Origin of the sequence: Paenibacillus sp. JJ-100 (assembly GCF_948329825.1) — a bacterium.
Lineage (GTDB): Bacteria > Bacillota > Bacilli > Paenibacillales > Paenibacillaceae > Paenibacillus.
Genome location: NZ_CAOJCM010000007.1, coordinates 1 through 115343 on the forward strand (window position 1 = coordinate 1; position 115343 = coordinate 115343).

At 47.3% G+C, this 115343-nt stretch carries 84 protein-coding genes and 1 riboswitch (1 of these 85 running past the window's edge); of the genes, 68 read left to right on the forward strand and 16 right to left on the reverse strand.

Features of this window, described 5'->3' with window-relative positions; all coding sequences use genetic code 11:
* The 5 genes from PQG66_RS20950 to PQG66_RS20970 all read left to right on the forward strand — a co-directional run.
* Positions 1 to 6089: amino acid adenylation domain-containing protein (locus PQG66_RS20950; RefSeq protein WP_272039767.1), on the forward strand; the 6089-nt coding region annotated here is incomplete at its 5' end.
* 158 nt (positions 6090 to 6247) lie between these two features.
* Positions 6248 to 9565 carry a non-ribosomal peptide synthetase gene (locus PQG66_RS20955; RefSeq protein WP_272039768.1) on the forward strand — a complete coding sequence of 1106 codons (3318 nt, stop codon included), beginning with the start codon at positions 6248 to 6250 and terminating at the stop codon, positions 9563 to 9565.
* Complete coding sequence (locus PQG66_RS20960; protein ID WP_272039769.1) at positions 9555 to 11381, forward strand: ABC transporter ATP-binding protein; 1827 nt, start codon at positions 9555 to 9557, stop codon at positions 11379 to 11381. Before PQG66_RS20955 ends, PQG66_RS20960 begins: the two co-directional genes overlap by 11 nt.
* Positions 11378 to 13111 (forward strand): ABC transporter ATP-binding protein, encoded by a 1734-nt coding sequence (locus PQG66_RS20965; RefSeq protein ID WP_272039770.1) that lies wholly within the window; start codon positions 11378 to 11380, stop codon positions 13109 to 13111. Before PQG66_RS20960 ends, PQG66_RS20965 begins: the two co-directional genes overlap by 4 nt.
* Before the next feature lie 36 nt (positions 13112 to 13147).
* Positions 13148 to 32029, forward strand: coding sequence for a non-ribosomal peptide synthetase (locus tag PQG66_RS20970; protein ID WP_272039771.1), 18882 nt, complete (start codon positions 13148 to 13150; stop codon positions 32027 to 32029).
* Positions 32030 to 32096: 67 nt separating this feature from the next.
* Here the strand turns inward: PQG66_RS20970 and PQG66_RS20975 are convergent, their stop codons facing one another.
* Complete coding sequence (locus PQG66_RS20975; RefSeq protein ID WP_272039772.1) at positions 32097 to 33062, reverse strand: helix-turn-helix transcriptional regulator; 966 nt, start codon at positions 33060 to 33062, stop codon at positions 32097 to 32099.
* A gap of 108 nt (positions 33063 to 33170) precedes the next feature.
* On the opposite strand from PQG66_RS20975, the gene PQG66_RS20980 reads away from it, so the two are divergent.
* The 7 genes from PQG66_RS20980 (at position 33171) to mmuM (ending at position 41887) form a co-directional block, all read left to right on the forward strand.
* Positions 33171 to 33614, forward strand: a complete 444-nt coding sequence (locus tag PQG66_RS20980) for a glyoxalase/bleomycin resistance/extradiol dioxygenase family protein (RefSeq protein ID WP_272039773.1) — start codon at positions 33171 to 33173, stop codon at positions 33612 to 33614.
* Between the two features lie 373 nt (positions 33615 to 33987).
* Positions 33988 to 34908: a methyl-accepting chemotaxis protein gene (locus PQG66_RS20985; RefSeq protein WP_272039774.1), complete on the forward strand. Its 921-nt coding sequence runs from the start codon at positions 33988 to 33990 to the stop codon at positions 34906 to 34908.
* A 259-nt stretch (positions 34909 to 35167) separates the two neighbouring features.
* Positions 35168 to 36880, forward strand: a complete 1713-nt coding sequence (locus PQG66_RS20990) for a spore germination protein (protein ID WP_272039775.1) — start codon at positions 35168 to 35170, stop codon at positions 36878 to 36880.
* A gap of 65 nt (positions 36881 to 36945) precedes the next feature.
* Positions 36946 to 38046, forward strand: coding sequence for a GerAB/ArcD/ProY family transporter (locus tag PQG66_RS20995; RefSeq protein ID WP_272039776.1), 1101 nt, complete (start codon positions 36946 to 36948; stop codon positions 38044 to 38046).
* Positions 38043 to 39245 carry a Ger(x)C family spore germination protein gene (locus PQG66_RS21000; RefSeq protein WP_272039777.1) on the forward strand — a complete coding sequence of 401 codons (1203 nt, stop codon included), beginning with the start codon at positions 38043 to 38045 and terminating at the stop codon, positions 39243 to 39245. The genes PQG66_RS20995 and PQG66_RS21000 overlap by 4 nt, the downstream gene beginning before the upstream one ends.
* An 83-nt stretch (positions 39246 to 39328) precedes the next feature.
* Positions 39329 to 39430: riboswitch (SAM riboswitch) on the forward strand.
* Positions 39431 to 39521: 91 nt separating this feature from the next.
* Positions 39522 to 40916, forward strand: a complete 1395-nt coding sequence (gene mmuP / locus PQG66_RS21005; RefSeq protein WP_272039947.1) for an S-methylmethionine permease — start codon at positions 39522 to 39524, stop codon at positions 40914 to 40916.
* Entirely contained in the window at positions 40913 to 41887 is a 975-nt protein-coding gene (mmuM, locus tag PQG66_RS21010) for a homocysteine S-methyltransferase (RefSeq protein WP_272039778.1), read from the forward strand. The genes mmuP and mmuM overlap by 4 nt, the downstream gene beginning before the upstream one ends.
* Before the next feature lie 149 nt (positions 41888 to 42036).
* On the opposite strand, the gene PQG66_RS21015 is transcribed toward mmuM, so the two are convergent.
* Positions 42037 to 42906 carry a helix-turn-helix domain-containing protein gene (locus PQG66_RS21015; RefSeq protein WP_272039948.1) on the reverse strand — a complete coding sequence of 290 codons (870 nt, stop codon included), beginning with the start codon at positions 42904 to 42906 and terminating at the stop codon, positions 42037 to 42039.
* Between the two features lie 187 nt (positions 42907 to 43093).
* Here PQG66_RS21015 and PQG66_RS21020 point away from each other — a divergent pair, with 187 nt between their 5' ends.
* Positions 43094 to 43870 carry a sugar phosphate isomerase/epimerase family protein gene (locus tag PQG66_RS21020; protein ID WP_272039779.1) on the forward strand — a complete coding sequence of 259 codons (777 nt, stop codon included), beginning with the start codon at positions 43094 to 43096 and terminating at the stop codon, positions 43868 to 43870.
* Positions 43871 to 43966: 96 nt separating this feature from the next.
* A complete protein-coding gene (locus PQG66_RS21025; protein ID WP_272039780.1) occupies positions 43967 to 44986 on the forward strand; it encodes a Gfo/Idh/MocA family protein in 1020 nt (339 codons plus the stop codon).
* Between the two features lie 380 nt (positions 44987 to 45366).
* Here PQG66_RS21025 and PQG66_RS21030 read toward each other — a convergent pair whose 3' ends face one another.
* Together PQG66_RS21030 and PQG66_RS21035 are read right to left on the reverse strand one after the other, a co-directional pair.
* On the reverse strand, positions 45367 to 46317 hold the full coding sequence (locus PQG66_RS21030) for an aldo/keto reductase (protein ID WP_272039781.1): 951 nt from the start codon (positions 46315 to 46317) through the stop codon (positions 45367 to 45369).
* Between the two features lie 88 nt (positions 46318 to 46405).
* Positions 46406 to 47410: a Gfo/Idh/MocA family protein gene (locus tag PQG66_RS21035; RefSeq protein WP_272039782.1), complete on the reverse strand. Its 1005-nt coding sequence runs from the start codon at positions 47408 to 47410 to the stop codon at positions 46406 to 46408.
* A gap of 117 nt (positions 47411 to 47527) precedes the next feature.
* On the opposite strand from PQG66_RS21035, the gene PQG66_RS21040 reads away from it, so the two are divergent.
* The 3 genes from PQG66_RS21040 (at position 47528) to PQG66_RS21050 (ending at position 49661) form a co-directional block, all read left to right on the forward strand.
* Positions 47528 to 48367, forward strand: coding sequence for an AraC family transcriptional regulator (locus tag PQG66_RS21040; protein WP_272039783.1), 840 nt, complete (start codon positions 47528 to 47530; stop codon positions 48365 to 48367).
* A gap of 147 nt (positions 48368 to 48514) precedes the next feature.
* Complete coding sequence (locus PQG66_RS21045) at positions 48515 to 48922, forward strand: RrF2 family transcriptional regulator (RefSeq protein WP_272039784.1); 408 nt, start codon at positions 48515 to 48517, stop codon at positions 48920 to 48922.
* Between the two features lie 286 nt (positions 48923 to 49208).
* A complete protein-coding gene (locus PQG66_RS21050) occupies positions 49209 to 49661 on the forward strand; it encodes a nuclear transport factor 2 family protein (RefSeq protein ID WP_272039785.1) in 453 nt (150 codons plus the stop codon).
* Positions 49662 to 49820: 159 nt separating this feature from the next.
* On the opposite strand, the gene PQG66_RS21055 is transcribed toward PQG66_RS21050, so the two are convergent.
* Complete coding sequence (locus PQG66_RS21055; RefSeq protein WP_272039786.1) at positions 49821 to 51188, reverse strand: MFS transporter; 1368 nt, start codon at positions 51186 to 51188, stop codon at positions 49821 to 49823.
* A 207-nt stretch (positions 51189 to 51395) separates the two neighbouring features.
* Here PQG66_RS21055 and PQG66_RS21060 point away from each other — a divergent pair, with 207 nt between their 5' ends.
* The 6 genes from PQG66_RS21060 to PQG66_RS21085 all read left to right on the forward strand — a co-directional run bounded on the left by PQG66_RS21060 (position 51396) and on the right by PQG66_RS21085 (position 55608).
* The gene (locus tag PQG66_RS21060; RefSeq protein ID WP_272039787.1) at positions 51396 to 51719 is read left to right on the forward strand and encodes an ArsR/SmtB family transcription factor; all 324 of its coding nucleotides are present in this window, start codon (positions 51396 to 51398) and stop codon (positions 51717 to 51719) included.
* A 132-nt stretch (positions 51720 to 51851) separates the two neighbouring features.
* Entirely contained in the window at positions 51852 to 52040 is a 189-nt protein-coding gene (locus PQG66_RS21065) for a hypothetical protein (RefSeq protein ID WP_272039788.1), read from the forward strand.
* Between the two features lie 83 nt (positions 52041 to 52123).
* Positions 52124 to 53044, forward strand: coding sequence for a helix-turn-helix transcriptional regulator (locus PQG66_RS21070; protein WP_272039789.1), 921 nt, complete (start codon positions 52124 to 52126; stop codon positions 53042 to 53044).
* Positions 53045 to 53072: 28 nt separating this feature from the next.
* On the forward strand, positions 53073 to 54071 hold the full coding sequence (locus tag PQG66_RS21075; RefSeq protein WP_272039790.1) for a hypothetical protein: 999 nt from the start codon (positions 53073 to 53075) through the stop codon (positions 54069 to 54071).
* A 24-nt stretch (positions 54072 to 54095) separates the two neighbouring features.
* Positions 54096 to 55118: a hypothetical protein gene (locus PQG66_RS21080; RefSeq protein WP_272039791.1), complete on the forward strand. Its 1023-nt coding sequence runs from the start codon at positions 54096 to 54098 to the stop codon at positions 55116 to 55118.
* A gap of 280 nt (positions 55119 to 55398) precedes the next feature.
* Positions 55399 to 55608: an aspartyl-phosphate phosphatase Spo0E family protein gene (locus tag PQG66_RS21085; RefSeq protein ID WP_272039792.1), complete on the forward strand. Its 210-nt coding sequence runs from the start codon at positions 55399 to 55401 to the stop codon at positions 55606 to 55608.
* A 36-nt stretch (positions 55609 to 55644) separates the two neighbouring features.
* Here PQG66_RS21085 and PQG66_RS21090 read toward each other — a convergent pair whose 3' ends face one another.
* From PQG66_RS21090 to PQG66_RS21100, 3 genes are all read right to left on the reverse strand, one after another.
* On the reverse strand, positions 55645 to 57159 hold the full coding sequence (locus PQG66_RS21090) for an outer membrane protein assembly factor BamB family protein (RefSeq protein ID WP_272039793.1): 1515 nt from the start codon (positions 57157 to 57159) through the stop codon (positions 55645 to 55647).
* Positions 57160 to 57333: 174 nt separating this feature from the next.
* Complete coding sequence (locus tag PQG66_RS21095; protein ID WP_017692164.1) at positions 57334 to 58212, reverse strand: carbohydrate ABC transporter permease; 879 nt, start codon at positions 58210 to 58212, stop codon at positions 57334 to 57336.
* 34 nt (positions 58213 to 58246) lie between these two features.
* Entirely contained in the window at positions 58247 to 59221 is a 975-nt protein-coding gene (locus tag PQG66_RS21100) for an ABC transporter permease (RefSeq protein ID WP_442955149.1), read from the reverse strand.
* 278 nt (positions 59222 to 59499) lie between these two features.
* On the opposite strand from PQG66_RS21100, the gene PQG66_RS21105 reads away from it, so the two are divergent.
* The 9 genes from PQG66_RS21105 (at position 59500) to PQG66_RS21145 (ending at position 71066) form a co-directional block, all read left to right on the forward strand.
* On the forward strand, positions 59500 to 61233 hold the full coding sequence (locus PQG66_RS21105) for a sensor histidine kinase (RefSeq protein WP_272039794.1): 1734 nt from the start codon (positions 59500 to 59502) through the stop codon (positions 61231 to 61233).
* A 4-nt stretch (positions 61234 to 61237) separates the two neighbouring features.
* Complete coding sequence (locus PQG66_RS21110) at positions 61238 to 62836, forward strand: response regulator transcription factor (RefSeq protein ID WP_272039795.1); 1599 nt, start codon at positions 61238 to 61240, stop codon at positions 62834 to 62836.
* A gap of 240 nt (positions 62837 to 63076) precedes the next feature.
* Entirely contained in the window at positions 63077 to 64729 is a 1653-nt protein-coding gene (locus tag PQG66_RS21115) for an extracellular solute-binding protein (protein ID WP_272039796.1), read from the forward strand.
* A 341-nt stretch (positions 64730 to 65070) separates the two neighbouring features.
* Complete coding sequence (locus tag PQG66_RS21120) at positions 65071 to 66783, forward strand: DUF6138 family protein (protein ID WP_272039797.1); 1713 nt, start codon at positions 65071 to 65073, stop codon at positions 66781 to 66783.
* A 66-nt stretch (positions 66784 to 66849) separates the two neighbouring features.
* Positions 66850 to 67929 carry a hypothetical protein gene (locus PQG66_RS21125; protein WP_272039798.1) on the forward strand — a complete coding sequence of 360 codons (1080 nt, stop codon included), beginning with the start codon at positions 66850 to 66852 and terminating at the stop codon, positions 67927 to 67929.
* 218 nt (positions 67930 to 68147) lie between these two features.
* On the forward strand, positions 68148 to 69035 hold the full coding sequence (locus tag PQG66_RS21130; RefSeq protein ID WP_272039799.1) for a hypothetical protein: 888 nt from the start codon (positions 68148 to 68150) through the stop codon (positions 69033 to 69035).
* A 42-nt stretch (positions 69036 to 69077) separates the two neighbouring features.
* Positions 69078 to 70028, forward strand: a complete 951-nt coding sequence (locus PQG66_RS21135; RefSeq protein WP_272039800.1) for a hypothetical protein — start codon at positions 69078 to 69080, stop codon at positions 70026 to 70028.
* On the forward strand, positions 70029 to 70751 hold the full coding sequence (locus PQG66_RS21140; protein WP_272039801.1) for a hypothetical protein: 723 nt from the start codon (positions 70029 to 70031) through the stop codon (positions 70749 to 70751). It abuts the gene before it with no gap.
* Between the two features lie 51 nt (positions 70752 to 70802).
* Positions 70803 to 71066, forward strand: a complete 264-nt coding sequence (locus tag PQG66_RS21145; RefSeq protein WP_272039802.1) for a DUF4176 domain-containing protein — start codon at positions 70803 to 70805, stop codon at positions 71064 to 71066.
* Positions 71067 to 71169: 103 nt separating this feature from the next.
* Here the strand turns inward: PQG66_RS21145 and PQG66_RS21150 are convergent, their stop codons facing one another.
* Together PQG66_RS21150 and PQG66_RS21155 are read right to left on the reverse strand one after the other, a co-directional pair.
* The gene (locus tag PQG66_RS21150) at positions 71170 to 71445 is read right to left on the reverse strand and encodes a WXG100 family type VII secretion target (protein ID WP_272039803.1); all 276 of its coding nucleotides are present in this window, start codon (positions 71443 to 71445) and stop codon (positions 71170 to 71172) included.
* A 270-nt stretch (positions 71446 to 71715) separates the two neighbouring features.
* Positions 71716 to 71922, reverse strand: coding sequence for a hypothetical protein (locus PQG66_RS21155; protein WP_272039804.1), 207 nt, complete (start codon positions 71920 to 71922; stop codon positions 71716 to 71718).
* 373 nt (positions 71923 to 72295) lie between these two features.
* On the opposite strand from PQG66_RS21155, the gene PQG66_RS21160 reads away from it, so the two are divergent.
* From PQG66_RS21160 to PQG66_RS21205, 10 genes are all read left to right on the forward strand, one after another.
* Positions 72296 to 72748 carry a disulfide oxidoreductase gene (locus tag PQG66_RS21160; RefSeq protein ID WP_272039805.1) on the forward strand — a complete coding sequence of 151 codons (453 nt, stop codon included), beginning with the start codon at positions 72296 to 72298 and terminating at the stop codon, positions 72746 to 72748.
* 46 nt (positions 72749 to 72794) lie between these two features.
* The gene (locus PQG66_RS21165; protein ID WP_272039806.1) at positions 72795 to 73238 is read left to right on the forward strand and encodes a FixH family protein; all 444 of its coding nucleotides are present in this window, start codon (positions 72795 to 72797) and stop codon (positions 73236 to 73238) included.
* A 91-nt stretch (positions 73239 to 73329) separates the two neighbouring features.
* Positions 73330 to 74310: a LacI family DNA-binding transcriptional regulator gene (locus PQG66_RS21170; protein ID WP_272039807.1), complete on the forward strand. Its 981-nt coding sequence runs from the start codon at positions 73330 to 73332 to the stop codon at positions 74308 to 74310.
* Positions 74311 to 74498: 188 nt separating this feature from the next.
* Positions 74499 to 75830 carry an ABC transporter substrate-binding protein gene (locus PQG66_RS21175; protein WP_272039808.1) on the forward strand — a complete coding sequence of 444 codons (1332 nt, stop codon included), beginning with the start codon at positions 74499 to 74501 and terminating at the stop codon, positions 75828 to 75830.
* Between the two features lie 161 nt (positions 75831 to 75991).
* On the forward strand, positions 75992 to 76876 hold the full coding sequence (locus tag PQG66_RS21180; protein ID WP_272039809.1) for a carbohydrate ABC transporter permease: 885 nt from the start codon (positions 75992 to 75994) through the stop codon (positions 76874 to 76876).
* The gene (locus tag PQG66_RS21185) at positions 76873 to 77703 is read left to right on the forward strand and encodes a carbohydrate ABC transporter permease (protein ID WP_442955150.1); all 831 of its coding nucleotides are present in this window, start codon (positions 76873 to 76875) and stop codon (positions 77701 to 77703) included. The genes PQG66_RS21180 and PQG66_RS21185 overlap by 4 nt, the downstream gene beginning before the upstream one ends.
* 38 nt (positions 77704 to 77741) lie before the next feature.
* Positions 77742 to 79229, forward strand: coding sequence for a glycoside hydrolase family 32 protein (locus PQG66_RS21190; RefSeq protein ID WP_272039810.1), 1488 nt, complete (start codon positions 77742 to 77744; stop codon positions 79227 to 79229).
* An 87-nt stretch (positions 79230 to 79316) separates the two neighbouring features.
* Positions 79317 to 80813: an alpha/beta hydrolase family protein gene (locus tag PQG66_RS21195; protein WP_272039811.1), complete on the forward strand. Its 1497-nt coding sequence runs from the start codon at positions 79317 to 79319 to the stop codon at positions 80811 to 80813.
* Between the two features lie 33 nt (positions 80814 to 80846).
* Positions 80847 to 81239, forward strand: a complete 393-nt coding sequence (locus PQG66_RS21200) for a MerR family transcriptional regulator (RefSeq protein WP_334220798.1) — start codon at positions 80847 to 80849, stop codon at positions 81237 to 81239.
* Positions 81240 to 81406: 167 nt separating this feature from the next.
* Positions 81407 to 82462 carry a serine hydrolase domain-containing protein gene (locus tag PQG66_RS21205; RefSeq protein ID WP_272039813.1) on the forward strand — a complete coding sequence of 352 codons (1056 nt, stop codon included), beginning with the start codon at positions 81407 to 81409 and terminating at the stop codon, positions 82460 to 82462.
* 100 nt (positions 82463 to 82562) lie between these two features.
* Here PQG66_RS21205 and PQG66_RS21210 read toward each other — a convergent pair whose 3' ends face one another.
* The 4 genes from PQG66_RS21210 to PQG66_RS21225 all read right to left on the reverse strand — a co-directional run bounded on the left by PQG66_RS21210 (position 82563) and on the right by PQG66_RS21225 (position 85943).
* The gene (locus tag PQG66_RS21210) at positions 82563 to 83240 is read right to left on the reverse strand and encodes a succinylglutamate desuccinylase/aspartoacylase family protein (RefSeq protein ID WP_272039814.1); all 678 of its coding nucleotides are present in this window, start codon (positions 83238 to 83240) and stop codon (positions 82563 to 82565) included.
* Positions 83241 to 83375: 135 nt separating this feature from the next.
* Positions 83376 to 84344, reverse strand: a complete 969-nt coding sequence (locus PQG66_RS21215) for an ABC transporter ATP-binding protein (protein ID WP_272039951.1) — start codon at positions 84342 to 84344, stop codon at positions 83376 to 83378.
* Between the two features lie 25 nt (positions 84345 to 84369).
* Positions 84370 to 85170, reverse strand: coding sequence for an ABC transporter permease (locus PQG66_RS21220; RefSeq protein WP_272039815.1), 801 nt, complete (start codon positions 85168 to 85170; stop codon positions 84370 to 84372).
* A complete protein-coding gene (locus PQG66_RS21225; protein WP_272039816.1) occupies positions 85167 to 85943 on the reverse strand; it encodes an ABC transporter permease in 777 nt (258 codons plus the stop codon). Before PQG66_RS21225 ends, PQG66_RS21220 begins: the two co-directional genes overlap by 4 nt.
* A 303-nt stretch (positions 85944 to 86246) precedes the next feature.
* Here PQG66_RS21225 and PQG66_RS21230 point away from each other — a divergent pair, with 303 nt between their 5' ends.
* From PQG66_RS21230 to PQG66_RS21275, 10 genes are all read left to right on the forward strand, one after another.
* Positions 86247 to 87089 (forward strand): DegV family protein, encoded by an 843-nt coding sequence (locus PQG66_RS21230; protein WP_272039817.1) that lies wholly within the window; start codon positions 86247 to 86249, stop codon positions 87087 to 87089.
* Positions 87090 to 87292: 203 nt separating this feature from the next.
* Positions 87293 to 88009: a response regulator transcription factor gene (locus tag PQG66_RS21235; protein WP_272039818.1), complete on the forward strand. Its 717-nt coding sequence runs from the start codon at positions 87293 to 87295 to the stop codon at positions 88007 to 88009.
* A gap of 5 nt (positions 88010 to 88014) precedes the next feature.
* A complete protein-coding gene (locus PQG66_RS21240) occupies positions 88015 to 88974 on the forward strand; it encodes a sensor histidine kinase (RefSeq protein WP_272039952.1) in 960 nt (319 codons plus the stop codon).
* A gap of 95 nt (positions 88975 to 89069) precedes the next feature.
* Positions 89070 to 89993 (forward strand): ABC transporter ATP-binding protein, encoded by a 924-nt coding sequence (locus tag PQG66_RS21245; protein WP_272039819.1) that lies wholly within the window; start codon positions 89070 to 89072, stop codon positions 89991 to 89993.
* Positions 89986 to 90693 carry an ABC transporter permease gene (locus PQG66_RS21250; protein ID WP_272039820.1) on the forward strand — a complete coding sequence of 236 codons (708 nt, stop codon included), beginning with the start codon at positions 89986 to 89988 and terminating at the stop codon, positions 90691 to 90693. The genes PQG66_RS21245 and PQG66_RS21250 overlap by 8 nt, the downstream gene beginning before the upstream one ends.
* A 116-nt stretch (positions 90694 to 90809) precedes the next feature.
* Positions 90810 to 91622, forward strand: coding sequence for a bifunctional hydroxymethylpyrimidine kinase/phosphomethylpyrimidine kinase (gene thiD / locus PQG66_RS21255; RefSeq protein WP_272039821.1), 813 nt, complete (start codon positions 90810 to 90812; stop codon positions 91620 to 91622).
* Positions 91623 to 91914: 292 nt separating this feature from the next.
* Positions 91915 to 92595 carry a response regulator transcription factor gene (locus tag PQG66_RS21260; RefSeq protein WP_272039822.1) on the forward strand — a complete coding sequence of 227 codons (681 nt, stop codon included), beginning with the start codon at positions 91915 to 91917 and terminating at the stop codon, positions 92593 to 92595.
* A gap of 17 nt (positions 92596 to 92612) precedes the next feature.
* Positions 92613 to 94355, forward strand: a complete 1743-nt coding sequence (locus PQG66_RS21265) for a sensor histidine kinase (protein WP_272039823.1) — start codon at positions 92613 to 92615, stop codon at positions 94353 to 94355.
* Positions 94356 to 94376: 21 nt separating this feature from the next.
* On the forward strand, positions 94377 to 94922 hold the full coding sequence (pssA, locus tag PQG66_RS21270; RefSeq protein WP_272039824.1) for a CDP-diacylglycerol--serine O-phosphatidyltransferase: 546 nt from the start codon (positions 94377 to 94379) through the stop codon (positions 94920 to 94922).
* Positions 94923 to 94935: 13 nt separating this feature from the next.
* The gene (locus PQG66_RS21275; RefSeq protein ID WP_272039825.1) at positions 94936 to 95421 is read left to right on the forward strand and encodes a DedA family protein; all 486 of its coding nucleotides are present in this window, start codon (positions 94936 to 94938) and stop codon (positions 95419 to 95421) included.
* A gap of 358 nt (positions 95422 to 95779) precedes the next feature.
* On the opposite strand, the gene PQG66_RS21280 is transcribed toward PQG66_RS21275, so the two are convergent.
* The gene (locus tag PQG66_RS21280; protein WP_272039826.1) at positions 95780 to 96961 is read right to left on the reverse strand and encodes a cation:proton antiporter; all 1182 of its coding nucleotides are present in this window, start codon (positions 96959 to 96961) and stop codon (positions 95780 to 95782) included.
* Positions 96962 to 97370: 409 nt separating this feature from the next.
* Here PQG66_RS21280 and PQG66_RS21285 point away from each other — a divergent pair, with 409 nt between their 5' ends.
* The 5 genes from PQG66_RS21285 (at position 97371) to PQG66_RS21305 (ending at position 100807) form a co-directional block, all read left to right on the forward strand.
* A complete protein-coding gene (locus tag PQG66_RS21285) occupies positions 97371 to 97925 on the forward strand; it encodes a DUF420 domain-containing protein (RefSeq protein WP_272039954.1) in 555 nt (184 codons plus the stop codon).
* A gap of 148 nt (positions 97926 to 98073) precedes the next feature.
* Positions 98074 to 98817, forward strand: coding sequence for a 2,3-diphosphoglycerate-dependent phosphoglycerate mutase (gpmA, locus tag PQG66_RS21290; RefSeq protein ID WP_272039827.1), 744 nt, complete (start codon positions 98074 to 98076; stop codon positions 98815 to 98817).
* A gap of 280 nt (positions 98818 to 99097) precedes the next feature.
* A complete protein-coding gene (locus PQG66_RS21295; protein ID WP_272039956.1) occupies positions 99098 to 99277 on the forward strand; it encodes a hypothetical protein in 180 nt (59 codons plus the stop codon).
* Between the two features lie 168 nt (positions 99278 to 99445).
* Positions 99446 to 100354: an aldo/keto reductase gene (locus PQG66_RS21300; protein ID WP_272039828.1), complete on the forward strand. Its 909-nt coding sequence runs from the start codon at positions 99446 to 99448 to the stop codon at positions 100352 to 100354.
* 126 nt (positions 100355 to 100480) lie between these two features.
* Positions 100481 to 100807 (forward strand): thioredoxin family protein, encoded by a 327-nt coding sequence (locus PQG66_RS21305; protein WP_272039829.1) that lies wholly within the window; start codon positions 100481 to 100483, stop codon positions 100805 to 100807.
* Between the two features lie 207 nt (positions 100808 to 101014).
* Here the strand turns inward: PQG66_RS21305 and bacA are convergent, their stop codons facing one another.
* Positions 101015 to 101824 carry an undecaprenyl-diphosphate phosphatase gene (gene bacA / locus PQG66_RS21310; RefSeq protein WP_272039830.1) on the reverse strand — a complete coding sequence of 270 codons (810 nt, stop codon included), beginning with the start codon at positions 101822 to 101824 and terminating at the stop codon, positions 101015 to 101017.
* 219 nt (positions 101825 to 102043) lie between these two features.
* Between bacA and PQG66_RS21315 the strand changes: the two genes are divergently transcribed.
* From PQG66_RS21315 to PQG66_RS21365, 11 genes are all read left to right on the forward strand, one after another.
* Positions 102044 to 102676 (forward strand): TetR/AcrR family transcriptional regulator, encoded by a 633-nt coding sequence (locus PQG66_RS21315; protein WP_272039831.1) that lies wholly within the window; start codon positions 102044 to 102046, stop codon positions 102674 to 102676.
* Between the two features lie 144 nt (positions 102677 to 102820).
* Entirely contained in the window at positions 102821 to 103681 is an 861-nt protein-coding gene (locus PQG66_RS21320; protein WP_272039832.1) for a substrate-binding periplasmic protein, read from the forward strand.
* Between the two features lie 31 nt (positions 103682 to 103712).
* Entirely contained in the window at positions 103713 to 104357 is a 645-nt protein-coding gene (locus PQG66_RS21325; RefSeq protein WP_272039833.1) for an amino acid ABC transporter permease, read from the forward strand.
* Positions 104358 to 104372: 15 nt separating this feature from the next.
* Positions 104373 to 105119: an amino acid ABC transporter ATP-binding protein gene (locus PQG66_RS21330; protein ID WP_272039834.1), complete on the forward strand. Its 747-nt coding sequence runs from the start codon at positions 104373 to 104375 to the stop codon at positions 105117 to 105119.
* Positions 105120 to 105360: 241 nt separating this feature from the next.
* Entirely contained in the window at positions 105361 to 105783 is a 423-nt protein-coding gene (locus PQG66_RS21335; RefSeq protein ID WP_272039835.1) for an OsmC family protein, read from the forward strand.
* A 276-nt stretch (positions 105784 to 106059) separates the two neighbouring features.
* Complete coding sequence (locus PQG66_RS21340; protein WP_272039836.1) at positions 106060 to 107850, forward strand: sensor histidine kinase; 1791 nt, start codon at positions 106060 to 106062, stop codon at positions 107848 to 107850.
* A complete protein-coding gene (locus PQG66_RS21345) occupies positions 107843 to 109459 on the forward strand; it encodes a response regulator transcription factor (RefSeq protein WP_272039837.1) in 1617 nt (538 codons plus the stop codon). The genes PQG66_RS21340 and PQG66_RS21345 overlap by 8 nt, the downstream gene beginning before the upstream one ends.
* A 158-nt stretch (positions 109460 to 109617) precedes the next feature.
* The gene (locus tag PQG66_RS21350) at positions 109618 to 112641 is read left to right on the forward strand and encodes a glycoside hydrolase family 2 protein (protein WP_272039838.1); all 3024 of its coding nucleotides are present in this window, start codon (positions 109618 to 109620) and stop codon (positions 112639 to 112641) included.
* Positions 112642 to 112945: 304 nt separating this feature from the next.
* The gene (locus PQG66_RS21355) at positions 112946 to 113929 is read left to right on the forward strand and encodes an ABC transporter permease (RefSeq protein WP_272039839.1); all 984 of its coding nucleotides are present in this window, start codon (positions 112946 to 112948) and stop codon (positions 113927 to 113929) included.
* A gap of 14 nt (positions 113930 to 113943) precedes the next feature.
* The gene (locus PQG66_RS21360) at positions 113944 to 114846 is read left to right on the forward strand and encodes a carbohydrate ABC transporter permease (protein WP_272039840.1); all 903 of its coding nucleotides are present in this window, start codon (positions 113944 to 113946) and stop codon (positions 114844 to 114846) included.
* 203 nt (positions 114847 to 115049) lie between these two features.
* Positions 115050 to 115343: the 5' portion of an ABC transporter substrate-binding protein gene (locus PQG66_RS21365; protein WP_272039841.1), read on the forward strand. The gene runs 1386 nt beyond the window's last position; the window shows 294 of its 1680 coding nt (coding positions 1-294); the start codon lies at positions 115050 to 115052; the stop codon falls past the right edge of the window.

Consider the following 115343-nt stretch of genomic DNA (forward strand, 5'->3'; position numbering starts at 1 on the left):
GGAATCCGACGGGTGCTGTGGATGCCGGACATACGAGTGCTGCGAGTCATCCAAATGTGGATCACAACATAAGCAGCTTCCATGAAGCCCGTCCAGAAGATCTGGCGTATGTGATCTACACGTCGGGAACGACGGGGAAACCTAAAGGCGTGATGATCGAGCACCGCAGTCTGGTCAACACCGCGGCGGGTTATAGACGAGAATACAAACTGGATCAGTTCCCCGTGCGATTGTTGCAGCTCGCGAGCTTCTCCTTCGACGTGTTCGTGGGCGATATCGCCCGCACACTGTATAACGGAGGCACGATGGTGATTGTGCCGAAGGATGATCGGATTGACCCGTCTCGTTTGCACCACTGGATCGAGCAGGAACAGGTAACCATCTTCGAATCGACGCCAGCACTGATTGTACCGTTCATGGAATATGTATACGAACAAGGGCTGGATCTGAGCCAGATGGAGCTGCTTATCACAAGCTCGGACAGCTGTAGTGTAGCGGAGTACCGCACATTGCAGGACCGATTCGGTTCGTTGTTCCGTATCATCAATGCCTACGGTGTGACAGAAGCAGCAATCGACTCCAGTTTCTACGATGAGCCGGTGACCCAGCTGCCGCAGACAGGCCATGTGCCGATCGGTAAAGCATGGTTGAATGCGAAGTTCTACATCGTAGATGCGCAGTTGAATCCGGTGCCCGTTGGGGTACTGGGTGAGCTAGTCATAGGTGGAGTGGGGGTAGCCCGTGGATACTTGAATCGTCCAGAATTGACGGGAGAGAAATTCGTGGACAGCCCGTTCGCCGAGGATGAGCGGTTGTATCGTACGGGAGACTTGGCACGGTGGATGAACGACGGCAACGTGGACTTCATTGGCCGGATCGATCACCAGGCGAAAATTCGGGGTTACCGAATTGAAACGGGAGAGATCGAGTCGCAGATGCTGCATCTGGAAGGCGTACGTGAAGCGGTGGTAATCGTGCGAAATGACGCCAAGGGGCAGAAGACGCTATGTGCGTATTACACCCCAGATCCAGGAGCTGAACTTGTAGTGAGTGATCTGCGCAACGCACTGGCACAGGAATTGCCGGGGTACATGATTCCATCGTATATCGTGGAGCTGGAGCGTCTACCTCTGACACCGAACGGAAAGATCGACCGTAAGGCACTGCCAGCGCCGGAAGGGGAAGCCGGAAGTGGAGCAGAGTATGTTGCACCGCGCAATGAGATGGAAACCAAGCTGGCTTCCATCTGGCAGGAAGTACTGGGGCTTTCGAAGGTGATAGGCGTTCACGACAACTTCTTCGATATCGGGGGTCACTCTCTGCGCGCGACGACGTTGGTCAGCAAGGTGTATAAAGAGCTGAATGTAGATCTGCCCTTACGAGAAGTATTCCGCCATTCCACCATCGAGAGCATGGCTACCGCCATTTCCCGGCTGGATGAGAAGACATTCATTGCAATCCCGGTCGCGGATCAACGAGAGGTGTACCCTCAATCCTTTGCTCAAAAACGTCTCTTTATTCTGAATCAGCTGGAAGGTGCGGGGCTTAGCTACAACATGCCGGAAGCGATGTTACTGGAGGGTTACCTGAATCGGGCAAGGTTCGAAGAAGTGTTCCGTATGCTCGTAGCAAGGCATGAAATGCTACGCACTGGGTTTGAAATGGTTGATGGCGAAGCATCACAGCGGGTCTATCAAGATGTCAATTTTACGGTGGAGTTTTATCAGGCAGATGAGCAAGAGTCTGAAGAAATTGTTCAGCGCTTTGTCCGTCCGTTTAACTTGGCGAAGCCTCCGCTACTAAGAGTAGGTCTGATCGAGCTGGCTCCGAGACGCCATATTCTGATGTACGACATGCATCATATTATTTCCGATGGTGTCTCCATGGAAATCTTTGTTGAAGAGTTCGTTCGCTTGTATGGGGGCGAGTCATTGGAACCTTTGCGTATTCAGTACAAAGACTACACCGTTTGGCAGCATTCACAGGAGCAGAAGGAACAGCTTCAACGTCAGGAGGAGTACTGGCTGGATATGTTCAAGGGTGAGCTACCCGTGCTGGAAATGCCGACCGACTATCCGCGTCCTGCCGTGCAGAGCTACGAGGGTCAGACGCTGGAGTTTTTCTTAGAAGCTTCAAAAACGGATGCTCTGAAGAAATTGGCTACAGACACAGGCACAACACTGTTTATGGTGCTACTTGCAGCGTACAACGTACTTCTGCACAAATACTCAGGTCAGGAAGATGTGATCGTAGGTACGCCGATTGCCGGAAGGAACCATAGCGATGTGCAGCCGTTAATCGGGATTTTTTTGAACACGTTGGCGATTCGCACTTATCCGTCTCCTGAGAAGACATTCCTGTCATACCTGAACGATATTAAGGAAACGACCCTACATGCTTTCGAGCATCAAAACTACCCGTTCGAAGAATTAGTAGACAAGGTACAGGTCACACGTGATTTAAGCCGCAATCCGCTCTTTGACACGTTGTTTACAATGCAGAATACGGAAAATGATGAATATGAGCTCGAAGGGCTTCGTCTGATGCCTTACCCGAGCAATATGAATACGGCGAAGTTTGATATTAGTTTGGATGTAGGTGAGGAGAACGGTGGCTTGGATTACAGCTTCGAGTATGCAAAGGCCCTATATAAAAGGGAGACGATCGAACGGCTGGCCAAACATTACGAGCAGTTGCTCGTTACGATCGTAAGCCGACCAGATGCGAAGATTGCCGAGCTGAACCTGCTGACGACAGCGGAAAAAGAACAAATCCTCGGCGTGTTTAACCCGGTACTGTCGGAAAAAGAAGCTGTTCCAGCAGTTGCATTCCACCGCTTGTTCGAGAAACAGACGGAACTCACACCGGAAGCAGAGGCTGTCGTGTACGAAAACGACCGGCTGACATACGCGGAGCTGAACGAACGGGCGAACCACTTGGCGGCTACACTGCGCGCAAGTGGCATCGGCCGGGAAACCCTCGTCGGTATTCTCGCCGAGCGTTCGGTGGACTTGCTGGTCGCTGTGCTGGCGGTCTGGAAAGCGGGCGGAGCCTATGTGCCGCTTGACCCGGATTATCCGGCAGACCGCGTGCGCTTCATGCTCGAAGACAGCGGAGCGAAGGTGCTGCTGACACAAACGCCACTGCGGGAGCGTGCAGAAGCCTGGCTTGCCGAGGAAGAGCTGGCACTGGGGACAGTGCTGTATCTGGACGATGAAGACTCGTACAGTGAGGAACGGGCGAATACATTGACGGGGTCTGGTATGGTCTCCGGGAATCCGACGGGTGCTGTGGATGCCGGACATACGAGTGCTGCGAGTCATCCAAATGTGGATCACAACATAAGCAGCTTCCATGAAGCCCGTCCAGAAGATCTGGCGTATGTGATCTACACATCGGGAACGACGGGGAAACCCAAAGGCGTGATGATTGAGCACCGCAGTCTGGTGAACACGGCAGCGGGTTATAGACGAGAATACAAGCTGGATCAGTTCCCCGTGCGATTGTTGCAGCTCGCCAGCTTCTCCTTCGACGTGTTCGTGGGCGATATCGCCCGCACACTGTATAACGGAGGCACGATGGTAATTGTACCGAAGGATGATCGGATTGATCCGGCTCGTCTGTACCATTGGATCGAGCAGGAACAAGTAACCATTTTCGAATCGACGCCAGCACTGATTGTACCGTTCATGGAATATGTGTACGAACAAGGGCTGGATCTGAGCCAGATGGAACTGCTTATCACAAGCTCGGACAGCTGTAGTGTAGCGGATTACCGCACGTTGCAGGACCGATTCGGTTCGTTGTTCCGCATCATTAATGCCTACGGCGTGACAGAAGCAGCGATCGACTCCAGTTTCTACGATGAGCCCGTCACGCAACTGCCGCAGACAGGCCATGTACCGATCGGTAAAGCATGGTTGAATGCGAAATTCTACATCGTAGATGCGCAGTTGAATCCGGTGCCCGTTGGGGTACTGGGTGAGCTAGTCATAGGTGGAGTTGGGGTAGCACGCGGATACTTGAATCGTCCAGAATTGACGGAAGAGAAATTCGTGGACAGCCCGTTCGCCGAGGGTGAGCGGTTGTATCGTACAGGAGACTTGGCACGGTGGATGGACGATGGCAACGTGGACTTCATTGGCCGGATCGATCACCAGGCGAAAATTCGGGGTTACCGAATTGAAACGGGGGAGATCGAGTCGCAGATGCTGCGTCTGGAAGGCGTACGTGAAGCGGCGGTAATCGTGCGAAATGACGCCAAGGGGCAGAAAATGCTATGTGCGTATTACAGCCCTGAATCCGGAGCTGAACTTGTAGTGAGTGATCTGCGCAACGCACTGGCACAGGAATTGCCGGGGTACATGATTCCATCGTATATCGTGGAGCTGGAGCGTTTACCTCTGACACCGAACGGAAAGATCGACCGGAAGGCACTGCCAGCGCCGGAAGGAGAAGCCGGAAGTGGAACGGAGTATGTTACACCGCGCAATGAGCTGGAAACCAAGCTGGCTTCCATCTGGCAGGAGGTGCTGGGGCTTTCGAAGGCGATAGGCATTCACGACAACTTCTTCGATATCGGTGGCCATTCCCTGCGGGCCACAACGCTGGCGGGCAAGGTGTATAAGGAGCTACGCGTTAACCTGCCACTGCGCGACGTATTCCGTTACTCAACGATTGCTGCGATGGCCGAAGCAATTGCCCGGATGGAACAGCGGGAGCATGAGGCCATCCCTCAGGCGGAAGAAAGAGCGTACTATCCTCTGTCCTCCGCGCAGAAACGACTGTTCATTCAGCACACGCTGGATGGAGCCGATCAGCTTTATAACATGCCAGAGTTGGTGCAATTGGAAGGTGAGTTTGATTTGGAGCGCATGGAAGTCGCCTTGCGGAAATTGATATCCCGGCATGAATCGCTGCGCACCGGTTTTGAAATCGTGAAGGGAGAAGCGGTTCAGCGCATTTACCCACATGTTGATTTTGCTATCGAGCGTTATGAAGCGAATCAAGAGGATGCGCCTCAAATCGAGCAGATTATCCGCAGTTTTGTTCGTCCTTTTGATCTTGGCAAACCACCGTTGCTTCGCGCCGGGGTCATCGAGCTGGAATCGAATCTCCATATACTCCTTTTCGATATGCATCATATCGTGTCCGACGGCGTATCCATGGCGATTGTGATGAATGAGTTCTCGAGCTTCTATGCTGGTGAAGAGCTGCCGCCACTACGCATTCAATACAAGGATTATGCGGTTTGGCAGCAGTCGACGGCTCACCGAGACCGGATCGGGCGGCAGGAAGCATACTGGCTGAGCACCTTCGAAGGAGAATTGCCGACGGGAGACCTGCCGATGGACTATGAGCGGTCTGCAATCCGTGACTACGAAGGTATGCACCTGGATTTCGACGTCGAAGCTTCTCTATCTGAGCAGCTGCGGCAATTGGCGGTTGAGCATGGAAGCACGCTGTACATGGTACTGTTTGCGGCATATACGGTGTTGCTATCCAAGTACAGTGGACAGGACGACCTCATCGTGGGTACACCTGTGGCAGGAAGAACGAATTCCGATTTGGAACCGGTTATCGGGATGTTTGTCAATACGCTGGCACTCCGCAATCGTCCGTCGGGCAACAAAACGTTCTTGTCCTACCTTGAAGAAGTGAAGGAGACGGCTTTGGGTGCTTTCGAGAATCAGGATTATCCATTTGAAGAGCTCGTGGAGCGCTTGAATGTGAAGAGAGAACCAGGTCGCTTCCCGTTATTCGATGCCGTTTTTGACTTGCAAAATATCGAAGAACAAGACGTTGAACTGGAAGGCGTACGTCTAAAAAATTATGAGCTTGATCATTTGGAAGAAGCCAAGTTTGATCTGACACTATTCATGTATGAAAACGACGGAGCGCTGAGCGGTGGCTTCTTCTACGCCACGAAGCTGTTCAAAGAATCGATGATCCGCACCTTGACTGAGAATTACTTGCGTATACTGTCTCAAATTGTGGACAATCCACAACTTCAACTAAGCCAGATCGAATGTCATCAACCGTCAAGTGCCGCAAAGAAAGCGGTCGATACGATCGAATTCGCATTCTAATTTGTACAAACAAGTTTCTGTCGTCAAATGGCAAAAAGGACATGCACCCCAAGGAAGACGGCGAACAACATGCAAGCCCGTAGATGCGCAGACCGAGAAGCAAAAAATTTGGATCTGCGCGGGGGCGTGCAGTTACTTCATTTTTAGGGGAGGTACGAATGAAATCTTTGTTTGAAAAGGAAGAAAGGTACTGGAACGGTAAGTTTGATGCCGATGACAGTCTGAGCTTTTTTCCCTATAGTCAATCCTCCAAGCTATCTGCAGGTAAGGGAGCTGCTGCGACCAAGTCGGACTTAATTCTCATTCATCGTACCTTACCGAGTGAGCTCTCGGAGAGGATCATTCGGCTCGCGAACGATTCGGACTTGGCGATGTATATGATTGTTTTGGCAGGAGTAAAAAGCCTGTTGTTCAAATATACAGCGCAGGATCATATCCTCGTCGGCATGCCTTCTTATAACGTAGATCCCGATGAGACTCCACCTCCACATGACATTTTAGTGATCAAAACGGCTGTAAGCCATCAGACAACCTTGAAAACGTTGCTCAGGGGCATTAAAACCTCCATTGGTGAAGCGTTAGAACATCAGCATTTGCCTTTTCGTAAAATGGTGGAGCCGCTCCATCTGAACTATACGGAGGACAGCTTCCCGGTCATCAACACCTTGGTATCCTTTGCTTCGATTCATCCTGAACCTCTGGGTAATCGGGTAGCTGTCGACACAATGTTCCACTTTGATCGCGAAAACGACTCTATCAAGCTGGAAATCCGTTTTGACGGGCAGCGGTATGAGCATACGTTAGTGGAACAGATAGCAGATCATTTGCTTCGGCTTCTGTCCTTGCTTGTATTTCAGCCGAATCTGGAGCTTGGACAAGTGGATGTGCTATTCCCGGATGAGAGGGAGGCGTTACTGAATCAATGTAATGAACTGAAAGCCGGATTTGATCGAAGCAAAACGATTCATGGTTTGTTTGAAGAGCAGGCGGAGCTATATCCGAATAACGTGGCAGCCGTCATGAAAGAGCATCAGATGAGTTACCGTGAGCTGAACGAGCGAGCCAACCGGCTAGCGTGGAAACTTCGCAAGATGGGTGTTGCAGCAGATCAACTGGTAGGTATTCTGGCTGAACGTTCGCTTGATATGGTCGTTGGTATTTTGGCGATTCTCAAGGCTGGTGGTGCCTACGTACCTGTTGATCCTGACTACCCTGAAGAACGCATTCGCTTCATGATTGAGGATTCAGGTTCACCACTATTGCTGATTCAAAAGCATCTGCATGAGAAGACAGATTTTGCTGGAGCACGCCTTGAGTTGGATGATTACGTATGGGGAGACATTGACTCGAACTCGGCAGGTGCACCGGAAGTATCCAACCTGGAGCCGATTTCCGGGCCGGAAAACCTGGCCTATGTCATCTACACGTCAGGAACGACGGGTAAACCGAAAGGAACGTTGATCGAGCATAAAAACGTTGTGCGTCTCCTGTTTAACGACAAAAATCTGTTCGACTTCGGGCCATCTGATACGTGGACGCTGTTCCACTCCTTCTGCTTTGATTTCTCTGTCTGGGAGATGTACGGAGCACTGCTGTATGGGGGCAAGCTGGTCATTGTGCCACCGCTCACGGCAAAAAATCCAGCTGATTTTCTGGCACTGTTAAGCAGTGAACAGGTCACAATTTTAAATCAGACACCAACGTACTTCTACCAGTTGCTGCGTAAGATGTTGGTCGATCATCCATATGATCTGAACATGCGCAACGTTATCTTCGGGGGAGAAGCGCTTAGTCCACTGCTGCTCAAGGACTTTAAGACGAAGTACCCGGAGACGAAACTGATCAATATGTATGGCATTACCGAGACGACAGTTCATGTTACATATAAGGAAATTACATGGGTCGAAATAGAAGCGGCGAAGAGTAATATCGGTAAGCCGATTCCGACCTTAAGCGTATATATTCTGGATGACAACCGCTGCCTCGTACCGATTGGTGTAGCAGGCGAGATGTACGTGGGCGGGGAAGGATTGGCCAGAGGATATCTGAACCGTCCGGAACTTACAGCGGAGAAGTTCGTCGATTCCCCTTTTGCAGAGGGAGAGAAACTGTACCGCTCGGGCGACCTGGCAGCTTGGCTGCCGGACGGAAACATTGAATATCTGGGCCGGATCGACCATCAGGTGAAAATTCGCGGATACCGGATCGAGCTGGACGAAATCGAGACTCAGCTTCTAAAGATTGCATCCGTGCAAGAAGCCAAGGTTCTTGACCGTAATGATGCGAACGGCCATAAGCAGCTTGTCGCATACTACGTCGCGGAAAAAAGGCTTGCGGCGAATGAACTTAAAGGGCAGCTTGCCAAACAGCTTCCAGGGTATATGATTCCTTCGTACCTGGTACAGCTAGCACAGATGCCACTGACCTCAAACGGGAAAATTGATCGTAAAGCACTGCCCTCGCCGGAAGAAGTTGCATCTTTAGGAGGCGAATATGTTGCACCGAGAACGCTGCTCGAAATGAAGATTGCCCATGTCTGGCAAGATATACTTGGTGTTTCACAGGTGGGTGTGAAGGATAACTTTTTCGAGCTGGGTGGCAATTCGTTAAGTCTGATGAGGCTTGTTCAAGCTGTTTATGATGAAACGGGCATTGAGATCCCACTGAACCGCGATTTCCATCATGTAACCGTTGAAGGCATGGCATTGGAAGAGGGGAATTTGGGGCTGGATGAAGGGGGGAACGCCTTCGTTAAACTGAATAAGGCAGGAGATCTAAACGTATTCTGCTTTCCTCCGGGTTCCGGATTCGGTATTGGTTATCGAGAACTCGCCAGTAGGCTTGATGGACGATTTCTGCTCTACAGCATTGATTTTATCGATGATACTGCCAATTACGAGCTCATGCTGAATCGTTATGTGGACGAGGTTGTCCGCGTCCAGCCGGAAGGACCTTACGTGCTTCTTGGTTACTGTTTTGGAGGCAATCTGACGTTTGAGGTAGCCAAAATGATGGAGAAAAGAGGGTATTCCGTATCGGACGTGCTCATGGTGGATTCCTGGATTAAGGACACACTTACGCCTTCTGAAGAGTCAGAGAAAGAGCTTGCAGAAATGCTTGCTGATTTTGACGAAGAAGAGAAGGAATTGATGAGTAACCCACTTGTACGGGAACGGGTTCATCGGAAGATCCAAGCCACTTTGGCATACGAAGCGCAGCTGATTAATTCAGGCACGATCTCGGCACGAATCTATGAACTGATCGCGAAGGATAGCGAAGCGTTCCGTCTGGAGCAACAATTGCCGTCCTGGCGTAGAGCAACGTTGCGAGATTACGCGGAATACCGACTGGAGGGTGCGCATGAGGAATTGCTGGAACTCACACGCGTAGACGAAACGGCAACCCTCATTCAGGGCATCTTGGAGCAAGTTAAATGGCAGATTGAAGCCGAAGCCGGGGTACTGCATGGAAGCTGACCGGGAACTGTCTGTTCTAGAAGATGGCACATTGACGCGCTCCAAACGCCAAACGGCTTACGCCACATGGAAAGCATTTCGCTGGCTAATGTCCTATGTAAGCCGTCACAAAGGCTGGATGATTATCGGTATCTTGTCCGCGATTGCTGCCGCCGTTATCGAGATATGGACTGGAAGTTTGATCGAGCAACTGACCTCTGAGGCCGAGAAGGGGGCAGGGCCAGTCGTACTGCAAATCGTGTATACGGTCTTTGTAGTTATTTTGATCGGTGTGCCTGCGAAGTATTTCATGAGCTTCGGCGTCGAGCGAAGCAGTGCTTCCGCAGTACAGGATATCCGCAATCATGTCATGCATCATATCGGCAAACTCCGGGTCTCCTATCTGGAAAAGCAGCACTCCGGCGACGTGTTGTCGCGGATGAATAACGACCTGCAGCTTATCCAGCAGTTTATGATTCGGGATCTGGCCCAGTGGTTCTATCATCCGCTGTTATTCATCGGTTGTTTTACTTATTTGATCTATCTCCAATGGGAGCTGATGTTGTATAGCCTGCTGTTATTTCCCGTAGCGTTGCTGGTTTCCCAATGGATTGGCAAGCAGCTCGCGCGGTTGACTGAGGAAGCCCAGACCAACATGGGGCGAATGAACGTTAACCTCCAGGATACGCTCGGAGGTATGCCTATTGTAAAAAGCTACTTGTTATCCGGTATGTTATCTCGATCCTACCAAGTGTTGCTGCAGATGACAGCTCAAAAAAAGCTGGCTGTGAAAAAGCGGGAGGCCTGGGTTAACCCGCTTCTCTCCACGTTGATGATCAGCCCGATCATTTTCGCAGTAAGTTACGGAAGCTATCTGATCTATCAGGGACAGCTGGGGGCAGGAGAGCTGGTTGCTTTCCTATACTTGTTGAATCTGTGTCTGGAACCGCTGGAGCATATTCCGGAGCTCATCACGCGGACGTTTGAAATGGCTGGTGCGTTGAGAAGGGTCTCCGACATCGTAGAGCAGCCGACCGAAACGGAACATGGTCGTCCGCTTCCGAAAGTGAGCGAAGCACCTATCGAATTTCAGAACGTCACATTCGGGTATGAGGAGAACTCTCCCATTCTGCGGAATATTAGCTTCTCGGTGCCAGAAGGCAAGACAATCGCGCTTGTCGGAGCGAGCGGCGGGGGGAAAAGCACGGTGTTTAAGTTGGTATGCGGCTTTTATTCGCTTCCAGTGAACCAGGGCATAATCCGTGTATTTGGCAGCTCCATCGACGGAGCCGATCCGGAGGTTCTTCGGTCACATTTTTCCGTGGTGTCTCAGGATTCCTATTTGTTTAGTGGCACGATTGCTGAGAATATCGGATACGGGCGGGAACAGGCGTCAATGCACGAGATTATTGAAGCTGCAAAAGCTGCGCAGGCCCATTCCTTCATTATGCAGCTCTCGGACGGTTACCAGACGTATGTCGGGGAGCGCGGTGGCTTTTTGTCCGGAGGACAGCGTCAACGTATTGCCATGGCCAGAGCTTTTCTGAAGGATGCTCCGGTTCTGCTGCTGGATGAGCCCACGTCGGCTCTTGATCCGGAGTCGGAGAGAGCGGTTCAACAAGCGCTGGACGTATTGATGAAGCAAAGAACAACGATGGTTATCGCCCATCGACTCTCAACGATACAACGTGTCGACGAGATTTGGGTTATGGAACAGGGAGCCATCGTGGAGAAGGGTACCCATGAACAGTTGCTTGAGATGAAGGGATTGTATGCCCAGTCTTACTATCAGGAGTTTACGGAGTCTGCCGAGCACAAGGAGGTGGCGTACACATGAAAAAGGGTAGATGGCTCTCGCAAGTAAAGGAACTCAGCTATTTGCTGACGTTTATGAACCGCAAGCACAAAATCCAGTACGCCATCGGCCTTGCTGTAACAGCGCTCACTCAAACATTGTTCCTGATCGCCTTCAGTCTGGTCGTACATAACTTAGTTGATTTCGCAGTGTCCCGAGATACGTCTCTGATGGTGAATGCCTTTACCATTTTGGGCGCGGCGCTGTTCCTAGAAAATATAATTTCTCCTTGGTTCATTTATTTGTACCAGCGCAGTGTCGAGTTGACCGTACTGAATATCCGCCAACGCCTTTATGACAAGCTGTGCCGGGTACGGCCGAGATTTCTGGAGCAGACGCATCATGGGGACTTGCTGTCGCGAGTGAACAACGACGTAACAACCGTGGAGTTTACATTTTCACAGGTTTACTTCGTTTTGTTGCTGCAAATTGTCTTCTGCATCGGCTCCATTGCTTCCATGGTGTTGATCGACTGGAGGTTTGCCGGCGTATCCTTTGTCATTTTACTCTTGTCTTCCGTGGTCAGCCTGAAATTCGCACGGGATATTCGTGTCTTGTCTGAACAGGGCCTGCACACGCTCGGTAAAATGACCGAAAAATTTAAAGATTTTATGGGCGGCATTCAAATGGTGAAGCTGTTTCGCATCCGTTCAATTTATAGCCAGTATGAGGCGTTGAACGAACAGATGACGCAGACACTTCGGCAAACTGCGCAGAAAAATGGCATGCAGGCTGCGGTGAATCATTTCATCAGCTACGTTACGTTTTGTGGCATCATCGTTATCGGCAGTCTTCTTTATGCATACGGGCTTATGGGAATGGGGAGCGTGGCCGCTTTGGCCGTTTTGCAAGTGAATCTGACGCATGCGTTGTTAAACTTGGGGACGGTTCTGTCGATGACCCAGAATTCGCTCGCGGGGGCTCACCGCATTCAAGAGGTATTCAGCGAGGAAGAAGAACCGGAACGTCTGGGATCTCCAGATAGCAAACTCGTGTCAGAGGCTGCGGTGGAGTTTCGCGATGTGGAATTTTCCTATCAGTCGGATAAAAAGGTGCTTGCGTGCATGTCCATGCAGGTGTTTCCCGGTCAGGTTGCTGCAATTGTCGGGGCCAGCGGTAGCGGCAAAAGTACGCTCATTAAGCTGTTGCTTGGCTTCTATCCTGTGGACAGTGGAGAAATTCTGATTCAAGGCAAACCGTTCGGTCATTACACCCTGGACGAAATTCGCAGGCAGATTGCGTACGTCCCGCAGGAGCCGTTCTTGTTTACTGGCACTATCGAGGAAAATATCCGCTACGGTAACCCCCATGCAACGGATGAAGAAGTGATTGAGGCAGCCAAAGCGGCGTATGCTCACCATTTCATTCAGGAACTTCCTGAACAATATAAAACATCGGTGGGCGAGAGAGGGACGTCGTTGTCAGGCGGACAGAGACAGCGGATTGCGATTGCCCGGGCGATTCTTAAAGACTCGCCGATTCTACTGCTGGATGAAGCGACTTCTGCGCTTGATAACGAATCCCAGCATTGGGTGCAGCAAGCCCTTAATGTACTGATGAAGGGGCGTACTACTATTCTGATTGCACATCGTCTCAGCACCGTGGAACATGCAGATTTGATTACTGTCATGAACGAAGGTACGGTCGTCGAGCGGGGTCGCCATCAGGATCTGCTTACACTTGGGGGCTATTACGCCCGTCTGTACAGTTAGATCTACAAACAATCTCTAAAACGGGAGTGTGTCGATGTGAGAGAGAATACCAGCAAGCAATACGGATTAACGCAAGCCCAGCGCCGAATATGGTTTATGGAAATTATGAATCCGGGTACGTCCATCACGATGCTTTCCGCAACATACCAAATTACGGGTGAGATTGACACACAGCTTCTAGAGCAAGCAGCAGCAGAGATCGTCAAAACCTATGACGCCTTCCGCATCCGTATCGATGGGGAACTGCAAAATCCAACGCAGTGGTTTGAAGAACCGGAGAATGTGCAAGCGAGGATAAGCCACCTCGAATTAGGCACAACCGAACAATTTTATACATGGGTAAAAGAAGTAACCGAGAAGCCGGTCAGCGTGTTCGACGAACACCTCCACCAATTTACCATTATTCATTTTGCCAACAGTCACGTGTGGCTTAATTTGACGATAAATCATATCATCGCCGATGGCTTGTCTGTTAATGCTCTGCTGCATGCTGTGATGGAAAAATATTTGGAGCTGCGCAGTGGCAGAAACATCTCCGGCAATACTCAGGTTCCTTCCTATTTGGATTATATTTCTGCAGAACAAGAATATGAGCAATCACAGCGTTATCAAAAAGGGAAGGAATACTGGCTGACGAAGTACAGCACCTTGCCTGAAACGACCGGCATGAAACCCGTACCACCCTTCTCCGTTGGCAGTGATTCCAATAAACTGGCTATCACATTGGACGGTTCCCGGTATGAACGCATACTTACCTTCAGCGAACAGTATCAGGTCAGCTTATATACGTTATTTTTGTCCGCTATGTATGTCTTACTATACAAGCTGACCGACAGCACCGATGTTCCAGTAGGTACCGTTTTCGCCAATCGGACCAGCAAAAAGGAAAAAGAAACCATCGGAATGTTCGTCAGCACCGTGGCTACACGGATTCATCTGAATCCAGACGGACACCTGCTCTCCTTAATCCAGACGGTTTCCAAGGAAAATACGGCAGATCTGCGGTATCAGAAATATCCTTATAATCAATTGATCCAGGACTTACGTGAACAACATGGCCGCAACGATCTTTCGGAGCTGTTCCGTACGTCCCTGGAGTATTTGCCTTTAAACATTGTGGAGTACGACGAACTCAAAGTACGTCTGGAGGCTCACTTTGCTAGACATGAGATGGACGATTTGTTATTGCGCTTCGATCATATGCTGAATGAGGGCCATGTCATTCTCCACGCTTCCTACCGTACCGACTTGTTTGAGAAGGTCGAGATCGATCGGATTATGGAACAGTATGTAACCGTTCTGGACCAGTTTCTTCATACTCCTGAAATGACGGTACGCGAGATTTCTCTATTGAGTGAGCAGGAGAGACAGCGTATTCTAGGCGTTTTTAACCCACCGATTGCAGAACTGAGCGAGGGAAAAGCGTTTCATCGATATGTTGAAAAGTTCGCACAGGAAATTCCCGATCATCCTGCCGTTGTTTATATGGATAAACAGCTGACTTATGGCGAATTAAACAAGCGATCCGATCAACTGGCTGCTCTCCTCCGCGCACAGGGCGTTGGGAGAGAGACGATTACGGGAATCTGGGCGGAGCGTTCAGTGGAACTGCTTATCGGAGTGCTCGCCGTTTGGAAGGCTGGAGGAGCCTATGTACCGCTGGACCCTGATTATCCGGCAGAGCGAATTGAGTATATGCTGAGCGATAGTGAAGCATCGGTACTGCTTACGCAGCAACATCTGTTGGAGCAGGCCGGAGTGTGGTTAGCCGATGACCGATTGAATCTCCAAGGTGTCTTTGCCATGGATGATGAAATGATTTATAACGAGACTGCCGATGGCATAAAGTTTGAATCTGCCGACAGTGCACCTCAAGACTTGGCTTATGTGATCTACACCTCAGGAACGACCGGACGTCCGAAAGGTGTCATGATCGAGCACGGGAGTCTCATGAATACGGCGGATGCATATCGTCGCGAGTACCGATTGGACCAGTTCCCCGTGCGGCTGCTTCAGCTAGCGAGTTTCTCGTTTGACGTGTTTGTCGGAGACATCGCGCGGACGCTGTATAACGGAGGTACGATGGTGATTGTGCCGAAGGATGATCGGATTGACCCGGATCGCTTATATGGCTGGATTCAGGATCAAGACATTACGTTATTTGAATCAACGCCTGCGCTCATCCTGCCGTTCATGCAGCATATTTATGAAGAAGAGCTGGATGTTAGCTCCATGCAGTTGCTAATTACCAGCTCAGATGCTTGCAGTGTCGCCGATTACCGATTGCTACAGACCAGATTCGGTGGGCAATTCCGCATCATCAATAGCTATGGCGTTACCGAAGCGGCTATTGACAGCAGTTTTTACGATGAGCCGCTGGATAAGCTACCACCGTCGGGGCATGTGCCGATTGGAAAGGCTTGGCTGAATGCCCGGTTTTACATTGTCGATGCTGCCTTAAATCTGGTTCCTGTAGGGGTTCCGGGAGAGCTTGTCATCGGTGGTGCCGGTGTAGCGCGTGGGTACTGGAAGCGCCCCGATCTAACCGCTGAGATGTTTGTTGAGAACCCGTTTGTGCCGGGCGAACGTCTGTATCGGACAGGCGATATGGCCCGCTGGCTGGAAGATGGCAACGTCGACTTCATTGGCCGGATCGACTATCAGGTTAAGATTCGCGGGTTCCGAATTGAACTCGGCGAAATTGAAACGGCCCTTCTGCAATTCCCGGGCGTCAAGCAGGCTGTGGTGATTGACCGTACGGATGAGCAGGGACAAAAGTATCTGTGTGGCTACGTAGCAGCGGATGCTACCTTGCAGCTGAGCGATCTACGGTCCCAACTAAAGCAAGAGCTGCCTGCGCATATGATTCCCGCTCGACTGGTGTCTCTCGATAAACTTCCGCTCACACCGAACGGCAAAATCGACCGTAAAGCTTTGCCTGAACCAACTGAAGAGGTGGAAGTAGGACGTGAGTATGTGGCTCCTCGGACGACACTGGAAACAAGACTTGCTCTCATTTGGCAGCAGGTGCTAGGTATTGCGCAAGTTGGGGTGCAGGATGATTTCTTTGAACTGGGTGGTCATTCCTTGCGAGCCTCCTCACTGGTCTCGAAGATTCGGAAAGAACTGCAAGTCGAAATTCCGCTGCGAGACGTTTTTCGCTACACCACGATTGAACAGCTGGCCCAAAGAATCCGCGGTTTAAGGCAGCAGGAGACATATGAGATTACAAAGGTAGATGAGGCCGAGTACTATCCGGTTTCGTCTGAGCAAAAGCGTCTGTACGTTTTGCGTCAGCTCGACGGAGCCGAGCGCAGCTACAATATGTCGGCAGCGCTTCTTCTCGAAGGCAAGTTGAACCATACACGCGTCCAGCATGCGTTTCAGGCTCTGATTCGGCGTCATGAGACGCTGCGTACCGGGATTGAACAGGTTCAGGGCGATCTTGTTCAGCGCATCTATGACGAGGTGGAGTTTGCTGTCGATTATTTTCAGGCAAGCGAGCGGGAATTGGATCAAGTGGTGGAAGCCTATTATCGCCCGTTTGATCTGACCAAGCCGCCACTTCTCCGTATTGGTCTCATTGAAATCGCCGAGGATCGTCACATTATGCTGTTCGATATGCACCACATCGTCTCGGACGGTATTTCGACAGCACTTCTTTTCGATGAATTCAGCCGCTTGTATCGGGGGGAGGAGTTGCCTCCACTACATATTCAATACAAAGATTATGCTGTTTGGCAGCATTCCGAATCTTACGCGCAGTTGCTTCAGCCGCAGAGGGAGTATTGGCTGAGACAGCTCTCGGGTGAGTTGCCAGTTTTGGAATTGCCGACGGACTTCCCACGGCCTGCGGTGCAGAGCTTTGAGGGTCGGACTGTGAAGTTTTACATCGAAAAAGAGCGGACGGAGATGCTGAAAGAGCTGGCGGCACGGACGGGAACAACCCTGTATATGGTGCTGCTGTCGGCTTACTCCATCCTTATGCACAAATATTCGGGTCAAGAAGATCTGATCGTAGGAACGCCGATTGCCGGGAGAACACAAGAAGAAGTGCAACCCATTGTAGGGATGTTTATTAATACGCTGGCTATACGTAGTCGTCCGGAGCGTTCCAAGGCGTATCTTTCGTACCTGGAAGAAATAAAGGACATCACACTTGGTGCTTTTGAGAACCAAAATTATTTGTTCGAGGACTTGGTGGAAAGTCTTCAAATCCCACGCGCAACGGGTCGGAATCCGCTCTTTGATACGTTTTTCTCTCTTCAAAATACGGAGAATGAACAAATTGTCATTGAGGGGCTGGAGCAATCGTTCTACCCGCTGGAAAACCGAACATCCAAGTTCGAGTTGCTTCTGGATATTTCAGAGCTGGACGGTGAGCTCGAATGCCGACTGGAGTACGCCACAGCGCTGTATAGACAGGAGACTGCAGAACAGTTCGCCAGACATTATGACAAACTGTTAGGTACCATCACAGCGGCACCGGACAGGGACATAGCCTCGCTGGATATGCTCACCGAGGAAGAAGTTAGCGCGCTACTGAGCGGTTTCAACGATTCGCAGGCCAACTACCCGCGGCAGCAAACGATTCATGGATTGTTTGAGGAGAAGGCGGAACTTTACCCAGACAACGTGGCGGCCATCATGAATGAGTATCAGATGAGCTACCGTGAGCTGAACGAGAGAGCCAACCGGCTAGCACGGAGGTTACGAGAAAAGGGAGTTATAGCCGATCAACTGGTAGCCATTCTGGCTGAACGTTCGCTTGATATGGTCGTTGGTATTTTGGCGATTCTCAAAGCAGGCGGTGCCTACGTGCCTGTTGATCCTGACTACCCTGAGGAACGCATCCGTTTCATGATTGAGGATTCAGGTGCACCGTTGTTGCTGATTCAAAAGCATCTGCATGAAAAGACGGATTTTGCTGGAACACGCCTTGAGTTGGATGATTACGTATGGGGAGACATTGGCGCCAACTCGGCAGGTGCACTGGATGCATCCAACCTGGAGCCGGTTTCCGGACCGGAAAACCTGGCCTATGTCATCTACACGTCAGGAACGACGGGAAAACCGAAAGGAACGTTGATCGAGCATAAAAACGTTGTGCGCCTCCTGTTTAACGACAAAAACCTGTTCGACTTCGGGCCGTCCGACACGTGGACGCTGTTCCACTCGTTTTGCTTTGATTTCTCCGTCTGGGAGATGTACGGAGCGTTGTTGTATGGAGGCAAGCTGGTCATTGTTCCACCGCTCACAGCAAAAAATCCAGCTGATTTTCTGGCGCTGTTAAGCCGTGAACAGGTCACGATTTTAAATCAGACGCCAACGTACTTCTATCAGCTACTGCGTGAAGCTTTGGGGGATCACCAGCAAAATCTGCAGATACGAAACATCATCTTCGGAGGCGAAGCGCTCAGTCCACTGCTGCTCAAGGGCTTCAAGACGAAGTACCCGGAGACAAAGCTGATCAATATGTACGGCATTACTGAGACAACGGTTCACGTGACATATAAGGAGATTACGTGGGTTGAAATAGAAGCGGCGAAGAGCAATATCGGTAAGCCGATTCCGACGCTGAGTGTATACGTTCTGGATGAAAACCGCCGTCCTGTACCCATTGGTGTAGCGGGAGAAATGTATGTGGCCGGGGAAGGATTGGCCAGAGGATACCTGAACCGTCCAGATCTAACAGCGGAGAAGTTCGTCGATTCCCCTTTTGCAGAGGGAGAGAAACTGTACCGCTCAGGTGACCTGGCCGCTTGGTTGCCGGACGGTAACATCGAATATCTGGGCCGGATCGACCACCAGGTGAAAATCCGCGGGTACCGGATCGAGCTGGACGAAATCGAGACACAGCTTCTAAACATCAATGGTGTGGAAGAAGCGGTGGTGCTCGCCCGTCAGGACGAAGGAGGAGAGAAGGCGCTTGTCGCTTACTTTGTGGCGGATCGAACAATGACAGTCAGCGAAATGAGAGCATCTCTGGCTAAGGGGATGCCGGGGTATATGATCCCGTCGTATTTTGTACAATTGGAGCGTATGCCGCTGACATCCAACGGCAAAGTGGATCGTAAAGTGCTACCTGAGCCCCAAGTTGGCATGGCAACGGGCGTTGAATACGTCGCGCCGCGTAACCGGACGGAGGCTCAGCTCGTGAAGATCTGGGAGGAAGTGCTCGGTTATTCCGGCATTGGAGTTCTGGACCATTTCTTCGAGCTTGGAGGTCATTCCTTGCGGGCGACGAGCCTTGTCAGCAAAATTCGGAAGGAGATGAACGTTGAACTTCCACTGCGAGATGTATTCCGCTATATGACGGTAGAAGCGATGGCCGAGGCTATATCCCGTCTGGAGGAAACGCAACATATTTTCATTCCAAAAGCAGAGGGAAAAGACTACTACCCGGTTTCTTCTGCACAAAAAAGACTGTACGTCCTGCACCAACTGGATAGTTTGGAGCTGAATTACAACCTCCCAAGCGCGTTGCAATTAGAAGGAGAGTTGGATGAGACCAGAGTGGAACAAGCGCTGAATACATTGATGACCCGTCATGACATGCTGCGTACCAGTTTTGAAATTATAAACGGGGAACCGGTTCAACGTATCCATTCTCATGTGGATTTCAAGGTTAAAAAGATTCAGGCAAGTGAAGATCAGATTACAGCTATTTTTGAAGACTTCATTCAGCCTTTTGATTTAAGCCAGCCGCCTTTGCTGCGCGCACTCCTGATCGAACTGGAACATGAGAAATTCCTGCTCGCATTGGATATGCATCATATATGTTCCGATGGCCTATCCATGGACGTGCTGCTGCGTGAATTTGTACAACTTTACAATGGAGAAGTATTACCCGAGCTGCGGATTCAATACAAGGACTATGCCGTTTGGCAGCAATCCGAGGAGCAACAGCAGCAGATCAGACAACAGGAAGAATACTGGCGCGGAGTATTCAGCTCCGAGCTTCCGGTTCTTGAGCTGCCCCTCGACTTCACGCGTCCAGCTGTTCAGCAATTTGACGGTCAGACGCTCACATTTACGCTAGATGCTGAGAAGAGTGAAGCGCTGAAACGCCTCGCAGGGGATACGGAGGCAACGCTGTACATGCTTCTGCTAGCTGCGTATTCCGTTTTGCTGCATAAATACGCAGGACAGGAAGATATCATCATTGGCACGCCAGTTGCTGCCCGTTCCCACAATGACTTACAGCCAATTATCGGTATGTTCGTTAATACGCTGGCTCTTCGCTTGAATCCTGCAGGGGAGCGGACATTTTTAGATTACTTGCAGGTCGTGAAGGAAACGACGCTTGGCGCTTACGAGCACCAAGACTATCCGTTTGAGGAACTGGTAGAATCTATTCAGGTGAGCCGGGATTTAAGCCGCAATCCGCTGTTTGATACGATGTTTTCTTTGCAGAAACACGAAAGCCTGGATTTAACGCTGGAAGGCTTGCAATGGTCGTTGTTCGACATCGAAGAAAAGACGGCGAAGTTTGATCTTAGCTTGGATATTGTTGAAACGAAACACGAGTTGGTTTGCAAGATTGAGTACGCTACTTCATTATTCAGACCCGAAACGATGGTACGTTTTGCGGGACATTATGAGCAGCTTTTGGCGTCAATCCTGTCTCAGCCAGAAGCGCGGATAGCAGATCTGAATTTCTTGACGGAAAACGAACAGCATGATCTGTTGGTTGGATTCGACGTGTCGTCCTTGGCTCTCGCGAAACAATCCACCACAGAGGGTACAAGCTTGGAGACGCATGAATTGTGGAGAGAGAAAACATTCCACGAGCTGTTTGAGCAACAGGTGGAGCGTACCCCAGAAGTACTTGCAGTTGTCTACGAAGATAGCAAGCTGACGTATGCAGAGCTGAATGCCAAAGCAAATCAATTGGCGTATGCATTGCGATCGCACGGGGTGAAACCTGAGCAGGTGGTTGGCATTCTAGCCGATCGTTCGGTGGAGCTGTTGATCGGGGTACTTGCTGTATGGAAAGCGGGTGGCGCTTATGTCCCGCTTGACCCCGATTATCCGGCAGAACGGATCGAGTACATGCTTGCGGACAGCAGGGCATCGGTGCTGCTTACGCAGACTCGCCTGATGGGGCAAGCAGAAGCTTGGCGCTGCGATGAAGCTCTAGTGCTGGAGATGGTGCTGGCGCTTGACGACGCTTCAACATACAACCTCGGAGCCGTGGAAACGGCTGTGGGTATGCAATCCTTGGCGCAAGCAGAAACGGAAAAGGCTGCTCTCGAATCCTCTGCAACGGTAGAAGCCGAGGAGACCCGACTGACGGTAGATTCTGCATTGAACCCGGCAAATGTGAACAAGCCGAGCGATTTAGCGTACGTTATCTATACCTCTGGTACAACAGGTCGTCCGAAAGGTGTGGCAGTGGAACACCGTAGTCTAGTGAACACGGCGGAGGGCTATCGACGAGAATATCGCCTGAATGAGTTCCAAGTCCGGCTTTTGCAGCTCGCCAGCTTCTCGTTCGATGTATTTGTTGGCGATATTGCCCGGACGCTGTACAACGGGGGAACGATGGTCATCGTGCCGAAGGACGACCGCATTGATCCAACACGCCTTTACAGCTGGATTCGTGATTATGCTATAACGGTGTTTGAATCCACTCCAGCACTAATTGTACCGTTCATGGAGCATGTGCATGCCGAGGGTCTGGATCTCAGCTCGATGCAGTTACTGATTACAAGTTCGGATGCGTGCAGCGTAGCGGATTACCGCACTTTACAAGAGCGCTTTGGTTCACAATTCCGTATTATTAACAGCTACGGCGTAACGGAAGCGGCGATTGACTCCAGCTTCTATGACGAGCCGTTGGAGAAGTTGCCGAAGATGGGCAGCGTGCCAATCGGGAAAGCGTGGTTGAACGCCAAGTTCTATATTGTGGATGCAAATCTGAAGCCGGTACCTATTGGAGTGCTGGGGGAGCTAGTTATCGGCGGTGTGGGTGTAGCCCGCGGTTATTTGAACCGCCCGGATATGACGGCGGAGAAATTTGTAGAAAGTCCGTTCACTGCTGGAGAACGGCTATATCGAACAGGGGACTTGGCACGCTGGATGCCAGATGGCAACGTGGATTTTATCGGTCGGATCGACAACCAGGTTAAAATTCGCGGCTACCGGATCGAACTCGGAGAGATAGAATCGGCTATGAAAAACGTTACTGACGTGCGTCAGGCCCTTGTTATGGATCGGACAGACGAGCGGGGGCAGAAATATTTATGCGGGTATGTCGTAGCGGATTTCAGTTTTGATCTGCATGGGCTTGTATCTCATCTGGATGCGGTGTTGCCTACTCATATGGTGCCTTCTCGCATCATGCGCTTGGATCAAATGCCGCTTACTCCGAACGGAAAGATCGACCGTAAAGCACTGCCTGTGCCGGAAGGGAGTATTCGTACAGAGACTGAATACACAGCGCCCCGTACTCCTGCCGAACAAGCACTTGTGTCGGTCTGGCAGTCAGTACTAGGTGTGCAACAAGTCGGTACGAAGGACAATTTCTTTGCACTCGGTGGGGATTCGATCAAAGCTCTGCAAGTCTCATCTCGTCTTCTACAAACGGGATACAAGCTGGTCATGAAAGATTTATTCCATTATCCGACGATCGCCACCCTTAGTTTGCAGCTGCAGAAGGTGGAGAAGACAGCAAGTCAGGCTGAAGTGACGGGAAAGGTCATTCTGACCCCGATTCAACGCTGGTTCTTTGAACAAAAGCCTATCGATGTGCATCATAGCAACCAGGCGTTCATGCAGTTTTCCAAGCACGGTTATGATGAAGAAGCTGTACGTAAAGCGGTGCATCAGCTTGTTGTGCATCACGATGCTCTTCGTACGGTTTATTGTCAAACGGAGAATGGATATACGGCTTGGAACCGCGGCGCTGGGGAGGATGAAGCCCTGTTCGATCTGGAAGTTGTTGATTTCAATGGAGTCCACAATGTGAGCGAACGGATAGAGGCTAAGGCAAATGATATTCAAGCGAGCATTGATCTGAAAAACGGCCCGCTAGTGAAGCTCGGCTTGTTCCGCTGTCCAGAAGGAGACCATCTGCTCATCGCCATTCATCATCTGGTTGTAGACGGGGTATCCTGGCGAATTCTGCTTGAGGATTTTGCTACTGGTTATGAGCAGGCACTGCAAGGGCAACCGATTCGTCTGCCGCTCAAAACGGATTCATTCCAAACGTGGGCGAAACAGCTCGCTGATTATGCAAACGGCACAGTGATGGATAGGGAAAGAGAGTTCTGGCAGGATATCGAGCAATTGAGCTACGAACCGCTTCCTAAAGATTTTGAACAAGGTAGATCCAGTCTGAAGGACAGCGACGTTGTTACTGTTCGCTGGTCGGTAGCGGAAACCGAACAGCTGTTGAAACAGGCACATCGTGCTTACCATACGGAAATGAACGATCTGTTGCTGACCGCACTTGGTAGAGCGGTACAAGCTTGGAGTGGTCATGACCGCGTGCTGGTCAATCTTGAAGGGCACGGCCGGGAAGATCTTTTGCCGGATGTGGACATTACACGTACAGTAGGCTGGTTCACAAGCCAATTCCCTGTTGTATTGGAGCAGGGTCATGCTCAGACGCTTGGTCATCAGGTGAAACAAGTGAAGGAAAGCTTGCGCAACATTCCGAACAAAGGCATCGGGTACGGCATCTTGCGTTATTTGTCCACTCCACGGGCTGGTCAATGTTTCGATTTGGAACCGGAGATTAGCTTTAACTATCTGGGTCAGTTCGACCAGGATTACGAAAGTAGCGGTTCGCAGCCGTCTCCGTTCAGTTCTGGCTCTGATTCAAGCCCGAATGCAGTGATGGATTTTGTCCTCGATATGAATGGAATGATATCGGAGGGCGAGTTAGAACTCACGATCCGTTATGGAGAAACTCAATATAAGCGAGAAACGATAGAGCGCCTGGGAAGCCTGCTTCAATCAAGCTTGAGTGAAGTCATCAGCCATTGTGTTTCGAAGGAGAAGCCAGAGCTTACACCTAGCGACGTACTGCTTCAGGGGGTAACGGTGGAGGAATTGGACCAGCTGGCTGAACAAACGGCAGCACTCGGCGAAATGGAAAATGTATATAACCTGACTCCACTGCAAAAAGGGATGTTGTTCCATAGCCTGCTGGATGTCGATTCAGAAGCTTACTTCGAACAGGTAACCTTTGATTTGTACGGCAGCCTGAATGTTGAAGCGTTCACGAAGGGATTGGATACGCTGGTGCAGCGCAATGAGGCACTTCGTACGAACTATATTACTGGCTGGAGAGACGAGCCGATTCAGGTGGTATTCCGTGAACGCAAGTGTGAAGTGCACTTCGAGGATATTCGTTCAGTAGGCAGCGAAGACTCGGAGAAGACGATAGCTGAATTCGTTCGTGCGGATAAAGCGAACAAGTTTGATTTGGCTCAGGGCCCTCTGATGCGAGTGACCGTTTTGCGTACGGGTGATGAGTCCTACCATGTGATCTGGAGCCACCATCATATATTGATGGACGGTTGGTGCATGTCCTTTATGATCAAGGAAGTGTTCGACACCTACTTTGCGATTCAGGAGCAACGGTCGCTGGAGCTCCCTCCAGTTACCTCGTACTCTCGGTATATCGAATGGCTGGAAGCTCAAGATGCTGCTAAAGCTTCGCGTTACTGGTCAGCGTATTTGGCGGGATATGATCAGCAGACCAATCTGCCTCAGGCGAAAAGACAGCTGAAGCAGGGTGCTTTTGAAGCAGCCGAAATTGACGTGGAACTGACCAAGGAGTTGACCGGACAAATCGAGCGAGTGGCACGCCAGCAGCAGGTGACAATTAATACGTTCATGCAGACCGTGTGGGGTCTGGTTCTGCAGATATACAATAGCAGTGAGGATGTCGTGTTCGGCTCTGTAGTGTCCGGGCGTCCGGCAGAAATTCCGGGTATCGAGAGCATGATCGGCTTATTTATTAATACGATCCCGGTTCGCATTCAGGGAAAAGCTGAAGAGACGATCGCTTCTATCTTGCGAAAAACTCAGGATCAAGCGCTGGCATCAGGCGTGTATGAGACCTATCCACTGTTCGAAATTCAGTCCCTGAGTGAGCAAAAACGCGAATTAATCAATCATATTATGGTCTTTGAAAATTATCCGATGGAAGAACAGATTGAGCAGGTTGTCGGTGGGGATCATGAAGCGCTGAAAATCGCTAATATCCGCTCACCGGAGCAAACGAATTATGACCTGGACATTACCGTCATTCCGGAAGATCATATGTTGCTGCGGTTTACGTACAATGCGCTAACATTCAGCGAGGAAGATATCCGATTGATTCACGGCCATTTTGCTCGGGCACTGGAGCAAGTTGCAGCTAATCCTAACATCTGTGTGAAGCAGTTGGAGTTATTGACAGCAGCAGAGAAAGAGCAAATTCTCGGCACATTTAATCCAGCGGCGCAGTCGGAATCAGAAACTGCTCCAGCGGTTGCATTCCACCGCTTGTTCGAGGAACAGACAGAACTCACACCGGAAGCGGAGGCTGTTGTGTACGAGAACGACCGGCTGACATACGCGGAGCTGAACGAACGGGCGAACCGCTTGGCAGCAACACTGCGTGCAAGTGGCATCGGCCGGGAAACCCTCGTCGGTATTCTCGCCGAGCGTTCGGTGGACTTGCTGGTCGCTGTGCTGGCGGTCTGGAAAGCGGGCGGAGCCTATGTTCCGCTTGACCCGGATTATCCGGCAGACCGCGTGCGCTTCATGCTCGAAGACAGCGGAGCGAAGGTGCTACTGACGCAATCGCCACTGCGGGAGCATGCAGAAGCCTGGCTTGGCGAAGAAGAGCTGGCACTGGCAACGGTGCTGTATCTGGACGATGAAGCCTCGTACAGTGAGGAACGGGCGAATGTGGATCACAACATGAGCAGCTTCCATGAAGCCCGTCCAGAAGATCTGGCGTATGTGATCTACACGTCGGGAACGACGGGGAAACCCAAAGGTGTGATGATCGAGCACCGCAGTCTGGTGAACACGGCAGCGGGCTATAGACGGGAATACAAGCTGGATCAGTTCCCTGTGCGATTGTTGCAGCTCGCGAGCTTCTCCTTCGACGTGTTCGTGGGCGATATCGCCCGCACACTGTATAACGGAGGCACGATGGTGATTGTGCCGAAGGATGATCGGATTGACCCGGCTCGCCTGCACCACTGGATAGAGCAGGAACAAGTAACCATCTTCGAATCGACGCCAGCACTGATTATACCGTTCATGGAATATGTGTATGAACAAGGGCTGGATCTGAGCCAGATGGAGCTGCTCATCACAAGCTCGGACAGCTGTAGTGTAGCGGATTACCGCACGTTGCAGGACCGATTCGGTTCGTTGTTCCGCATCATTAATGCCTACGGTGTGACAGAAGCGGCAATCGACTCCAGTTTCTACGATGAGCCCGTCACGCAACTGCCGCAGACAGGGCATGTACCGATCGGCAAAGCCTGGTTGAATGCGAAATTCTACATCGTAGATGCGCAGTTGAATCCGGTGCCCGTTGGGGTACTGGGTGAGCTAGTCATAGGTGGAGTTGGGGTAGCACGCGGATACTTGAATCGTCCAGAATTGACGGAAGAGAAATTCGTGGACAGCCCGTTCGCCGAGGGTGAGCGGTTGTATCGTACGGGAGACTTGGCACGGTGGATGAACGATGGCAACGTGGACTTCATTGGCCGGATCGATAATCAGGCGAAAATTCGGGGCTACCGGATTGAGACAGGGGAAGTTGAAGCAAAGATACGGAGTGTAGATGAAGTGAAGGAAACGGTTGTCGTTGTCAGAGAAGATCATGAAGGTCAGAAAGTGTTGTGCGCCTATTATACAGCGGTAGAAGGATTAACCGTGGCAGACTTGAAACGTGCAATCGCAAATGAGCTACCGGGCTACATGATTCCATCGTATTTTGTCGAACTTGAACACTTACCTCTTACACCAAACGGCAAAATTGACCGTAAGGCACTCCCGGCACCGGAAGAGGATGCACGTGGAGGGCGCGAATATGTGGCACCGCGTACTGAACTAGAGACCAAGCTGGCCGCCATTTGGCAGGAAGTTCTTGTTCGCGAGAAGGCGGTAGGGGTAACGGACAACTTCTTCGATCTTGGTGGACATTCCTTGCGAGCGACAACGCTGGTGAGCAAAATGCATAAGGAGCTAGGCATCCAATTCCCGCTTCGCGACGTATTCAACTACTCAACCGTTGAGGATATGGCTTCGGCTATAGAGCGTATGGAGATCGGTTCGTTTACGGCTATTCCGGTTGCGGAACCTAGTGAGTATTATCCGCTCTCTTCCGCTCAGAAACGTCTCTATATTTTGAACCAGCTGGAAGGAGGCGAGCTGAGCTATAACATACCTGGAGCTATGATGCTCGAAGGCAAGATTGACCGACAACGGTTTGAAGAAGCGTTTCGAGGACTGGTAGCTCGTCATGAAACGTTACGTACTGGCTTTGAGATGCTACATGGTGAAGCGGTTCAACGGATTCACGAAGAAGCAGAATTTCAGGTGGAATATGTGCAGATCAGCGAGGAGCAGGCAGAAGGAACGGTACGTCAATTCGTTCGTCCGTTTGATTTGGCGAAGCCACCTCTACTGCGGGTAGGTCTTGCTGAACTGTCCCCAGATCGGCATATTCTGATGTTTGATACACATCATATTGTATCTGATGGTGTTTCGATGGACGTCATGATCGAAGAGTTCGTGCGTTTGTACAGTGGGCAGTCACTGGAGCCGCTCCGCATTCAATACAAAGATTATGCGGTATGGCAGCAATCGGACGAACAGAAGGCTCAGCTTGCCAAGCAAGAAGCTTACTGGCTTAACATGTTCCACGGAGAGCTACCAGTGCTGGAAATGCCGACAGACTATCCACGCCCGGCGATCCAGAGCTATGAAGGCCGTACACTGCAAATGTTTATGAATAGTGAACAGAGCCAAGCTCTAAAACAACTTGCTGCCGAGAATGGCGCAACGCTTTATATGGTTCTGCTCGCTGGATATACCCTATTATTACAGAAGTATACAGGACAAGAAGATGTGGTGGTCGGTACGCCGATTGCGGGAAGAAATCATAGTGACGTTCAGCCGTTGATTGGAATGTTCGTCAATACTTTGGCCATTCGTAGCTATCCGGCGGCTAATAAGACGTTCCTTGACTATTTGAAGGAGGTCAAGGAAACGACGCTGGGGGCTTTTGAGCATCAGAATTATCCGTTTGAGGAACTGGTGGATAAGGTTAACATAACGCGCGATTTAAGCCGCAATCCACTATTTGATACGATGTTTGCTGTGCAAAATACAGAGAATTTGGCCATCGAGCTTCCTGGACTGCATCTGTCGACGTATGCCAGTGAAGAAATGGTTTCTAAGTTCGATCTCAGCTTGGATGTTACGGAGATTGAGGATGGATTGGAGTATTTATTTGAATATGCCACAGCTCTCTATAAAACGGAAACGGTGGAGAAATTGGCTGCTCACTACTTGCAGTTACTTGAATCTATTCTCCGCAACCCATCCGCGACTCTTGCCGAACTGGACATGTTAACACCAGCGGAAAAAGAGCAGATTCTTGGCACATTTAATCCATTACATTCGGGAACAGACGCTGTTCCAGCGGTTGCATTCCACCGCTTGTTCGAGGAACAGACAGAACTCACACCGGAAGCGGAGGCTGTTGTGTACGAGAACGACCGGCTGACATACGCGGAGCTGAACGAACGGGCGAACCGCTTGGCGGCAACACTGCGCGCAAGTGGCATCGGCCGGGAGACCCTCGTCGGTATTCTCGCCGAGCGTTCGGTGGACTTGCTGGTCGCTGTGCTGGCGGTCTGGAAAGCGGGCGGAGCCTATGTCCCGCTTGACCCGGATTATCCGGCAGACCGCGTGCGCTTCATGCTCGAAGACAGCGGAGCGAAGGTGCTGCTGACACAAACGCCACTGCGGGAGCGTGCAGAAGCCTGGCTTGGCGAAGAAGAGCTGGCACTGGCAACGGTGCTGTATCTGGACGATGAAGCCTCGTACAGTGAGGAACGGGTGAATACATTGAAGGGGTCTGGTATGGTCTCCGGGAATCCGACGGGTGCTGTGGATGCCGGATATACGAGTGCTGCGAGTCATCCACATGTTGTGGGCAACATAAGCAGCTTCCACGAAGCCCGTCCAGAAGATTTGGCGTATGTGATCTACACGTCGGGAACGACGGGGAAACCCAAAGGCGTGATGATTGAGCACCGCAGTCTGGTGAACACGGCAGCGGGTTATAGACGAGAATACAAACTGGATCAGTTCCCCGTGCGATTGTTGCAGCTCGCCAGCTTCTCCTTCGACGTGTTCGTGGGCGATATCGCCCGTACACTGTATAACGGAGGCACAATGGTGATTGTGCCGAAGGATGATCGGATTGATCCGTCTCGCCTGCACCACTGGATCGAGCAGGAACAAGTAACCATCTTCGAATCGACGCCAGCACTGATTGTACCGTTCATGGAATATGTGTACGAACAAGGGCTGGATCTGAGCCAGATGGAACTGCTTATCACAAGCTCGGACAGCTGTAGTGTAGCGGATTACCGCACGTTGCAGGACCGATTCGGTTCGTTGTTCCGTATCATTAATGCCTACGGTGTGACGGAAGCGGCAATCGACTCCAGTTTCTACGATGAGCCCGTAACGCAACTGCCGCAGACAGGGCATGTACCGATCGGTAAAGCCTGGTTGAATGCGAAATTCTACATCGTAGATGCGCAGTTGAATCCGGTGCCCGTTGGGGTACTGGGTGAGCTGGTTATAGGTGGAGTTGGGGTAGCCCGTGGATACTTGAATCGTCTAGAATTGACGGAAGAGAAATTCGTGGACAGCCCGTTCGCCGAGGGTGAGCGGTTGTATCGTACAGGAGACTTGGCACGGTGGATGAACGACGGCAACGTGGACTTCATTGGCCGGATCGATCACCAGGCGAAAATTCGGGGTTACCGAATTGAAACGGGGGAGATCGAGTCGCAGATGCTGCGAGTGGAGGGCGTACGTGAAGTCATTGTGCTGGTTCGAAGTGACGCAAACGGACAGAAATCACTATGTGCATACTACACAACGGATAATGAGCTGCCTGTGTCCGAGCTGAAACGGACTATTGCCAATGAGCTACCAGGTTACATGATCCCGTCATATTTCGTGGAGCTGGATCGCTTACCTCTAACGCCAAACGGAAAAGTGGACAGGAAGGCGTTACCGGCACCCGAAGAGGGAGCTGGTGGAGGACGAGAATACGTTGCACCGCGCACTGAGCTGGAAGCAAAACTGGTTTCGATCTGGCAGGACGTGCTCGGACCAGTCACAATTGGTGTGACGGATAACTTCTTCGATCTCGGCGGGCATTCTCTGCGAGCAACCACACTGGTCAGCAAGGTGCACAAGGAGTTAAGTGTGAACCTGCCGCTGCGGGATGTGTTCCGACACTCGACGATTGAAGCGATGGCTGAAGTAATTAGTCACTTGGAACGCCAGGAACACTTTGCTATTAAGGTTCTGGATAAAAGGGACTACTACCCGCTGTCTTCCGTGCAAAAACGGCTGTACATTCAGCAGCAGATGGAAGGTGCAGAGCTTAACTACAATATGTCGGGCATGACAGTTCTTGTCGGGCGATTGGATCGGAAGCAATTTGAGACTGCGCTCAAAGGACTAATCGCTCGTCATGAAATTTTGCGGACCGGATTCGAGATGGTCGACGGTGAACCCGTACAACGGATATATCCGGATATCGAATTTGCAGTGGAGTATACGAAAGCTACCGAAAGTGAAACGAAGAGTATCGCAGACAGTTTTGTGCGTGTCTTTGATTTGGAGCGGCCTCCGTTACTGCGTGTAGGCTTGGTCGAATGGGAGACAGAGCGACATCTGCTCATGCTGGATATTCATCATATTGTCACAGATGGCATGTCGATGGGAATCTTGGTTGAAGAGCTGTTGCGCCTGTATAACGGCGAGACATTAGCACCACTTCGGATTCAATACAAAGAATTCGCTGCTTGGCAGCAGTCTGAACCTGTAAAAGAACAGCTGAAACGTCAGGAAGCCTATTGGCTGGACGTGTTGCAAGGCGAACTGCCCATCCTTGAACTGCCTACCGACTTTGTCAGACCTGCCATTCGTAGCTTTGAGGGGGATGTATTGCTGTTCAGCATTGACAAGCAGGCGACCGACAGCTTACAACATATCGCCGATGAGAATGGTGCCACCCTCTATATGGTGTTATCGGCTGCCTATTCAATCCTGCTCAGCAAGTACTCGGGACAAGAGGATCTTATTGTAGGTATGCCGGTGTCGGGTCGCACGCATGCGGATCTAGAGCCACTAATCGGAATGTTTGTCAACACATTAGCCATTCGTCATTATCCGTCCGGGGAGAAGACGTTCCTTGCGTATTTAAACGAAGTGAAAGAAACGATGCTAGGGGCATATGAGCATCAGGATTATCCATTTGAGGAGCTTGTGAAAAAGGTACAGGTATCGCGAGATCAGAGCCGTAATCCTGTATTTGATGTCATGTTTGCACTGGAAACGAAGGAAGACAATGTTCAAAGTTTTGGAGAGATCCAGATTGAATCTTACCCGGAAACGCAAACGGTCTCCCCATTCGATCTAACACTGGTCATTTCGATGTTGGATGAGGGGATGAACGGGCAATTCGAATATGCCACCAAGTTATTTACACGCAATCTGATTGACAATTTCGCTCAGGATCTGCTGGTAATCATCGATCAGATTACCGAACAACCTTCGATGTTGCTTAAGGATATTGACCTGAGCGGACAATCCGAACAGGAATCAGATGAGCTAGAGGCTATTGATATTATTTTCTAAATCCCTTACCCGGTTTGGGTGCCTACTGTTCGCGGTATGCATCCTGCCGGGTGTTTTATTTCTTCTACTATATACGATCCACTAAATTCAAATAATATTGTTTCAAAGAATCCTTTAGCGTATCTGGTTCGACAGTCTGAATGGACGTGCCATAACCTGCAAGATAACTCACAATGAAATCCAGCTCATGGGGCTCATAGGTTCCGATGAGCAGGCGGACGCCGTTCTGTTCTTCAATACGCATGGAAGGATAGTGATTTTGCTTAAACTGCTCAATCCCAGTCTCGTTAATCCTGCATTGAAATGAAATTGCATGTACAGAAGGTTTCCACAACGATTGGAGATGTGCATTCTGTTCGTCAGCAAGGTGAGCGACAGGCTCGATACTGGTTAAAATAGCAGAAATGATTCGATCACAGCGGAACACACGATATGCTGTTTTCTCCAGATCGTACGCCTGACAGTACCAGTATCCTTTACTCGCGGATAGCGTAATGGGCTGAATGATACGAGTGGAGACGGGAACTTCCACGTTACGATTCACACTTTTGCTCTGGTGAGGATATGTAATCTGAATAACCATTTGCTGAACCGCAGCATGTAATACAAGCTCCAGATGGGAACTGTCCCTGATTTGTTCAGTATGTTTAAAGCTGATACGTTGCTGCATACGATGAATATTTTCTCGCTGCTGGTCAGATAAGGCCGCCATAAATTTCTGATGAACGGAATCAAATGTTGTCTGAAAAGGTAAGCTGGAGAAGCTGCGAAGAGCCTGCATGGCGAAATACAGGGCGTGAAGCTCATCCGTGTTAAATGAGATTGGAGGTAGCTGCATCTGTTGAAGCAGCCGATAGCCACCATAACGTCCATATTCGGCATAGATGGGTGCACCCATCTCTTCTAAAGATGTAATATCCCGTAATGCAGTACGTTTGGATATTTGAAACTCCTGCATTAAATCAGGCAGGGTGAACCGTTGTTTTTGATTGATAAAGCGAAGCATATGGTGTAAACGTTCTGTTTTATTCAATGGATCGTCCTCCTTTTCGTCAGAATACATTCTTATGGTGCCATGTATTGGCACCTTTTATCGTTATAGTAGTAAGTGTAAGACAGACTAATGAAGGAGGCAAATGACATGAATTATGAGGTTATTCCTTTTCTCTCAATGAACGGAGAAGCGGCAGACGCGATTGCCTTTTACGAGAAGACGTTGGGGGCAAAGGTCTTATTTCGAAAAAGCTATAAAGAAATGCATCAGATGAATCCTAGTTTTACGTATCCCCCAGGCCAAGATGAGTACATCACCCATTCGGTGCTGGAGATCGGGGCGAACAAAATCATGATTGGCGAGGAAGCAATGGATGCGGAGAGACCTTGGGAGCTGGGGAACAGTGCGTCCTTGTGCGTTCAATCGCGGGATCAGAGTCAGATCGATCAACTCTATGAGGCGCTACTGAAACATGAAGGGGTGAGGGTACTTGTGCCTTATGAACAAAATGAGTTCAGTCCTGGATATGGGATCGTCCGTGATCCGTTTGGTGTTGTAATCCAGCTATGTGTGACAGTACATGATTTCTAACGTTTGAACGGTGCACATTTACGTGTGTATATGAGGTTGCCGTTTACCGAAGAAGAGCAGGTTATGATTATTCATAACTTGGTCTTTTTTGTCATTCTGGTCTTTTTCTCATAGATGGTGAATTATGTTCTAGCGAGAAGATTCTAAATAGTGTAAGATCAATCCCTAAGCCCGTACTTACCTAAGAATGAAGACTTATGTATATAAAAAAATAATTCTCTGGATTCATGAAAGAGTGATCCAAAGGTCCTTAGTACGGGTATATATACTGAGATAGATTGCAGGGTCATGCTATATAAAAACGTCATTACTCTGTATCATCTGTTAAATTCATAAAATTTATAGCCTATTGGATGAATTGTGGGGGATTGGGATGTCTTTATTGGAGGTTCGGGAGCAAGATCAGGTTACAGACGAATTGGTGGTCAAGGCGATGGAGAAAAGCTTGGCAATTATTCGTTTCGACCTGAATCGCAGGGTTACATACGTAAACGATGTGTTTGCTTCAAGGATGGGATACAACAAGGAAGAGATGTATGGAATGCAGCATAAACAACTATGCTTTGATACATTTGCAGACAGTCCGGCGTATGAGGAGTTCTGGAAAGGTATATTCAATGGGGAAAGCTTTCAGGACAAGATTGAGCGCAAGGACGCGAAAGGTCAATCGATATGGCTTGAAGCCACGTACATGCCTATATATGACGAGTCAAATCAGAAGATTTTGGGCGTGTGCAAGATGGCAACCGATATTACCGACCGTCAAAATAATATAACCAACGTTGTTCAGGAATTGAAGGCATTATCCCAAAAGTTGAACGAGCAGGCGGGAGAGGGAATCGAACGAAGTCACGAGCTAATATCCAGCTTTTCTTATATATCGGAAGTATCGACGGCCAACCAAGCTACATTAACCCATCTTCAAGAACAAGCTGGTGCGATCCAAGGTGTGGTGCGAACGATTCGAGAGATCTCTTCTCAGACCCAGCTCCTCGCGCTAAATGCAGCGATTGAGGCGGCTCATGCGGGAGAGTTCGGGCGCGGATTCGACATTGTGGCGAAAGAAGTGCGCAAATTGTCATCTATGGTGGAAAATTCAATCAATGAAATCCGTGATAGTGTAACGGGAATTACCAAAGAGATTACAAATATAACGAATGGTACGAAAAAGGTTGAGGATTACGTGCAGCAGAGTCACGATAGAATTGAAATTGCATTGCAGGACTTTAAAACGATTGCGTCTGCTGCCTATATGCTTGATGATAAGGCACAGCATGTGACTCGAATTTTGTAAGAGAAAAAGGTTTTAAATTATCATAGCTACATGTAAAAAGAAGAATGACTGCATATGGATAACGATTCTGTGGGTATTACAGGATCGTTTTTTTTGTGTCCAAAGCGATTTTTCAGAATCGAAACTTTCCATCAATAGAAACGGTAAGAAAGCGATCTTTTGCATTACTTACCAAAATAACGGAATTTTTACGAGCAAACGGGACACAATAATTCCGAAACCTGGGGTCTGATCTTGCTGAGATGGGAGGCGGAAGAGTATGTGGTCAACGATAGTGTCTTATATACCCAAATGGACGATATGGGCGCAGGCCATCATGGTTCTTGTTGTGCCAATCATCATATTTGTGACGACCAACTGGCTTCATAATGCAATCAAGCGTGGAAGCTTCTCACATAAGAAGAAGATACTGACCTCACCAAAAGATTTCTCACCTGCTGAGCTTGGCGTAGGAGCAGGAAAGGAAACCGGACATTTTGCCAATATCAAGCTAACAGGAACGTATACTACGGATCTCATTACGGTTCGAGAAACTGTTGGGAAGAACGCAGATGTACATATTCGTGAATTTACGATTAGAGGAACGGATACGAGAGTAGCGATTGTATATACGGAAGGGCTTATCGATACTGATCTGATGGATGATTTTTTGATAAAACCGTTGATGACCGTCGGCATACCCGAACTGAAACAGGAAAGTTTCCTTCACGCTGAACAAGCAGATTTTCTGTCAACCTATCTAAAAAATCAGATCCTCCCTGTCAGCATGATTGAAGAAACGCAATCTCTTCAAGAGCTTGCTGTGGGTGTACTCGTAGGCAAAAATGCTCTATTAGTGGATGGCATGCCGAAAGCTATGCTGATCGGAACCGCCAGATTAAAAACGCGTGGCGTTGATGAGCCGTTATCCGAAGGGTTACTACGTGGGCCACGAATTGGATTTACAGAGGAGCTCAGTAACAACACAGGCGTATTACGACGGTATGGCAGAGATCAGAGTCTGTTTATTGAAAAACTTGAAGTGGGCAGCCGGATCAAAAAGGACTTGGCTATTGCTTATATTATGGATATCGCTGATCCAAAACTCGTAGCCGAAGTTCTGAAACGTGTGAAGAGTATCGACATGGACACGATATTGGAATCAGGTTATGTCGAACAGCTGATTGAAGATGATACATTGAGCCCTTTTCAACAAGTTCTGAATACAGAAAGACCTGACCGGGTGATGGGTGCCTTGCTAGAAGGACATGTAGCTATTTTACTCGACGGCACTCCATTTGTACTCGTTGTCCCTGTGACATTCAGTATGCTTCTCCAATCTCCGGAAGACTACTATGAACGCTGGATTCCGAGTACGTTCATTCGTATTCTGCGATTTATGGCAGCTATGTTAGCATTGCTTGCCCCAGCACTCTATATATCGTTTATTTCGTTCCATCCAGGTCTGATTCCGACGAAACTGGCGCTTACGATTATTGAAACACGTTCAGGTGTACCCTTTCCTTCCCTTATAGAGGCTTTAATTATGGAGCTGTCCATTGAGATTCTGAGGGAAGCAGGCATTCGTTTGCCTAAACCGATCGGGCCTGCGATGGGCATTGTTGGGGGTTTGATCATCGGTCAGGCAGCAGTACAAGCAGGTATTATCAGTCAGTTTCTAGTCATTGTTGTAGCCGTCACAGCCATTTCATCCTTTACGATTCCAGTGTATAGTGCTGGACTAACTTTGCGCTTGTTGCGCTTTGCTGCGATGTTTAGTGCCGCTGTAATGGGATTGTACGGTGTGGTCATGTTCTTTTTACTCGTGTGTACGCATCTAGCCCGACTATCCAGTTTCGGAGTGCCTTACATTTCGCCAGCTGTTCCATATCATGTGAGTGATTGGAAAGATTTTATCATTCGTGCACCACTTAATATGATGAGAAGACGTCCTGACATGATGAATACCATCGATGAAGATCGGAAGGAATAGTTTCGTTCACAGTGCATTTTCGTAACGTTCGGTACAGTTCATAGAAGATCTGGAGGTCTGTTGAAGTGAATGACTCCCAAGTGAAAATTAATACCACGCAAACCGTAGTTATTATCGTCAATTATATGCTGGGTGCAGGCATATTAACACTGCCCCGGACAACTAGCAGAGCCGTTGGAACACCCGACGTCTGGATCTCCATCATTCTCTCCGGGCTTATTATTACGGGTGTTGGATTGATTATGGTAACCTTATGCCGAAGATTCCCCGACAAAAACGTGTTCCAATTCACAGGGGAGATCACGGGACGGTGGATAGGCTACATACTAGGCTGTGCGACTATCGTTTATTTTATGGTTATCGCAGCCTTTGAGATTCGGGTGATGGCCGATGTAACCGGCATGTATCTGCTGGAACGTACACCTACATGGGCGATTGTGATGGTGTTTATGTGGATTGGAATCTATCTAATTTCTGGTGGACTGGCGGTCATCGTACGTGTATTTGAGGTCATCTTGCCGATTACCCTGATTATATTTGTCATGGAAATTTTACTCAGTAATCAGCTGTTTGAGATCGGTAATCTCAGACCGGTACTTGGAGAGGGCATCATGCCTGTGATTAGAGGATTGAAACCTTCATTGCTGTCATACACAGGTTATGAGGTTATGCTTGTCATTACAGCCTATATGCAAAATCCGAAAAAAAGCAATAAGGCCATGGTATGGGGACTGGGAATATCCACATCCATCTATCTGATAACGGTCGTGATGGTTGTTGGTAGTTTGTCCCTGGATGGGATTAAAACGAGAACCTGGCCAACGCTGGATTTGGTACGAAGTTTTGAGATTCAGGGTTTAATCTTTGAACGATTCGAATCGTTATTGCTGGTCATATGGATTATGCAGATTTTCTCGACCTTCGCCATCACCCATTACTTGGCTTCTGTGGGGATTCGTGATCTGTTCAAAGCTAAGAGAATACGGACAATCATGTACGTGCTTCTACCCATCATCTATCTGACAGCCATGATTCCCAAAAATGTATATGAAACGTTTGCACTCGGTGACAGGTTGGGTGATCTATCTGTCATTTTGTTTGCAATCACACCTTTCATATTGTTAGTAGTTAGCATTATTCGTAAAAAAGGAGGTACACAGACATGAGATCACTCCGGTTGTGGCTGCGTATCGTCTCTGCAATGCTCATTCTTAGTCTAATCTCGGGGTGCTGGAGTAGCCGTGAGATTGAAGACTTAAGTCTGTATGTCGGTCTCGGAATTGATGTTGGCGAAGAGACAGAATTTGAGAAGAATATAGCCTCTCAAGGAGGCATCTATCCGGAAAAAGACAATGTTACGGCCACCGTTCAGATTGCTCCAGGAAAGTCGAGTAGTCAGCAGAGTGAGCAAGGTGGTTCGCCATCTTCTGGGAAATCCTCCTATTCAAACGAACAACTCACAGGAGATTCAATGCTCCAGATTTTTCGGCAGTTCGCCTTGCGCCGTGATCATCCACTTATTGGACATCATCTGAAAGTGATTGTTGTTTCCAAGGATATAGCCAAAAAGTATGGGCTGAAACAGTTACTTGATTTTATACTTCGAGATAATGATATTCGTCCGAACTGTCTTGTGCTGATCAGTCATCAACGAGCAGTGGATGTGCTCACATCGAAAGATCCTACCCGGATTCCGGCCTTCTATCTCACGGGAATTACGAATAACTCATATATATCGAATAAAATCATAGAACCTGTTTCACTATCCAAACTGGATGCACAGATGCAATCAGGATCCAGTTTCCTGCTTCAAAATGTGCTGAGCTATAAGGGGGAAGACAAATTTTCAGGAGGTAGTATATTTGCAGCCAAAACAACCAAATTTGTAGGAGAGCTCAGCCAAACCGATCTCGAGGCTTTGTCATGGATTAAGCCTAAAGAACGATCAGGTGTCATCAAAACATATAGCAAGGAAGGTTTCACGGTCACCTATGAGATTAAGAATAAAAGGACAAAAATTATTCCGAAGGTGGTCGGCGGAGACATTTCGTTCCACGTTAAAGCTGAATCCGAAGGCTGGTTAATGGAGGACTGGCGTGCTCCCGAAAGAGAAGAGAAGGGGGCTTATCTGAAGGAGCTGGAGGCGGAGTTTGCCAAATTAGCTAAGCAACAGATTGAACAAATGCTCTATAAACTCCAGCATATCTATAAGGTTGACGTTGCTGATTTTCGGGACAGCCTCCGGATTCATTATCCAAAAACGTGGAAGAAAGTAAAAGATAACTGGGATGAAGTATTTGCAACGGTAACCATAACGTATGAGATTAAAACAACAATTACAAATCCAGGCTCTTCCACGGAGTAGTGGGATACATGACTGTTCGAGGGTGTTCCTATTTATGATGTTGACACATTCGACATCAATCGATATAGTTATACAAAATCATATTCTTATCCAGAGAGGTGGAGGGACTGGCCCTTAGAAACCTCAGCAACAGATCTTAAGGATACTGTGCTAATTCCAGCGGGTGAAAGCCTGATAGATGGGAGCGTTAGTTTTTATTTGTCAGTAGCGGCGCACTCTTCGGGAAGAGTGGGTCTTTTTTGTTTGTTCTGGATGAAGAGACGGGGAGCAGATTATATGGAAAATAGCAGTAATAGGGGTCAATTTCAGCGAAAAATGCAAACGAGGCATGTAGTCATGCTCTCACTTGGTGGCGTCATCGGAACAGGTCTGTTCCTCAGCTCAGGGTATACCATCCAGCAGGCTGGGCCGTTAGGTACGATTCTATCTTATCTGATTGGTGCATTGGTGGTGTATCTGGTGATGCTCTGTCTAGGTGAACTATCCGTTCACATGCCGGAGACAGGGGCATTCCATAGTTACGCAGCTAAATACATTGGACCGGCTACAGGTTATACCGTTGCCTGGCTGTACTGGCTTACCTGGACAGTGGCTCTGGGATCGGAATTCACAGCCGCTGGGCTACTTATGCAGCGCTGGTTTCCGTCTGTCAATGTCTGGATCTGGAGTGGTCTATTTGCACTGATGATCTTCTTGTTTAATGCGTTCACAGTCAAACTTTTTGCTGAATCGGAGTTCTGGTTCTCCTTGGTGAAAGTGACGACGATCGTCATCTTTATCCTTCTTGGCGGGGCTGCGATGTTTGGCATTATTCCAATGGCAGATGCTGAACCTGCTCCGTTTTTTTCCAACATTACAGCGTCAGGGTGGTTTCCGCACGGAGCGACCGCAATTTTAATGACGATGCTTGCAGTTAACTTTGCCTTCTCTGGAACGGAACTGATTGGTATTGCAGCAGGTGAAACTGAAAATCCGGAGAAAACGATACCGAAAGCTATCCATACAACGCTGTGGCGTTTAATTATTTTCTTCATTGGTACCATTGTTATTTTGTCGGCATTGCTGCCATCGTCGGATGCAAGTGTGCTGGAGAGTCCATTTGTGGCTGTCATGGAGCGGGTCGGCATTCCGTATGCGGCTGATATTATGAACTTTGTCATTATAACGGCCATTCTTTCGGCAGCTAACTCTGGACTATATGCTTCATCCCGGATGCTCTGGTCCCTGGCGGATAAAAAAACAATATCTCCATGGTTTGCCCGCTTGACCAAACGCGGCGTTCCATTCAATGCACTTTTGCTGAGTATGGCTGGTGGTGCGCTGGCTTTACTGTCCAGTATCATTGCACCTGGAACCGTCTATATTACGCTCGTATCCATCTCGGGTCTTGCTGTCGTGGCGGTGTGGATGAGCATTAGCGTATCTCAGTATATGTTCCGCAGACAGTATCTTCGGGAAGGACATGACGTGAAAGATCTGGTGTACCGCACACCGTTATATCCAATCGTGCCGATCGTTTCATTTTTGTTGTGCTTGGCATCCTGTATCGGTATTGCTTTTGATCCTACGCAACGGATTGCTTTGTATTGTGGTATTCCATTCATTATTTTATGTTATGTCGTGTATTATTTGACGGATCGTACGAAGAAGAAAAGAGGGCTAACACAATGACTCAATCGCAAAAAAGTAACTCTATAGATGCTATACAACGAATTTTGAGTAAGTATCCAGTCATGATTCTGGATGGTGCACTGGCGACGGAGCTTGAACAACATGGCTGTGATCTGGATGATCCGCTCTGGTCTGCACGTGTCTTGCTGGAGAACCCGGATATAATCGTGAACGTGCATGCTGATTATTTCCGTGCTGGCGCGGACTGTGCAATTACCTCTAGTTATCAGGCGACCATCGAAGGTTTCCGTAAGCGTGGCATTGGAGAGGAAGCTGCACTGGATCTGATTCGCAAAACAGTGAAGCTGGCTGCCAAAGCTAGAGATGACGTGTGGTCAGAATTGCAGGGAAGCGAAGCAGCCGCCATCCGCCGTCCAAAGCCGATCGTTGCCGGGTCTGTCGGCCCATATGGTGCCTATCTGGCGGATGGGTCGGAGTACGTTGGACATTACGACGTATCGGATGAAACACTCGCTGCATTCCATCGTCCGCGAATGGCCGCGCTGATTGAAGCGGGAGCTGACATTTTGGCCTTTGAGACAATTCCATCCCTGCAGGAAGCTCGGGTGCTCGTTGAACTGCTAAAGGAATTTCCGGAGGCATATGCCTGGCTATCCTTTTCATTAAAAGATGGGACAAGCATCAGCGAGGGTACACCGCTTGAAGTATGCGCACAGACATTTGGATCGGAGCCGCAGATTGCGGCAATCGGTCTGAATTGTGCTCCGATGGATGTAGTCACAGAAGCCATTGGCATACTGCGCCAAGCCAGCGATAAACCTGTTATTGTATACCCGAATTCAGGAGAGATTTATGATGCCGAGACGAAAACGTGGAGTGGTCAAGGCTCCTGTGGTAGTATGAAAGACGCGTCGGAACAATGGGTTGCTGCAGGCGCTCAGATTATTGGCGGCTGCTGCCGTACCACACCACATCAGATTGGTGAGCTGGCGAAGAAGTGGCGGAGCTAAAAATACGATGTTGTTTATATAGAAAGAGCTTATTATATGAACATGTAGACTTAAAGAATATAAAAAAGAGTCCTTACTTACCTGTTTGGTAGAGTAGGGACTTTTTTTATTTATTCAACAACTAACATATGTGGTGAAAGCAGCCTGCGTTACACATGTTCCAGATCATCTATGGGTTCATGCTGTCTAAATTTCATGTATTCTGCGGGAGACACACCAAAGTGTGCCCGAAACACCCGGTGGAAATAAGAGTAGCTGGCAAAACCGCAGGATTCGGCTATATGCTCCAGTGTCATTTCACTATATTTCATGCGCTCCAGTGCAGCATTCAGGCGGATTTCAATAGCATATTGGATCATGGTTTGATTATAGTGTTCCTTGAATAAACGCACAGCACGAGAGAGACTCAGTCCCGCATAACGTGCAGCTTCCTCCAATTTAAACGTGACAGTGGCATGTTCTTCGATAAAACGCTTCAGCTTAAGTGCCGATGAGACGGCACGGTCGGTCTGAATATTTTCCGTAATCGCCCGGTCAATATACAGGCATAATCCCCGCAGCAGTGCATCCTTCAGCTCCGCATTTTCCTCCAGTGGGCCGCGCCGTTTCTCCAGCAACATGTTACGCCACAGACTGATTAGTTTATCATCCAGTCCGATCCGGCTTACTGTTGCACGATGCTGGCGTTTCCACCACTGTTCAATCCAGCGCCCTTCACAGAACAGATAATAGTCCCCGCTAGATAAGCGCCCTTCCTTATGTGGCTCATCCACCACGAGGCGATAATCATCCCCCGGTTTGAGCAATAGCAGATCACCGCTGGTCATACGGAATTCCTCTTCTTGTACATATACTTTACACGTGCCTTCTGTCTGCAAGCGGAACAGGTAGGTGGACAGCTCGCCTTTCATATTATGGGTGAATGCCTTGTAGTGATAGGAATAGTCGCAGATCAATACGGATGTGTCTAATGTGTCCAAAGATGTACGCCCCCCCAATGTTCGATCCACTCGATTCATCGATTCGTGATACTGCCCCAGTGCATCCAGATAGCCGGAATGATGGGAACATTTAGGATCGAAATAAAAATTGATCAGATAGTTCATGTTCTGACTATATTGTATATGTTCATTCTAGCCTGTTTTGCGTTAGGATGAAACCAGATAGAGCAATGCAAGCAAATTTGAGAGCAGAGGAGTATCTGTCATGAAAAAATTGAACATTGGTTTGCAACTTTTTACACTTCGTGATGAAACTGCAGCAGATTTTCGTGGTACACTGCGCAAAGTAGCCGCTCTTGGATACGAAGGAGTAGAATTTGCCGGATATGGTGACATACCAGCAGAAGAAATGAAAGCGCTACTAGAAGAGCTGGGCCTGAAAGGTTTCAGCAGCCACGTGTCCCTTCATGCGATGCGCGACAATCTGCAAAAAGAAATCGACTACCTGAAAACGATTGGTGCACAATATATGATCTGCCCTTATCTGATGCCGGAGGATCGCCCGGACAATGCAGAGGGCTGGACGAAGCTGTTTGAGGAATTGCAACAGTACGGAGCTGAAGCAGCAAAACAAGGTTTGATCTTCGGTTATCACAATCATGATTTCGAATTCCACGGTCAGGTTGGGGATGCGAATGCATTTGATGCTATGTTCGCTCAAACCACTCCAGAAGCAGTGCAAGTGGAAATGGACGTATGTTGGGTGCAGTTTGCTGGACAAAATCCAATCGAGTATATTAATAAATATGCGGGCCGTTTGCCGCTGCTTCACTTGAAAGATTTCAGCAAAGACGAGCAGGGACAGATGAAAACACTGGAACTAGGACAAGGCGATGTGGATCTTCCGGCTGTTATTGAAAGCGCAACAAAAGCTGGTGTAGAGTGGCTAATCGTCGAACAGGACGTATGTCAGAACCCTCCACTTGAAAGCGTAGAGAACAGTCACAACTGGCTAAAACAAAACTATCTGAACAAGTTCTAAAATAGCCAAGTACTTAGACGCTAGGCAACATTTGTTCCAGACGTAACATCTGACCATGTCAAACATGAATCTAATTGTCAAAGGAGACTTATGTACATGAGTAAAATTAAAGTTGCTGTATTCGGCTGTGGAGCTATTGCCCAGCGCAGACATATTCCAGAGTACGCTGCCAATGAGAACGTAGAACTTGTTGCTTTCGCTGATCCGATTGTGGAGCGTGCGCAAGAAATGGCTGATATGTACGGCGGTAAAGCATATTCCAGTTACGAGGAATTGCTTGCGAGCGAAACTGTAGATGCGGTGAGCGTATGTACACCGAATCATCTGCATGCACCAATGGCGATTGCTGCTGCAAATGCGGGCAAGCATGTGCTTGTTGAGAAACCGATGGCGGTTTCGACCGAAGAAGGCGAGCAGATGATTGAAGCAGCCAAGAAAAATGGTGTATATCTGATGGTAGGCCACAATCAGCGTCTGATGCCTCCGCATGTGAAAGCGAAAGAGATTCTGGATTCCGGTCGACTGGGTAAAGTACTGAACTTCCGTACTTCCTTTGGTCACCCAGGTCCAGAGGCATGGAGTGTGGACGGAGCAGGCAGCTGGTTTTTCCGCAAAGAAGAAGCGATCATGGGCGCAATGGGCGACCTTGGCGTGCATAAATCCGACTTTATCCGTTATTTGCTGAATGATGAAGTGTCCGAAGTGGCTGGTTTCATCAGCACGCTGCATAAAGAAGGCACGGAAGTGGATGATAATGCAACGTGTCTGCTTCGCATGAAGAGTGGGGCAATTGGCACACTCGTAGCTAGCTGGACACAGTATAGAGGCGGAGACAATAGCACCGTGCTGTGGTGTGAGAATGGTGTAATGAAAATTGGTACTATCGATGGTGACGAGGTAATCGTCGAGTTGACTAATGGTACGGTTGAAACGTACAAAGTTGGCGCGATGGCTACTAACGAAAAACAAGTACCAAGTGGTGTGATCGATGCATTCGTAGAATCCATTGTGACGAAGACACCTCCAAGCATCTCTGGTGAAGAGGGCTTGCGTTCTCTGCAAGTCATCCTGGCTGCGTTTGAGTCTCAGAAAACAGGTCAAATCATTAAGCTGTAATAGGTTGTAATGAGCTTGAACGGGATGGATTCTAAGACTGAATACAATCCCAGGTAGTGTATGACTTCAAATAAGGGACATTCTCCAGTGCAATATACTGGCGGATGTCCTTTTGTCATTGACTTCAAAATAACACGCGAGGACAAGTGATTAGTGTAACAGCATCTAGTTCAAAGGCATTCAACGCATTCAACACAAGAATCAGCAAAAAATAAACCAAAAAACGGGGCAGTTCAGATGATGATCTGAGCTGCCCCTGTTTGTTTAATCCGATCTTTTGATCCATTGTACACGATCATAGGATTTGCTTACTCGGTTGCTACTTATGCATACACCTTTAATCTGATAGAGCATGGAAGGTTCGCGTATCAGTATTAGTACTATAGACTAGCTGGCTTAACCTCACTCGCCAGATCAATCCAGGCGATTTCTTCGGAATTCAGCGTGATGCGGGAACCTTCATCACAGGAGAGTAACTCTGCCTGATTTTGTGCCCCGATTAGAGCACAGGTCGGGAAAGATTGATTCAACACATAGGCCAGAGCAATCTGAATCGTGGTTGTCTTCTTCGCTTCAGCCAATTCCCCGGCACGGCGAAGACGTTCCCAGTTGCCATCGCTGTAGAATACACGTACTAAATCCGCGTTATCGCGTACCTCAGGCGTGAATCGACCAGTGAAGAAGCCGCGAGCCTGAGAAGACCAAGACAGCAGCGGCAGTTGTGTACGCTCATGCCACGCGAGCGTCTCAGCATCCGCGGATACACAGCCTGCCCAGAATGGTTCGTTCGCTTTGGCGAGACTGAGATTCGGGCTGCTGAACGTGAATCCTTTGAGACCATGGGATGCGGCATAAGCGTTAGCTTCCTCCAGCCGCTGCCAGGTCCAGTTCGAGGCGCCGATGGCGCCGATTTTTCCAGACTCGATGTGTTCGTTCAGGGCTTCAAGGATGACAGCAACAGGTACGTTGGGATCGTCCCGATGCAAGGCATACAGCTCGACATGATCCGTCTGCAGCCGCTCCAGACTGTCGGTCAGATCGCTGCGAATGGCCTCCGCATTCACACGTGGTCCGTGTTGATTATGATGCGCTCCTTTGGTTAGAATGACCATCTGGTCGCGATTACCACGTTCCTTCATATAACGCCCAAGAACCTCTTCGCTCTGTCCTCCGCAATAGATATGTGCTGTATCTACCGTATTACCACCGATGGCTAGGAATGCATCCAGATTTGTTGCGGCTTTCTCATAGGCATCATGTACAAAATAGTCGGTTCCTTTGATTAAACGGGAGACACGTTTGCCTGCACCAGCGATATCGATATATTCCATAGATAAACCATCCTCTCTTATTAAAGGGTTAATCGTTTTAATGGCTTATTGCCATAAGCTGTTGTAAGACCTACCCTAGTACATTTTTTTAAAGCGTGATGCGTGTACGCTCTTCCGCCGAGCGAAGACAAGCTTCAAGCACTTTCATATTAGCGGCTGCATCGGAAGAGGCGAAACGAAGCTCTTTACCTTGGAGTACAGCACGGGCCATATCATCCCCTTGCAGTGCGTAGTGATTGACTTGAGGAACCTCAACCTCCCGACGTTCACCACCCGAAGTCACAAAGAAGTTAGAGCTGCTGTCCGGACGAGCGATATATGCAGAAGGTACTTCAATGATGCCCTCAGACCCGAGTACCTCCAGTGTGTTGCGGAAGGCTGCCCACATGCTGCTGTCAAATGTAACGCCTACGTGATTGTCGAATTCAAGCAGTCCGGAAGCCATCATATCCACCTGATCATGCTCCGGGGAGAACATGCCGATGACCGTTACTGCCTTTGGCTCCTGATCTAGGAGAAGACGAGCTGCACTGATGGAATAACAGCCGATATCATACAATGCGCCGCCGCCCCATTCCTTACGGAAACGAACGTTACCGGATGAACCGGAATTGTTGAACGAAAACGTACTGTGGATGCCACGGATTTCACCGATCTCACCGCTCGCAATGATCTCGCGAATCTGGTCATAACGCGGGTGATGGCGGTACATGAATGCTTCTGCCAGATGCACACCTGCATCTGCGCATGCTTCTACCATTTCCAAGGCTTCCTTTTCCGTCAGAGCGAGTGGTTTTTCACATAAAATATGTTTGCCGGCTTGTGCCGCACGGATCGTCCATTCCCGATGCAGATGATTGGGCAGTGGGATGTAAACGGCATCAATGGAATCGTCCTCCAAAATCGCTTCATAGCTCCCGTAAGCCTTTTCAATACCAAGTTTATCAGCAGTTTGCTGTGCTTTATCGAGATCACGGCTGGCAATAGCGGTAACTTCGTTTAATTCGGATTGCTGCAAGCCAGGAATGACGGAACCTATTGCAATGTTGGCGCTACCAAGAATGCCCCAGCGTAACTTTTGAACAGAATTCATATCTTGTTTCCTCCTGTAATTGAATGTATATTGTGATTATAATGAATAGATGGATGAATTAAAATGATAATATATTGAATTGAATTAACACAATATTGTTTAATGGAGTGAACAAGCATGATGAGACAAACCGTATTGCTGACTTTGCAGGATATCCCTTATTTTTGCTACCCGGAGTCTGTTGGACATTATACGGAACATGCGCAGCACGCAGTTTTACGTGAGGCTGGCGTGCTGAACAATTTCAATATTCATTATGTTGCGGCAGGTAAAGGATACGTGGAGGCCGATGGAGTGGTACATGAGCTTCGGGCAGGTCAAGCGGTGCTGTATTTTCCTCATCAACGGCAGCATTATTACAGTAGTGAAGATGAACCGTGGGATGTACGCTGGGTTCATTTTTATGGGGAAAGGCTGCATGATTACATGCTGGAGCGCGGCCTGCACCGCAATTTATTATGGACACTGAGACAGGGCACTTCCTGGGAAGAAGCACATCTGGCACTCCTTGAAGAAGCGGAGCAGAACAGGATGCTTCGTCCAGCCCAGTTATCCACGTTGACTTATGCTTTGTTGGCGGAATTCGTGCAACATGCCGTGCCCCTCAAGAACACACGTACCACGAGTAAAACGGAGAGCCGGGTACTTGCGTTATTACCGCAGATGCAGCAGGAAGCATGCGAGCCTTTTCTATTACAAGACTGGGCGGATCGGGCAGGAGTGAGTACGTATTATTTTTGCAAAATATTTAAAAATGCTGTAGAGATGACTCCGATGGAGTTCATCACCCGTTCACGGCTGCAAATGGCCAAGCAATGGCTGCTTGAGCGTCCGTCGGCTAACATTGGGCAGATTGCGGAGGAGGCAGGCTATCCGAATGCCAGCTATTTTAACCGCCAGTTTTTGGCGCATGAGGGCATGACCCCTACAGATTATCGAGGGCTGTATCACAAATAAAAGCTTCATCGTAGTGTCACACTCTACTGAACGAATTCCCGTGACATGTCTTCTTTCTTGCTGGATCTCATGCGGATTCGTTTGACAGAGTGTTTAATCAGGTCTATTATGGATAAATTAAATCCGTATATATTGAGGTGTCCTCTCATGAAATATTCCAAAGCGACAAACTATGCTCTGCATACGATGTTATATCTTGTCAGCACCGCGCCTGAACAACTGATCAGCGTGCATCAGCTGGCTGAGTTTCAGAAAGTATCACCAACGTATCTGTCCAAAATATTAACGAAACTAGTGAAGGCTGGCATGATTGAATCCACTTCTGGTGCCAATGGCGGATATCGGCTGAGCCGTAGAAATCCTGATCCTTCGTTCTTGGAGATCATTCATGCAATCGAAGGCAAAGCTTCTTTATTCGAATGTTCACAGGACCATAATACTGCATGTTTGATCCAGCAGGTCATGGTACAGGCGGAGGAAGAGATGGAAGGTTTCTTGCATCACAAAAAAATGTCAGAGCTGGCTTCTCAAATGAGGGAAGCTCATTCACTATAATGTGCATTGGGCCGAAGGCCTTTTGTAAAAGGAGAAAATTCATCTTATATACTACATTTTAAGACTAGAATCCCCCAAATCTCGCGAGAGAGGTGGGGGATTTTTGATATGTAGATAGGTGGACTAACACTTAACCAGACTAGGTAATCGTCACATGTGTGATTCCCTCGAGTAAAGAGCAGAGCGGACAGGAACGGCCGGTCTAGTATTTCATCAAGGCAAGATGTTACAATAAGAAAGATACGATATACATACTAATCATACTTACATCTCTGGAGGGAAACACATGAGCCAAACAACAATGATGACTGAACTGGAGCAGTTGCTCGCACTCGAAAATATTAGAAATACCAAGGCGCGCTATTGCCGATATATTGATACCAAAGCATGGGACGAGCTTGGGGATGTTTTTGCCCCGGATGCTGTGGCTGACTTTAGCACAGAAGGAAATCCGATTCCTGTGTTGACTGGACGTGACACCATTGTTCAAGTGTTCCGTGATCTGGTAGACCCGGCAGTAACCGTGCACCATGTGCATAGTGCAGAGGTTGAGTTTGTATCCGCGACGGAGGCTAAGGTTATTTCTCCAATGGAAGACAGAGTAACATTCCCTGAAGGCAATGAGAATAAATCTTTTCATGGATTCGGACACTATCACGAAACATTCGTCAAAATCGATGGACAATGGCTTATTCAGCATACCACTTTGAAACGTCTGAGACTGGATCTGTTTGAATAAGTAACGCTGTATTCAGTATAGTTTTAAAGCCATTAGGACCTGATCCCGATCAGGTCTTTTTGTGTTGTTTCATCCTTTATTCATTATATTGGTAAAAGTAAAAAAACCAGAAGTTCTGTCGTGGGACAGTTCCTTCTGGTTGGATGAAGCGGAATGGAATTAGGCCGCGGTATGTTTCCGGGACTGCATTCTCAGATAAAGTTGCGAAAAGATAATCGATGCAAGGGCGACTGCGGTCATGCCCCAAAAGATATAACTGTAAGCTGAGGATAACTGTATACTCTGCATTGCTGTCAGAGCCACACCCGTTACCGCTACGCTGAATGCACCGCTGAAAAATTGACTGAGCTGGAAAAGGCCCATGCCTGCGCCCACTTGATCCATGGACAGGTTACCCGACAATTCATTGGATACGCTTGTTGTCAAGGAAGAAAAACCAACGCTAAGCAGCATATATACAGCCATAATGGCATAGATGCTCTGATCTGCGAATAGAGCAAACAGTCCGGCAGCAGCCAGCAGTAACCAAGGTGCAAATTTTAATAGCAATGTATTGCCATGTCGGTCAATCATACGGCCAATGCGATTCGACAACAGCATAGACACAAGTGCACCGGGGAAGATGACAAGTCCTGACTGTGCAGGCGTCAACGCATAGAGGTGCGCCAGAACCTGCGGAAGCAGGAACAGCGTAGCGAAGTTATTAATGTAGGATACAATACCCAGCGAGCTGAGGATCATATACTTTTTGTCTTTGAACAGTGCGGGTTGCACAAACGGATCTGCAGCACGGCGAATGCGGAACCAGAACAGAAGCAGTGCGCTTACCCCAATAATTAGCGTGATAGGCTTCCGAGATGTCAGGAACAACAGTATACCGGTTGTACCAATGGCAAGCAGGATTGCGCCAAGCAGGTCGAAGGAACCTTTTTGCGGGATCTCCCGAGGTAATAGTTTGTAGAAAACAGGAATTAAAAACAGGGTTAATCCCGTCACGATAAACAGATCATGCCATCCCAAAAACTGAGTAATGCTTCCGCCAAGTACCGGTCCGAGTCCAAGACCCAGCGAACTGGCAGACATGATGACAGCCATTGATTTTCCCCGGCGATCATTCGGAATGTAGCGGGTGATTAACACAATGGCGAGTCCCGGAACGGAAGCTGCACCTGCCGCCTGAACCAGACGCGCTATGAGCAGCACGATAAAATGATTACTGAAGAATCCGAGAACGGATGCTGTACCGAGCAAAGTAAGTCCAGTCGTGAAGAGCGTGCGGATCGGCACAAAATCAGATAGACGCGAGAACGTAATCGAGGAAATGGCAAATACAATAGAGTACCCTGTCACAATCCATGAGGAAGCAACAGATGTAAGCCTAAAATCGGCTGCGATTTGGGGCAGCGCCAGATTGAACATCATTGTATTCATAACAACAAGTACAACAGTGAAGCCAAGCAAGCTTACGATTAATCCTTCCTGTATTCCAGTCCGTTCCCCTGATGATGCCGTTGCGGTATTATTCATAAAAAACCTCCTAGAGTAATGTGTGTTTCGCAACATTTCAGAAACGGTGTGCAACATTTGCATAATGCTGTATGATGTGAATCCCTTGCTATGACAGCAGGGTTACATAAACGAATACATTATAGTTCGATTGGAATCGAACATTAGAAATATATCATGGATCTGTGTTAAAATACAACGCATAGTCTGAGAAAAGGGGACTACCTTATGAAAATTTTACATCATCCTCAAGTAGCCGATATTGAACTTTCTTCCGTGTTGTATGCACTCAGTGATCCGACCCGGCTCGGGATCGTTGCAGAAGCAGCGAGAAGCGGAGAGCAGCCGTGCAGCCATTTTCATGCACCTGTTGTGAAATCAACGATGTCGCATCACATTCGCACGCTTCGAGAAGCTGGAGTGATACGAGTTAGAATACAGGGAACACAGCACTTTATCACACTTCGGTCTGAAGATTTGGAAGCACGCTTTCCGGGTCTATTGGAGCCCATATTACAGGCAGCCGCTCAGACAAATATAAATCCATCCTAAATGTTGTCCTTTCTTCCATTCGAAGAGAGGACATTTTTATTGATCGAATACTCATACGACATTTTGTGTCGTACCATGCTCTATATAATAACGGTGTACACACAAACCATATTGAAAAGAGGTTCACAACCATTGGCAAAAACCAAAAGAGGACGTGTCTTGTGGAGTCTCCCTTCCAGGGGCCGAGGAACATGCCCTGTGTGCAGTAGTACTCGAATTAAATTGTTGTATACACAGACGAAAACAGATGGTACAAGTCTGAAAGTATGCAAGAAATGTTCCAAAGCAGTGCAATCTAGAGTGGATATGGCACACGTATAACAAAACTGGCCTGTTCTTAGGGACGGGCCATGTCTTTTGGTATAATGGGATATATTAGCATTGGCTGAGATGGGGGCGGGAAAATGAGTAATATGCATCGGATTCATTGGTTTGATGAACAGATTCGGGGTGGACGTTTTCCGAACAGTAGCTGGCTCGCCCGTGAATTTGAAATCTCCCGTCGTCAGGCTCAGCGTGATATTGAATATATGGCAAGCTCTCTGCGAGCCCCTTTGGTGTATATGGCGAAATATCGGGGCTATTGTTATGAGGATCAGACGTTTCGTTTGCCCCATTTGTATATGACCGAAGAAGAGCAACGTGTGCTGAAATATTTAGCGCATCGCTATCGACACTATGATTATGATCAAGCTGACACGGTAAAACGTGTAGCACATTTGCTGGAGCGTTTTACGTTAGAAGAACAAAAGGTAGGAAGTAGCGCGATTCCGATGTTTTCGGCGCAACCGAAGCAGCTGCAATCCTTTGAATTGTTGTCCCATGCTATAACTGACTTGCGTAAAGTACATATTCATTACAGGGATCACGATGGAGAACGGCAGTTTTCTTTTTGTCCATTGAAGATGATATCCCAGTTTAACGCCGATTACGTTGTGGGTTATGAAGCAGACCCTATGAAGCAAGTGGCGATTCGATTGGAAGGTGTTGTTCATGTATCGAACTTGGATGAGAGGTTTGAGTACAGGTCAGATGCCCTGCTAGGTGGATGGGAAGAACCACTGCCTGTGCGTAAACCGTTTGTAGCTGAGATTCGATTGAAGGAATTGCAGCATATTGAGCTATGGCAGGGGTATCGCATTCGGGCGAGGCAAGATCAGATTTATTCAGTTGAATTTTATGACACGGACGCTTTCTTGCAGCATTTGTTTATTAGCGAATGGGAGGAACTTCTATCCCCAGGGTGGCTTAGACGTAAGCTTCAGCAATATGCAGAAGAATTAATGGGCAGGCTCACGATACAACGTAAGCAAGACGTGGAATAAACCAGCGTAGAGAGGAGAAGATACGTCCTTGGCTGAGATTATTTTAGATCACCTCATGATGAAGCGGGAGTCCAAATCGTACGTGGATAGTCTGCATGCAATACTCACCCATACGGGTCAGTTTCAAGGTTCCAAGTATTTACTTGCCGGATATACGGGCATGGCTTTCAAACTGGCTGTGCATCGTAGACTACTTCCCCTATCGGTTACAGCATATGGACAATGGGGGGAAGCGCATCGACTGGGAATAGATAACCTGGGGATATTCACGATCTGGGATGGGGGACGTACACGCCATTCCACGTTCCGTTATTACCAGCAGGATGCAGTGAATTGGGTAAGACGTAGTCTTGATGAAGGCACAGGTATAATTTACTGGATTCCTGAGTTCGGTGTTATTCATGGATATGATGACAGTGACCGCATCTTTTATGTGCAAGACGGATGGAGCAAGGAACCGGAGATTTTGCTTTATGATAATTTCGGCTTAAATTTTACTGGATTTTGGTATTGTCAAATGTTTGGTGATCAGGTCCGCATCCCTGAACAGCAGATGTTGCTGGAATCGCTGAGACTTGCAATTGAGGACTGGGATACCCCCTATCGTCTGCTGCCTGATCGGAATATTGCTTCAGGTAGGCAGGCATATGATGTGTGGATACAGGCCCTGCGGAGTAGGGATTTCGATGAATCGGGTGCGGCTTATATTTTGGAATCCTTCTGCCATTCTCGAACTGAAATCCGGATGTATCTGCAGGATGTTCGAGGAATATGGAACGAACTGGACCAAGCTTGTGCATGTTATGAACAACTTGGGACGTTAATTGACCAGATGAGAGGATATATGGTTCAGCAGGAGAATAGACGGATCTTGCGACCAGACACCACAGAAGATCTAGCACATGTATTAGTGAAGGCCAAAGCACTGGAAGATGAGGCTGTTAATTATTTTCGAGAGATATCCAGGAAGTACCCTGACCTGAAACGGTCAACTATACCAAGGTGGGGAGCACATTCCGCACGATAGAATGATAGAGCAAAGGAGGGAAGAATGATGGTTGCAAAAGTAGTATTGCACGACTGGATTCAATCCCCGAAAGCTGCGAATTCTGCTGATGCACACAGGTCATGGAGCGGCGTGAGCACATATACAGAGGCGTTGCATCGCATTTTATCACATAAACAGTGGACGGATCTCCCACACCACATGATTGCAGGTATGACAGCAAGTGCCTTCCGATTAGTGGTGAATCGTCGTCTGACGGCAGAGTCAATCTCCGCATATAACTGGATGGCAGAGAACTTTGTCGCAGCTGACTTCGTTGGTGTGACGGCGAGCCAAGCAGCGGGATTTTCGTTCGAACCAACCTTTCCCCTCTATCAGAAGCATGCTCTTCTAGATATCAAAGCTTCCATTGATCGGGGCATAGGTGCCATTCTCTGGCATGATCAATTTGTCATTGTTACTGGATATGATGATGTGGAACGTGTGCTGTTCATCTGTGAAAGTAGAGGCGATGAATTCATTCGTCTTCCTTATGATTCGTTTGGTCGGAACAGTACGCCCTACTGGTACTATCAGGTGCTGGAAGCCTGTACACCCATAGATCGATGGGAGGTCTGCAAGGAATCGTTAATCCAGGCCGTGTACAAATGGGAAACCCATGACTACATGCTGCCTATTCAAGATTATGCCTGTGGGGCGGATGCGTATGCTGCTATGGCTGCTGCTTTGCAATCAGGAGAATATGACGCAGGACAGGCGGCAACTGTAATTCGCTATTATGCCAATTCAAGATGGGATATTGCCTCTTATATTGCAGGACTTGAGCATCTTTCCAATCAAATGGATCAGGTTATAGATCAGTATAAGCTACTCGCAAACCTGTATACAACGATCGTTGAGGTAGTAGATGACTCCATATCTTGGGATTCGAGAGAACCGAAGTGTGTGCAACGTGTGATTGAGTTAATTCGGAAGGTAGGAGCGACGGAACAACGTGCCACGGATGCCATTAAACGTGCCTTTCCAGAGACGATAGGCAATCGCTTTGTTGATGTTGGTTTACGGTGATTTAAGGTGAATGGATTATGGTGGAGAACATGGTGAAGAATATCGAAATGAAGATGGAAAAGCTCAACTTGAATAAACCGGAAAGGCTATGATAGCCTGCCCGGTTTTTTTACATGTAAGATTTCATCTGAACAGGTCATGTGAACCAAGCTATTAATAATTTTATAAGAAAAAATACATAATTTTGTATCTAGGGGTAATCCAATCCTTCTCTTGTTCCGAATATTATAATAGATGGTCTTTTTTGGGTTATATATTATGGATAACAGGGGGCGGGAGTATGGTACAGGATCGGGAAACCATTCAGGAATGTATCGAAAAAGCAAGGCAGAAGCTCTATCAGATTGCTGATCATCATCCGGAGCTCTGGCACCCGGAAGTTATTCACCAATCCATGGTTTTGGATGAGTTGATTAATGAATATAACCGTTTGGTAAACAAGAACCCAAACGGACTCCCACATACGTTAAATTACGCTGTAAAACAATGAAATAAAAGACCACCAGTGATGGTGGTCTCATAGATATTAATATTCATTTACCTCGAAAGTAATAATTTTGTCGTAGATGATGTAATCCTGTCTCTGCTTGAAGGGACCGATGTTATTGCTATGTTTGTTAATGGCAAACGTAATTGGTCCGCCTACTGCTCTCGTTTCATACCATTTAATAAATCTTTGGACTTCAGCCATAGAGAGATCATACTCTTTAACAGTGCCGTTGCTTAGAGTTAGTACTAAGATAGCGCGATCACCTACAGGATCAGGTGTTCCTGGATCTGGTGTTCCCGGGTTAGGGTTTTCTGGATCAGTTGGATCCTCTGGATTAGGGTATTCTGGATCTGTAGGATTCTCCGTGCCAATTGGGAAATCCGACTCATGTAGATCATTGGTTCCTGTTATGACTTTTACTCCAGCTCCTGTTATTACGAGATCACCATTTTCAGCAATGGAGATATATTCAGTAGTACCAAGGTTAAATGTTGAATGGATTTTACCTTCAGGTGTGATTAAGGAGACCCCATGAACGCCGTTACTAAGGTAGATCATTCCGGAACTATCCAAGATAATACTACTTGGAGTAAGACTTACTTTATCGCTTTCCCACTTAACGGTTCCATCCGGTGAAATAGCTGTTAACACTGAGGTTGCAGCATAGATTATATTTCTTTTTTCATCCAATATAAGCCCGGATGCAGTCCTGTCTAATTTCAAAGTCCAGTTAAGGTCTCCAGCAGAATTGACAGAGTATATGGTACTATCATCTCCAGTACTCATAACATAAATGTTTCCGTCTTTATCGATTAAAGGAGAACCTCTTCTCAAGGGATTTTGGTTCCCTGAGACTTGATTTAACTGTTTACTCCATTTCAATGTTCCGCTAGGGTTAATAGCCGATAGTCTTAAACCAGAATTACTGTGCTGCACATATATGGTTCCATCAGAAGAGACAGTTGGATGACTGTTGTATGAATCTTTCAAGGCGTAGGTCCATTCCAACTTTTGAGTAGCAAGATTGATAGCATAGAGATTTCCACTATTACTTCCTAAATATGCAACATTACCATTGTCAATAGCAAATTCTCTCACAGATCCATTGAATGTTATTTTCCAATTTAAGGTTCCGTCTGGGTTTATCGCATAAAATGTGTTTCCACCTGTCGCGTATATTAATCCATCACTGCCGATAACAGGCTGGTTTGTTGCGTCTTTGAATGTCCATAAAGGAGAACCTTGAGGCGAAGTTGCATTAATACCTGAGCTCGAAGTATAGATTGTGCCATCTTTACTAATTACTGCAGGGTATCCTCCGTTTGTTCCAAGAATACTCCACTTCTCTATAAAGTTCCCATCAATAGCATCAAATCTTGATTTTCTTGTCCAGTTAAAATTCGTGGGTTGTACCGCTTCAAGATCGTATCCACCGACCGAGTAACCAGAACCTTGCTCAAAATTCGGTGTGGCGGCGTGAGATGTACCTCCCAGTAAGGTTAATGCGATCGTGAAACCTGTTAATAAACTAATGCTTTTCTTAAATCTCAAACTAAATCCATCCTTTCAGTAATATCTCATTAAGTATTTCTTCTAACAATATGCTTAAGATATATCGGCTTCACTTCACTTAATGTTTATACTTATAATTCCCTTTTAATCAAAATAGGACCAAGAAGTTATTAATCAAGTTACTTAAGCATGTCATAGCACGAGGGAGTGGGCCTACTCTTTTACCGCCCCAAGCACAATCCCCTTTACGAAGAAACGCTGCAAGAACGGATAGACGAGCAGAATTGGCAGAGCGCCAATAAAGATTTGAGCCGCGTTCACCGTACGTTGGGACATATTTTGGAGCTGCGTTGCATCGACGTTCATGTTGGAGAAATCCTGCTGTACGATAATAGTCTGCATTAATGTGGCAAGTGGATATTTGGAAGCATCATTCATATAGATCAACCCGTCGAACCAGGAATTCCACTGTCCGACCATCGTGAATAAGGAGATCGTAGCAATGGCGGGCATGGATACGGGTAGATAAATTTTGAACAGGGTCGTGATATGGTTGGCTCCATCGATGAATGCGGCTTCTTCCAGCTCTTTCGGTACGTTACGGAAGAAGTTCATCATGAGAATAAGGTTCCAGACAGCGACCGCTCCCGGCAAAATGAGAGCCCACATCGTATTGATTAGTCCTAGTTTCTGGATCAGGATATAGGATGGAATCAATCCTCCGCTGAATAGCATCGTGAAGATGAAAAACCACGCGTATAGCGAGCGTCCCTTGAAGTGCAGACTCTCCTTGGATAATGGATAAGCCGTCAGAAAGACAAGCGTCATACTGAGCAGTGTGCCAAGAACCGTACGCTGGACTGAAATCCAGAGTGCACTGAGAAAGTTACTGTTACCAAATGTTTTGGTGTACGCGTCCACCGTAAAATCAATCGGCCAAAGTGTCACCAGATTGGCGGATGCTGCCGCCTTACCACTGAAGGAAACCGCCAGAATATGGACCAGCGGCAGGATGCACAGGATGGAGACGGCCGCGATGAATATCAGGTTGAAACCATTGAATATACGGTACCCGGTTGTTTTGTGATACACCTTGATTCCTCCTTAATGCATTATGCTAACCCTTTTAGAAAATACGATAATTGGCGATTTTGTACGCCATCCGGTACGCAGAGATGACCAGGAACATCGCGACAAATGATTTGAATAGTCCAACAGCGGTCGCGAAGCTCATTTTGCCATTCAGAATCCCCATCCTGTAGACAAAGGTATCGATAATATCGCCTTTCTCATACACCAGCGGATTGTACAGGTTAAAGATCTGGTCAAAACCTGCATTCAGGATGTTGCCCAGCGATAACGTACCTACCACGATAATCATTGGCACGAGCGCAGGCAGGGTAATATGCAATGTCTGTCTAAGTCGTGTTGCCCCATCTACCTCCGAAGCCTCATACAATGCCGGATTAATGCCCGCAAGTGCTGCCAGAAATACAATCGTACCGAATCCAAACTCCTTCCATACATCACTGACCACCACCGTTACACGGAACCAGTCGCCATCTCCCAGAAAAAAAATCGGTTCAACACCAGCCGCTGCTAGCATCTGGTTTATCAGTCCGCCTTCGGGTGATAACATGTCGAGCAGAATGCCGCCCAGGACAACCCAGGACAGGAAATGGGGCAGATATACTAATGTTTGCGAGAAACGTTTGAACGTAGAGTTCCGCACTTCATTCAGTAAAATGGCAAACACCACAGGGGCCACAAGTCCGGCCACGATTTTCATGGAAGCAATCAGCACGGTGTTCCAGATGACCTGAACGCTATCGGGATATTCGAACATGAACCGGAAGTTGTCCCAGCCCACCCATTTGGAGCCAGTGAACCCCAGCCACGGTTTGAAATCTTGAAAAGCAATTATAATGCCGCCCATGGGCACATAGGCGAACAGCAATGTGAGCAGTACAGCAGGCAACAGCATCAGATGTAGCGGCCACGTGCGTTTGAAATTCCAGCGGGTACGTTTGCGTAGTTGATGTGGTTGCCTTGTCGTTTGCCGCACCGGCTTGTTGGTTGATAGTGGTTGTTCCATAGCCATCGGGGTCCCTCCTTTATCTCCGTCCAGCTCTGGCAACATGAGGTGAAGAAGCCTGTGCACAGAGTGGAGCAACTGAATTATAGCAACGGAAGAGGGTGGACTATAGAACAACATTTCAATGCGGATGTTGAAATATTAACTTGTTGATGAAAACGAAAAAAGAGCATTCGCAAGTTGTAGGAAAGGCAGCGAACATAAAATCATATAGAAATGTAAGGGTTTTCAATATAAAATAGGACTTCAATGTAAATGGAATAAAAATTCAGAGACAGGGTGAAATGATGAAGTTCACAGTATTCGCCAAGACGGTTATTCTCTTAATCTGCCTGTTGGTACCCATTCTGCTGCTCTATACATATTCGAATCAAGCTAATGTGGACATGGTGGTAGAGGAGAAACATCAGTCGAGTTTGAACCAGTTTAATTATTTCAGTTCCCAGGTGGATAAAAATATCGAGCAACTATCGCTGTATGGTCTGACGTTGCTACGAGATCCCAGTATCCTGCACTACCGTTACATGACAGACTCAACCAGCCAATATGAGAAAAACAGCATCTATCTGGATATTCTCGACAAGTTATCGTTGTACCAGTCCACCAGCCGTTGGAAGAACGATATTACCATCGTGCTGCCACAAGCGGAACTTGTGTTGTCTACCATGTCGAGCCGGACGGTCTACGATGAGAAGATGTTGACGTTTCCTCAGCCAGGACAATGGCAGCTGGAGCAGGGGAGCTTCACCTACTTTTTCACGGATAACTATGAGTGGAACGAAAGACCGGTGAACACTAGCGTGCGAACAGTGATGGAGATTAATTTTGATCCGATGAACGTGGTTACCATGTTGGATGACTTCAAAGAGACACAGGGCGGAGATCCTTTCCTGCTAGTCCCGGGTAACGAACCATTGCTCAACCGCACTGCGGATCCCGAACTGGTCGAAGCCGTCATGCGTGATATCCCCTTTAGCGGACCGGAGAGGGAAGGCAATCATCAGCTGGAGGTGGGAGGCAAGCAATATCTGGTCAGTTACGTGCACTCCAAACAAATGCAAGCAGTTTACGTAAATCCGGTAGTTTTGGATGATCTGCTGAACCCGATGGACAAGAGTCGAAATATGTTTATTACTTCCATTCTGTTATTGCTTGTGTTGAGTATCGGGGCCGCACTGCTCTTGTATCGAAAAGTTCAGGTGCCCATCTACCGTTTGATGAGAGGGCTGCAACAGATTCGCAAAGGGCAGCTGTCCACACGGATTCCGGTCGATCACTCCCGGGATGAATTCGCATATCTGGCCCAAAGCTTTAACCATATGGCAGAGCAGATCCAGGAACTAATCGAGAAGGTATACGAGGAACGTATCCGCTCACGGGAAGCGACATTGAAGCATCTGCAATCTCAGATCAATCCGCATTTTCTGTACAACTGCCTGTTTTATATAAAAAATATGACCCAGCTTGGCAACCGTGAAGCGGTTATCGCCATGTCGCTCAGTCTGGGAGACTATTATCGCTACATTACGCGAGGCGAGAAGGATATGACGAGTGTGGAAGAGGAGATCCGGCTGCTGGACCATTACCTGTCCATTCAACAGATGCGGACCAACCGGCTGACCTACGAGATTGCCGTACCACAACAACTGATGCAGCTCCATATTCCAAGACTGCTCATTCAACCAATCGTTGAAAATGCAGTGATCCATGGCATCGAGCCGATGGAGGGCAGTGGGCATGTTATCGTAACGGGTATGGCGGTACCCGAGCATGTCGAGGGGCGACAATATACCCGATACAGCCTGTTTGTTGACAATGACGGTGTCACGCTGACAGCGGAGGAGATTGCAGAACTGGAACGGGAGATCAATGAACCGATGGGCGAAGAGATCGGAACAGGCACGTGGAATGTGCACCAGCGACTTATTACGCGATATGGCCTGTCATCTGGGCTTCATTTTGCAGCGATTCCTTACGGTGGGCTTAGTGTAGAAATTCGATGGTTTGAGGAGGAATAAACGCATGATGAATCTGATGGTGGTAGACGATGAACATTCGGCAGTGGAATCGATAGCTGTCTCTATACCGTGGACAGAACAAGGGATTAATCAGGTATTCAAAGCCTATTCAGTCAAAGAAGCACTGGAACATATGGCAGCATACCCAATCCATATTATTATCACGGATATTCGTATGCCGGGTCTATCCGGTCTGGATCTGGTTAGTCATATCCGGCAGAAGTGGGCACAGACCAAATGTATTATTTTATCGGGGCATGCATCCTTCGATTATGCGAAGCAGGCGCTCAAATACGGGACAGTCACTTATCTGCTGAAACCGGTTCGGGATGAAGAACTGATCGAATCCGTACAGCAGGCTGCCGTGCAGATTCGTCTGGAGGGTGAAAAGCAATTGCTGCATCAGCGGGCTATGTATTCGGTAAGGGAACATCTGCCCGAGAAACGGGCGGAATTAATGAAGGATGTGTTGCTAGGGCATAAACTCACTGATGCTGAACTCACAGCTAAGCTGGAGCAGCTGGAGATCGGGTTCCGTCCACAGGATAAAATACAGCTATTGCTCATTCGATATGATGACCACCAACCTACACAGAAGGCTTTTCGATTGATGAAGTATGCGATCTCAAACGTGGTGGAAGAGATCTATGGAAGTGCCTACCACCTCTGCCATACGGATGATGCCTATGACGACCTCGTGTTCATGGCGAGTCCAAAACAATCGCAGTCCGAACCGGAACTTCTCATGGGCCGGCTCGGAGATCGATTGCTTCACAGTGTGAGGCAGTATCTGAATGCGACTATTTCACTATCCGTTAGTGGGATTGGACGTTTTCCCAATCAGGTGCCCCAGTTATATCATCAGGCGGTGAGTGCGCTACGCAAGCAGGCTGAGGCAGGCAAGGGGAAAGGATTACATCTGAATGCAGCAACAGGCTCCAAAGGAGCTACGTTGAAGTCACTCGCCGCACTCTATGAACCTCCCGGTCTGACCACATTACTGGAAGCCGGACGCATAGGGGATGCAGAGCAGAAAATCGATCAGATTTTTACCGAGCTGTCGAACAGCGTATTCCCGGAGCATGTATATGTGGCCTTTCATTATTTGGCGGCGGCGTTCTCCTATATGGCGCATCGGGAAGGAAGACAGTTAGCCGATGTGCTCGGCGAGCATTACCAACAGTTGCTCAAAGACGGCTATGGCATCTCGCTGCGGAGTCTGGAAACGTGGACACGTTGTGTGATGCAGCAGTGGGCCGAGAGTGCAAGCGATGGGGGACAGGATGCCGGATCAACGCTGATCCGGCAAGTGCAGCAATGGATCGACCATCACCTGAGCGAGGATCTGTCATTACAGATCATTGCGGGGGAGGTGCATCTGCATCCGGTATATCTCTCGAAAATGTACAAACAATCCACAGGTGAAGGGATCAGTGACTACATCATCCGTTCCCGAATGGAGCGTGCTGTTCATCTGCTCAAGCATACGGCGATGAAGATCTATGAAGTCGGTCAGGAAGTGGGGTACAACAACACGCCTTATTTCATACAGGTATTCCGTAAACATTATGGACTGACCCCGCAAGATTTTCGGAACGGTTAACAAATCAATATGAACATTGAAATTGTGATATATGTTTGCTACCCCGACTGCACTATCCTTTTCATGTAAGGTGCCTTTGGCATCAATCCAATCAGCGACTTGCATCATCAAGATAAGAATCCAAATGGTGTTGTTCGTCCATGTTTTGCACCCGTGATCGGTTGTAGTCGAATGATGCAAAAAGCAGAAGGTGCATTAAGCGCTGAAGGGTATCCAAGTTACCTGGGGAGGGGTTTGTTCATGTATAGAAAAATGATGACGGCATTACTGGCAGTAACGATGATTACCGTAACGGCATGCAGTTCAGGGGCCAAGGAAGAACCAGCGAAGGAAACTGCTGCACCCCTAGCCTTGCAAAACGGGAAGTATGAACCGGCAGTTCAGATGAGTTATTTGCGAGCCTGGAATGATGATACGAAATTCAAGAACGGAGAAACGGCACAGAATAATGTGCATACCAAATGGGCCAAGGAGCGACTTGGCATCGATCTGACCACACCATGGGCCGTATCCGTAACCAATGATGCATTTTACACGAAATTGCGTCTGTCCCTGTCGGCAAACGAGGAACTCCCGGATATCGTCTCCATTCGGGGGGACTACAATCTGGTGCGGGAATTAATTGAATCGGGGAAGTTTGCCAATGCGGGGGAGTTGTTTGACCAATATGCGTCCGACACTTGGAAACAGGCATCCGAATCGGCCCCAGAAGAATGGTATCCATACATGTATGAGGGCGAGCGGTACGGCATTCCGATCTTCGATTATGCATATAACGGCGATTCGGTCATGTTCATTCGGGAAGACTGGCTGAAGAAGCTGGGACTGAAGGAACCGAAGACCATGGATGAGCTGGTTGCAGTTATGGATGCGTTCACGAATCAGGACCCGGATGGCAACGGTAAAAAAGATACGTATGGTCTAACCGTGGGCATGAAGAATGGGCTTAATACCTGGATGACTGAATCGGGCTGGATCTTCGGCATGTACAATACGATGCCAGGACAGTGGAATGATGCTGGAGACGGGACACTGCAGTATGGCTCGATCCAGCCAGGTGTGAAGGAAGGATTGGCGACGATGAAAGATTGGTTGTCCAAAGGTTACCTGCCCAAAGAAGCGGGTGTCTATGACGAGATCAAAGCAGCTGAACTGTTCACCGCAGGCAAAGCCGGCATTATCGTAGGACCACACTGGATGCCGAACTGGCCGATTGATGATGTTAAGAAAAATGTAGATGGTGCCACGTACAAAGCCATTGCCCTGCCAACTGGGCCGACAGGTGAGAGCCACCAGCATGGTTCCGGGGCGAGCAACGGGGTGGTACTGATTAACAAGGACATGGCGAACCCGGAGATTTTCTTCACGTATCAGAATTATTTGTTCGACAACTTTGCTAACCCGGAAGTGGGCAGCGAGTTCGAACATGGCTTCGCGCAAGGATATGACTATGACATCGTGGACGGCAAGGTCGTTGGCGAAGCAGAAGTGAAGGACGGCGTATCACCACTGAAGTATACGATTACGTATGATGGTGCACGAATTCCGAATCTGATGATGGATACACTGGCAGAACTAGCGAAGGGCAAAGAGCCAGAGACCCCTTTCGAGAAAAATACGAAGATTGCCAACAAACCGGAAGTGTTTGCGGCCGCTGAAGTGGTCGTTGCGAATAAAGATAACGCGATCAAGAACAAGTTCACGGGAGCACCGACCGAGACGATGAAAATGAAGAGGGACGCGATCGACAAATTGGAGAAGGATACGTTCAGTAAGATCATCTATGGTCAAGTGGGGATCGAGGAATTCGATGCGTTTGTGACGAAGTGGAAATCTATGGGCGGGGATGATATTACAGTCGAAGTGAACGAGTGGTTTAAGACAGTAAATTAATAGGGTGAATGATTCATCAGATAAATCAGACTAAAGTAGTGAAAGAGAGCAGCATGTTTCATGAATACACCGGATTTGGGCGGAGAAACGTCTGATTCCGGTGTTTTTACTGTCTGATCTAGGTGGATATAGACAGGTATAGGAAACCCTAGATCTTTTTGCTGGCGAACAACCGTGCGTAAGTCTTATTGTTCGAGGTGGGCTTGGAAGAGTAAAATAATAGGTGATATACGAAAATCAATAATATGTGTATACATCGGTTGGTTCGCGGAACTATCCGTTGAATAGAAGAATGGTGAGTGCAAGCGGAATAAGTGAAATTAAGTAAGGGAGGAACTTAGATGAGTGTAGAATATGATCAGGCCATGGAAGAAATGGTCGCAGCCCTTCATGAATGGTTCAATGAACAGGCGAACCGGAACGATCTTGATGATACGGTGAAGCGCACTACCCTGCAAATGGGAGTATTCAATAAGATCCTACTTGATTACAGGCCTGGACGGACCATAGTAGACAGTGTAGATCTGGGGTGGGACGATGGATTTAAGTCGAAGCAGGCAGGGATTTTTACCAAGGAACAGGTGCGAACGGAGATACAACCTAAACTAGTAGAAGTTGTCCGAGGAAGATTGGACGAGCTGGCGAACACACCTGTGATTGACTATCGCTTCACCTTTCGTGGGAAATTCCCAACGACCGAAGGAGAACTCGAGCTGACGATGCTCGAATACATCAATGAAGAGAAAAAGCAGCGATTAATGGAACATATCCATACATACATCGATAAGAAGCTGGAGAATGGTACGTATCCAACAAAACCATTAGAATCTTTCTTTTTGGTGAATCATCTGCTTAATCCCAAATTATTCCCTGAGTTGGATGTAGCATGGACCATCAGGCAGTATGACCGAATTCTAGAGTTAAACAAAGATCGCCAGGAGGCACTTGCAGAGCATCGTGGTTATATTATTCGTACGGTGAGGAGATGGGCGGAGAATCAGTTTTTACCTCAGTATTATGATGTACAGACTTCAGCATATCGTACCAATGAATATACACTGAAGCCAGATATAGCGTGGGGATCCAGCGATATGGAGCATGTTGAACTGCATTCAAGTGAGAGCCTGAATCAGGCCAGTGTCTCTCAACCTATCGATCTGTTGTTATATGTGGCGGTCATGATTCTGCGTTTTGAACCGAGCTACAGCAAATCCAGAGGTCTTACTTTCCTGGAACTGGCGAAGGAACTTGGTAGCAAGCGCGCGGCGCGCATGATAGCAGAAGGTAGCGGGGCGTATGCGAAGGAAGATACGCATGTGAAAACAGAACAAGTCGAATGTAAGGCGAATGATGTATTTGCTCTGATGACCATTCACATTCGTAAGGAGGAACCGGAGGCCTATCAGCAAGCCCTTGCCTTTATAATCCATTTATTGAAGCAGGGTTTTCCGAAAAATTACAAGATCAAGCTCAAATCCAGTGTTAAACAGTATTTGCCGATCAAAGGACTTGCGAAGTCGGATACCCATCGATTCTTTGCCAATGCACTAGAATATCCAGAGCTGCATCCACTCCTGGAAGAGTATGCGCGAGAGGCGATCCAAGAGTTCGAGTTCTACCAGGATACCGAGAGTGAGAAGAGCTGTATGCCAGGTAGCTATGCTACTTTTGGGCTGGGACTCGTGAATGAGCAGTATTTCCCGCTGGTTGAATATTATATGGGTGAAGTGGATGATGAGCATCAGTTAGTCCAGGATAAATTCACGGCTGCTTTTGCGGAAAAACAGGGTGTAACGCGCCACTCGGTACCTGTGCTAGTCGCCAGCTTGCGGCGTTCGACCGACAGTTTGAAGCTGAAGATTCAGCCGGAGCTTGAGAATGATGAGACACTCGAACTGCTGGTTAGACAGATGCAGAGTCTCAAACGTAATGAAGTAGAACATGTCATTTACCCGATCTTCGGCAAGGTGGAGAAGCTTGCAACGCTGGCACGTAAGGCACAGGGAAGACGAAAGGAATTGTTACTGGACCTGCTGCGAGCCGCGGGCAAGTAAGACAGGTATGGCGCCATGAATTTGCCAGAACGTCTAACAAAATGCAGAAGGGAAGGCGGATAGTGGATGGAAGCATGGGATCGAGACGTGTGGCAGAAGCTGAATGCTCAGGACAAAGAGGGATGGATGCGTAAGTTGGTTCGTCAATTACCGGAAGGCATGACCTATGAGGGATTGCAGACATTTGAACGATTTGGACGACGGGCTCAGACAGGGGTGTTTACACAGGAGGGACAACGTTTCGTTTTTGTGCCGGGCGGTGAGGTAACGTTAGGCTGGTCGCAATGGCAGGATGGAATGGATGAAAAAACCTCTACCGATCTGCATGAAGCAGCCAGTAACTATGGTGTTCAGGATGTTGGTATGTTTCTTGCCAGCCAGATGTCACCCGTGCGAGAAGTCCACATTAGTCCGATGCTCGTGGAGTGTAAGACGACCTCAGTGGGATGGATTGAAGTAACGGAAGAGGAAGCATATGCTCAGGAGCATGAGGATTTTCCAGAAGCACTAGTAGCATTCAAGCAATCGGGGCTCAATGAATATGAACTTCACCTGCAATTTCGGCTAATCCGAGATAACGGAGGAAAGGTTCAGATCCTCTGGTTTAATGAAGGGATCGAGATCGAAGACGTGATCAAGGAAGAAAAGGAAGCAGGCTTTGAATTGTTGACAGAAGATGAGTGGGAGTATATCTATGGCGGCGGCTGTCGCACATTATTCCCTTGGGGAGACACCTTCGACTACACGTTGAGATTAAAACATTTTGGAATTCTCCATCATGCAGAAAACGCTGAACGAATGTCTATTGATACAGGGACAGATACAGATACAGATAGAACTTCTTCCATACTTACTGGAGTAAACAGGCATGGATATGAATTGGAGTTGCCGAACTTTTTTGGTGTTCAGTTTGCCGGAGATCCATATATGTATGAACTCACACTCGGTCCAGATGGAGAAGTGATGCCCAAAGGTGGAGATGGTGGGAACTTGATCTGCGAGGGCACAGGTCCACTGCTTGGCTTCCTGCCGGCAGCATCCGTATTTTATCGGGATGTGAATGTGAGTGAACTGGACTGGGAGGAACTGATGGACACGTTGTATTATCGCCGTATTATTCGTTTGACGAATGTAGGAGCAGAATAAATGCTGCACAGATCCATGGAGTCCCCTTTTTAAGACAGGACGGAAAATTAGAAGACCAGCTTATTTCGCTGTGCCTTTTACACATGATTTGGGTATATATAATCAGGCCGGAAGGCTTAATATCAGGAATGAGGACACATTGAGTAGCATTCACGTTCCTTTTACAATTAAGAGTAGATGCTCTCCATGGGTTTTCATTAATAAAAAGGAGAATACATGTGTCAACATATACATCCATTCAATTTAACGGTATGGAGACCTTGTTTCTATTCGAACTCATCAACATACCAGAAGCAGAGCAGCTACGAACAGAATTAGTTGAATCTATAGACCAAGCAGAACAATCAAGTGAGAGAGTTGCGCAGATTCTCAAGGATCTTGCACAAGATCGCGTTGTCGAAATCAATGATCAACAAGTTGCCATAGAACCACAAATACATAGACTGCTTATGGCCTGCAAGCTAAGTAGTGCTATAACTCGTCTGGAGTTGAACACCACAGATCAGGGCAGGTCTGTAACCTATGGCTTTTTATCAAGCGATCAGTTGGTTGAATGGGTCTGGAAGCCTGAGGATCATCAGTCCATATTCACCCCTTTCTCGTCAATGGGTGAGATGTTTCAGGTTCTCGGCAACCGATTAGAAATAGATGACTCTTCAGAGGAGACAACTCCTGAACTGGAGCAGGGAAGCGCATATACGTCTATTGGGCATGACACGCTGCGTCGTTTGTTTGAACTGGATATTCAAGCCTCGGGATCGGGAGAAGGGAACAGATCGACCGAAGCAACCCAAGCAACGGAAGCAACCGAACGAATTCAGGTCATATTACAAGCGGATCAACACCTGAAACAGACCTGGGTCCAACCTTTGAGCCGGAGTCTCGCTGCGTTGGAACAGCGCGGTAAATTTGAAGTGTACACCCGTGGAACTGATGATAGATCACAATGGATTTACTTTATCGGCAGTGAGAGAGGCAATTGGATTTTTCTTGAAGTGGAAAATGAGGACTTGTTTACCGTATTTAAAGTGACGGAAGAAGAGTTGGTACAGAGTCTTTTTCTACTTACAACTCGCTCAATGTCTGTTCTGCCTGAGGTGCGTTAAACAGAGAACATATACGTCCGAAGAGTAAGGGGGATTTGAAAAATGACAAAAATCGTTATGAAAGCAGAATACTTGAACTCGCTTGCCCAACAAATCGAGCAGGTTGCCGCACAATTGCAACAGGTCGATGGTGTGCTTCAGCATGCAATTCAAGGAGCCGCATGGCAATCGGGGAACAGACAGACCATTATTGGATTGTATCAGTCGCATCAGCAGCGTTTCCGCAGCGCAGGGCAGAGTATGTATCAACTGGCTACCTATGTCAAAACAACCCGGCAGAAGATGGAGCAGGAAGACAACAGCGGCGGTCTGGCGATCAATCCGCTGGCTCCATTTGATGGCTTAGGCAGCACGGTAGGTACATTATCCGGAGCTATGGCTGTTGCTCGTCTGGGGTACCGAGTTAAGAATGGTTACATGGTTAAGGCTGAACTGGATCGAAATACACCTCGTGTTCTAGTCCGTGAGAGTCACGATGCAGTCAAAGGCAATAAGGGGCCTAACGGCCGACCAAGAGACTACAAGATTTACTATCAGCGTGACCTTGAAGCGCGGATTGCTAACGGGACGGCCACTCCACAGATGAAGGAAGTTGCCGCCATGATTAAGCCTGGTTATGGGGTAAAGACTGCGTTAACAGATAAGCTGGGATGGGCCAGTGTCGGAATTGATGTGTTTACAGATACGAAAGAGAATATTAGCCAGAATGCAGGCACGGATAAAATAGCGGGTGATATTATTGGGAACGTTGTTGTGGGTGGAGCAACCACTGTAGGAGCAACTCTGCTGACTGCGGCTGTTATGCCGGCGGCAGCACCTGTTCTGGCTGTTGGTGCCGTTGGTTTCGGGGTGTCGGTTGGCTTGACCTATCTTGCTGAAGGCATAACGATGGACATGGACTTGGATGGCGACGGGAACAATGATTCGCTGAAAGATGTCGTTAAACATGGTGCGAAAAAAGCTTGGTCTACCGTAGCGGGATGGTTTAAATAGATGGCGAAAAAACAGCGGTCAAAAACACCAGCTTCTAAGGTAAATAGTGCTACTACTCCCACCATGTATGAAGGGACGCCCTACCCTAAGGAAACGTTTGAGAATTACCTTGTCATTTATGCGTCCGATGGTATTCGGCTTAGTGCAGGTACGTTGGTTCTGTTTTTTCTGAATGTCTTCGTGCTTGTTCCCGTGTTCAGTGTTCCGTATCAGCCTCTGTATGCGTATCTACTATTGCCGCTGTTAGCCGTTATGAATTTGTGGGCGATTGCCTTGATTGCAGCCCCGCGCAGACTTCAACTGAATTATGTATTATTTCGAGGCGTTTTCGGACTCGTCTCATCAGCAGCATTTATGATCGTTATACAGAAATTTGCTTATGGGACATTAGGCCTAACTACGCCATGGTATGCTATAGGGTCATTGGCAGTGTATGCATTTGCTCTAATCCAGTATGTGAGGTACCGTTTACAAAAATTAAAGCAACCGCCTCAGCGTCAAAAAGGTAATAAAAGCTCTGGTATGCCTGTCGCTCTCTTAACGACCATTACGGGAGGCGCGTATCTACTGGCCAACATCTCATTAGCCTTTGTGACACAGCAGACGGTAACCGTTGTTCTCATCTGTGTATACATCATGCTGACCTTTGTTGTGTTTCACTTTGTTATGGACTTCCATCAATATTATTGGCTTCGCCGAGTGATGAACAAATCAGACGTGTGATACAGAAACAAAATCTAGAATGCACTACCAGACATAAGGAGGATGATCAGATTGGAAAAAAACACGGTAACTTTACTGCCCAATGGATCTGTGATTCGTTTGAAAGAAGGCACCAAAAAGCTCGTCATTTATGGACGCAAGCAAATGTTAATGACAGAACCTCCGCGGCAGTTTGACTATATTGGCTGTCCGTATCCTGAGGGGTATATTAATCCGGATTACACTTATGTTTTTAACCATGATGATATTGAAGAGATTATTTTTAAGGGGTTTAGTGATGAAGAGGAAGAGGTTTTTGCAGCAGAACTGGAGTAGGCGTGATGATGTTTACACGTCGAATCTGCTGTTGACTGAAGCGTAGTGGGACCTCGAAAGCGATATTCTTATTCATCGTTGTTTCTGAAGAAACGGATCAGTGTTAACGTGACTGATCCGTTTCGCGGAAACGAGTTGCCGTCTGTTGCAATTGAGTTCCTGTCTCCTGCAATCCTTGTAAATAACTGCTCACCGTTGTCATACTGTCGTTTATGCGTGTGAGAAACTCACGTTGACGATTGCCTTCCCACTGACCTTCAGACTGATCAATCATCGTTTTGAGCTTGGCTAGAATGTCCTGTCCGTTCTGTGACGCTTTGTTGAATTCAACTGCAAGCTGTTGCAACTCCTCTGGTGACAGATCAATGCGCTGGTTCATATATGTTTACTCATTCCTTCCGATTAGAATATGTAAGATGCCATAACTACTCTTATTATAACCCCTTCTGAATCAGAATGAAGCTGGACGAAAGCCTCGTTTTTGGGCAGCAAAAAAGTCTTATAACTAAGACAAAACACATCCCGAATGACCTCCCAAGTGTGGACAAGGGAAGAACTCAAATGGCATGTGTTAAGTTTGTTATTATGATTGTATACAACAGGGGATACGTTTATTTCACTTTCTGAACGGTCATGGCTATATCGTCCATTAGTTATATAAATACAGGACAAATCCGCCTACACCCAACACGACAGCGACGACGTATACATATGTAAGTTTACTCAAATTTTGCTTCGTTCGGCGATCATATTCGGGGTTACTCCTACGATTAGCTTTGGAGTTCCCGATGATGAGTGTAGCAATTCCGCCAAATAAAGCGATGCCAATAACCAGGGCATAAGGCAGCCAATTCATGAGCTAACCTCCTTTTCCAGTCGATGAATGCGTATACATCTATTGTATCTCAGGTTCCCTCGCAATGTAAGTTAATTATGAGAAATATAGGAAATCTACAGTACTTAAACTAGAAAGAACTGTAACATGGACATTTGGATATCCGAACGACCTGGAAACGGAGAATGAGCTCCTGGAATTTCGTTTTTTTTCTTCAAGAGAGAGAGCTGTAGGTCAAAAACTGTCCACATATCCGCTTTTTGTATTCACCCGAAAGAGCAAATATTTGGTATAATTGATTGGTCATTCAATTACATAAGTATTCCGGATTATCAGGTTAAACAGGAACATAGCATTAGTCTCAAATGAACGAACGGAAGAGGAGGACAGTGGCATGAGTGCAACATCTAATTCAGAGCAACCTGCACGGAGTGTAGATACCCGGTTATTTATCGCCTGGGCTGTGTCTGTCATTGCAACGGGGGGAAGTCTTTATTTTAGTGAGATTATGGGGTTCCTTCCATGTGATCTATGCTGGTTCCAGCGCATATTTATGTATCCTTTAACGATTCTGCTCGGGATTGCGTATTTCAAAGGTGACGTGGGTATTACCAAATACGTGCTTCCACTCAGTTTGATCGGGGGCGGTATATCTCTCTATCACGTTACAATTCAGCGGATTTTCTCGGCTACAGGCAACGCGGTCGCATGTGGCAAGGTGCCATGTTACACTGATTATCTAAACTGGTTTGGTTTTATCACGATCCCGTTACTGGCACTCATCGCATTTATTATCATTATTGCCATGCTATGGGGATTAGGTAAAACAACAAAATCTTCGATGTAAATGGTTTTCTTCTTATATTCTCTTTAATCGGAAAGGAATAATGTGGATGAAGGGACATGTTCGCTGGTTTACGCCTTTGCTTATACTGCTTCTTATTGTGACGGGGTGTTCTTATACGGAACAGTCTCCCCCTGATGAGATGCCAGAGATGATTCGAGTAAAGATGATGATACCGGATAAGGTGAAAGTGAACGAAGAGGTAGCCCTGCAGATCAAACTAACCCAGGGAGAGAAGCCAGTCGATGATGCCGATCATGTACAGTTCCAAATCTGGAACGAACAGAACGAGCCGGAAGCACCATCCATAGAACAAGGCATGATGAATGCTGATGAACTGGAGGCTCGCGGGGCAGTGAAAGCGCATTCTATAGGTGATGGTGTGTATGAAGTCAAACACACTTTTCTGGAGCCAGGGAAGTACGTTGTTCAGGCACATGTAACCTCCGGTGCAATGCATACAATGCCACGATCCAAAATTGTAGTAGAATGAAGTAGCCTGGACTCATAGGAATGGTTCAGGACGTGAAATAAATATATAATCATGTGAATACAAAAGAATGTAGATAGGAAAAGAGGCTGTTATGGCAACTATTCATGATGTTGCACTGAAGGCGGGTGTATCAGTAACTACCGTCTCACGTGTATTGAACAACAGAGGTTATATCAGTCAGAAGACACGTGACAAAGTGTACCAAACGATGAACGAGTTAAATTATAGACCCAATGAGATTGCCCGTTCTCTGCTGCGCAAGCAGTCCAACCTTATTGGTCTGATCATTCCAGATGTATCACATCCGTTTTTCGGAGAACTGGCCAGCTATATAGAGTATTATGCCTATAAGAATGGTTTCAAAATCATGTTGTGTAACTCTCATATGGACCCTTCCAAAGAACGTGAATATGTAGAGATGCTTAAAGGCAATCGTGTGGATGGCATTATTATGGGTAGTCATACACTTGAAGTGGATGAATACGTTAATCTCCATTCTCCAATTGTTACCTTTGATCGGCAGATCGGAGAAGATATTCCGTATATATCCTCTGATAATTATCAGGGGGGGGTGATGGCAGCGGAGTTACTGCTCTCCAAAGGTAGACGTCATATTGCTCATATATGTGGTAATCTGGGGCTAAACATGCTATCCAATCGTCGTACGACAGGGTTTGTGGACACGCTGGAGGCTCATGGGGTCAAGCCAATCATAATTTATGAGACGGACCTTAATGTATTTGATCAGCAACAGTACACCGAATTAATGGATAAACTTCTCACCCAGTATCCCCAGTTGGATGGGTTATTTGTAACGAGTGATCTTATGGCTGTTCATGCGCTCAAGAAGACCATCTCTAGCAGATACCGGGTTCCCGAAGACATCGCTATTATAGGATATGATGATAGCCGGGCAGCTTCCTATACTGTGCCAGGAATTACTACGATTAGACAGCCGATAGAGGATATGGCGAAGCTCGCAATTGATTTGATTCGATGTCAGATCGCAGAGGAACAGGTAAAGATGGAGAATATTTTCCCTGTAACATTGGTAGAGAGAGAGACGACCTGAATTAAACCATACCCTACAGAGCAGGCTTTTAAAAAAAAGTCTCTGTGGGGTATTTTTGTGTACCATAAACGAGACAAAAATTTTTTTTAAAATCAATATGTCAAACGATTGACATGTTAAACCTTTGACATTATAATCTGAATTGTAAACGTTTTCTCTTTACACTAATGAATGGGGGACATAACAAGATGAAAACAAAACAACGTCGGACAGGGATTTGGATTTTTTCATTGATTATGATGCTGGTTCTGTCAGCATGCGGAGACAAAGCAAGTACAGATTCGAATTCTTCAACAGGTTCAAACGATGTTGGCAGTGAGAATGTCAAAATTACTTTGCTCAACTCCAAATCAGAAATTAACAATCAATTAGAGCAAGCAGCCAAAGACTTCCAAGCAGAAAATCCAAACATTACACTTGAGATTGTGCCAGTAGGTAGTGGACAGTCTCCGTTTGAAAAAGCATCCGCTCTCTATGCGTCAGGGAATCCGACAACGATGATGATGTTGGATACTGGAGATGTTGAGAAATTCAAGGACCGTGTTCTTGATCTCACCTCTGAGCCTTGGATGAAGGATGCGGTGGAGAACAGTACAGCCGCTACTACGTTTGATGGTAAAAACTATGCTTTTCCTTTGGCCATTGAAGGTTATGGATTTATCTACAACCAGGAGGTAGTTGATCAAGCGGTAGGCGGTACATTTGATCCAAAATCGGTAGAGACAACCGCACAGCTGGAAGACTTGTTCAAAAAAATAGCTGCTACTGGCAAAGCGCCTTTAATTATTTCACCGATGGATTGGTCTCTTGGAGCCCACTACTTGCCGCTTGCCTATGGTGGACAATCCGAAGATCTCTCCGAAGTGGATCAATTCATAAACGATTTGAAAGCAGGCAAAGTCGATCTGGCATCCAATGCGGTCTTTAATGGGTTGATGGATACATTTGATGTGATGAAAACGTACAATATCGACAAAGCATCACCACTTTCCGGTACGTACGAGCGTGGACCAGAAGTACTTGGTAAAGGTGAAGTTGGGATCTGGTTTATGGGGAACTGGGCTTGGCCGCAAATTGCCGGTTTTGATACAGCAGATGGAAAATACGGCTTCCTGCCGGTACCTGTAAGTAATAATGCAGCCGACTTCGGCAATTCACAGATATCAGCCGCTGTATCCAAACGTATTTTGCTGGACAAGGAAAAAAGCACACCAGCACAGCAAGAAGCCGCTAAGAAATTTTTGAACTGGATCGTTTATGAAGAAAAAGGTCAGGATTTCCTGGTTAAGCAGGCCAATATCATTCCAGCGTTTAGCAATATTACACTGGAGCCAGCTGATCCACTTGGCAAATCCATTAGTGAATACATCAAGGCAGGTAAGATCGAAGAATCTATGAGTACGCTTCCAGCCGATCACTGGTCCAAATTGGGAGCTTCCATGCAGAAATATTTAGTTGATGTCATTGATCGTGCCGGACTTGCCAGCGAGATTCAGGCTTACTGGACTAACGTGAAATAAATGATGCAGTTTGACATTTAACACAGTATAAAGAGAAGTTTTCTCCATAGGATGGATACCTGATAGGAGGTCAGACAGGAAATATAGTTTACTTCTGCCTGACCCACCTTATGGTAACTGCCAGGTTTATGACGTGGAGAGAGATAGAGTGGAGGATGACAATGCTCACTGAAAAAGGATTATGGACACGTCTGCGCACTCGCCTGATATTCACTGGCCCTACATTATTTGCTTTTGCAACAGTTATGATTATTCCTTTTTTGTACGGTATCTATTTGACGTTTACGAACTGGGATGGCATTGCAGTCGATCAAACTTTTGTGGGTTGGGATAATTATATCGGTGTATTCAAAGACACTGTGTTCTGGAAGTCGTTTGCAATGACGCTGGAGTATGTATTTATTACGGTTGTGTTGACCAACGTCGTTGCCTTTCTGCTTGCATATGCCGTAACTCGGGGAATCAAGGCACAGGGCTGGTTCAGAGCTGGTTTTTTCTTACCCAATCTTGTAGGCGGCATTGTGCTGGGTTTCATCTGGCAGTTTATTTTCAATCAGGTACTTGTATTTGCAGGTCAAAAATTGAATATACCGTTGTTCTCCGCTTCCTGGCTGGCTGATCCGGACAAGGCTTTCTGGGCACTTATTATTGTGACCGTCTGGCAGTATGCAGGTTATATGATGGTTATTTACATTGCTGGTTTGATGAACGTACCGCGGGATGTGTTGGAAGCGGCGAGCATCGACGGGGCAAGTAACCGTAAAATGCTAATGCGCATTGTATTGCCACTGATGGTGCCTTCCTTTATTGTGTGTGTCTTCTTGTCACTACAACGCGGATTTATGGTATACGATCTGAACGTTTCTTTGACAAGCGGTGGACCGTTCAAAAGTACAGAGATGGTATCCATGCATGTATATGAGCAGGCCTTTCTAGCGCGTGACTATGGTTTAGGTCAAGCCGAAGCCCTTGTTTTGTTTATCCTCGTGGCGACGATTACATTGCTTCAGGTGTATTTTAGCAAAAAGCTGGAGGTCGAGGCATGATGGCTGGACAATCGCGTATTCTGAACGGACTGAAATTAGTAGCCTTAGTCGTTGGTATGATCCTTTTCGTGTTTCCCTTTGTGCTTCTGATTTTGAATTCATTTAAAACCAATCAGGCCATTACTTCTGATCCGCTCGGCTTGTCAGGTTCTTTTCAACTGGAAAATTACGCAAATGCGTTTGATAAAATGGGTTATTTATCAGCCTTCAGCAATTCTTTGCTCATTACGGTTGCCGGTGTGTTGCTCATTGCCCTCTTCTCAGCGATGACTGCGCATTATTTTGTTCGACATCACAGCAAATTGAATCAGTATCTCTTTTTCCTGATGGTAGCGGCGATGATCATTCCATTCCAAGCCATTATGATCCCCCTTGTGAAAATTTATGGCTCGCTTAGCTTACTGGATAACAAGTGGTCACTGATTTATATGTATATTGGCTTTGGTAGCCCGCTTGCTGTATTTATTTACCATGGCTTTGTCAAAAGCATCCCGCTGGAACTGGAAGAAGCCGCTCTAATGGACGGCTGTGGCAGAGTGCAAACTTTTTTTCGTATCGTATTACCGGTGTTGCTGCCAACTACCGTTACCATCAGTGTACTGAACGTCTTATGGATATGGAATGACTTTTTGCTTCCATCTTTGGTACTTACATCGTCAGAGCAACGGACATTGCCGTTGTCTACGTTTTATTTTTATGGAACGTATACGGTGGATTATGGTCCGCTAATGGCTGGTCTGGTATTGACACTTCTGCCTGTATTGATTGTTTATCTGTTTGCACAGAAGTATATCATCCAGGGCGTTATGCAAGGCGCCATTAAATAAGTCCAACAAGGTGAGATAGAGACAGGAGTGTAAGACATATGAAGCATGATGCACAGAACGAAAATCGTTATACCCTTGAAAGGGCAAAGGCGTATATTGAGGCAAATCGTCACAACGTTAGTCCAGTCTATCGCTTGGGGTATCATCTGATGCCAGAAGTCGGCTGGATGAATGATCCTAATGGTTTTATTTATTTTAATGGGATGTATCATATGTTCTATCAGTATTATCCTTACGAGCCAGTATGGGGACCGATGCATTGGGGGCACGCCGTGAGTCAAGACTTGGTAACATGGTCTTATCTGCCCGTTGCACTTGCACCAGATCAGGATTATGACCGTGACGGTTGCTTCTCAGGCAGTGCTATTGTTCAAGATGGCAAACTGGTGCTTATGTACACAGGTCATGTAGTGACAGGACCAGACAAAGATAAAGATTATAGGCAGACACAGAATATTGCTGTATCAGAGAACGGAATCGATTTTGTTAAATCCGAGCTGAACCCGGTCATCGGACTGCATCAGATTCCAGCACAGGCAAGTCCAAAGGATTTTCGTGATCCGAAAGTGTTCGAACGAGATGGGATGTATTATTGCGTACTTGGGTCGAATGATGATGCAGGAAACGGAAGCATCTTGCTATATCGTTCAGCAGACTTACTGAATTGGACATATGTGAACGTGATGGCTCAGAGTGATGGAACGCTTGGAGACAACTGGGAATGTCCAGATGTATTCTCGCTGGATGACCGCGATGTGCTGATCATGTCCCCGCAGCGAATGCCAGCCCAAGGTGATCATTATCATAATTTGCACTCCACCGTATATATGATGGGAACATTGGACACGGACAAGGGAGTGCTTGAATATAGTGAGTATGTTCCACTTGACTGCGGCTTCGATTTTTACGCACCTCAGACGATGGAGGACGCACAAGGACGAAGGATTATGATGGCCTGGATGGAGACATGGGAGACCGAAATACCGACACAACACTCTCACGCTTGGGCAGGGGCAATGACGTTGCCGCGCCAATTAATTCGGAGAGGGGAACGTTTGATATTCCAGCCGCTTCCCGAACTTACCAAGTACAGACTTGCTGGCGTGGAACAAAAGTCACGGTCAATTCATGATGGCACACATGATCTGGGCATCAGCGGGGATTGTTATGAATTACATGCTATATTTGAGGCAGCAGAGGCTCAGTATTTTGGATTAAAGCTGAGAACAAGTGAGCAAGAGGAAACCGTCATTACCTATGATGTGAAGCAGCGTCGATTAAGCTTGAATCGGGAACGTGCCGGACAAGGTCCTGGTGGAGAGCGTTCAACAACAGTAGAGCTTAGTGAAGGCAAGCTGGAGCTTCGCATTTTTGTAGATATTAGTTCAATTGAGATTTTTATTCAGCAAGGAGAGCAGGTCATGTCAGCGCGGATATATCCTGGTCCGAACTCTAAAGGGATTCAAGTATTTTCACAGGGAAGATGCACACTGACCGAACTTCGTAAATGGGATCTACAAGTGTGACTCCAAACGTAGTAACAACACCCCTTGACCTTGAAGTATACTTCAAGGTCTATTCTTGTTGTATCAACAGCGTTTGGAGGAAAAATCATGAAGTTATTTGAATGGATTTTCGTAATGGTAACGATAGCGGGGGCACTTGCTTTGCCACTCTGTCCGAAACGGCAGAAGCTTGCGATAGGTATGCTTAGTACCTTGATCGTCTCATTCTTACTACATGCTATCATTGATTCAGTACGTGTGATGTTATTACCGTCTTATATAGTTGCACTACTACTCTTCATGCTGTTAATCAATCAAATGGTTCAATGGATTCGTAGTGGTGCAAGCCTGACATCGGAAACGTACAAGAAAAAATCAAAAGCACGCATCTGGCTTCGAAGAGTGTTCATCCTTATCCTTGCTGCCTTCTCTGGAGTTGGTTCAGGACTGCTTACGATGTATTTCCCTACATTTAAAATCCCGGCGCCAACAGGACAGTTTGCCATCGGTACGTTTTCACAACGAATTGTAGATGAATCCCGGGAGGAGACTCTTTCGCCTGAAGCTGGAGACAAGCGTGAGCTGATGATTAATGTGTGGTATCCGGTAGAGCCCGAAGCTGCAAAAGGCATTAAACCGGAGTCATACCCTGCTGAATTGGGGGAAGCAATCAGTCTGGTATTTGGCATCCCATCTCAAGTATTCAGTTATCTGGATACGATACCTACACATGTGGTGAAAGGTGTTGCGATGTCGAGCGCAAGCAGCTCTTATCCTGTTGTCCTGTTCTCTCCCGGTGTTCGTTCGTCTCGTTTCCAGAGCATGACTACAGTCGAGGAACTGGTCAGTCATGGCTATATCGTTGTAGGGATGGACCATCCTTATACGTCCGCTCGAATAACCTTCCCGGATGGACATGCAGTTTCTTATGATGCGGGACCCAAGTTCGCGATGTCCAAAGAATTATATCAATACAACGTAGAAGGGGTAGGCATACGCGTGGCGGATGTACGTTTTGTACTCGACACCCTTGAACAGTGGAATGCTAATGACCCCCATCAGGTGCTGGAAGGCAGACTTGATCTGAGTCACACGGGCATTATGGGACATTCATATGGTGGAGCCACAACAGCGGAAGCACTTGCGCAGGATGAGCGTTTACAAGCAGGACTCAGTTTGGAGGGCGGATTCTGGGGTAGCGTCTCTAAGACGTCTTTGAAACAGCCTTTTATGTACATCATGTCAGGCGAAACAGCGAAAAGTCTTGATCCCAAAGTCGCCTCCAAAGATAAAGTGTTCTATCCCGAGTTTGAACCCGATCTGAGACATGTCATGACGAATAGTCTGAATGATACCTATTATTTGACCGTGAATGGGTTCTTCCATCAAAGCTTCACCGATATAGCGTTGATTTCACCACGTCTGTTTACGAAGAACATGTCTGCGAAGCATAATATTGATATTACGAGAAGTTATGCACTCGCCTTTTTTGACCATTACTTGAAAGGGGAAGAACAACCTCTGCTGAAAGGAAGTTCAGCGAAATTTCCCGAAGCATCTTATGATAATGAGTATACGAAGAGCCGTAACAAACAAACAGAATAAGTCTGCTGGAAGGGTTGGATCGCTGTGCGTACCATGACGAGAGGCCAACTGGCCAAAAAGACAGGGGTAAGTATGGCAACGCTTCGCTATTATGAGGACAGCGGCATACTGCCCGCTCCGCATCGATCCTCTAATGGATATCGGATGTATACCGAGGATTATCTGGTCAAAGTCAAATTCATCAAGGATGCACAGATGCTCGGTTACTCGCTGAAAGCAATACAAGAAACTTTGGATTTGCTGAGCCACGAAGAAATGGAAAAAGACACTTTGAAATCACTTGTCCGCGAGCGGATCACTGATATTCAGCAACATATTGATCAACTGGAGCAGATGCAGAAACGTCTGGCCGGGTTGTTACTTATCCCCGAGGACGAGATCGACAGTTATATTCAGTCTTTTAGAGTAGAGAAGAAAGAGCCGTAATCGCGGCTCTTTTCTTTGTTCAAAGAGAGAAGTAGTGACTTATGAGCAGGAATTGGTTGGGAAGGAACGAATATAACGATTACATCGTTTAATATCTTCAATACAGGCTGGCTAGCGTGATCTCCATATGGAGAATAGATGCACACTAGAGGGGAGTATAGTGCTTGATGAGAGATTTACAATCTGTTGTATCCGAATATATGAAAGGTAAAAAGCATCTTCATCTTGAGATTGGGATCGTTACCAGAGGAGATATCGAATATCATTCCTTTGGCAATTCCCCCAAACAGAGCACAGTTGCTCCTGAACATAGGTTGTTTGAAATCGGCTCTCTGACCAAAGTGTTCACAAGTATCCTTCTATTAGAATTGGAACACCAACAACGACTGTCCTCCGATGATACGGTCAACATGTACATAGATCATGGCAAGAACGATTATCTCAACAAAATCACACTGAAACATCTGGCTACGCATACCTCTGGATTACCTAGACTTGCGACCAATTTGTCCTCGAAGAACAACCGGTACAATCCGTATGTAAATTATAAAGAGCAGGATTTGCTTACCTTCTTAGCTGATGCGGACTACACAGATCAGATCGATTCATTCGAATATTCCAATACAGGTGTCGGCTTACTTGGCTATATCCTATGCAAAGTGGCAGGAAGTACGTATGACGATCTGCTCAAAACATATATCGCAGACCCGTTAAACCTTACAGAAACAGCCGCTCTGCTGAATGCAGAGCAGAATGGCAGATTAGTCGATGGACATACGTCAACGGGGAAAATCATGCCTCACTGGGATCTTAGTGTACACGATGGAGCTGGGGCCATAAAGTCATCTCTTCATGATATGTGTTTGTTTGCACAAGCGAATCTGAATGAAGATCATCCCTTGGCCCCTACCATGCAGCAAAGTCATATTCCTGTGCGAGTTGGAGATTCAGATCTATATTATGGTTGGCAAGAGGATACCGTGTCAGATCAACAGGTTCTATGGCATAACGGAGGAACCTTTGGATTCAGCAGTTATTTAGCTATTAATAAAGAGCAGGGTGTAGGTGTCGTAGTACTATCCAATTACTGTTTTGGATCGGCCTCTCGTGTGGACGAGTACCTGGACGCCATCTATAAGTTTTTAACTAAAAAAGATCTGTATCCGCTCACGTTTCTAGATCCTGTAGGCAAGAACATATTGGAATCCCTACTGCAAAAATGATAATGCAGCAGGCAGTTATGATGGAAAATAAACACCTCCATTGCAAATCCCGACGTAGATCATCGCGGTTTCTGCTATGGAGGTGTTTTTCTGATTTTACTCACAACATGCCTATTTCGCGCAGAAAATGATGCACAATCTCCGTCTGATACTTGATGCGCACAGCACGTTTCAGGCTCCAACACGTTTCAACGGTGACAGACTTCGCTTTCAGCACTTTTGAAGCAGCTGTCCGAGCGGAACCCGGCAACTCATGTCGCTTCAGATTAAAATGGTGCTTACGCATCGATATTGAGCGATTCATGCGTTCAATTACGCTGCGGCAGATGGGGACACTAGAGCTGCCAGGGTTGGTGATCAGCGTTTGCCCAAGCACACGCGGACTGAGCTGTGACAGGCCGTTAGCCTCATGCAGATCAAGCCACCAATCTGCCTCGTGCTTACGGGCAAGCTGAAACACAGCAGCTGCCAGCGGATGCTTGGCTTTACCCGAACTGCGACGGGGGAAGGTGCGATTCAGGTCGGGCTTGCCTCTAATTTTTTTCGCATAAGCCTGCTGGTTGACTCTAGGTACAATAATCAAGGTTCCACGATGGATTACGCGCCGTCCTGTGGCACAATCATCGGCAAGTTTCTGCGCAGCGGCCATGCTCGCCGTTTCATTGCCATGAATGCCAGATGTAATCATTATAACGGGTCCAGGGTTCATTGTACGTACGATGTAATAAGGCGTAGCATAAGCGCTCGATGCAGCAAGAACATGTCTAGTCACAAGCATGACCCTCACCTCCGTTACTACAGTACGCCATGTCCCTCTTTCATGTAACGGCGTTCGAACAGCGCTGTATGCGTTTCATTGTAAAATAGGCTAATCCATAGAATTTAGAGAATCGATAGGATCATTAATAGATGATTAATAGACTTTGTGAATGATATCCTCGAAGTCTGGTTCTTTCATCTCAATATCATCGATCTCTCCCCACTGCCCCAGCTCCTTCAAAATGTCCATCGTACGCCATTCCTTTCGATTCACCCGTGCAGTCAGCACCTGGTTGTCCATACTCGTCACCTGAATGGCAGAAGGCAAAGCATCCGGCAGCTGAACTTGTCCACGGAAGGCGACACGGATCAGTGTAGGCAGACCAATCGTATCCCGAAGGGAGGAGATGGTGCCTTCATACGTTAGCCGCCCATGATTGATGACCATGACACGACTGCACAGTTGTTCGATATCATCCATGTCGTGAGTGGTGAGCAGAATCGTTTTGCCAAACTCTTCATTTAATGTACGCAGGAACTGGCGAATATTTCGCTTGGCATTCACATCCAGCCCAATCGTCGGTTCATCGAGAAAGAGCAATTCCGGATCATGCAGCATGGACGCTGCCAGATCGGCTCGCATGCGCTGTCCAAGAGACAGCTTGCGAACCGGGGTGGCCCAGAACGATTCGAGATCCAGCAGTTCTGCGAACTGGGACAGCCGTTTCTTTTTAACCTCGGTACTCACACCGTACATCTCTGCCAAAATATCATATGAATCTTTTACGGGTAAGTCCCACCAGAGCTGGCTTCGCTGTCCAAACACCACCCCGAGTTTACGCACCGTCTTGCGCCGTTCCTCATGGGGATTCATTCCGCCAAGCAACACCTCGCCTGATGTAGGGTGAAGGATGCCGGTCAGCATTTTAATCGTTGTTGATTTACCCGCCCCATTGGGGCCGATGTAACCAACGAACTCTCCTTGCCGAACATCAAAGCTAATATCACGTACTGCCTCCTTAGTCACATACTGACGTGAAAACAACGTGCGAACTCCCGAGAAGCGGCCTTCTCGTACGACAGGGGTTTTAAATTGTTTTTGCAGATTACGCGCAGTAATCATATTCATGTGCGTTTCGCCTCCTTTGTTAACTCCCCGTACTTTGGTATTTGGTCATACCGAACGCCCAGAACCTAAGACTTGCTGCCAAACATACCAGCGCAACACCTACAATAAGGGCCAGCACCCACATACCGCCTTCGCCACGCAGCAGATAGAGGGATGGAATGTAGTTTACGAATCCTACGGGTATGACGGTAAGTAGCAGGCTAGACATCCATTCGGGGTAGAGGGTGAGTGGATATTGAGCCGCAGTGCGAGCTGCATCCTCTGTGATGACCTGTAACTCTTCGATGCGTGTCGTCCAGAAACCAAGGGTCGCTGTAGCAAGTCCGATGGAAAAAAGAATAATGGCTCCAGTCACAATAACGAGCAGGGAGAGGGGGATAACCGTCCAGCCGATCTGCCCGCTGTACATCATACCGGCCAGCGACCAGCACAGAATGAATCCGCCTTGAAGCACTTCCCCAATCATGATGCGGAAGTTCTGCGGCATCAGTGCGAGTAGAACAGGCATCGGTCGTGTCAGCAGCTGATCCAGTTCACCGCCCACCAGATATTTCTCCAGATGATGCACTTCGTTGCCGAATGTACGATATAACGTTTTGGATAACGTCATGATGGCGAAGAGATAACCGATTTCATATAGTGACCAGCCCTTGATTGCACCGAATTTGTGTAATACCAATGCGACCATTAGAAACTCGGAAATTTGAATGAGTGCGGCCAGGATAGCTCCCAGCACGAAGTTGAACTTGTACTGCATCCGGCTACGGATGCTTGTTCGAATGAGTATTTTATATAAGTGGAACCAGGAAATGGGTTTCATCCCCCTTGCACCTCCACTTTGCGACGTAACATGCTCGTGATACTCAGACAGATTAATGTCATGAATACACACCAAAGCAAGGTTCCCCACAGTAAGGAGCCGTCTTCAAAACCAAGGTAAATTCGAGTGGGAACGTAGAGCAGGAATGGATAAGGGGACAGCCAGGCCAGTTGTTCCAGCCACTTCGGCAGCCATTCCAGCGGAATGAAGAAACCAGCCATCAGGTTCATCATGGCATGATTAGCCCAGTGTAACCAGGACGACTCCGTGGTCCACATGGATGTGACACCGATAATATAATTCATACAGATGGACAAGTATGCTGCGCCAGCAAGTGCAAGAGCGGCATAGCCCAGGGTTTGGGCCTCTGAAGGCCATTTCAGGGAAAACACAATGGAGAAGAGAAGGTAGATGGGAAGGCTTTTGTACACGAACTGGTAGGCGATCTGCCCCCATTCCCGTGCCATCAGATGAGTGAACAGATGTACCGGACGCATGAGATCCAGTGCAATCTGCCCTGTCCTGACACTGAGCGGAATACCGAGTCCATGGGTCAGAAATCCTGAGATCCAGAGTGATGCTTGCGTGAATGCAATGTAACTGATCATTCCCTGTACCCCGTATTCTCCTAGCTGGTGGTCGGCCCCGATGCCGATCCAGAGACAAGCATACATGTAACCAAACATGGCGCTAGCCAAGTTATGTACCATGTGTGCCCCGCGATATTGCAGGTTTCGGGCGTAGGCTTTGGAAGCGAGCGTAAGATAAAGCATATGACACCTCCGATAAGTGGATTGAACGGCGGACCCGTTCACTTCAGTCAAGGCGAAAAGAGAGAAGGAAACCATCATACCAATTTATTCCTTCACAGGCAAGACATTATTTTAGAGAATACTGGAACATATGGGGATGTTCATGAATGCGCCACAAGACAGTGAGAGGGGATTCCTTTATAATTAAGAGGCAAGGTCGCAAACGTTTACAATTGTATTTATTCAAATTCAAAATAACCGCCGGGCTTGTGCCTGACGATGGTAGGATACAGCACCAACAATCCGGCAAGAGAGAAGGATGTCATGAAGAGAATTGCATGGGTCACAGACAGCACCAGTACAATCGATTCCGCTTTTGCGGAGCAAAATCATATCTACATCGTGCCGCTGCGCATCGTATTTGGCGATGAATGTTATCGGGAAACCGATGAAATTTCATCCGATGCTTTTTATGAGAAGCTGGCAGCTTCTTCACGTGCGAGCAGTTCACAACCGCCAATCGGCGAATTTGTTGAACTGTATGAATCGTTGAAGGATCGGTATGATGAGATTATTACGATTCATTGCTCCACGGCACTTAGTGGAACGCTCCATACCTCGATGCAGGCTGCGGAGATGGCAGGTGTGACAGTGACCGCAATTGACTCAAGGGCGGGAGCCTATCCTCTTCGCGAGATGATTATGCGAGGTCTGGAATGGCAGAAACAAGGGGATTCAGCTGCCCAGATCAAAACTCGCATTGAACAGATGATTGATAACATGTCTTTTTATCTGATCCCCTCCAGTCTTCAGAATCTTCATCGCAGCGGGCGTGTGACCGGGACACAGCTGATTATTAGTCAACTGCTCAAAATACATCTACTGCTGCGATTTGAAGAAGGAAAAGTGGTTGTAAACGAGAAAATCCGTACATTTAAACGTACCAAAGAGCGGATGCTCGACATGCTCAAGAGAGACATGGAGAAAGTCAAACATGTGTGCATCATGCATGCAAACAACCATGAGGAAGCACATACGATTAAACAACAGATTTCGGAGTTGCTTCCCCGTCTGAAAACAGAGATTATGCCCTTTATTCCGGTGGTTAGCATTCATGCAGGGGCTGGTACAATCGGATTGTGCTGGATTCGCGGTGAACATGCATAACGAGAGAGCGGAAGCCTGAGCCCTTTTGCGTAGAGTATTGTCTAGACAACTGTTGCATATGAATTAATTCATACAAAATCAACCTGAACGAGCACACTTGAAGACGGAGTGTAGGCTTGGTCAGGTTTTTTTTGATCAGTTATTGCCTAATAGATCAAACTGTGAGGTAATAAAGGGAAATATTTCATGCTGGAGGTAAGCCTATGTCGAGTCACCGCTTACTGCTTGTTGAAGATGACCGGTCGATTAGTGAGATGGTTGGCCCCTATTTGGAAAAGGAGGGCTTCGACCTTACCTATGCCTATGACGGTCTGGAGGCAGAACGTTTGTTCATTGAGGCAAAGCCTGGTTTTGATCTGATTATTCTAGACCTGATGCTGCCACAGCGAAGCGGGATGGATGTCCTCCAAACCATTCGCGCCAGTAGTCTAGTACCTGTGCTTATTTTGTCTGCCAAAGATGGAGAGGTGGATAAAGCACTTGGCCTTGGTTTTGGCGCGGATGATTACCTGAGCAAGCCCTTCTCGCTGATCGAGCTGACTGCCCGTATTAAAGCCTGTATCCGCCGGGCCAATTACACCGTTCAGACTGCGGAAGTAGCGACACAAGATCAACGGATCATGATCGGTGAACTTGTGGTGAATATGGAGACATATGAAGTCGAACGTGATGGTCAGCCCATTAAGTTAACATCGAAGGAATTTGGAATTTTAAAATTATTGGTGACCCATCCTGGCAAAGTGTTCACCAAGGCTCAGATCTATGCTTCGGTCTGGAATGATCACTATTATGGGGACGAGAATATTATTAACGTACATATGCGTCGTCTGCGAGAAAAATTGGAAGCCGATCCCTCTGCTCCGCGTTACATTAAGACGTTGTGGGGCATCGGATATAAGCTGGAGGCGGAGCCGGTATGATCGTCATGCTTTGGCTGTTTTCTCTGGCTTCAGTGCTGCTGGCATGTGCAGTCATCGGGCTTGGATTAAAGCTTCGTAAACGAAGCGCCCACCTGACCTATATCCATGAAAAAGTGTCAAATATATTGGAGCAGGATACCTTCGAGCGCTTGCTGGTATTTGATAGTGATGTGGAGGTGAGCCGGCTGTTAAACGACATGAATCGGTTACTTGAACATGCACACCTCGTGAAGGCTGACTACATCAACCAGGAAAAGGAGATGCGCAATATGCTCTCCAACATCTCACATGATCTGAAAACCCCGCTCACCGTGGTGCTAGGGTACAGTGAAACACTATTGCAGAGTGCTTCCCTGACAGATGCGGAACGGCGAGTAATGATGGAAAAGATCCAGGATAAGGCCCAAGAAGTCCAGCGTTTGATCCATTCCTTTTTTGACCTCGCTAGGCTTGAATCCGGAGACCGTGAGCTGGAACTGACCCGTGTAAATATCAGTGAACTGAGCCGGGTCAAAATGCTGTCATTTTACGAATTACTTACGAAGCTGGGACTGCAAGTGGAACTGGAGATCCCGGAGAAGGATGTATATGTGAGAGCAAACGAAGAGGCGCTCGATCGAGTGCTGGACAATCTGATTACCAATGCGATGAAGTATGGAGCGGACGGCAAAGTGCTCGGCATATCTATCCTGCATCGGAAAGGGGAACCGGTAACGATCCAAGTGTGGGATCGCGGAAAAGGCATTCCCGAGAAGGAGCACAGCCGTGTCTTTGAACGGATGTATACCCTGGAGGACTCCCGCAATCGGATGTATCAGGGCAGTGGTCTTGGCCTAACGATCACGAAGCGACTGGTGGAACGCATGGGTGGACGCATAGATGTGCATAGCGTGCCGCATCAGCGAACCGTATTTTCCTTTTCGCTGGAAGAGATTCTGCATGAAAATGGCTCTCATTTAACTTAAGGTTTTTGTAAGATTTGATTAATAAAAAAGCAGACTTTTTTCTTTACAATACAGATATAAGCACCCGAGCAGGGGATGTAAAGGAGAATAGCCATATGAATTATATTGCACGGACCATAAATCTAACCAAGGTATATGAAGGTACAGAAGTTGTATCCGGCGTTAATATGAATATTAAGCAGGGCGAAATTTATGGATTTTTGGGTCCGAACGGGGCAGGGAAAACGACATTGATGAAGATGTTAACTAACCTGGTTAAACCTACAGTGGGTGAGATCGAGTTATTTGGTGAGAAGCTTAACCCGAACTCTTATGAGCTACTGAAGCGTATGGGCAGCATCATTGAATATCCTTTTTTCTATGATAAATTATCCGCTTGGGAGAACTTGGACCTGCACTGCGAGTATATGGGATTTCCTAATAAGCAGGTCATTGGTAAACATATGGAGATGGTCGGACTGAAGGATGCAGGTAAGAAACCTGTGAAGGATTTCTCGCTGGGAATGAAACAGCGTCTTGGCCTGGCTCGCGCACTTATAACGACACCGGAGTTATTAATTCTCGATGAGCCGATCAACGGGCTGGACCCGGTCGGTATCAAAGAGATGCGTGATCTCTTCAAACGATTAAGCACAGAGTATCGGATTACCTTGCTAATTTCCAGTCACATTCTCGGTGAAGTTGAGCAGATTGCAGATACTATTGGCGTTATTCGCGGCGGTAGACTGATCGAAGAAGTCTCCATGGAGAGCATTCGGGGCAGACATACCGATTATATTGAAATACAGGCTGCGGACCCTCGCAAGGCTGCCTATGTTGTGGAGCATGTACTGCATCTAAGCAATTACAAGGTGTTTGATGAGCATATGCTCCGCATTTATGATCCGGGTATTATACCTTCTGATCTCAATAGCAAGTTGATCCAGCACGGTGTTGCTGTGGAGTCGATATCCAAACGTTCGCATTCGTTGGAAGAGCACTTTATGGGACTGATGGAAGGGGATGATGACGTTGCTTAAACTCATTCGACTAGAGTGGCGCAAGCACCGGTTTGCCCGGAATTTCTTAGGTGCAGGTATCGCCATGATCGGCATTCTTCTTTTTCTCATTATGATTGCTTTTCTGGATCAGGAAGTGGAGGATTTTGTTTTTCTAGATTATCAAGGTTCATTTATTTTAATTGATACGTTTGCCCGAGCCGTTTTTATTATATTTGCAGGTGTATTAATATCTAAACTTATTATTAGTGAGTACCGGGACAAAACGATGAATGTTATGTTTACCTACCCCATCAAGCGTCATAAAATTATTGCTGCAAAGCTAATATTGGTGTTTGTTTTCACTTTTGCAATGATTATGGTTACGGATATTTTAATGGGGATGCTTCTGCTCGTGGTGAATCAATACTATGGCTTTATCACCGACCCGCTGGAGAGCAAAGTATTGTGGCAGATGGTGGTCAAATATACGATTAGTTCAATCTCTGCTGCAGCAATGTCTCTGATCCCACTGTTTTTCGGGATGCGCAAACATTCCGTGACCGCAACGATGGTTGCTTCGGTTTTGCTTGTATTCATTGTGTGCTCGGGTTTCAGCGGTTCCAATGGTCCGACCATGTCGGTAAATAGTATCATTATTATTCCGTTAACCTTGGGAGCAGTGGGCCTATGGATTGCAGCACTTTCTATGGTAAGGCTGGAGACCAAAGATCTGAATTAAACAGCTGTTCTTTTCTAATGAAAACCTTGCTCCGCATGGGCTGACATGCCATTGACATCCGCACGTACAAGGGATAGGATAATGTCAACTGAAACACGAAGGAGATTAGAACGACCATGACGATTCCCAAAACATTGACCATCGCGGGTTCAGATACGAGCGGCGGTGCAGGTATTCAAGCGGATTTGAAAACCTTCCAGGAACTAGGTGTATATGGAATGACCGTATTGACGACGGTTGTTGCGATGGAACCTGAAACATGGGATCACCAAGTCTATCCTGTAGATTTGAATGTAGTCGAAGCACAGCTTCGCACCGTTCTGGACGGAATTGGTTTCGATGCTATGAAGACAGGCATGCTTGGTTCAGTTGATATTATTGAGCTTGTTGCAAAACATATTCGCCGTCGTGGACTGCCGCAGATCGTTATCGATCCGGTTATGGTCTGCAAAGGTACAGATGAAGTATTGCAGCCGGAAAACACGGAAGCAATGATCGAATTTTTGCTACCAGGTGCTGATCTGGTGACACCAAACCTGTTTGAAGCTTCCCAGCTCGCGAAGAGTGGTCCGATTCGTTCCAAGGAACAGATGGAATCTGCTGCAGCCACCATTCATGCGCATGGTGCTAAGCATGTCCTGATCAAAGATCGTGGTGTAATTAACCCGGGTAAAGCGATGGATTTGCTCTATGACGGGAAAAATTATGATTGGTTCGAGGCTGATGTGGTCGGCTCAGGGTACACCCATGGTGCAGGATGTACAACATCCGCTGCGGTTACGGCTGGTTTGGCTCGTGGCTTGTCTGTAAAAGAGGCTGTGCGTGAAGGGAAAGCTTTTGTGACCAAAGCGATTGCCGGCGGCTTTCCGTTGAACCGTTTCGTTGGTCCGACGTTGCATATTGCACACCGTTTAGAACATCAACGTTAATACATGGGGTGAGATGCAGGGCATCCGTCAACGACAGATCCCGCATCTTAGCGAATGATCTGGATAAGTACATTCCTATATCATCTAGAAGCGGTCAACAAACAGCGCCTGGCTTGTTGGCTGCTTCTTTTTTGTGCCCTTTTAAAAGGAAATAGTAACTTTTGGTATATGCCAATCGTATATAAGATGAAGCAACTCTCAAACAAACTGGATTAATATGGATTTATTCGGACACATGAACGACACATGAAACAGATATGTTATTTTTAGAAATGAAGAAGGAGAGTCGGTCATGATCAGAACCGTGCTTCTGGTAGAAGATGAAAGCCGCATTCGTGAGATAGTGGCCGATTATTTTATAAAAGAACAATGGAATGTCATTGAAGCCGAAAATGGGGTACAGGCGTTAGAGCAACTGGCTGTGCATCAGGTAGATCTGGTCATTCTGGATGTATTGATGCCTGAAATGGATGGATGGACATTATGCGGTCATATTCGTTCCACTTCCACCGTACCTATTATCATGCTCACGGCAAAGTCTGAGGATGATGATAAGATTCACGGGTTTCAATTAGGTGTGGATGATTATGTTACCAAACCGTTCAGTCCGCGAGTTCTGGTTGCTCGGGCTGAAACGTTGATGAAACGAGTAGAAGGTGCAATTGGAAGAGACCAAAGTGTGATTCGTTTTGGCGAACTTACGCTTGATCCTTGGGCTAGACGGCTGGAAAGAAGCGGGGCTGAAGTGGAGCTTGCACCCAAAGAATATGATCTGCTTCTCTACCTTGCTCGAAATGCGGATATCGTCTTATCCCGAGAAGCGATATTAAACCGGGTATGGGGATTTGATTTTGAAGGTGATTCTCGTGTGGTGGATACCCATATCAAAAAGCTACGCAGTAAACTGGGGGAAGAAGCGAAGTGCATTCGCACCGTCATTGGTACAGGATATCGTTTTGAGGCGGAAATATGAGAAGAAATGGCGTAACAATGAAACTGTTTCTGGTCATGGCCGGATTCCTGCTTTTGTTGTACGGAACAACAATGCTTGCCCAACTGATCTGGTTCCCCGATTTCTATCAGCATCAGAAAATTACGAGTATAAAAAAGAAATTGTCCAAGTTTGAAGAACACTATTCTGCGAATCACTGGAGTGATTTGCAGCTTGCCAAGGAAACAGGTAGTTTTATGCGTCAAAATCAGTCACATCTCGTCATTTTGACTAATACGGGTAAGCTGGTGGATGATCCATTCCATATTACACTTCTTCAAGAGAATGGCAAACGCGTGAAAGTATCCCTTTCTCTCTTTATAAATAGTGAGAACGCAGGCTGGATCAGGTCAAATCTGAAATTCGGGCAAAAGCTCACCGTGAAAGGTCCCTCCAGTGACTTGGATCAATCAGAACCTATGGTGTATCCATTTAAGATTCAGGATACGAATTCCACCGCATGGGGGACGGAGACATTTCAGGAATCGTTGCTTCCTGTGCAGGAATGGACCGGGGTATTAACGGAGGTTGTGCTTCCAGATCTTGCAACCTGGAGTCAGAGACAAGGATTGCTTGTCCAGGCTCTGGAGAGTCGATTCCCATTGTCAGAAGAAGACCATCAGACGTTGGCGAATGGGAAAATGATCAACGAAGAATGGACGGACAGCTGGAGCGGTGTTCGAAATGTGATTACTATTGTTCCGGTACAACGTGCCGGTGCGGAGCAACAGTTGATTTTCTCACTTACCTCGTTGCAGGAGATGCGAGAGGCGAATGAAGCTACTCGTTTATTCTATGGATACTTCGGTATGGGTGCATTTGTGCTGATTCTGTTGCTCACGTTGCTCTTGTCCCGCATTATAACTAAGCCGCTATTAACGTTGAATCACGTGGCCAAGAAGATGTCGACCCTTGATTTCACAGTGAAATCACCGATTCGACGCAAGGATGAGATCGGCAGTCTTTCTGACAGTTTGAATGCTCTGTCGGGTACACTTGGTCAGACCCTGGAGGAACTCAAGCAAGCCAATGAACAGATGCGTAAGGATATGGAACTGAAGCAGCAGATTGAACAACGACAGCGTAAATTTTTTGCGGATGCTTCTCATGAACTCAAGACGCCAATCAGTATTATTAAGGGATATTCTGAAGGGTTAAAAGACGGCGTGAGTGAAAACAAGCGAGAACGCTACATTGAAGTGATTGTAGACGAAGCCATCAAGATGGAGAAGATGGTCGAAGAAATGCTTGATCTCGTCCGACTTGAGTCTGCTGCGATTCAACTGAATACAGAAGCGATTGCTCTCGCGGACATGATCGAGGATATTGCTGGGCGTCTAGGGCCTCAGCTGAAAGATAAAGGACTTGAAGTAGTGCTTGTGTCCACAACGGAGCAGACCATTGAAGGAGACCGAAGCAAGCTGGAGCAAGTATTTTACAATATTATGATGAATGCTATACGTCATGCGATTCCGCAAACCGATATAATGATTGAGATTAGTAGGCACGACGGTTGTGTTCATGTCACCATTGAGAATAAAGGCGAACACATTGCGGAAGAAGAACGACAGTATATATGGGAGAGGTTCTACCGTGTAGAGCGCTCGCGCAATCGCAAAATGGGAGGGAATGGGCTCGGCCTGGCCATTGCGAAGCAGATTCTGGATCTGCACGGGTGCGGTTATGGGGTGGAGAATACACCGGGTGGCGTACGCTTTTACATTACATTTCCTAAAGCCTAGTATGAAAGGAAGTTAAATCTTATGAAGTCTTTACCATCCATTTTAACGTTGGGGAATTTGAGTTCGGGGATGCTTGCGGTCATTATGGCGATTCATGGGGAGTTTGCCTTGGCTGTGACAATGATATGGGTAGCGATGTTTTTTGATCTATTTGATGGATATGCGGCACGGAAGCTCCATTGCGAAGGAGAATTTGGCAAGGCGCTGGATTCACTAGCCGATGTGGTTTCCTTCGGTACGGCTCCTGTGCTGATTTTGTACCTCAATTCGATGACTGAGGTGGGCATGCTGGGTATGACTCTGACAGCACTGTTCCCAGTGTGCGGGGCTCTCCGTCTGGCGCGTTATAACTGTCAGAAAACATCAGTGAGTGGTTTTGTCGGTATGCCGATTACTTTTGCGGGTGGACTCATGTCCTTCTTCGCATTATGGAGCCCTTATTTTAATCATGCTGTAGCCTATCTTGTTATTGTTGTATTATCCGGTCTCATGGTGAGTCAAATCCGTTTCCCTTCACTGAAACAAATCTTGCCTTCTCATGAGAAGGATATCGTGGAACCGAAATAAGGAGCGAGTCAGTATGGAATTAGCTAAAGAAGTTATTAGTCAGTATGGATATTTTGCTATTTACGGATTACTCGCTCTTGGTGTTGTTGGAATGCCCATTCCGGATGAGGTGTTGATGACCTTTGTCGGTTATCTTGCCTCCATCTCGGTTCTGAATTATTGTGTGTCTATTGTTGTATGCTTTGGCGGGGCATTTACGGGAGGACTACTAAGTTATACGATCGGCAGAAAAGCGGGAAGGCCCCTTTTTAACAAATATGGCAAATGGATCGGTATAAATGCCAAACGATTCAGTAGGGTGGAGTCGTGGTTTATGAAATATGGATCGTGGTCTATTATCCTCGGTTACTTCATTCCAGGTGTTCGTAATCTGATGTGTTGTTTCTCGGGTATGAGTCGCATGGCGATGAGCAGATACATTCTTGTTTCAGGCATCGGCGCTTTTGTCTGGTGTGTTGTGTTTATCTCGATTGGGTTCTATGTGGGGGTATTAACCTAGAGGGGGACAACCTTCAAGCAGGCAATAAACTCAGGAAAACTGAATAATACAACTTGAAATTGAAGACCTCTTTGTTTGTAAGGTGGTCTTTTTTTGCTGTGTCTAGGAGATTAGAGCCAAATAGGAAAAACTATCATTCTAACTTTCTGATGTTCGCTTACAGTTATGTATACGAGAGTTGATCCGCCTGATGTCTGATATGCTAACGATCCCAGAGCATGACCGGCATGGGGCTCCCTGAGATCGTTAGTCAACATACAGACGCATTTATATATTCATTTTCATTTATCACATGTTTGTATAAACGTAGGTTTGATATTGTACGAGTTGATGTGAACGCACCTTCATCTCACCTGTTCTAATGGGACTCCTCAATGGCACGTTCTACACGCTGTTCTCCCTTTTTACGAGCAAAGGTGATTTTGAGCAGCGGCGGTGTGACCAGTGTGGTGACAATCACCATAATGACAACACTCGTAAAATACTCCTGATCAAGCAAGCCGGATGCTAGTCCGGTTGAGGCGATGATGAGGGCAACTTCCCCTCTGGAGATCATACCAGCGCCGATCGCAATAGAAGAGGAACGATCAAATCCGGTTAAGCGTGCACCAAGCCCTCCGCCAAGCATCTTGGTTATAATGGCAACGATGCTGATGACAACAATCAGTCCAAGCTGGGAGCCGACACCCTCAAAAGTGACATTCAGCCCGATGCTGACAAAGAATACCGGTACGAAAATGCTGTAAGCAATCGGCTCCACCTTATGCTCAACTTCTTGTTTGAAGTCTGTCTGAGATATAGCGATACCCGCGGCAAATGCACCGATGATGCCTGCAACACCCATCCACTCTGCAAAATAAGAGAATCCAAAGCAGATTATCAAACCTGCAGTTATAACGGTCTCCGTCACACGCAGAGGAGCCATCCATTTCATAATACGTGGTACGAGTAGCCAGCCTGCTGCAATGATAATGACAAAGAACAACAGCTTTTTACCAATCAGCAATCCGATGGAGACATCTCCGCCGCCTGTTCCGAGGACACTCATCATGATAGCGAGCAGCACTACGACCAGCACGTCATCCACAACAGCAGCTCCGAGAATGGTCGTACCTTCACGTGAACCGAGTTGATTCATATCTTTCAGCGTTTGCACCGAGATGCTGACTGATGTTGCACAGAATAATAGACCGAAGAACAGGGCATGAGTCTGCGACATACCGAAAGCAATAGCTGATCCATATCCTCCGATAAACGGTAAAATGATACCCCCGACAGCCACCGCGAAGGCGGATTTCCAGTTTTTCTTTAATTGGTCCAGGTCGGTTTCGAGACCTGCGATAAACATAAGCAATAAGACCCCGATCTCGGCCATATAATGCACAAAATCACTTTTGTCTACCCAGCCAAGCAGGGCAGGTCCAAGAATAACGCCCACGATGAGTTTCCCCAGTACCGAAGGCTGGCCTAATCTGACAGACAGATCACCGGCGAGTTTGGTAAAGATCAATATAAGGGCAAGAACTAACATGAATTCCACTGATGGTTTCTCCTCCTCTGATCGCGCATAACTTAGAATAACCATTTCAAGGGAAAGCATCCCCGCTTCAGCCTTAAAACAAACAAAAGGCATGAAACGATAACAGGTTACCGTTCCATGCCTGAAAAAGACAAAGAGGGGCCCTTGGTGACAGGCTCCTCCATAGTTCGACGCGTATGTAATTAAGTGCAACCATTATAACACAATCCGGGACTTGGGTAAAATCGCACTTGGATGAAGAGGCATGAAAAGTGCTTCAAACGGGCATTTATACGTAAAGACTGCTTTTTTTGTTCAGAGTGTTGTCACTTAACAGCCCTGAATTGCCGAGATATAATGATATAGAACACAGAAAGTAGGATATGAGGAGGATTTTTCATTGGCTAAAAAGGAAAGAGGGGATCTGAACATGTCATCTAATCAGACGACCCCAACCAGTAATAAAAATTTCGCAGGTATCATTATCACCATCTCCATTCTTGCTAACGTTATCATCTTATTGTTGTTTTTCGCACCGTCGATCGGTTACAAAGGTGATGTTACGTTCGACATTACAGTGCTGCCACGTTTTAATGCCGTATTTAACAGCTTTACCTTTATCTTCTTGCTTGCAGCTCTGATTGCGATCATCAAACGTAATGTTAAGTTGCACAAACGCTTTATTCTAGCGGCATTTTCAACCACGCTGTTGTTCCTGGTGACGTATCTGACGTTCCACTACCTCTCCCCGGAAACGTCTAAGTTTGGCGGCGAAGGCATCGTTCGTTCCATCTATTTCTTTATTCTGATCACGCACAGCATTTTGGCAGCGCTGATTGTACCACTGGCATTATTCACGCTAGTGTGGGGCTGGACCAACCAGTTGCAGAAGCACCGTAAAATTGCACGCTGGACCATGCCGATCTGGTTGTATGTCAGCTCTACGGGTGTAGTCGTGTATCTCATGATGGCACCGTATTATTAATGCACTTCAAAATGTAATTCATTAGATTAACAAAGTATGGGATGAATCATGTTTGAACAGAACGGCATTCACTAATGACGCATCTACTGTTGATGTATCAGTTTAAGGGATCAGCGGGTAATGTATCTAGTGAAGGAGGGTTCACGTGATGTACAGAATAGTGTTGATTCGCCATGGGCAGAGCATGTGGAACGTGGAAAACCGGTTCACCGGTTGGACAGACGTGGATCTGACCGAGGATGGATATGGAGAAGCACGTAAGGCTGGCAAAATCCTGAAAGAGCAAGGGTTTGATTTTGACTGCGCCTACGCTTCGGTACTTAAACGTTCCATTCGTACACTGGATATAGCACTCGATGAGATGGACCTGATGTGGATTCCGATTGAGAAAACGTGGAAGTTAAATGAGCGCCACTATGGTGCACTGCAAGGACTAAACAAGCAGGAGACCGCTGTGAAGTACGGTGAAGAGCAGGTCCATGAATGGAGACGCTCCATTCACGTCTCACCGCCCGCCCTAGATGAGAACGATGACAGATATGTTCAGGATCTGGACAAGTACAGACGTCTTGGATGTACCATTCCACGCACAGAGAATTTGATGGATACTTCCAAGCGGGTTCTCGAGTACTGGGAGGCAGAAATCAAACCAAAGGTGTCGGCTGGAAAAAGAGTGCTGATCTCTGCGCATGGCAATACGCTCCGTTCACTTGTCATGCATCTGGACCAGTTGTCCGAAGCAGACGTGATGGCGCTCAACATCCCGACAGGCATTCCGCTTGTCTATGAGTTGAACGAAGAGCTACACCCGACCGGTCATTTTTATCTGACCGCCGATGGCTCCACGTACCAACATGAAGAGATGAGACATGTAGCCAGACCAACCGATTGATGCACAGGGCAACAATCCCCGTCCTCATCCAAGCTGGTTGAGCTAATGAAGATCATACAAGCAGATACTTTTGAGCATAATAGCCAAGAGCTAGATGATTGTCGATGTCATTCGATGATCATCTTTTTTTAATCTGTCCTGATATCCTGGAGAGGGCTGGTGCCTGAAATGAGACATGTTATTTTCATAAAGTAAAGCCTGGATACCGTTTCGTTTGCTCTAAATCGGGTAAAACTCAAGCAAGACGCAATGTACATGAATCCATAAGGAGGAGAGTTACATGTCAAAACGTAAATTGCTCATAACGGCGATTGGAGCCGGCGTAACGTATCTGATGAGGAATAAACAGGCCCGAGATAAAGTGATCAACACCGTGTCGAATATGGTGAAAAAGAACGGTTCATCCGCTCGGACTGCCAGACCTCGTGTAGAAGTTAACAATAACGAGTGGAAGTATTGAGAACATTAAAGTTCATATAAGCATCATGTGGATAGCGAGAAGACCTGGGGCGATAGTTCCAGGTTTTTGTTTTGTAGACTGGGGTGAGCCAGGAGGGTCATAAGCGATTTTTGTGAAGAAGAATGATACAATGGATACTTGCAGAACGTATGGAGGGAGATGCACCTTATGAAACAAAATCGTTTGGGCACATCCGAATTAATGGTGGGTGAGATCGGATTGGGCTGTATGTCGCTTGGAACGGACAGGCAATCTGCTGTGAGACTGATTCATGAAGCGCTGGACCATGGTGTGAATTTGCTCGATACAGCGGATCTGTACGATGCAGGCCAGAATGAAGAGATCGTTGGACAAGCAATCCAAGGCCGCCGCGCTCAGGTCGTACTAGCTACCAAGGTAGGGAATCGTCGTATTGCTGGCAAAGAAGGCTGGTCGTGGGACCCATCCAAAGCTTATATCAAACAGGCTGTGCATGAAAGTCTCAAGCGGTTGCAGACGGATTACATTGATCTGTACCAGCTGCATGGAGGCACACTTGATGATCCAATGGAGGAGACGATTGAAGCATTCGAGGAGTTAAAGCAAGAGGGGCTCATTCGATATTATGGCATCTCCTCCATTCGCCCGAATGTCATTCGGCAATATGTAGAGAAGTCATCCATTGTAAGTGTTATGAATCAATACAGTGTGGTGGATCGCAGAGCCGAGGAGGAAGTATTACCTTTACTTGAGCAAAAAGAAATCAGTGTCATCGCTCGTGGTCCGGTTGCCAGTGGGGTACTGGCAGAATCGGGAACGGCGAAGGCGAACAAAGGATATTTGGATTATACGCCAGAACAGCTGAATCACATCCGCCAAGGGCTGGCTGAACTGGTCACGGAGGATCGCAGTATGGCACAGACAGCCATCCGGTATGCACTTGCACACCCGGCAGTCGCCGCAGTCGTGCCCGGGGCAAGTTCCAGTACGCAGTTGCTGCATAATATTGCCGCAGCAGCATCAACTCCACTCACGGCTGCCGAGATTCAAGCTATTCGAGAGCATAGCCCGGCTAACCGTTACACGCAGCATCGCTGAAAACGTCAGACCTATTTTCAAATGTAACTACATGAGGTACAATATAGTCAAGCAACAGCTACACAACCTTTACTAAGGAACAAGCTAAACAACATCACAACGAAGAATACTAAGGAGAGAGCCTACATGGAAAGAATACAAAGTGCGCAACAATACCAAGACCTGATTAACTCCGACGGTTTGACGGTCATTAAATTTGATACAACTTGGTGCCCGGACTGCAAAAATCTAGATCGTTTTATCGGAGATGTCATCGATCAGCATACGGATAAATCTTTTTATGCGCTGGATGCAGAAGAGTTCCAACCCTTTGCGGAGGAGAACGGTGTACGCGGAATTCCAAGCTTGCTCGTATTCCAGAACGGCAAAAAGCTTGCACATCTGCATAGCAAATGGGCGAAAACCCCTGCACAAATCTCCGAGTACCTGGAGACGCTTGAATCTAAAGTTTAAACAATAGCTATCTCATAATAGAAAATAGAACCCCTTAACTTGTTATCGAACAAGCTAAGGGGTTCTATTTCTTTGGACTTTGATAGTCTAATCGTGCATGTACATTGGGCATTCAATTATAAAGGCGGTCCTGCTTCCGTAGGGAAAGTGGAACCGCCTTTATGGGTTTGTTTTTCGACTTAATACAAGAACAGGACGATAAGGACATTACATCAAAATAATAAAAAATACAGCTGCCAGTACAAAGCGGTACACAGCAAAGACGGTCAAGCTCAATTTTTTCAAAATGGACAGGAATGTCTTAATGGCAAGCATGGCAACGATGAACGCAGCGATAAACCCGATCGCAAAGATGAGGAAATCACTGCTTTGCAGGTGATCCAGGCTTTTGTACAGATCATATCCCGTAGCGCCAATCATGATCGGCACAGATACAAGAAAAGTGAACTCTGCGGCTGCAACCCGGCTAACTCCGGCAAACAGACCGCCCGAGATGGTAGAGCCGGAACGGGAGAAGCCAGGCCACAACGCTAAAATCTGAAATACACCTACAGTTAACGCCTGTTTGTAAGTAATGTCGTCCACATCATGCGTTGTAATGCGGGAGCTTTTGGTGCTCCAACGTTCAGCTATGATCATCAATATACCACCAATTACAAGGCTGTACAGTACGGTTTGCGGACCAAACAAGTGTGCCTTGATCCAGTCACGGAACACAAGTCCGATGACGACAGCAGGAACCATTGCCAGAAAGATATGTCCCAGATTGAGACGGCGGGAATACGGCCTTTTGCCTCCAGTGAAACGAAACATATCGATGAATTTGTTCCAGTACAGTACAACAACAGCAAGTACTGCACCAAGCTGAACAACTACCTCAAACGTTTTGACTGACTCGTTGTCCTCTGATAAACCCAGCAAGTGAGCTGTCAGAATCATGTGTCCAGTCGATGACACGGGCAAAAACTCAGTCAAACCTTCGATGATGCCCATAATAATGGATGATATGAAGTCCAATTTTCTTCCTCCTTGATGTGCAGATGACAACCATAAGGCTTGTCCTGCAATGACGATGTTTGTTCTATGGAACAAAACTATCCTCTATTATGCTCACAAATGTCTCTCACTTCAACTCTATGCTTGTAACCTATGATTTAAAACTATATTGACAAAAACCGAGTTATCCCATAGGATATAAATCAACTGACTGACTGATCAATCGGGAGGGTTAAACGTATGGCTAAAACCAACGGTTTGGAACCGGGAGAAGAACGCCGGGATCAGATCATCCGCATAGCGATGGAACGATTCGCAACCCAGGGTTATCATCAAACCAAAATTTCGGATATTGTCCGTGAAGCCGGTGTAGCCCAAGGAACGTTTTACTGGCACTTCAAGAGCAAAGAGGCGATAGCTTCCGAGATTTTGTTAACGGGTAGAGAGCAGTTACTTGAATCTATAGGTCAAGGATATCGGAAGGATGCTGGCTCCGTTGAAGATATGGTGAAGGCAACCGAGAAGCTGTTTACGGACTTGTTTACTTTTGCCGCACAGAACCGGTATTTCATGGAGTTACTTCTTAAAGGGATTGTGACCGAGGAATCTGTTCAGCGACTGGTTGAAGAAACGCGTAATGCGGTGGAGATAGCGTTCCGTCACAACATGGAGCGCGCGATGGAACTGGGAATGCTTCCAGCGGATATGAATGTACCACTGCGTGCAGCATTACTTGTAAGCATGATTGAGGGTATGATCTCGCGCTGGTTATTCGGTTCTGATGCCTTGCACAGCCGTTTCCCCGAGATGAAAGCTGCTGAGCTGGCAGCCGAAGCAGCAAGCTTTGAGTTTTACGGCCTGCTCGGTACATAAAAATGACGGAAAGGCCGGTGTCGTTATTTTTCCAACAGAGAAAAGAGGCAGTACATTTATTCATTTCTTCACATGATTAAGCTAGTCACAGGGAATAATGGAATCACCAAGAGAACATAAGATGAATGAGAGGAAGTTAACGTCATGAATAACACATATGGAACTAAAATTCGCAAAGGGTGGTCTCTCACGGCTATTTTGCTGATGGTGGTGCTTGTAGTAAGTGCGTGCGGCAGCAAGCCAGCGGAGGAAAATGGTAACACGAACAATGCAGCACAGTCTGGTAGCAATGAGTTGGAGCAGATCCAATCAGCAGGTGTAATGAAAGTCGGCATGATGGGTACGTATCGTCCTTATAACTTCCTGAATGACCAGAAAGAAATGGACGGATTCGATGCGGATATCGCGCGTGAGGTGGCGAAGCGTCTCGGGGTTGAGGTTGAGTTTGTATCTCAGGAGTTCTCCGGTCTGACACCAAGTCTGCAAGCGAAAAAACTGGATGCGATTATCAGCCAGATGACGATAACGGATGATCGTAAGAAAGTGCTGGATTTTAGTGATCCGTACATTACGAACCAGGTTAAAATCATTGTCAGAGAAGAAAATAACGATATTACTAAGCTGGAAGATTTCAAAGGCAAAACGATTGGTGTAGGTTTGGGTACGAACGATGAGAGCTATTTGCGTAATGAAGTGTTGCCTCAAGTCGGAGATTTCACAATCAAAACGTACGATGATGTGATCTCATCCTTGAAGGATCTGAACGCAGGCCGAATCGATGCAACGATCAACAACTTGTATGCCCTGAAACCGATTGTAGATGCCAACGGATTCAAAATTAAAGCTGTAGGTGAAGCGATCAAAAGTGACCAGGCAGGTATCGCGGTGCGTAAGGATAACCCTGAGCTTGTCGCTGCACTGAACGATGCACTGAAAGGCATGAAGGATGACGGCACGTACAATACCATTTTCAAAAAATGGTTTGGTGAAGAGCCTGCGCAATAATGAACTGGCAAGGCGAAGGGAAGTTTGATCCATGGAACTGGTATTCGAGAACATCCCCTTCTTTCTGAAGGGGGCTTACTATACGCTCTATGTTACGGTGATCTCCATGTTTTTTGCCTTTATCATCGGGCTTTTTGTAGCCATTGCTAGACTTAAAGGGCCGATGTGGTTAAGGCTGATCGCCAGATTTTACGTATCCATCATGCGGGGAACCCCGCTGCTGGTGCAATTATTCGTTATCTATTACGGGCTTGTTGATTATGGCGTAACCTTAGGATCTCTAACGGCTGCTTGTCTTGGTCTTAGTCTGAACGCTGGAGCCTTCCTGTCGGAAACGTTCCGCGGTGCGATTCAAGCGGTGCCCAAAGGGCAGATGGAAGCGGCATACGCTACAGGGATGACTCCGGTACAGGCGATGAGACGTATCATTTTTCCACAGGCTGTTCGTATCGCCATTCCACCGATGGGTAATACCTTTATCGGCATGCTCAAGGAAACATCGTTGGTGGCTGCTATTGGCGTCACGGAGTTACTGCGTTCCGCACAGCTCCTGGTATCCCAGTATGCGCTGAACATGCCGTTCTATCTGGCCATCGGTGTGATTTACTGGATCATGAGCATCGGCTTCTCAGCCATTCTGGAACAAGTGGAGCGCCGGCTGGCCCGGGCTTACTAAGGGGGGAGAGAACCGATGATTACAACAACTGGACTGACCAAACGGTTCCAAAATCATGAAGTGCTGACCCATATTGATATGCATGTAGATGCGAGAGATATCGTTGTATTACTAGGTCCCAGCGGCTCAGGCAAAAGTACACTACTGCGCTGTCTCAACGGACTTGAACAATTATCCGGCGGACAGATTGAAGTGAACGGTGTTGTAGTGAACAGTGCAGATCCGCTGCGTGTTCAGCGTGCCCGCGTGATGGAGATTCGTCGCCAGACGGGGATGGTGTTCCAGCAGTTCAACCTGTATCCGCATAAGACCGTGCTTGGCAATATCATGGAAGGCCTTGTGACTGTGAAAAAAATAAAGCGGGACGAAGCCGCCGAACGTGGACGGCTTTTACTGGACCGTGTCGGTCTGTCGGATAAGCAGGATGCGTATCCCTCCCGTTTATCCGGCGGACAGCAGCAGCGCGTAGCTATTGCGAGGGCACTAGCGATGGAGCCAGAAGTGATGCTGTTTGACGAACCGACCTCAGCTCTCGACCCCGAACTGGTGGGAGAGGTGCTGTCAGTTATGAAAGAGCTGGCGCAAGAAGGTATGACAATGCTGGTTGTAACCCATGAACTGAAGTTTGCTCGTCATGTAGCTAACAAAATTGTTTTTATGGCGGATGGTACCATCGTGGAGACGGCAAGCCCGGAAGTCTTTTTCGAACATCCGGAACAAGAACGTACTCGCCAGTTCCTACGGCAGATTACCGAATTTTAGGCTACTTCTAAATAACTTTTGAACATTTTTTTACACTTTAACGGAGAGGACAGAAAAAGCCTGAAGAAGCGAAGCGTTCTGAAAGCTTTCTGAAAGAAAGCTACATCGGAAGCATACGCTTATCACCGGATTTTCCTTTTAAAGAAAGGGAATCAAAAAAATCTGGGGATAACAGCGATAGGAAGGCTATTCTGTCATCGAAGTGTATGTGTAAACATTTTAGAGAAAGAAGGATAACATCATGAATGTAACTACAGTATGGAAAGGCAAACGTGCGTTTACCTCCGAAGGACCTTCGGGATATGCAGTAGGCATGGATGCCACAGCGGCGTATGGCGGTGACAGCCAGGGAGCAACACCAATGGAACTGCTGCTAGCTGGACTTGGTGGTTGCATGGGGATCGACATTACCATGATCCTGGATGCCTTTCTGGACAAGATCGATTCGATTGAGATTGAAGCACAAGGCACACGTAGTGAAGAGATGCCCAAAGGTTTTACATCCATCGATCTGATATTTAAAGTAGATGGTGACATTCCGGATTATCGGATCTGGAAGGCCATTCAGATGGCAGAAGAGAAGTATTGCGCAGTTTCGGCATCACTGAGCGCAGACATTCATCCGAAGCTTATTTTGAATGGCGTAAGTACACCACGTCCTTAACATGAAGATTCACCTTGAGATCTAACAGCCTCATAAACCTATTCATTCAACGCAAAAGCACTTCCCAACAGGGAGTGCTTTTTTGGTGTATCTCTATTTTATGTGATGACAACACTATTGCTCTTTAAAAGTCCAATCCATATCTCTATGTTAATGTCAGATTGAATATGGAGTTTATGTGTTATGATGGATTCGCAGGTGAGTGTGACTCGCCTCTGATATGCTTCAGATGAACCAATCATGTAAGCGCTTATACTGGAGATGGAAGGTGCAGTAATGTTAAAACGGCTGATTCGAATGACGAATGATCTGAAATTAAAGCATAAATTACTGATTTCCTATGTGCTTGTTGTTATGATACCTGTGCTGATTATCGGTCTTGCAGTCACGAGTTATTTTCGTCAGCAGGCACTGGATAATGCGATCGGCCAAACGGTCATTAATGTGGATAAAATCAAAAGCCAGACAGCAACCATGTTACGTGTGCCTACGGATATTTCCAATCTGCTCATGTTTAACAACGATCTGAAGGAGATTGTGAATCGGCGTTATAAAAGTGTGGTGGAGCTGACTTCAGCTTACCTCGCGTACAAAGATTTTCAAGAGTATCGACGACTGTATCGAGAGATAGCTGGGATTCGTTTTTACTCAACCAATCCGACACTGATTAATAATCTAGAATTCATTCCGGTCAACGAGAAGACCAAAGAGAGTTACTGGTATAAAGAAGCGCTGAAAACAACGAGCATTGGCTGGTTCTATATCCCTGGCAACGAAGACAATCCGGTTCACCGGCTCAGTCTGGTACGTAAGATTCCGTTTGCCGAATATAAGACCGAAGGGGTACTGATGATTGTGATCAATCAGGAAGAACTCAACGGCTTGCTGCGTCAAGAGCAGTTTGAAACGCTAATTACGGATGAGCAGGGTTATGTTGTTGCAGCCAAGAATACCGATTTGGTCGGTAAAACATTGGACGAGCTTAATTTTGGAGTAGATCTTCAGAGTCAACCGAAAGGTACGATCGAAGCGGATTTTCAGGGGGAACCCTCCAATATTGTAATTGATGAACTCGGGCCGGGGTCGAGCTTTAACAAACTGAAAGTTATCTCGGTGTTTGCTACCAAAAATATCGTGAAGGATGCTAACCAGATTAGTCAGATCGGCATGTTGTTTATTACCTTGGTACTCGTGATTGCGCTACTTCTGGTGTATATCATATCTTTTCTCACCTCGAACCGTTTGCTTCGGCTCAGTAAACATCTGAACAAGCTGGCTCTGGGGGACTTGAATGTGACTTCGCGTATCGATGGAAATGATGAAATCGGACAATTGTCACGCCAGTTCAATTACATGGTGAAGAGCATCAATGAGTTGATGACCCGGGTGGTTGAAACGACAGAACAGAACAACCAATTGGAAATCGCCCAAAAAGAGATTAAACTGAAAATGATGGCTAGTCAGATTAATCCCCATTTTTTATTTAATGCCTTAGAATCCATTCGCATGAAGGCTCATATCAAGGGGGAAGCCGAGATTGCGAATATCGTCAGGCTTCTGGGCAAGCTGATGCGAAAAAGTCTGGAGATTGGCAGCCGTAAAACAACATTCGGAGCCGAACTCGAGATGGTACGTTCCTATTTGGAGATTCAGAAATTCAGGTACGGTGATAGGCTGGCGTTTGATATTCATCTGGACCCTGAGGTGGAGCGGATGTATATCCCACCGCTAATTATTCAGCCGATTGTGGAGAACGCGATTGTGCACGGATTGGAAAACAAAGAGGGAACCGTGCGGGTATGCGTTCACATTGGGATAAAAGAAGGCATGGTTCAGGTTCAAGTGAAGGATGATGGAGCAGGGATCACGCCAGAACGGCTTGCCGAGGTCATTCAGTTTGTCAGCGGCCCCGAGGAAGAGGAAAAGAGCCGAATCGGAATGCGCAATGTGCATCAGCGTTTAACGTTGACATATGGGGAAAATGCCGGGCTACAGATTAACAGTGTGTACGGGGAAGGAACCGAGGTTTCTTTCACCTTGCCAGCAGGAGGGAACCAGCATGTATAAAGTATTGTTGGTCGATGATGAACCCAGCATTCGCGAGGGACTGACCACGATTATCGATTGGGAAAAATACAGCTTTCAGGTGGTGGCTACAGCAGGGAGCGGCCGCGAGGCCATCGCCTGTTACAACGAGTTGAAGCCAGATCTGACCATTATTGATATACGGATGCCAGGCATGACTGGCCTGGAGGTGATTGAAGAGATCCGCCAGCATGAACCGGATGCACATTTCCTAATTTTGAGCGGTTACGCTGACTTTGATTACGCTAAAAAAGCAATTAGCTTTGGCGTCGATGGTTACCTGCTGAAGCCGGTAGACGAAGAGGAGATTATTGCTGAACTGGAGCGCATTGCAGTGCAGCTTCATCAGGAACGAGAGACGCATGCACGCTACGCCAGTGATGATACAGCCTACAGGGAACATCAGATTGAGATGCTCCTGTATGACTCGCTTCAAGGCAACGGGAGTAACGAAGAAGACAGTCTTGGTCTTCACTGGCCACAATATCAGGTGGTTTTGCTGGAGATTCATGCAGCACTCGATCTGCAACGTGGAAATGAGATGAAGCGCAAGCTGATTGAAGCATTTGATCAGAAGGAAAGAGGCATCGTATTTTCATTTCATTCCGGCTTGGGCCTATTAATCAAAGAAACCATTACCCAGAATACCTCTGCGCAGAGCCTCTACGATGAATTGCAGGCGTTACTCGCAGAATGGAACGTGCAGATGTTCGCAGCTGCTGGAGAACCGGTCCATTCTACAGCAGATATTGCGAGATCCTATACACAGGCGAGCAGCCTTCTTGCGGAACGGTTTCTATTCACAGAGCACCGGATTAAACGTTGGGATGAAGACCGCTTTACTCCTTCCCTTACGCAAGGAGAAGGTATGGCAAGTGAAGTGGACGGAACACTGGAGCCGGACGAAGTTGAACTGGCGGACAAGCTGTATTATGCCTTGGATATTCGCAGTAGTGAATCGGTCATGCGTGTACTGGGGGAGATGGAGGAACGCCTCATCCCATATCACTGGACAGAGCAAGCGATCAAGACTGCATTCTCGCAAGTGCTATCCCTTGCCTTCAACAAACTTGCTGCAGCCAATCAGCATATGGAATCCATTATGCAGGAGCACTCGGTGCTGATTAATGAGGTATATCATCAATTCACGATGGCTGATCTGAAAGCGATGGCAGCAGATCACTTGAATCGTCTGATTCAACGAATGGGTGGCGGTAGCACGGATACCGTGATGAAACAGATGATTGAATTCATTCAGCGTAATCCAGGGGAGAATCTGAAGCTGGAGGTTCTAGCCGAGGTGTTTAATTACAACAGCAGTTATCTGGGTAAATTGTTCAAGAATCACACCGGCGAGTCATTTAATGCTTTTCTGGATAAGGTTCGGATCGAGAAAGCAAAGGAGCTGCTGGATGAAGGGTTGAAGGTTCATCAGGTAGCATCCAGAGTAGGTTATGCCAATGTGGACTACTTCCATGGAAAATTCAAAAAATATGTGGGTGAATCCCCTTCGGCCTATAAACAAGCTAGATCCCAATCTCAAGTTAGAGGAACAACTCAGCCGAGAGCGGCCATGAGTGATGAAGAATAATGAAGAGCGGCTACAAGTATGATGATTATTGATGAGTATAATTGGTATGATGTGTGATCAGGGGTTCATCATAATATAGTCCATGTACTTCCCGTAATAAGCAATGGCTTCTCAACGTCTCGCACTGTAGACTGATTGTACCAAGTACAAGAGTCCAGATGAAGGGATGGTTACAGGATATGAATCAGTCTGATGTAATGGCTGTACGCGGCACGATGAATTTGAACGGAACCTGGCAGTTTCAGTTGGCTGGCCCGGCTGGGGAATCAGGGGAACAGAGAAATAAGGAACAAAAGAATCCTCCGCATCGGGGCGATGCCTCATGGAACACCATTCAAGTTCCCGGGTCATGGGAAGAACAAGGATATGGACAGGCGCCGGGGTATGCCAGAATCGATACATGGACCAAAGTACGTGAGTATGAGGGCTTAGCGTGGTATGCCCAGGACATTGATGTCCCTTCTAATGCACAGCAGGCAAACTATGTATTCAGACTGAGAGGGGTACGCTGGACATCCAGGCTCTGGTTCAATGGGAATGAAGCGGGAGTAAGGGATAGTCTGCTAACTGAACAGACGTGGGATGTGACGCCTTGGGTAATACCAGGAGAGAGCAATCGTGTAGAGATTTTGGTCGATAATACGATGAAACTGCCTCTTGCTGGAAGTCACATTCACTCTTTACATACTGCTACGGCTTGGGGTGGTATTACTGGGGGCGCTTTACTGGAGATGCTTCCATTACAGCGAGTGCATAACGTGCGTATCGAACCTGATATGGGCAGTGGAACGATTACGGTTCAGTGCGCGGTGAGCACTCCCGTTGCATTCTCAGCTTCACCGTTACAGTTGCTGATTGATATTCAACATCCAGATGGTACATGGCTCAAACGCCAGTCCTGTGAAATAGATTTGGACCAGAACCAGATCGACCTCGACACTGAAGTTAATGTTGATGGGAGTAGCCGTGCGGACCGAGAAGTGTATATGGCATTATGTTCGATTGCTCTAGGTGACGAGCACGTGATTGTAGAGTGGAGCGATGAGAATCCTGCTTTATATCGGGCGGTGGTCCGTCTACAGGAGGGCGAACAGGAGCTTGATCAGGTGGAGCAGCGGTTCGGTATGCGTTCTTTTGCGGCAAACGGGAAACAGCTTGTCCTGAACGGAACACCGGTGTTCCTGCGCGGATATGTGGATTGTTGTATCTTTCCGCTTACGGGTTATCCGGTTTGGGATTACGACCATTATGTGAGACAGTTCCGCATAGCCAAATCTTATGGATTTAACCATGTGCGATTGCATGGGTGGAGTCCGCCGGAACCGTTCTGGGAAGCGGCGGATGAAGAAGGTATGCTTGTTCAGGCAGAACTCCCGCATTGGTCGCGTTTTTTTGAGCAACAGGATGTGCCCGCACCAGTTGAGATACGGACGTATCTGACACAGGAGCTGGATCGGTTGCTCGAGACACTGCATCGTCACCCGTCCTTTGTCCTGTTCTCACTTGGCAATGAGTTAATTGGTGCAAACGGACATCCCGAACTCAATGCGCTGATCGAGAGAGCAAGGGAGAAAGACCCCTCCAGGTTGTATACGGATAACACGGGGTTTGGGCAACTTCCGGCTCAGGGTAGAGAGACCGATTATTATATTCAATCATTCAACTGGCACCCGCCGCTTGAGTCTGTTCTGGCCGCTATGCCGGATACGACGCTGAATTATCAGGCGGTTACACGTCTTGCATCCCAACCGGTAATCGGTCATGAACATGCGCAGTTTACAATGTATGTACGTCCCCAGGAACGTGAGAAGTATACGGGCGTCCTACGTCCGACGTGGTTAGAGTCTATTGAAGAGTCGCTCATGCGTAAAGGGATGATGGGGAAGTTGGAGCGATATCAACACGCAACAGGCATCCATCTGATGAGGTCACTGAAGGAAGCTATGGAGCGAGTAAGACGCACGCCAGATGCAGCAGGTATCCAGTTACTTGATATCCGTGACTTCCCTGGACAGGGGCACGCTACTACTGGTTTTCTGGACGTATTTTGGGATGATAAAGGCATCACTACACCGGATGAAGTGAAACAGTTCAATATGGACGTGGTTGTTCTGCTATCCTCCAAAGCACGTACGTACTATGCTGGGGAAATGATCGAAATAGATGTGATTGGTTCCCACTATGGGAAAAAGAGACTAGAGGATGTTACTGTCCATTGGAGAATGGTTACGGTTACAGATGAACACATACTTAGTGAAGGAACTTGGAACTGTGAGGACATTCCATGCGGTTCCGTCATGTCTCTGGGAAGTGTGAAGGTGAGCGCACCTATCGGAGGGGCAACTGCTTTTCGAGTGGAAGCAGAGCTACGCTGCCGTAGGGCAAGAGAGGACTCCGCACATTCCATTGTCCATTCCTCCAATCGTTTGGCAACCGTCACGATAGCTCGCAATTACTGGTATGGTTGGTCTTTTCCGCTGATGAAAATGAATAGTGAACGTCGTGCAGATATGAAACGTATCTGGAATACCGTTAAGGAATTACAGCCCCTGCTGGTACAATCGCATGAGGACCGTGTAGACCATGTCGATGGTTTCCGATTGTTAAAGCAAGGTGACCATGACTTGTTGATTGTGAAGTCATTAACTTCCAATGTACTGGATTATCTCTTGAACGGTGGCCGTGTATGGCTTCATCCATCTGCAACGGATCTGTACGATCCTGTAGAAACGAAATACCTGCCTGTGTTCTGGAATTACCTGATGTTTGCGACTCAGACAGGAGCTACGATGGGCATGCAGATGGAGGAAGAAGCTGCCTTTCTCGGAGATTTCCCGCAGGATTGCGCTTCAGATTGGCACTGGTATCATCTTGTCAACGGCACGCCGGCCATATGTCTGGATACGGTGCAGGACGTGACACCGCTGATTGAAGTGGTAGATCATTTTCACCGTGCGAAGCGGCTCGCTTATGTGTTTGAAGCAAGAGCAGGGAAAGGGCGGCTTCTGGTATCCTCCTTTCCTTTTACAGACACAGCTTTAATGAAGCGCCCGGAGGCTGCTTATCTATTTCAAGAGATGCTGTCCTATGTCTGCGGAGAACAATTTCAGCCGGAGAGCACCATCACAGTAGCTGAGCTGCTGGGGATGTTCAAACTTCAGCCTATTCAATTTACGTTATGACTTAAGAGATGACCGAGAGACCTGCAAAGGTCTCTTTTTTTATGTTCATTTTGATGTTCAAAAGGAGAAGTAAACGATTTCTATAAAACGTTTTCGGATGCATCCTTATAAAGATAAAAATACTCTTATCTAGAATGTACGCATTAACGTAAGTGTGAGGGTATCTCTAATTTTAACGGATCAATGTCTGATTTTAGTGGGAAATCTCTAATTTTTATATGATTTTCTCTAAAATCCAGATGGTATTTTGAAAACGCTCTATCGCTTATGATTATTTTATAAATACAGAGGAGGGGGAACGTAGATGGAAACGCTAACAAATAAATCCGCTTCCGCAAAAAGAAGCAGTGACCCCAAACTGCCAGTGAAAAAACGGCGGAACGGAATTTGGGACAGAATGAAGCAGCAGAAGTACCTTTATCTTATGTCATTGCCATTCGTCGCTTGGGTTTTTGTATTCAACTATCTGCCGCTATGGGGATGGACGATGGCTTTTCAAAACTACAAACCGGCCAGATCGTTCGGTGAACAAGAATGGGTTGGTTTTAAACACTTCGTAGAATTGTTCAGTGATGACCGTTTCTATCTGGTGCTTCGAAATACACTTGCGATGAGTTTGATGGGACTGATTGTTGGTTTTGTCGTACCGATATTTTTTGCCATCCTTCTGAACGAAATGAAAGGCATGTTTTTCAAGCGGGCTGTGCAGACCGTCTCGTACCTTCCTCACTTTGTCTCTTGGGTCGTTGTTGCGGGGATTATTACCAAGATGCTGTCAACGGATGGCGGAATTGTTAATGATCTGTTGATCGGACTCAATATTATTGACCAGCCGATTCAGTTCATGGCGAAAGGAAACCTGTTCTGGTACATTGTAACCGCTTCAGATATGTGGAAAGAAACAGGCTGGAACGCAATCATCTATCTGGCGGCAATCACAGGTATTGACCAAGAGTTATACGAGGCTTCTCGTGTAGATGGTGCCAACCGATTCAGACAAATGTGGCATATCACGTTACCGGGAATCCGGACAACAATCTCGGTATTGTTCATTATGTCCATCGGACATCTGATCAGTATTGGCTTTGAGAAACAATTTTTGCTGCAGAACAGTCTGGTCTTGGATTACTCGGAAGTTCTTGATCTCTATGCCCTCAATTACGGTTTGAATATGGGCCGATTCTCGTATGGTACAGCGATAGGTATTTTCAACTCCGTGGTGAGTATCATCCTTCTGTTTACTGCCAATGGTTTGTTCAAAAAATTCACTAAAGAAAGCATCATGTAGGGAGGGGAGACATTATGGCGAACAAAACATTCAATGCTACACGGGGCGATAAACTGTTCGATATATTCAATATCCTCGCAATGACCATGGTGCTGATTGTAACACTCTACCCATTCCTTAACGTACTGGCGATCTCGCTTAATAACTCAGCAGATACGGTACGCGGTGGAATTTACTTATGGCCTCGTGAGTTTACATTGCAGAACTACCAGACGATCTTTCAATATGAAGGTTTGCTGCAAGGTCTGAAAATCTCCATTATGCGTACGCTCGTAGGTACACTGCTTGGTCTGATCAGTTCTTCAATGATTGCTTTTACACTAAGTCGACCTGATTTTGGTCTTCGAAAGTTTGTATCCACAACTCTGGCGCTGACCATGTATTTCTCGGGTGGTCTGATTCCAGTATATATCCTGATGCGTGACCTGAACCTGATCGGTACATTCTGGGTATATGTATTGCCTGGTATGATCAGTGCGTGGAACGTATTTATCATCCGTTCATTCATTGATGGTCTGCCGTATGCCTTGCAGGAATCGGCCAAGCTGGACGGTGCGAATGATTTCACCATTTATTACCGTATCATTTTGCCCTTGTGTAAGCCGGTACTCGCAACGATTGCTCTGTTCTTGGCTGTAGGTCAGTGGAATGCGTGGTTTGATACGTACCTCTATAACGGCTCGAAGGCTCATCTGACAACGTTACAATACGAGCTGATGAAGGTACTGCAAAGTACACAACAAGGCTCTGGGGCCGGGCGAAATGCGAATGATATGGCGCAGCAGATGGCACAGATATCACCCGAATCCATTAAAATGGCCATTACCATCGTAGTAACCGTCCCGATTCTTATCGTCTATCCGTTCCTGCAGAAGTACTTTGTTGGTGGTATGACGCTTGGAGCCGTAAAAGCATAGACCTTCGCTCAGATGTAAAGACTGGCCTAATAATAGACGAACCCCCTATAATGGTGTACTTATATAAGAAGCTCGGAATATTCGATCTGCCGATACCTTGGTATGACTGCGTCAGTGCCAGCGGCAGCGAATATTCATGAAGCTATAGAGAGGAACAATCAGTTCCCTACTAGACAGACATATGAACAGGGAGGATTACCATTATGGCCAGTTTCAAAATGAAGTTTGCGCTGGCGCCAGTTCTAGCTTTACTTTTGCTCACAGCCTGCGATCAAAGGGGTGTAGATCAAAAGCCAGTTACGGATACAAGCGGAGCGACGTCTGACCTTACATTCGATTTTTTCAGTGTTGATCCGAAACCGAACTGGAATGGCATGCAGGATGAAGTTGGCAAAGTCATTACAGCAAAAACAGGCGTAACCCTTAACGGTGAATTTGCCGTTAGCGGAGGACAGGACAGAGTATCGCTAATGGTTGCAAGCAGAGACTTTCCTGAT

Excerpts from the sequence above, each read along its gene's own strand:
- PQG66_RS20955 (WP_272039768.1), top strand. The coding sequence starts at position 6,248 with ATGAAATCTTTGTTTGAAAAGGAAGAAAGGTACTGGAACGGTAAGTTT.
- PQG66_RS20960 (WP_272039769.1), top strand. The coding sequence starts at position 9,555 with ATGGAAGCTGACCGGGAACTGTCTGTTCTAGAAGATGGCACATTGACG.
- PQG66_RS20965 (WP_272039770.1), top strand. The coding sequence starts at position 11,378 with ATGAAAAAGGGTAGATGGCTCTCGCAAGTAAAGGAACTCAGCTATTTG.
- PQG66_RS20980 (WP_272039773.1), top strand. The coding sequence starts at position 33,171 with ATGAATTATGAGGTTATTCCTTTTCTCTCAATGAACGGAGAAGCGGCA.
- PQG66_RS20985 (WP_272039774.1), top strand. The coding sequence starts at position 33,988 with ATGTCTTTATTGGAGGTTCGGGAGCAAGATCAGGTTACAGACGAATTG.
- PQG66_RS20990 (WP_272039775.1), top strand. The coding sequence starts at position 35,168 with ATGTGGTCAACGATAGTGTCTTATATACCCAAATGGACGATATGGGCG.
- PQG66_RS21000 (WP_272039777.1), top strand. The coding sequence starts at position 38,043 with ATGAGATCACTCCGGTTGTGGCTGCGTATCGTCTCTGCAATGCTCATT.
- mmuP (WP_272039947.1), top strand. The coding sequence starts at position 39,522 with ATGGAAAATAGCAGTAATAGGGGTCAATTTCAGCGAAAAATGCAAACG.
- mmuM (WP_272039778.1), top strand. The coding sequence starts at position 40,913 with ATGACTCAATCGCAAAAAAGTAACTCTATAGATGCTATACAACGAATT.
- PQG66_RS21015 (WP_272039948.1), bottom strand. The coding sequence starts at position 42,906 with ATGAATCGAGTGGATCGAACATTGGGGGGGCGTACATCTTTGGACACA.
- PQG66_RS21020 (WP_272039779.1), top strand. The coding sequence starts at position 43,094 with ATGAAAAAATTGAACATTGGTTTGCAACTTTTTACACTTCGTGATGAA.
- PQG66_RS21025 (WP_272039780.1), top strand. The coding sequence starts at position 43,967 with ATGAGTAAAATTAAAGTTGCTGTATTCGGCTGTGGAGCTATTGCCCAG.
- PQG66_RS21030 (WP_272039781.1), bottom strand. The coding sequence starts at position 46,317 with ATGGAATATATCGATATCGCTGGTGCAGGCAAACGTGTCTCCCGTTTA.
- PQG66_RS21035 (WP_272039782.1), bottom strand. The coding sequence starts at position 47,410 with ATGAATTCTGTTCAAAAGTTACGCTGGGGCATTCTTGGTAGCGCCAAC.
- PQG66_RS21040 (WP_272039783.1), top strand. The coding sequence starts at position 47,528 with ATGATGAGACAAACCGTATTGCTGACTTTGCAGGATATCCCTTATTTT.
- PQG66_RS21045 (WP_272039784.1), top strand. The coding sequence starts at position 48,515 with ATGAAATATTCCAAAGCGACAAACTATGCTCTGCATACGATGTTATAT.
- PQG66_RS21050 (WP_272039785.1), top strand. The coding sequence starts at position 49,209 with ATGAGCCAAACAACAATGATGACTGAACTGGAGCAGTTGCTCGCACTC.
- PQG66_RS21055 (WP_272039786.1), bottom strand. The coding sequence starts at position 51,188 with ATGAATAATACCGCAACGGCATCATCAGGGGAACGGACTGGAATACAG.
- PQG66_RS21060 (WP_272039787.1), top strand. The coding sequence starts at position 51,396 with ATGAAAATTTTACATCATCCTCAAGTAGCCGATATTGAACTTTCTTCC.
- PQG66_RS21070 (WP_272039789.1), top strand. The coding sequence starts at position 52,124 with ATGAGTAATATGCATCGGATTCATTGGTTTGATGAACAGATTCGGGGT.
- PQG66_RS21080 (WP_272039791.1), top strand. The coding sequence starts at position 54,096 with ATGATGGTTGCAAAAGTAGTATTGCACGACTGGATTCAATCCCCGAAA.
- PQG66_RS21085 (WP_272039792.1), top strand. The coding sequence starts at position 55,399 with ATGGTACAGGATCGGGAAACCATTCAGGAATGTATCGAAAAAGCAAGG.
- PQG66_RS21100 (WP_442955149.1), bottom strand. The coding sequence starts at position 59,221 with ATGGCTATGGAACAACCACTATCAACCAACAAGCCGGTGCGGCAAACG.
- PQG66_RS21105 (WP_272039794.1), top strand. The coding sequence starts at position 59,500 with ATGATGAAGTTCACAGTATTCGCCAAGACGGTTATTCTCTTAATCTGC.
- PQG66_RS21110 (WP_272039795.1), top strand. The coding sequence starts at position 61,238 with ATGATGAATCTGATGGTGGTAGACGATGAACATTCGGCAGTGGAATCG.
- PQG66_RS21115 (WP_272039796.1), top strand. The coding sequence starts at position 63,077 with ATGTATAGAAAAATGATGACGGCATTACTGGCAGTAACGATGATTACC.
- PQG66_RS21120 (WP_272039797.1), top strand. The coding sequence starts at position 65,071 with ATGAGTGTAGAATATGATCAGGCCATGGAAGAAATGGTCGCAGCCCTT.
- PQG66_RS21125 (WP_272039798.1), top strand. The coding sequence starts at position 66,850 with ATGGAAGCATGGGATCGAGACGTGTGGCAGAAGCTGAATGCTCAGGAC.
- PQG66_RS21135 (WP_272039800.1), top strand. The coding sequence starts at position 69,078 with ATGACAAAAATCGTTATGAAAGCAGAATACTTGAACTCGCTTGCCCAA.
- PQG66_RS21140 (WP_272039801.1), top strand. The coding sequence starts at position 70,029 with ATGGCGAAAAAACAGCGGTCAAAAACACCAGCTTCTAAGGTAAATAGT.
- PQG66_RS21150 (WP_272039803.1), bottom strand. The coding sequence starts at position 71,445 with ATGAACCAGCGCATTGATCTGTCACCAGAGGAGTTGCAACAGCTTGCA.
- PQG66_RS21155 (WP_272039804.1), bottom strand. The coding sequence starts at position 71,922 with ATGAATTGGCTGCCTTATGCCCTGGTTATTGGCATCGCTTTATTTGGC.
- PQG66_RS21160 (WP_272039805.1), top strand. The coding sequence starts at position 72,296 with ATGAGTGCAACATCTAATTCAGAGCAACCTGCACGGAGTGTAGATACC.
- PQG66_RS21165 (WP_272039806.1), top strand. The coding sequence starts at position 72,795 with ATGAAGGGACATGTTCGCTGGTTTACGCCTTTGCTTATACTGCTTCTT.
- PQG66_RS21170 (WP_272039807.1), top strand. The coding sequence starts at position 73,330 with ATGGCAACTATTCATGATGTTGCACTGAAGGCGGGTGTATCAGTAACT.
- PQG66_RS21175 (WP_272039808.1), top strand. The coding sequence starts at position 74,499 with ATGAAAACAAAACAACGTCGGACAGGGATTTGGATTTTTTCATTGATT.
- PQG66_RS21180 (WP_272039809.1), top strand. The coding sequence starts at position 75,992 with ATGCTCACTGAAAAAGGATTATGGACACGTCTGCGCACTCGCCTGATA.
- PQG66_RS21185 (WP_442955150.1), top strand. The coding sequence starts at position 76,873 with ATGATGGCTGGACAATCGCGTATTCTGAACGGACTGAAATTAGTAGCC.
- PQG66_RS21190 (WP_272039810.1), top strand. The coding sequence starts at position 77,742 with ATGAAGCATGATGCACAGAACGAAAATCGTTATACCCTTGAAAGGGCA.
- PQG66_RS21195 (WP_272039811.1), top strand. The coding sequence starts at position 79,317 with ATGAAGTTATTTGAATGGATTTTCGTAATGGTAACGATAGCGGGGGCA.
- PQG66_RS21200 (WP_334220798.1), top strand. The coding sequence starts at position 80,847 with ATGACGAGAGGCCAACTGGCCAAAAAGACAGGGGTAAGTATGGCAACG.
- PQG66_RS21205 (WP_272039813.1), top strand. The coding sequence starts at position 81,407 with ATGAGAGATTTACAATCTGTTGTATCCGAATATATGAAAGGTAAAAAG.
- PQG66_RS21210 (WP_272039814.1), bottom strand. The coding sequence starts at position 83,240 with ATGCTTGTGACTAGACATGTTCTTGCTGCATCGAGCGCTTATGCTACG.
- PQG66_RS21215 (WP_272039951.1), bottom strand. The coding sequence starts at position 84,344 with ATGATTACTGCGCGTAATCTGCAAAAACAATTTAAAACCCCTGTCGTA.
- PQG66_RS21220 (WP_272039815.1), bottom strand. The coding sequence starts at position 85,170 with ATGAAACCCATTTCCTGGTTCCACTTATATAAAATACTCATTCGAACA.
- PQG66_RS21225 (WP_272039816.1), bottom strand. The coding sequence starts at position 85,943 with ATGCTTTATCTTACGCTCGCTTCCAAAGCCTACGCCCGAAACCTGCAA.
- PQG66_RS21230 (WP_272039817.1), top strand. The coding sequence starts at position 86,247 with ATGAAGAGAATTGCATGGGTCACAGACAGCACCAGTACAATCGATTCC.
- PQG66_RS21235 (WP_272039818.1), top strand. The coding sequence starts at position 87,293 with ATGTCGAGTCACCGCTTACTGCTTGTTGAAGATGACCGGTCGATTAGT.
- PQG66_RS21240 (WP_272039952.1), top strand. The coding sequence starts at position 88,015 with ATGCTTTGGCTGTTTTCTCTGGCTTCAGTGCTGCTGGCATGTGCAGTC.
- PQG66_RS21245 (WP_272039819.1), top strand. The coding sequence starts at position 89,070 with ATGAATTATATTGCACGGACCATAAATCTAACCAAGGTATATGAAGGT.
- thiD (WP_272039821.1), top strand. The coding sequence starts at position 90,810 with ATGACGATTCCCAAAACATTGACCATCGCGGGTTCAGATACGAGCGGC.
- PQG66_RS21260 (WP_272039822.1), top strand. The coding sequence starts at position 91,915 with ATGATCAGAACCGTGCTTCTGGTAGAAGATGAAAGCCGCATTCGTGAG.
- PQG66_RS21265 (WP_272039823.1), top strand. The coding sequence starts at position 92,613 with ATGAAACTGTTTCTGGTCATGGCCGGATTCCTGCTTTTGTTGTACGGA.
- pssA (WP_272039824.1), top strand. The coding sequence starts at position 94,377 with ATGAAGTCTTTACCATCCATTTTAACGTTGGGGAATTTGAGTTCGGGG.
- PQG66_RS21275 (WP_272039825.1), top strand. The coding sequence starts at position 94,936 with ATGGAATTAGCTAAAGAAGTTATTAGTCAGTATGGATATTTTGCTATT.
- PQG66_RS21285 (WP_272039954.1), top strand. The coding sequence starts at position 97,371 with ATGTCATCTAATCAGACGACCCCAACCAGTAATAAAAATTTCGCAGGT.
- gpmA (WP_272039827.1), top strand. The coding sequence starts at position 98,074 with ATGTACAGAATAGTGTTGATTCGCCATGGGCAGAGCATGTGGAACGTG.
- PQG66_RS21295 (WP_272039956.1), top strand. The coding sequence starts at position 99,098 with ATGTCAAAACGTAAATTGCTCATAACGGCGATTGGAGCCGGCGTAACG.
- PQG66_RS21300 (WP_272039828.1), top strand. The coding sequence starts at position 99,446 with ATGAAACAAAATCGTTTGGGCACATCCGAATTAATGGTGGGTGAGATC.
- PQG66_RS21305 (WP_272039829.1), top strand. The coding sequence starts at position 100,481 with ATGGAAAGAATACAAAGTGCGCAACAATACCAAGACCTGATTAACTCC.
- PQG66_RS21315 (WP_272039831.1), top strand. The coding sequence starts at position 102,044 with ATGGCTAAAACCAACGGTTTGGAACCGGGAGAAGAACGCCGGGATCAG.
- PQG66_RS21320 (WP_272039832.1), top strand. The coding sequence starts at position 102,821 with ATGAATAACACATATGGAACTAAAATTCGCAAAGGGTGGTCTCTCACG.
- PQG66_RS21325 (WP_272039833.1), top strand. The coding sequence starts at position 103,713 with ATGGAACTGGTATTCGAGAACATCCCCTTCTTTCTGAAGGGGGCTTAC.
- PQG66_RS21330 (WP_272039834.1), top strand. The coding sequence starts at position 104,373 with ATGATTACAACAACTGGACTGACCAAACGGTTCCAAAATCATGAAGTG.
- PQG66_RS21335 (WP_272039835.1), top strand. The coding sequence starts at position 105,361 with ATGAATGTAACTACAGTATGGAAAGGCAAACGTGCGTTTACCTCCGAA.
- PQG66_RS21340 (WP_272039836.1), top strand. The coding sequence starts at position 106,060 with ATGTTAAAACGGCTGATTCGAATGACGAATGATCTGAAATTAAAGCAT.
- PQG66_RS21345 (WP_272039837.1), top strand. The coding sequence starts at position 107,843 with ATGTATAAAGTATTGTTGGTCGATGATGAACCCAGCATTCGCGAGGGA.
- PQG66_RS21350 (WP_272039838.1), top strand. The coding sequence starts at position 109,618 with ATGAAGGGATGGTTACAGGATATGAATCAGTCTGATGTAATGGCTGTA.
- PQG66_RS21355 (WP_272039839.1), top strand. The coding sequence starts at position 112,946 with ATGGAAACGCTAACAAATAAATCCGCTTCCGCAAAAAGAAGCAGTGAC.
- PQG66_RS21360 (WP_272039840.1), top strand. The coding sequence starts at position 113,944 with ATGGCGAACAAAACATTCAATGCTACACGGGGCGATAAACTGTTCGAT.